Annotated in this window: 123 protein-coding genes and 1 pseudogene (2 of these 124 only partly in view); 41 read left to right on the forward strand and 83 right to left on the reverse strand. The window is 66.4% G+C overall.

The genetic code is table 11. The annotated features are described in order from the left end of the window. The 4 genes in view from EKM57_RS02590 to EKM57_RS02605 are tightly spaced (at most 28 nt apart) and all read right to left on the reverse strand, a layout consistent with a single transcriptional unit that may run on beyond the window. On the reverse strand, positions 1-330 hold the 5' portion of the coding sequence (locus EKM57_RS02590) for a nuclear transport factor 2 family protein (protein WP_129790874.1). It extends 132 nt beyond the left edge of the window; 330 of the gene's 462 nt are visible here — the first part of the coding sequence; the start codon lies at positions 328-330; the stop codon falls past the left edge of the window. A gap of 5 nt (positions 331-335) precedes the next feature. Further along, positions 336-1,931: a carboxyl transferase domain-containing protein gene (locus EKM57_RS02595; protein WP_129790875.1), complete on the reverse strand. Its 1,596-nt coding sequence runs from the start codon at positions 1,929-1,931 to the stop codon at positions 336-338. Next, the gene (locus tag EKM57_RS02600; RefSeq protein WP_129790876.1) at positions 1,928-2,197 is read right to left on the reverse strand and encodes a hypothetical protein; all 270 of its coding nucleotides are present in this window, start codon (positions 2,195-2,197) and stop codon (positions 1,928-1,930) included. The genes EKM57_RS02595 and EKM57_RS02600 overlap by 4 nt, the downstream gene beginning before the upstream one ends. A gap of 28 nt (positions 2,198-2,225) precedes the next feature. After that, complete coding sequence (locus EKM57_RS02605; protein ID WP_129790877.1) at positions 2,226-3,383, reverse strand: isovaleryl-CoA dehydrogenase; 1,158 nt, start codon at positions 3,381-3,383, stop codon at positions 2,226-2,228. Between the two features lie 129 nt (positions 3,384-3,512). On the opposite strand from EKM57_RS02605, the gene EKM57_RS02610 reads away from it, so the two are divergent. Beyond that, on the forward strand, positions 3,513-4,703 hold the full coding sequence (locus EKM57_RS02610; protein ID WP_129790878.1) for an acetyl-CoA C-acyltransferase: 1,191 nt from the start codon (positions 3,513-3,515) through the stop codon (positions 4,701-4,703). Positions 4,704-4,912: 209 nt separating this feature from the next. Then, positions 4,913-5,395, forward strand: a complete 483-nt coding sequence (locus EKM57_RS02615; protein WP_243450852.1) for a glycine zipper 2TM domain-containing protein — start codon at positions 4,913-4,915, stop codon at positions 5,393-5,395. Between the two features lie 64 nt (positions 5,396-5,459). On the opposite strand, the gene otsA is transcribed toward EKM57_RS02615, so the two are convergent. From otsA to EKM57_RS02675, 12 genes are all read right to left on the reverse strand, one after another. Beyond that, positions 5,460-6,881, reverse strand: a complete 1,422-nt coding sequence (gene otsA, locus EKM57_RS02620) for an alpha,alpha-trehalose-phosphate synthase (UDP-forming) (protein WP_129790879.1) — start codon at positions 6,879-6,881, stop codon at positions 5,460-5,462. Beyond that, positions 6,878-8,668, reverse strand: a complete 1,791-nt coding sequence (locus EKM57_RS02625) for a glycoside hydrolase family 15 protein (RefSeq protein ID WP_129790880.1) — start codon at positions 8,666-8,668, stop codon at positions 6,878-6,880. The genes otsA and EKM57_RS02625 overlap by 4 nt, the downstream gene beginning before the upstream one ends. Beyond that, positions 8,665-9,396: a trehalose-phosphatase gene (otsB, locus tag EKM57_RS02630; protein ID WP_129790881.1), complete on the reverse strand. Its 732-nt coding sequence runs from the start codon at positions 9,394-9,396 to the stop codon at positions 8,665-8,667. The genes EKM57_RS02625 and otsB overlap by 4 nt, the downstream gene beginning before the upstream one ends. Positions 9,397-9,481: 85 nt before the next feature. Beyond that, positions 9,482-9,970 (reverse strand): SH3 domain-containing protein, encoded by a 489-nt coding sequence (locus tag EKM57_RS02635; RefSeq protein ID WP_129790882.1) that lies wholly within the window; start codon positions 9,968-9,970, stop codon positions 9,482-9,484. 197 nt (positions 9,971-10,167) lie between these two features. Continuing rightward, entirely contained in the window at positions 10,168-11,574 is a 1,407-nt protein-coding gene (locus EKM57_RS02640) for a nitronate monooxygenase family protein (RefSeq protein WP_129790883.1), read from the reverse strand. A 46-nt stretch (positions 11,575-11,620) separates the two neighbouring features. Further along, positions 11,621-12,775 carry a glycosyltransferase gene (locus EKM57_RS02645; RefSeq protein WP_129790884.1) on the reverse strand — a complete coding sequence of 385 codons (1,155 nt, stop codon included), beginning with the start codon at positions 12,773-12,775 and terminating at the stop codon, positions 11,621-11,623. A 57-nt stretch (positions 12,776-12,832) separates the two neighbouring features. Next, entirely contained in the window at positions 12,833-13,864 is a 1,032-nt protein-coding gene (gene arsB / locus EKM57_RS02650; RefSeq protein ID WP_129790885.1) for an ACR3 family arsenite efflux transporter, read from the reverse strand. 100 nt (positions 13,865-13,964) lie between these two features. Then, positions 13,965-14,480: an arsenate reductase ArsC gene (locus EKM57_RS02655; protein ID WP_129790886.1), complete on the reverse strand. Its 516-nt coding sequence runs from the start codon at positions 14,478-14,480 to the stop codon at positions 13,965-13,967. 22 nt (positions 14,481-14,502) lie between these two features. Further along, positions 14,503-14,979: an ArsI/CadI family heavy metal resistance metalloenzyme gene (locus tag EKM57_RS02660; RefSeq protein WP_129790887.1), complete on the reverse strand. Its 477-nt coding sequence runs from the start codon at positions 14,977-14,979 to the stop codon at positions 14,503-14,505. Then, positions 14,976-15,335, reverse strand: a complete 360-nt coding sequence (locus tag EKM57_RS02665; RefSeq protein WP_129790888.1) for a helix-turn-helix transcriptional regulator — start codon at positions 15,333-15,335, stop codon at positions 14,976-14,978. Before EKM57_RS02665 ends, EKM57_RS02660 begins: the two co-directional genes overlap by 4 nt. 121 nt (positions 15,336-15,456) lie before the next feature. Beyond that, positions 15,457-15,747: a hypothetical protein gene (locus tag EKM57_RS02670; protein ID WP_129790889.1), complete on the reverse strand. Its 291-nt coding sequence runs from the start codon at positions 15,745-15,747 to the stop codon at positions 15,457-15,459. 222 nt (positions 15,748-15,969) lie between these two features. Continuing rightward, the gene (locus tag EKM57_RS02675; protein WP_129790890.1) at positions 15,970-16,827 is read right to left on the reverse strand and encodes an alpha/beta fold hydrolase; all 858 of its coding nucleotides are present in this window, start codon (positions 16,825-16,827) and stop codon (positions 15,970-15,972) included. 36 nt (positions 16,828-16,863) lie between these two features. Here EKM57_RS02675 and EKM57_RS02680 point away from each other — a divergent pair, with 36 nt between their 5' ends. Together EKM57_RS02680 and astD are read left to right on the forward strand one after the other, a co-directional pair. Continuing rightward, positions 16,864-18,291 (forward strand): protein adenylyltransferase SelO family protein, encoded by a 1,428-nt coding sequence (locus tag EKM57_RS02680; protein ID WP_129790891.1) that lies wholly within the window; start codon positions 16,864-16,866, stop codon positions 18,289-18,291. A gap of 69 nt (positions 18,292-18,360) precedes the next feature. Then, complete coding sequence (astD, locus tag EKM57_RS02685; RefSeq protein WP_129790892.1) at positions 18,361-19,797, forward strand: succinylglutamate-semialdehyde dehydrogenase; 1,437 nt, start codon at positions 18,361-18,363, stop codon at positions 19,795-19,797. Positions 19,798-19,914: 117 nt separating this feature from the next. Here astD and EKM57_RS02690 read toward each other — a convergent pair whose 3' ends face one another. Both EKM57_RS02690 and EKM57_RS02695 read right to left on the reverse strand, forming a co-directional pair. Continuing rightward, entirely contained in the window at positions 19,915-21,990 is a 2,076-nt protein-coding gene (locus EKM57_RS02690) for a prolyl oligopeptidase family protein (RefSeq protein ID WP_206185280.1), read from the reverse strand. Positions 21,991-22,211: 221 nt separating this feature from the next. Continuing rightward, the gene (locus EKM57_RS02695) at positions 22,212-23,723 is read right to left on the reverse strand and encodes a replicative DNA helicase (protein WP_129790894.1); all 1,512 of its coding nucleotides are present in this window, start codon (positions 23,721-23,723) and stop codon (positions 22,212-22,214) included. A 156-nt stretch (positions 23,724-23,879) separates the two neighbouring features. Between EKM57_RS02695 and EKM57_RS02700 the strand changes: the two genes are divergently transcribed. Genes EKM57_RS02700 through dcd form a run of 5 tightly spaced genes read left to right on the forward strand, consistent with a single transcriptional unit; the run spans position 23,880 to position 27,980 of the window. Continuing rightward, a complete protein-coding gene (locus EKM57_RS02700; RefSeq protein WP_129790895.1) occupies positions 23,880-24,398 on the forward strand; it encodes a UPF0262 family protein in 519 nt (172 codons plus the stop codon). Continuing rightward, entirely contained in the window at positions 24,395-24,808 is a 414-nt protein-coding gene (locus tag EKM57_RS02705; protein WP_129790896.1) for a hypothetical protein, read from the forward strand. The genes EKM57_RS02700 and EKM57_RS02705 overlap by 4 nt, the downstream gene beginning before the upstream one ends. A gap of 3 nt (positions 24,809-24,811) precedes the next feature. After that, a complete protein-coding gene (locus tag EKM57_RS02710; RefSeq protein ID WP_129790897.1) occupies positions 24,812-25,498 on the forward strand; it encodes an AraC family transcriptional regulator in 687 nt (228 codons plus the stop codon). Positions 25,499-25,537: 39 nt separating this feature from the next. Beyond that, entirely contained in the window at positions 25,538-27,391 is a 1,854-nt protein-coding gene (locus EKM57_RS02715; protein ID WP_129790898.1) for a hypothetical protein, read from the forward strand. 34 nt (positions 27,392-27,425) lie between these two features. Further along, complete coding sequence (dcd, locus tag EKM57_RS02720) at positions 27,426-27,980, forward strand: dCTP deaminase (protein WP_129790899.1); 555 nt, start codon at positions 27,426-27,428, stop codon at positions 27,978-27,980. A 20-nt stretch (positions 27,981-28,000) separates the two neighbouring features. On the opposite strand, the gene EKM57_RS02725 is transcribed toward dcd, so the two are convergent. Beyond that, positions 28,001-29,374, reverse strand: coding sequence for a PLP-dependent aminotransferase family protein (locus EKM57_RS02725; RefSeq protein WP_129790900.1), 1,374 nt, complete (start codon positions 29,372-29,374; stop codon positions 28,001-28,003). A gap of 88 nt (positions 29,375-29,462) precedes the next feature. Between EKM57_RS02725 and EKM57_RS02730 the strand changes: the two genes are divergently transcribed. Continuing rightward, positions 29,463-29,879: a DUF983 domain-containing protein gene (locus EKM57_RS02730; RefSeq protein WP_371414114.1), complete on the forward strand. Its 417-nt coding sequence runs from the start codon at positions 29,463-29,465 to the stop codon at positions 29,877-29,879. 21 nt (positions 29,880-29,900) lie between these two features. Here the strand turns inward: EKM57_RS02730 and EKM57_RS02735 are convergent, their stop codons facing one another. From EKM57_RS02735 to EKM57_RS02750, 4 genes are read right to left on the reverse strand one after another with little or no spacing between them, the layout of a single operon-like run. Further along, positions 29,901-30,476: an NADPH-dependent FMN reductase gene (locus EKM57_RS02735; protein ID WP_129790901.1), complete on the reverse strand. Its 576-nt coding sequence runs from the start codon at positions 30,474-30,476 to the stop codon at positions 29,901-29,903. 17 nt (positions 30,477-30,493) lie between these two features. Continuing rightward, positions 30,494-31,345, reverse strand: a complete 852-nt coding sequence (locus EKM57_RS02740) for a pirin family protein (protein ID WP_129790902.1) — start codon at positions 31,343-31,345, stop codon at positions 30,494-30,496. Beyond that, positions 31,342-33,759 (reverse strand): ribonuclease R family protein, encoded by a 2,418-nt coding sequence (locus EKM57_RS02745; protein WP_129790903.1) that lies wholly within the window; start codon positions 33,757-33,759, stop codon positions 31,342-31,344. The genes EKM57_RS02740 and EKM57_RS02745 overlap by 4 nt, the downstream gene beginning before the upstream one ends. A 6-nt stretch (positions 33,760-33,765) precedes the next feature. Further along, positions 33,766-35,148 carry a M28 family peptidase gene (locus tag EKM57_RS02750; RefSeq protein WP_129790904.1) on the reverse strand — a complete coding sequence of 461 codons (1,383 nt, stop codon included), beginning with the start codon at positions 35,146-35,148 and terminating at the stop codon, positions 33,766-33,768. Positions 35,149-35,348: 200 nt separating this feature from the next. On the opposite strand from EKM57_RS02750, the gene EKM57_RS02755 reads away from it, so the two are divergent. Genes EKM57_RS02755 through EKM57_RS02775 form a run of 5 tightly spaced genes read left to right on the forward strand, consistent with a single transcriptional unit; the run spans position 35,349 to position 40,095 of the window. Further along, positions 35,349-36,473 (forward strand): 8-amino-7-oxononanoate synthase, encoded by a 1,125-nt coding sequence (locus EKM57_RS02755; protein ID WP_129790905.1) that lies wholly within the window; start codon positions 35,349-35,351, stop codon positions 36,471-36,473. Further along, complete coding sequence (gene bioD, locus EKM57_RS02760; protein WP_129790906.1) at positions 36,470-37,081, forward strand: dethiobiotin synthase; 612 nt, start codon at positions 36,470-36,472, stop codon at positions 37,079-37,081. Before EKM57_RS02755 ends, bioD begins: the two co-directional genes overlap by 4 nt. Continuing rightward, on the forward strand, positions 37,078-38,325 hold the full coding sequence (locus EKM57_RS02765) for an adenosylmethionine--8-amino-7-oxononanoate transaminase (protein WP_129790907.1): 1,248 nt from the start codon (positions 37,078-37,080) through the stop codon (positions 38,323-38,325). The genes bioD and EKM57_RS02765 overlap by 4 nt, the downstream gene beginning before the upstream one ends. A 9-nt stretch (positions 38,326-38,334) precedes the next feature. After that, positions 38,335-38,889, forward strand: a complete 555-nt coding sequence (locus EKM57_RS02770; protein ID WP_129790908.1) for a DOMON-like domain-containing protein — start codon at positions 38,335-38,337, stop codon at positions 38,887-38,889. 3 nt (positions 38,890-38,892) lie between these two features. Then, positions 38,893-40,095 carry an exo-beta-N-acetylmuramidase NamZ domain-containing protein gene (locus EKM57_RS02775; protein WP_129790909.1) on the forward strand — a complete coding sequence of 401 codons (1,203 nt, stop codon included), beginning with the start codon at positions 38,893-38,895 and terminating at the stop codon, positions 40,093-40,095. A gap of 32 nt (positions 40,096-40,127) precedes the next feature. Here the strand turns inward: EKM57_RS02775 and EKM57_RS02780 are convergent, their stop codons facing one another. Next, entirely contained in the window at positions 40,128-41,135 is a 1,008-nt protein-coding gene (locus EKM57_RS02780) for a fumarylacetoacetate hydrolase family protein (protein ID WP_129790910.1), read from the reverse strand. Between the two features lie 47 nt (positions 41,136-41,182). Next, positions 41,183-42,100: a LysR family transcriptional regulator gene (locus tag EKM57_RS02785; protein ID WP_129790911.1), complete on the reverse strand. Its 918-nt coding sequence runs from the start codon at positions 42,098-42,100 to the stop codon at positions 41,183-41,185. Between the two features lie 87 nt (positions 42,101-42,187). On the opposite strand from EKM57_RS02785, the gene EKM57_RS02790 reads away from it, so the two are divergent. The 7 genes from EKM57_RS02790 (at position 42,188) to mmsB (ending at position 49,246) form a co-directional block, all read left to right on the forward strand. Beyond that, the gene (locus tag EKM57_RS02790) at positions 42,188-43,684 is read left to right on the forward strand and encodes a CoA-acylating methylmalonate-semialdehyde dehydrogenase (RefSeq protein ID WP_129790912.1); all 1,497 of its coding nucleotides are present in this window, start codon (positions 42,188-42,190) and stop codon (positions 43,682-43,684) included. Positions 43,685-43,696: 12 nt separating this feature from the next. Beyond that, the gene (locus EKM57_RS02795; protein ID WP_129790913.1) at positions 43,697-44,083 is read left to right on the forward strand and encodes a RidA family protein; all 387 of its coding nucleotides are present in this window, start codon (positions 43,697-43,699) and stop codon (positions 44,081-44,083) included. A gap of 79 nt (positions 44,084-44,162) precedes the next feature. Further along, positions 44,163-45,107: a polysaccharide deacetylase family protein gene (locus EKM57_RS02800; RefSeq protein WP_243450854.1), complete on the forward strand. Its 945-nt coding sequence runs from the start codon at positions 44,163-44,165 to the stop codon at positions 45,105-45,107. After that, entirely contained in the window at positions 45,104-46,246 is a 1,143-nt protein-coding gene (locus tag EKM57_RS02805) for an acyl-CoA dehydrogenase family protein (RefSeq protein ID WP_129790914.1), read from the forward strand. The genes EKM57_RS02800 and EKM57_RS02805 overlap by 4 nt, the downstream gene beginning before the upstream one ends. Before the next feature lie 41 nt (positions 46,247-46,287). Further along, entirely contained in the window at positions 46,288-47,337 is a 1,050-nt protein-coding gene (locus EKM57_RS02810; protein WP_129790915.1) for an enoyl-CoA hydratase/isomerase family protein, read from the forward strand. 91 nt (positions 47,338-47,428) lie between these two features. Next, positions 47,429-48,205 carry an enoyl-CoA hydratase gene (locus EKM57_RS02815; RefSeq protein ID WP_129790916.1) on the forward strand — a complete coding sequence of 259 codons (777 nt, stop codon included), beginning with the start codon at positions 47,429-47,431 and terminating at the stop codon, positions 48,203-48,205. A gap of 99 nt (positions 48,206-48,304) precedes the next feature. Continuing rightward, on the forward strand, positions 48,305-49,246 hold the full coding sequence (mmsB, locus tag EKM57_RS02820; protein WP_129790917.1) for a 3-hydroxyisobutyrate dehydrogenase: 942 nt from the start codon (positions 48,305-48,307) through the stop codon (positions 49,244-49,246). A gap of 39 nt (positions 49,247-49,285) precedes the next feature. Here mmsB and EKM57_RS02825 read toward each other — a convergent pair whose 3' ends face one another. Further along, positions 49,286-50,770, reverse strand: a complete 1,485-nt coding sequence (locus EKM57_RS02825; RefSeq protein ID WP_129790918.1) for a glycerol kinase GlpK — start codon at positions 50,768-50,770, stop codon at positions 49,286-49,288. Between the two features lie 103 nt (positions 50,771-50,873). Between EKM57_RS02825 and glpD the strand changes: the two genes are divergently transcribed. Then, the gene (gene glpD, locus EKM57_RS02830; RefSeq protein WP_129790919.1) at positions 50,874-52,313 is read left to right on the forward strand and encodes a glycerol-3-phosphate dehydrogenase; all 1,440 of its coding nucleotides are present in this window, start codon (positions 50,874-50,876) and stop codon (positions 52,311-52,313) included. Between the two features lie 13 nt (positions 52,314-52,326). Here glpD and EKM57_RS21750 read toward each other — a convergent pair whose 3' ends face one another. After that, positions 52,327-52,470 (reverse strand): hypothetical protein, encoded by a 144-nt coding sequence (locus tag EKM57_RS21750; protein ID WP_165357156.1) that lies wholly within the window; start codon positions 52,468-52,470, stop codon positions 52,327-52,329. 67 nt (positions 52,471-52,537) lie between these two features. Between EKM57_RS21750 and EKM57_RS02835 the strand changes: the two genes are divergently transcribed. Both EKM57_RS02835 and EKM57_RS02840 read left to right on the forward strand, forming a co-directional pair. Then, a complete protein-coding gene (locus EKM57_RS02835) occupies positions 52,538-52,960 on the forward strand; it encodes a hypothetical protein (RefSeq protein ID WP_129790920.1) in 423 nt (140 codons plus the stop codon). Then, a complete protein-coding gene (locus EKM57_RS02840) occupies positions 52,957-53,439 on the forward strand; it encodes a hypothetical protein (protein ID WP_129790921.1) in 483 nt (160 codons plus the stop codon). The genes EKM57_RS02835 and EKM57_RS02840 overlap by 4 nt, the downstream gene beginning before the upstream one ends. A gap of 125 nt (positions 53,440-53,564) precedes the next feature. Here the strand turns inward: EKM57_RS02840 and EKM57_RS02845 are convergent, their stop codons facing one another. Next, positions 53,565-54,605, reverse strand: a complete 1,041-nt coding sequence (locus EKM57_RS02845) for an SDR family oxidoreductase (RefSeq protein WP_129790922.1) — start codon at positions 54,603-54,605, stop codon at positions 53,565-53,567. A gap of 197 nt (positions 54,606-54,802) precedes the next feature. Between EKM57_RS02845 and EKM57_RS02850 the strand changes: the two genes are divergently transcribed. Both EKM57_RS02850 and EKM57_RS02855 read left to right on the forward strand, forming a co-directional pair. Next, on the forward strand, positions 54,803-55,258 hold the full coding sequence (locus tag EKM57_RS02850; protein WP_129790923.1) for a PA2169 family four-helix-bundle protein: 456 nt from the start codon (positions 54,803-54,805) through the stop codon (positions 55,256-55,258). A gap of 5 nt (positions 55,259-55,263) precedes the next feature. Then, a complete protein-coding gene (locus tag EKM57_RS02855; RefSeq protein WP_129790924.1) occupies positions 55,264-55,653 on the forward strand; it encodes a hypothetical protein in 390 nt (129 codons plus the stop codon). 16 nt (positions 55,654-55,669) lie between these two features. Here the strand turns inward: EKM57_RS02855 and EKM57_RS02860 are convergent, their stop codons facing one another. Beyond that, entirely contained in the window at positions 55,670-56,995 is a 1,326-nt protein-coding gene (locus EKM57_RS02860; protein ID WP_129790925.1) for an aspartyl protease family protein, read from the reverse strand. Between the two features lie 155 nt (positions 56,996-57,150). Here EKM57_RS02860 and EKM57_RS02865 point away from each other — a divergent pair, with 155 nt between their 5' ends. Further along, the gene (locus tag EKM57_RS02865) at positions 57,151-57,618 is read left to right on the forward strand and encodes a hypothetical protein (RefSeq protein WP_129790926.1); all 468 of its coding nucleotides are present in this window, start codon (positions 57,151-57,153) and stop codon (positions 57,616-57,618) included. A 2-nt stretch (positions 57,619-57,620) separates the two neighbouring features. Beyond that, the gene (locus tag EKM57_RS02870) at positions 57,621-57,860 is read left to right on the forward strand and encodes a helix-turn-helix transcriptional regulator (protein ID WP_129790927.1); all 240 of its coding nucleotides are present in this window, start codon (positions 57,621-57,623) and stop codon (positions 57,858-57,860) included. A 181-nt stretch (positions 57,861-58,041) separates the two neighbouring features. Here the strand turns inward: EKM57_RS02870 and rplQ are convergent, their stop codons facing one another. Further along, positions 58,042-58,464: a 50S ribosomal protein L17 gene (gene rplQ / locus EKM57_RS02875; protein ID WP_129790928.1), complete on the reverse strand. Its 423-nt coding sequence runs from the start codon at positions 58,462-58,464 to the stop codon at positions 58,042-58,044. 454 nt (positions 58,465-58,918) lie between these two features. On the opposite strand from rplQ, the gene EKM57_RS02880 reads away from it, so the two are divergent. Beyond that, entirely contained in the window at positions 58,919-59,662 is a 744-nt protein-coding gene (locus EKM57_RS02880) for a S8/S53 family peptidase (protein ID WP_129790929.1), read from the forward strand. Between the two features lie 193 nt (positions 59,663-59,855). Here EKM57_RS02880 and EKM57_RS02885 read toward each other — a convergent pair whose 3' ends face one another. The 32 genes and pseudogenes from EKM57_RS02885 to rpsL form a co-directional block, all read right to left on the reverse strand. Continuing rightward, complete coding sequence (locus EKM57_RS02885; RefSeq protein ID WP_129790930.1) at positions 59,856-60,917, reverse strand: DNA-directed RNA polymerase subunit alpha; 1,062 nt, start codon at positions 60,915-60,917, stop codon at positions 59,856-59,858. 76 nt (positions 60,918-60,993) lie between these two features. Next, a complete protein-coding gene (gene rpsK / locus EKM57_RS02890) occupies positions 60,994-61,383 on the reverse strand; it encodes a 30S ribosomal protein S11 (protein WP_129790931.1) in 390 nt (129 codons plus the stop codon). An 81-nt stretch (positions 61,384-61,464) separates the two neighbouring features. Next, positions 61,465-61,833, reverse strand: a complete 369-nt coding sequence (gene rpsM, locus EKM57_RS02895) for a 30S ribosomal protein S13 (protein WP_129790932.1) — start codon at positions 61,831-61,833, stop codon at positions 61,465-61,467. Positions 61,834-62,056: 223 nt separating this feature from the next. After that, positions 62,057-63,103 (reverse strand): LacI family DNA-binding transcriptional regulator, encoded by a 1,047-nt coding sequence (locus EKM57_RS02900; protein WP_129790933.1) that lies wholly within the window; start codon positions 63,101-63,103, stop codon positions 62,057-62,059. Between the two features lie 39 nt (positions 63,104-63,142). Beyond that, positions 63,143-64,552 (reverse strand): NADP-specific glutamate dehydrogenase, encoded by a 1,410-nt coding sequence (gene gdhA / locus EKM57_RS02905; RefSeq protein ID WP_129790934.1) that lies wholly within the window; start codon positions 64,550-64,552, stop codon positions 63,143-63,145. Positions 64,553-64,725: 173 nt separating this feature from the next. Continuing rightward, positions 64,726-65,376 carry an adenylate kinase gene (locus EKM57_RS02910; RefSeq protein WP_129790935.1) on the reverse strand — a complete coding sequence of 217 codons (651 nt, stop codon included), beginning with the start codon at positions 65,374-65,376 and terminating at the stop codon, positions 64,726-64,728. A 26-nt stretch (positions 65,377-65,402) separates the two neighbouring features. Next, the gene (secY, locus tag EKM57_RS02915) at positions 65,403-66,773 is read right to left on the reverse strand and encodes a preprotein translocase subunit SecY (RefSeq protein ID WP_129790936.1); all 1,371 of its coding nucleotides are present in this window, start codon (positions 66,771-66,773) and stop codon (positions 65,403-65,405) included. 108 nt (positions 66,774-66,881) lie between these two features. Continuing rightward, on the reverse strand, positions 66,882-67,415 hold the full coding sequence (gene rplO / locus EKM57_RS02920; protein ID WP_129790937.1) for a 50S ribosomal protein L15: 534 nt from the start codon (positions 67,413-67,415) through the stop codon (positions 66,882-66,884). A gap of 121 nt (positions 67,416-67,536) precedes the next feature. Continuing rightward, entirely contained in the window at positions 67,537-67,713 is a 177-nt protein-coding gene (gene rpmD, locus EKM57_RS02925; RefSeq protein WP_129790938.1) for a 50S ribosomal protein L30, read from the reverse strand. Positions 67,714-67,718: 5 nt separating this feature from the next. Further along, positions 67,719-68,465, reverse strand: a complete 747-nt coding sequence (gene rpsE / locus EKM57_RS02930) for a 30S ribosomal protein S5 (protein WP_129790939.1) — start codon at positions 68,463-68,465, stop codon at positions 67,719-67,721. A 3-nt stretch (positions 68,466-68,468) separates the two neighbouring features. Further along, entirely contained in the window at positions 68,469-68,822 is a 354-nt protein-coding gene (gene rplR, locus EKM57_RS02935; RefSeq protein WP_129790940.1) for a 50S ribosomal protein L18, read from the reverse strand. 2 nt (positions 68,823-68,824) lie between these two features. Further along, on the reverse strand, positions 68,825-69,358 hold the full coding sequence (gene rplF / locus EKM57_RS02940; RefSeq protein ID WP_129790941.1) for a 50S ribosomal protein L6: 534 nt from the start codon (positions 69,356-69,358) through the stop codon (positions 68,825-68,827). After that, positions 69,358-69,753, reverse strand: a complete 396-nt coding sequence (gene rpsH / locus EKM57_RS02945; RefSeq protein ID WP_129790942.1) for a 30S ribosomal protein S8 — start codon at positions 69,751-69,753, stop codon at positions 69,358-69,360. Before rpsH ends, rplF begins: the two co-directional genes overlap by 1 nt. Positions 69,754-69,763: 10 nt before the next feature. Then, on the reverse strand, positions 69,764-70,069 hold the full coding sequence (rpsN, locus tag EKM57_RS02950) for a 30S ribosomal protein S14 (protein ID WP_129790943.1): 306 nt from the start codon (positions 70,067-70,069) through the stop codon (positions 69,764-69,766). Positions 70,070-70,108: 39 nt separating this feature from the next. Beyond that, positions 70,109-70,690, reverse strand: coding sequence for a 50S ribosomal protein L5 (gene rplE / locus EKM57_RS02955; RefSeq protein WP_129790944.1), 582 nt, complete (start codon positions 70,688-70,690; stop codon positions 70,109-70,111). Continuing rightward, positions 70,683-71,000 carry a 50S ribosomal protein L24 gene (gene rplX, locus EKM57_RS02960; protein ID WP_129790945.1) on the reverse strand — a complete coding sequence of 106 codons (318 nt, stop codon included), beginning with the start codon at positions 70,998-71,000 and terminating at the stop codon, positions 70,683-70,685. Before rplX ends, rplE begins: the two co-directional genes overlap by 8 nt. After that, positions 71,000-71,368 carry a 50S ribosomal protein L14 gene (gene rplN, locus EKM57_RS02965; protein WP_114954646.1) on the reverse strand — a complete coding sequence of 123 codons (369 nt, stop codon included), beginning with the start codon at positions 71,366-71,368 and terminating at the stop codon, positions 71,000-71,002. Before rplN ends, rplX begins: the two co-directional genes overlap by 1 nt. A gap of 148 nt (positions 71,369-71,516) precedes the next feature. Next, a pseudogene (gene rpsQ, locus EKM57_RS02970) lies at positions 71,517-71,762 on the reverse strand (30S ribosomal protein S17); the annotation flags it as partial. A 4-nt stretch (positions 71,763-71,766) separates the two neighbouring features. Further along, entirely contained in the window at positions 71,767-71,976 is a 210-nt protein-coding gene (gene rpmC / locus EKM57_RS02975) for a 50S ribosomal protein L29 (RefSeq protein WP_129790947.1), read from the reverse strand. A gap of 1 nt (position 71,977) precedes the next feature. Then, positions 71,978-72,409, reverse strand: a complete 432-nt coding sequence (gene rplP / locus EKM57_RS02980) for a 50S ribosomal protein L16 (protein WP_129790948.1) — start codon at positions 72,407-72,409, stop codon at positions 71,978-71,980. Positions 72,410-72,431: 22 nt separating this feature from the next. Further along, a complete protein-coding gene (gene rpsC / locus EKM57_RS02985) occupies positions 72,432-73,127 on the reverse strand; it encodes a 30S ribosomal protein S3 (RefSeq protein WP_129790949.1) in 696 nt (231 codons plus the stop codon). Between the two features lie 3 nt (positions 73,128-73,130). Continuing rightward, entirely contained in the window at positions 73,131-73,508 is a 378-nt protein-coding gene (rplV, locus tag EKM57_RS02990; RefSeq protein ID WP_129790950.1) for a 50S ribosomal protein L22, read from the reverse strand. A gap of 3 nt (positions 73,509-73,511) precedes the next feature. Further along, positions 73,512-73,787 (reverse strand): 30S ribosomal protein S19, encoded by a 276-nt coding sequence (rpsS, locus tag EKM57_RS02995; RefSeq protein WP_129790951.1) that lies wholly within the window; start codon positions 73,785-73,787, stop codon positions 73,512-73,514. A 3-nt stretch (positions 73,788-73,790) separates the two neighbouring features. Beyond that, entirely contained in the window at positions 73,791-74,627 is an 837-nt protein-coding gene (gene rplB, locus EKM57_RS03000; protein WP_129790952.1) for a 50S ribosomal protein L2, read from the reverse strand. A 10-nt stretch (positions 74,628-74,637) separates the two neighbouring features. Beyond that, complete coding sequence (locus EKM57_RS03005) at positions 74,638-74,958, reverse strand: 50S ribosomal protein L23 (RefSeq protein WP_129790953.1); 321 nt, start codon at positions 74,956-74,958, stop codon at positions 74,638-74,640. Further along, a complete protein-coding gene (gene rplD, locus EKM57_RS03010; RefSeq protein WP_129790954.1) occupies positions 74,951-75,580 on the reverse strand; it encodes a 50S ribosomal protein L4 in 630 nt (209 codons plus the stop codon). The genes EKM57_RS03005 and rplD overlap by 8 nt, the downstream gene beginning before the upstream one ends. Before the next feature lie 2 nt (positions 75,581-75,582). Further along, the gene (gene rplC / locus EKM57_RS03015) at positions 75,583-76,437 is read right to left on the reverse strand and encodes a 50S ribosomal protein L3 (RefSeq protein ID WP_129790955.1); all 855 of its coding nucleotides are present in this window, start codon (positions 76,435-76,437) and stop codon (positions 75,583-75,585) included. A 304-nt stretch (positions 76,438-76,741) separates the two neighbouring features. Next, positions 76,742-77,053, reverse strand: a complete 312-nt coding sequence (rpsJ, locus tag EKM57_RS03020; protein ID WP_028969184.1) for a 30S ribosomal protein S10 — start codon at positions 77,051-77,053, stop codon at positions 76,742-76,744. A gap of 137 nt (positions 77,054-77,190) precedes the next feature. Continuing rightward, on the reverse strand, positions 77,191-78,381 hold the full coding sequence (gene tuf, locus EKM57_RS03025; RefSeq protein WP_129790956.1) for an elongation factor Tu: 1,191 nt from the start codon (positions 78,379-78,381) through the stop codon (positions 77,191-77,193). A 46-nt stretch (positions 78,382-78,427) separates the two neighbouring features. Continuing rightward, complete coding sequence (gene fusA, locus EKM57_RS03030; RefSeq protein WP_129790957.1) at positions 78,428-80,503, reverse strand: elongation factor G; 2,076 nt, start codon at positions 80,501-80,503, stop codon at positions 78,428-78,430. Between the two features lie 46 nt (positions 80,504-80,549). Further along, positions 80,550-81,020: a 30S ribosomal protein S7 gene (gene rpsG, locus EKM57_RS03035; protein ID WP_129790958.1), complete on the reverse strand. Its 471-nt coding sequence runs from the start codon at positions 81,018-81,020 to the stop codon at positions 80,550-80,552. Between the two features lie 59 nt (positions 81,021-81,079). Then, positions 81,080-81,451: a 30S ribosomal protein S12 gene (gene rpsL, locus EKM57_RS03040; RefSeq protein WP_129790959.1), complete on the reverse strand. Its 372-nt coding sequence runs from the start codon at positions 81,449-81,451 to the stop codon at positions 81,080-81,082. 469 nt (positions 81,452-81,920) lie between these two features. On the opposite strand from rpsL, the gene EKM57_RS03045 reads away from it, so the two are divergent. Further along, positions 81,921-82,529 (forward strand): porin family protein, encoded by a 609-nt coding sequence (locus EKM57_RS03045; RefSeq protein ID WP_129790960.1) that lies wholly within the window; start codon positions 81,921-81,923, stop codon positions 82,527-82,529. A 92-nt stretch (positions 82,530-82,621) separates the two neighbouring features. Here the strand turns inward: EKM57_RS03045 and EKM57_RS03050 are convergent, their stop codons facing one another. Both EKM57_RS03050 and EKM57_RS03055 read right to left on the reverse strand, forming a co-directional pair. Beyond that, on the reverse strand, positions 82,622-84,322 hold the full coding sequence (locus tag EKM57_RS03050) for a DEAD/DEAH box helicase (RefSeq protein WP_129791060.1): 1,701 nt from the start codon (positions 84,320-84,322) through the stop codon (positions 82,622-82,624). Positions 84,323-84,496: 174 nt separating this feature from the next. Continuing rightward, complete coding sequence (locus tag EKM57_RS03055; protein WP_129790961.1) at positions 84,497-85,228, reverse strand: helix-turn-helix domain-containing protein; 732 nt, start codon at positions 85,226-85,228, stop codon at positions 84,497-84,499. 180 nt (positions 85,229-85,408) lie between these two features. Here EKM57_RS03055 and EKM57_RS03060 point away from each other — a divergent pair, with 180 nt between their 5' ends. Next, positions 85,409-86,593, forward strand: coding sequence for an acyl-CoA dehydrogenase family protein (locus EKM57_RS03060; RefSeq protein ID WP_129790962.1), 1,185 nt, complete (start codon positions 85,409-85,411; stop codon positions 86,591-86,593). 368 nt (positions 86,594-86,961) lie between these two features. Here the strand turns inward: EKM57_RS03060 and EKM57_RS03065 are convergent, their stop codons facing one another. From EKM57_RS03065 to EKM57_RS03080, 4 genes are all read right to left on the reverse strand, one after another. After that, positions 86,962-87,495: a GNAT family N-acetyltransferase gene (locus EKM57_RS03065; protein ID WP_129790963.1), complete on the reverse strand. Its 534-nt coding sequence runs from the start codon at positions 87,493-87,495 to the stop codon at positions 86,962-86,964. Positions 87,496-87,608: 113 nt separating this feature from the next. Next, a complete protein-coding gene (locus EKM57_RS03070) occupies positions 87,609-88,094 on the reverse strand; it encodes a hypothetical protein (RefSeq protein ID WP_129790964.1) in 486 nt (161 codons plus the stop codon). A gap of 88 nt (positions 88,095-88,182) precedes the next feature. Beyond that, entirely contained in the window at positions 88,183-88,815 is a 633-nt protein-coding gene (locus EKM57_RS03075; protein WP_206185269.1) for a retropepsin-like aspartic protease, read from the reverse strand. 55 nt (positions 88,816-88,870) lie between these two features. After that, positions 88,871-89,119, reverse strand: coding sequence for a glutaredoxin domain-containing protein (locus EKM57_RS03080; protein WP_243450855.1), 249 nt, complete (start codon positions 89,117-89,119; stop codon positions 88,871-88,873). Between the two features lie 206 nt (positions 89,120-89,325). Between EKM57_RS03080 and EKM57_RS03085 the strand changes: the two genes are divergently transcribed. Both EKM57_RS03085 and EKM57_RS03090 read left to right on the forward strand, forming a co-directional pair. Next, positions 89,326-90,576 (forward strand): cysteine desulfurase-like protein, encoded by a 1,251-nt coding sequence (locus EKM57_RS03085; protein ID WP_129790966.1) that lies wholly within the window; start codon positions 89,326-89,328, stop codon positions 90,574-90,576. Between the two features lie 33 nt (positions 90,577-90,609). Continuing rightward, a complete protein-coding gene (locus EKM57_RS03090) occupies positions 90,610-91,077 on the forward strand; it encodes a GFA family protein (RefSeq protein WP_129790967.1) in 468 nt (155 codons plus the stop codon). Between the two features lie 23 nt (positions 91,078-91,100). On the opposite strand, the gene EKM57_RS03095 is transcribed toward EKM57_RS03090, so the two are convergent. From EKM57_RS03095 to EKM57_RS03130, 8 genes are all read right to left on the reverse strand, one after another. Beyond that, the gene (locus EKM57_RS03095; RefSeq protein ID WP_129790968.1) at positions 91,101-91,526 is read right to left on the reverse strand and encodes an MAPEG family protein; all 426 of its coding nucleotides are present in this window, start codon (positions 91,524-91,526) and stop codon (positions 91,101-91,103) included. Positions 91,527-91,826: 300 nt separating this feature from the next. After that, positions 91,827-92,228: a cupin domain-containing protein gene (locus EKM57_RS03100; protein WP_129790969.1), complete on the reverse strand. Its 402-nt coding sequence runs from the start codon at positions 92,226-92,228 to the stop codon at positions 91,827-91,829. A gap of 140 nt (positions 92,229-92,368) precedes the next feature. Beyond that, positions 92,369-92,974 carry a DUF4142 domain-containing protein gene (locus tag EKM57_RS03105; protein WP_129790970.1) on the reverse strand — a complete coding sequence of 202 codons (606 nt, stop codon included), beginning with the start codon at positions 92,972-92,974 and terminating at the stop codon, positions 92,369-92,371. A gap of 67 nt (positions 92,975-93,041) precedes the next feature. Further along, positions 93,042-94,448, reverse strand: coding sequence for an Nramp family divalent metal transporter (locus EKM57_RS03110; RefSeq protein WP_129790971.1), 1,407 nt, complete (start codon positions 94,446-94,448; stop codon positions 93,042-93,044). Positions 94,449-94,578: 130 nt separating this feature from the next. Then, entirely contained in the window at positions 94,579-95,880 is a 1,302-nt protein-coding gene (locus EKM57_RS03115) for an amidohydrolase family protein (RefSeq protein ID WP_129790972.1), read from the reverse strand. Positions 95,881-96,055: 175 nt separating this feature from the next. Further along, positions 96,056-97,450 carry a dihydrolipoyl dehydrogenase gene (lpdA, locus tag EKM57_RS03120; RefSeq protein ID WP_129790973.1) on the reverse strand — a complete coding sequence of 465 codons (1,395 nt, stop codon included), beginning with the start codon at positions 97,448-97,450 and terminating at the stop codon, positions 96,056-96,058. A 67-nt stretch (positions 97,451-97,517) separates the two neighbouring features. Beyond that, complete coding sequence (locus tag EKM57_RS03125; protein ID WP_129790974.1) at positions 97,518-97,838, reverse strand: hypothetical protein; 321 nt, start codon at positions 97,836-97,838, stop codon at positions 97,518-97,520. Further along, positions 97,835-99,154 (reverse strand): pyruvate dehydrogenase complex dihydrolipoamide acetyltransferase, encoded by a 1,320-nt coding sequence (locus EKM57_RS03130; RefSeq protein WP_129790975.1) that lies wholly within the window; start codon positions 99,152-99,154, stop codon positions 97,835-97,837. Before EKM57_RS03130 ends, EKM57_RS03125 begins: the two co-directional genes overlap by 4 nt. A gap of 277 nt (positions 99,155-99,431) precedes the next feature. Between EKM57_RS03130 and EKM57_RS03135 the strand changes: the two genes are divergently transcribed. Continuing rightward, positions 99,432-99,887: a universal stress protein gene (locus EKM57_RS03135; protein ID WP_129790976.1), complete on the forward strand. Its 456-nt coding sequence runs from the start codon at positions 99,432-99,434 to the stop codon at positions 99,885-99,887. A 72-nt stretch (positions 99,888-99,959) separates the two neighbouring features. Here the strand turns inward: EKM57_RS03135 and EKM57_RS03140 are convergent, their stop codons facing one another. The 4 genes from EKM57_RS03140 to EKM57_RS03155 all read right to left on the reverse strand — a co-directional run bounded on the left by EKM57_RS03140 (position 99,960) and on the right by EKM57_RS03155 (position 102,465). Beyond that, positions 99,960-100,796 carry an RcnB family protein gene (locus tag EKM57_RS03140; protein WP_129790977.1) on the reverse strand — a complete coding sequence of 279 codons (837 nt, stop codon included), beginning with the start codon at positions 100,794-100,796 and terminating at the stop codon, positions 99,960-99,962. Between the two features lie 80 nt (positions 100,797-100,876). Then, positions 100,877-101,368, reverse strand: a complete 492-nt coding sequence (locus EKM57_RS03145; RefSeq protein WP_129790978.1) for a GAF domain-containing protein — start codon at positions 101,366-101,368, stop codon at positions 100,877-100,879. Positions 101,369-101,411: 43 nt separating this feature from the next. Beyond that, on the reverse strand, positions 101,412-101,816 hold the full coding sequence (arfB, locus tag EKM57_RS03150; protein WP_129790979.1) for an alternative ribosome rescue aminoacyl-tRNA hydrolase ArfB: 405 nt from the start codon (positions 101,814-101,816) through the stop codon (positions 101,412-101,414). Further along, on the reverse strand, positions 101,803-102,465 hold the full coding sequence (locus tag EKM57_RS03155) for an RluA family pseudouridine synthase (RefSeq protein WP_129790980.1): 663 nt from the start codon (positions 102,463-102,465) through the stop codon (positions 101,803-101,805). Before EKM57_RS03155 ends, arfB begins: the two co-directional genes overlap by 14 nt. Positions 102,466-102,653: 188 nt before the next feature. On the opposite strand from EKM57_RS03155, the gene ctrA reads away from it, so the two are divergent. The 6 genes from ctrA to EKM57_RS03185 all read left to right on the forward strand — a co-directional run bounded on the left by ctrA (position 102,654) and on the right by EKM57_RS03185 (position 107,870). Beyond that, a complete protein-coding gene (gene ctrA, locus EKM57_RS03160; RefSeq protein ID WP_129790981.1) occupies positions 102,654-103,355 on the forward strand; it encodes a response regulator transcription factor CtrA in 702 nt (233 codons plus the stop codon). A 140-nt stretch (positions 103,356-103,495) separates the two neighbouring features. After that, positions 103,496-104,941, forward strand: a complete 1,446-nt coding sequence (locus tag EKM57_RS03165; RefSeq protein WP_129790982.1) for a circularly permuted type 2 ATP-grasp protein — start codon at positions 103,496-103,498, stop codon at positions 104,939-104,941. Further along, a complete protein-coding gene (locus EKM57_RS03170) occupies positions 104,941-105,876 on the forward strand; it encodes an alpha-E domain-containing protein (RefSeq protein ID WP_129790983.1) in 936 nt (311 codons plus the stop codon). The genes EKM57_RS03165 and EKM57_RS03170 overlap by 1 nt, the downstream gene beginning before the upstream one ends. A 13-nt stretch (positions 105,877-105,889) precedes the next feature. Beyond that, a complete protein-coding gene (locus EKM57_RS03175; RefSeq protein WP_129790984.1) occupies positions 105,890-106,726 on the forward strand; it encodes a transglutaminase family protein in 837 nt (278 codons plus the stop codon). A 29-nt stretch (positions 106,727-106,755) separates the two neighbouring features. Further along, a complete protein-coding gene (locus tag EKM57_RS03180; protein ID WP_129790985.1) occupies positions 106,756-107,505 on the forward strand; it encodes a peptidase in 750 nt (249 codons plus the stop codon). A gap of 8 nt (positions 107,506-107,513) precedes the next feature. Next, positions 107,514-107,870, forward strand: coding sequence for an MmcQ/YjbR family DNA-binding protein (locus EKM57_RS03185; RefSeq protein ID WP_129790986.1), 357 nt, complete (start codon positions 107,514-107,516; stop codon positions 107,868-107,870). 7 nt (positions 107,871-107,877) lie between these two features. Here EKM57_RS03185 and EKM57_RS03190 read toward each other — a convergent pair whose 3' ends face one another. The 3 genes from EKM57_RS03190 to EKM57_RS03200 all read right to left on the reverse strand — a co-directional run. Continuing rightward, entirely contained in the window at positions 107,878-108,087 is a 210-nt protein-coding gene (locus EKM57_RS03190; RefSeq protein ID WP_129790987.1) for a hypothetical protein, read from the reverse strand. A gap of 45 nt (positions 108,088-108,132) precedes the next feature. Then, entirely contained in the window at positions 108,133-108,891 is a 759-nt protein-coding gene (locus EKM57_RS03195; RefSeq protein ID WP_129790988.1) for an arginyltransferase, read from the reverse strand. A 157-nt stretch (positions 108,892-109,048) separates the two neighbouring features. Then, positions 109,049-109,538, reverse strand: the 3' end of a protein-coding gene (locus tag EKM57_RS03200; protein WP_129790989.1) for a threonine ammonia-lyase. 749 nt of this gene lie beyond the right edge of the window; the window shows 490 of its 1,239 coding nt (coding positions 750-1,239); its start codon lies off the right edge, out of view; it ends in the stop codon at positions 109,049-109,051.

The following is a 109,538-nucleotide window of genomic DNA, read 5'->3' on the forward strand; positions in this document are numbered from 1 at the left end:
TTCCGCCCAGACCGCCGCCAGGCTGCCCCGGATCCGGACCTCCGGATCGAACATCCGTTCCTCGAGCCGCCGGTCCGCGCTCATGATGCGCTTCGTCCACTCCTCCCACGAACCGGTGCGGACGACGACCTGGCCGTCGCGGACGACGTGACTGGTGATCCGTCCTTCCGGAAGGAGGATCGATTGGATCGCCGCCTGGTCGCGACCCGCCAGCGCGTCGAAGAGTTGCTGTACGGTGGCGAGCACTTCTTCGCGTTCATCCGCCTCGGCAGCTCGGGCCGGCGAGGCCAGAGCAAGGCAGATCAGGGCTAACGGACCGAATAACCTCATCTTCGTCACATCCGAAACAGCCCGAACTGCGCCCGATCCGCGATCGGCGCGTTGAGGGTCGTCGCGAAGGCGAGACCGAGCACGTCCCTCGTCTGAACCGGATCGATGATGCCATCGTCCCACAGCCGCGCCGTGGCGTGATAGGGGTTGCCCTCGTCCTCGTAGCGCTGGCGGATCGGCGCCTTGAACGCCTCCGCGTCCTCGGGCATCCAGTTGTCGGCGTCCTTGTGGACCGTGGCCAGAACCGACGCCGCCTGCTCGCCCCCCATCACGCTGATTCGACTGTTGGGCCAGGTGAACAGGAAGCGCGGGGAAAAGGCTCGGCCGCACATGCCGTAATTGCCGGCGCCGAAGCTGCCGCCGATCAGGACGGTGATCTTGGGCACCTGCGCGGTGGCGACGGCGGTTACCAGTTTGGCGCCGTCCTTCGCGATTCCGCCGGCCTCATATTTGCCGCCGACCATGAAGCCGGAGATATTCTGCAGGAACAGCAGGGGCGTACGGCGCTGGCAGGCGAGCTCGATGAAATGAGCGCCTTTCAGTGCGCTTTCCGAAAAGAGGATTCCATTGTTGGCCAGGATGGCGACGGGAATCCCCCAGATGCGGGCGAAGCCGCACACCAGGGTGCTGCCGTAGAGATGCTTGAATTCGTGGAACTCGGAACCGTCGACGATACGGCCGATCACCTCGCGCACTTCATAGGGCGTGCGAACATCGTCCGGTATGATCCCGTAAAGCTCGGCCGGGTCGAGCTTCGGCTCGACCGGCTCCGCCAGGTCGAGGTCGACGCTCTTCACCCGGTTGAGCCGTGCGACAATGTCCCGAACGATGGCCAGCGCATGATCGTCATTCTCGGCGACGTGATCGACCACGCCCGAACGCCGGCCATGCACTTCGGCGCCGCCCAGGTCCTCGGCCGAGATCACCTCGCCGGTCGCCGCCTTCACCAGCGGCGGGCCGCCGAGGAAGATGGTGCCCTGGTTGCGGACGATCACCGTCTCGTCCGACATCGCCGGAACATAGGCGCCACCGGCGGTGCAGCTTCCCATCACGCAGGCGATCTGGGCGATGCCGAGGCTGCTCATCTGCGCCTGGTTGTAGAAGATGCGGCCGAAATGCTCCCGGTCCGGGAAGACCTCCGCCTGGTGCGGCAGGTTGGCGCCGCCGGAGTCGACCAGATAGACGCACGGCAGCCGGTTCTGCAGCGCGATCTCCTGCGCGCGCAGATGCTTCTTCACCGTCATCGGGAAATAGGCGCCACCCTTCACGGTGGGGTCGTTCGCGATCACCATCGTCTCGAGCCCCGACACCCGGCCGATGCCCGCGATCATCCCCGCGCCGGGGGCCTCATCCTTGTACATGCCGCCGGCGGCGAGCTGCCCGATCTCGAGGAAAGGCGAGCCCGGATCGAGTAGCCGGTGGACGCGCTCGCGCGGCAGCAGCTTGCCGCGCGCGACATGCCGCTCGCGATGCTTTTCGGGTCCGCCGAGCGCGGCGAGCGCAACCTTCTCGCGCAGCGCTTGCGCCAGTGATCGATTATGGCCGGCGTAGCGGCGGTAAAGGTCGGAGCCCTCGTCCACGCTGCTCGTAAGGACGCTCATGCCTGCGGCGCCTCCGGATGCAGCGGCTGCTTGCGCACCAGATAGCGGTAGATGCCGATCACGTTGATGGCCAGCAGCACGACATTCTGGGTCGTCAGCCCGCCGGTGTCATCGATCGTTCCGAACCAGATCCACGCCACGTTCATCGTGCAGAACAGCACGAAGCCCCAGCCGGTGACCTTGCGGTTGACGTCCGACGCGATCATCAGCGCGGCGACGATGCCGCTGATGGTCGCATACCATTCCAGGATCTCGGCGAACGTCATGAGCGGCTCCCCTGCACCTGTGCGGGGCTCACGCGCCCGCCCCGATCAACTCGCGGCCGATCAGCATCCTGCGTATCTCGTTGGTGCCGGCACCGATGTCGAGCAGCTTGGCGTCGCGCATGTAACGCTCGACCGGCCAATCCTTGGTGTAGCCCGCGCCGCCCAGCGCCTGGACCGCCTCGTTCGCGACGCGGACCGCATTCTCGGACGCATAGAGGATCGCGCCGGCAGCGTCGAAGCGCGTGGTCTGTCCGGCATCGCAGGCCCTGGCGACCTGATAGACATAGGCGCGTGCCGAATTGAGCGCGACATACATGTCGGCCACCTTGGCCTGCATCAGCTGGAAGCTGCCGATCGGTTGGCCGAACTGCTTGCGCTCGCGCACGTAGGGGAGAACAGTGTCGAGGCAGGCCTGCATGATTCCGAGCTGGATTCCGGCGAGCACGGTACGCTCATAGTCCAGTCCGGACATCAGGACTCCGACGCCGCCATTTTCCGGGCCCATGACATTCTCGTCGGGAACCTCGCAGTCCTGGAAGACGAGCTCTCCGGTCGGGCTGCCGCGCATACCGACCTTGTCGATCTTCTGACCGATGGAGAAGCCCGGCATGTCCTTCTCGATGAGGAAGGTGGTGATGCCGCGCGAGCCTTCGCCGGTCTTCGCATAAACGACGAGGGTGTCCGCATAAGCCGCGTTGGTGATCCAGAATTTCGTCCCGTTGAGGACGTAGCCGCCCTGAACCTTCTCGGCCTTCAGCTTCATCCCGACCACGTCTGACCCGGCGCCCGACTCCGACATGGCGAGGGCGCCGACATGCTCGCCCGAAATGAGTTTCGGAAGATAGTTTCGCTTCTGCGCCTCATTGCCCCAGCGGCGGATCTGGTTGACGCAAAGGTTCGAATGGGCGCCGTAGGACAGGCCGATCGACGCGGAGGCCCGAGCCACCTCTTCCTGGGCTATGACATGTTCGAGATAGCCGAGGCCGAGGCCGCCATATTCCTCCTCCACGGTGATTCCATGCAGGCCCAGCTCACCCATTTGCGGCCACAGCTCGCGCGGGAACCAGTCCTTCTCATCTATTTCGGCGGCGAGCGGCGCGATCTTGTCCGCGGCGAAACGCCGGGTGGTGTCGCGGATCGCTTCCGCCATCTCCCCCAGCGCGAAATCGAGCCCCAATTCGGCCATGCATCCACTCCTGTCGCAGGCGCCGTAGCAGAGCGCCGTGGATTTGAACAAGGCGGGCGCCGGACCTATGTGCAGTGCACAATATCAGCGCCCCTCGCTATCGAGGATGGTCCAGCAAGGAGCTTCCGCATGTCCGCAGCCGACCCGATCGTCATCCTATCTTATGCGCGCACGCCGATGGGCAGCTTCCAGGGCTGCCTTTCAGGCGCCAGTGCAACGCAACTGGGCTCGACCGCGGTGGCCGCTGCCGTGGAACGGGCCGGGATTTCTCCCGATTCGGTCGAAAAGATCTTCATGGGATGCGTGCTTCCCGCCGGCCTCGGCCAGGCGCCGGCGCGCCAGGCCGCGCTCGGTGCCGGCCTGCCCCGCTCGGTCGAGGCGACGACGGTGAACAAGGTATGCGGATCTGCCATGCAGGCCGCCATCTTCGCCCACGACATGCTCGCGGCAAACTCGGCGGACATGATCGTGGCCGGTGGCATGGAGTCGATGTCGAACGCGCCTTATCTGATGAAGAAGCACCGCTCCGGCGCCCGCATCGGCCACGACACGGTCTACGACCACATGATGCTCGACGGATTGGAGGACGCCTATGATTCTGGGCGTGCGATGGGAACGTTCGCCGAGGATACGGCGCGCGAATACCAGTTCACCCGTGAGGCGCAGGACGACTATGCGATCGAATCGCTACGCCGCGCCAATGAAGCGATCCGAAGCGGTGCCTTCGAGCGCGAGATAGCGCCCGTGACCGTCACCAGCCGCAAAGGCGAGGAGAAAATTGCGGTCGACGAGCAGCCCGGCAAGGCCAATCCGGAGAAGATCCCGAACCTGAAACCCGCTTTCGCCAAGGACGGAACGATCACCGCTGCCAATGCCAGCTCGATCAGCGACGGCGCCGCCGCCTTGGTGCTCACGCGGATGAGCGTCGCCGAGAAGCTTGGGATTAAGCCGGTGGCACGCATTCTCAGCCACGCCGCGCATGCGCACGAGCCGGCAAAGTTCACCACCGCGCCGATCGGCGCTATGCGCAAGGCGCTGGACAAGGCCGGCTGGACGACCGGCGAGGTCGACCTGTACGAAGTCAACGAGGCATTCGCCTGCGTGGCGATGATCGCGATGCGCGATCTGGGCATTCCGCACGACGTCATCAACGTTCATGGCGGCGCCACCGCGCTGGGCCATCCGATCGGCGCCAGCGGCGCGCGGATCATGGCGACTTTGCTGTCGGCGCTGGAAGGCCGAGGCGGTCGGCGCGGCCTCGCGTCTTTGTGCATCGGCGGCGGCGAAGCGACCGCCGTGGCTCTGGAGCTGATCGACTAGGAAGCCGGATCGGGAGGCCTGCGCCGGAAGCGCGAACCTCCGGGGCGGTCCACCTCGGGGACACGGATCGTCAGCAGCGGTTCAGCTTGGCTGAAGGAGAAACGGCCGTCGCCCCGCCAGGGGCAAAAGGGATGGTTGCGGCACGAGGAAGAGCTGTTTCGAGACGAAGCGACCGCCGCAACGGTCCGGATCTGCATGGGGAATGATCAATGAAGACGCGCCTGTTCGTGATGGCTCTCGCCACCGCCTCCATCCTTGCCACGCCTGCCTTCGGCCAGAGCCGGGCCGAGGAGGATCGCTGGCGGGCGGCCCAGCAGCGGTTCGACCAGGAGCGCGCGATCTACGACCGCGAGCGGGAGCGCTACGAGGAGGCCGTCCGGCGCGACGAAAGCTATCGCGCCTCCTACAACGACTATGATTATGATGCCGCTCGCGATTATCGCGAGGATCCCCGCTACCAGGAGCGGCCGATGGGCGCGGAGGATCATGTCTATCGCGGCTCGGACGGGCGCTATTATTGCCGGCGCAGCGACGGAACGACGGGACTGGTCGTCGGCGCCGGCGCCGGCGCTTTGCTGGGCCGCGCCATCGACGGCGGCCGGAGTCGGGCCACCGGCACGATCTTCGGCGGCGTTCTCGGCGCACTGCTCGGCCGGACGGTGGAGCAGAATGCGGACGTGCGCTGTCGCTAGGCAGGGCCCGTTTCAGCGGCTGCTCAGGTAAGCGAACGGGATCCAATCCGGTTCGCGACCTGCTTCATTCCTGGAGTTCGACCGGTTTCTCGGTCTCGCTCTGCCCTTCGCCGACGCTCTGGAGGGCGTCGACGAAGGCCTTGCGCCACCAGACGACGTCCTCGCCTTCGATGCTGTCCATCATCGCCCGCCAGCGCCGGATCCGCTCCACCTTGGGCATGTCGAGCGCCTTGGCGATGGCGTCGCTGATCTCATCCTTGCTGTAGGGATTGACCAGCAGGGCCTCCTTGAGCTGCAGAGCCGCGCCGGCGAAACGGGAAAGGATCAGCACGCCCGGATTTTCCGGATCCTGTGCGGCGACATATTCCTTGGCGACGAGATTCATGCCGTCGCGCAGCGGGGTCACCAGGGCGATCTCCGCGGCGCGGTAGAAGCCGGCCAGCTCCTCGCGCGGATAGCCCTGGTTGACGTAGCGTATCGGCACCCAGTCGATCTCCGCGAATTCGCCGTTGATGCGGCCGGACAGCTCGTCGAGCTGCTCGCGAATATGCTCGTAGGTATGGACCTCACCGCGCGACGGCGGAGCGATCTGGAGGAAGGACACCCTGCCGCGGCAATCGTCATGCTCCTCGAGGAAGCGGCGATAGCCGAGGAAGCGCTCGGCGAGGCCCTTGGAATAATCGAGCCGGTCGACGCCGATGATGACATGCTTGTCCTCGACGCTGCGCCGAAGCCGCTCATTGGCCATCCTGGCGGTATCGGACGCGACCGCCCCGCTAAATTCGGCGGCGTCGATTCCGATCGGAAAGGCGGCCGCCTTCACCCGGCGGTTGCCGACGCAGATCGTTCCGTCGGCCTCCACCGTGCCGCCCATTTCGCGCTCGATATAATGGTGAAAGGAATCGAGCCATTCCTCCGTCTGGAAGCCGATCAGGTCGTAAGCCAGCATCGAGCGCACCAGCCTCTGGTGGAAGGGCAGCGACACGAGCAGACGCTGCGGCGGCCAGGGAATGTGAAGGAAGAAGCCGATCCGGTTCTTCAGCCGCCGCTCCCTCAACTGCATGCCGAGCGGGATCAGGTGATAGTCATGCACCCAGACGAGATCGTCAGGCTCGATCAGAGGCGCGACCGTCTCAGCAAAGCGTTCGTTTACCCGCTCGTAGCCGCTGCCGAAGCTGCGGTCATACTCGGCCAGGTCGATCCGGTAGTGGAAGAGGGGCCACAAGGTGCGGTTCGCGTAGCCGTTATAATATTCGTCGACGTCCTGCTCCTCCAGGTCGATCGTCGCCGTGGTGACCCCCTCGTGGCGCTGCAGGTCGATATGGCCGGTAAATTCGTCCGTCTTGTTGCCGGACCAACCGAACCAGAGGCCGCGATATTCCCTCAGCGCCGCCGCCAGCGCGACCGACAATCCGCCCTGGGCGCCGCCGGCGCTGCGGGCCTTCGGGGCCGATACGCGATTGGAGATGACGATCAGGCGGCTCATCGGACGGAGCTCCAAGGTTGGGAAAGTAGGCCGGCGCAGTTGATCAATCCGACCAGCGAATAAGTTTGCGGATAGTTTCCCCACAGCTCGCCAGTCTGGAAATCGGTATCCTCCGACAGCAGGCCGGCCGGCGTGAGCCTTTCGAGGGTTTCCATGAACAGCGCTCTGGCCTCCTCGTGCCGCCCAACCAGGTGAAGCGCCTCGATGAACCAGAAGGTGCAGAAGTTGAAGGCGGTTTCGGGGAGCCCGAAATCGTCCTCGCTGGCGTAGCGGAGCATGTGCTGACCGCGGCGAAGCCCCTTCTCGACCGCATTGAACGTGTTGACGAACCGGCTGTCCCCAGCGTCCAGGAAGCGCATGTCGAGCAGCTGGAGAAGGCTCGCATCGAGCTCCGTGCCGCCGAAGGTGGCGGCGAACCTCTTCTCGTCCTTGAGCCAGGCCTTCCCCTCGATCGCCTTGCGGATCTTCATGGCGCGCTGGCGCCAGAGCTTTGCCCGCTCGTTCAGCTGAAGCTCTCCGGCGATATTGGCCAACCGGTCGCACGCCGCCCAGCTCATCACCGAGCTGTAGGTGTGCACGCCGGTGCGCGTGCGGAACTCCCACAAACCGGCGTCCGGCTGGTCGTGTGTCGTCCAGGCGAGTTCGCCGACCTTCTCGAGCGAGACGAAATCTTCCTCGGTCGCCCTGCGCAGCAGGCGCTCGTCGAAGAAAGCCTGGGTGTTCGACAAGATGATCTGCCCGTAGGCGTCGTGCTGCACCTGCGTGAAGGCGGCGTTGCCGACCCGCACCGGCCCCATGCCGCGATAGCCGGCCAGCGAATCGGCGACGCCTTCCTCGAGCTTCGGCTCGCCGGACACGGCATAAAGCGGCTGGATATGGCCACCCTTGGACTGGTCGACGATGTTCCTGAGATAGCTCAGATAGTTTTCAAGAACGTCCAGTGCGCCCAGCCGGTTCAGCGCCTGGACCGTATAGTAAGCGTCGCGAATCCAGCAGTAGCGATAGTCCCAGTTTCGACCGCTGTGCGCGGCTTCGGGGATCGAGGTCGTAAGTGCCGCAACGATCGCACCCGTCTCGTCATGCTGGCACAGTTTTAGCGTGATCGCGGCTCGGATCACGTTCCGCTGCCATTCGAGCGGGATCGCGAGGCCGCGCACCCATTCGCGCCAATGATCGGCAGTCTGGTGCAGCATCGACGCCAGCGACATGGTGACATCGCCCACGAACGGTTCGTCGGGACCCAGGAAGAAATGCAGCGACTTCTCGATCCGGAAGCTGCGGCCTTCGAGCAGGTGGATCACCGGCGCGTCGGTGGTCAGGCGCAGCGGCTGAGGCCTCAGCAGATAGCGTATGTGGTTGGTGCCGCTGGTCCGTTCGGCGTCCTTCTCGCCCCAGTTGACGCAAGGGTTGAGGCCGATCCGGATTCGTGCCGCGCCGACGATCGGGCGAACGATGCGAATGAACGCGACGGGCCGATACATACGCCCGGAGCGCTCGAACCGGGGGCAGAAATCGAAGACCTCGACCACCGCGCCGTCGGCATCGGTCAGGCGGGTGATCAGGATCGGCGTGTTCTTGATGTATCGCTGCTCGGCCGAGACCTGATTCTCGATCGAGATCCGCCACTCGCCGCGCGGCAGCGGCGCTTCTCCCTTGGGCTCGAGCAAGGCGCAGAACAACGGGTCGCCGTCGACGCGCGGCTGGCACCCCCAGACGAAACCGGCGCGGTCGTCGATGAGGGCGCTTACCTGGCAATTGCCGATCGGCCAGAGATTGAGGCTGCTCACGCCAGCGCGCTCAGCCAGGCCGCGACCGCTGCGACCGATTCGAGGCCGTAGGTCGCCGCGGTTTCGCGCGGCCGCCCGACCAGCACGCCGGCCCCGCCGAGATCGGCGGCCGCGTCGAAGCCATGCTCGTCGGTCAGATCATCGCCCACGAATACAGGACGCGCGTCGATGAATTCCGGTTCCGTCATGAATGCGCGCAAGGCATCTCCCTTTGTAGCGCCGACCGGCCGCAGCTCGACCACCATGTTACCGCGCTGGACCGACCAGCCACGCTCTTCGGCCAAAGCCGCCATGAACGAATCCACCGCCTCGGCCTCAGCCGGCGCGCGCCGAAAGTGGAGCGCGATCCCCGCCGGCTTCTCCTCGACAAGGAGGCCCGGCCGGTCGCTGGCGAAGCGCCGAACGCGCTCGTGCACATCTTCCAGCCCGACCGGAACGCTGAGCGGCAGGCCCGTCCCATCCGGCAGCTGAAGTTCGAGACCGTGCGAGCCGGAGAAGGCAATGCCAGACAGGGGTAAATGACGCTCGAGGTCCGCGATCGAGCGTCCGCTGATGATCGCGAGCCGGCCGCCGAGCCTCCTTCGCAAGCGACGGAGCAGGGCTTCGAGCTCGGGCGCGACCCGAATCGAATCGGGCGTTTCGGCGAGCTCGACCAGGGTGCCGTCAAAATCGAGGAACAAGGCCGCGCCGTCGAGCAGGTCGGGCGGCGGGGGCGGAAGGAGATGCATGCGCCCCCGTGGCAAGGCGCGGCGCGAATCTCAAGCAGGCTCGGCGCGAAGTGCGGGCGCGGCGATCGTCAGCGCGCGCATATCCTCATCCCACCGTCTCGTCGGGGCGCACGCCCCAGATATGTCCGACGCGGATGAAGCCGCCGCGGCGGCCGACGACGAAGCGGCACCAGCCGGACGCACAGTTGGAAATCCGGCCTACGACGCCGGGCTCGACGCGGAACTGCACCGGCGACGCCTCGTCCGGCTCCTCGTGCAGGGGCCGCGCGGCATCGCCGCGGACGATCGCGGTCCGCGTGTCGCTCAGCAGGTTCACCAGCATCCAGCCGGTCGTCCCGTCCGGATCGCGGATCTTGCGCCAGCTCTGATAGACTTCGATCACTTCGATCGGCAGATCGGGCCGGACGTAGAGCCAGGTCGCCGGATAGTTGCGGCCGGGGCCTGTCCGCATCATCGCGCGGCTCGCCGAGATCGACGCCCAATAGGGCGTCTCGCGCGGCGGCTGCGCCTGCGCCACGCTCAGCGAAAGCAATACCGCCATCGCGGCCAGTGCTGCGCAGACGCGTCTCGTCATGAGCTCCCCTTCCTCGTCATTCCCGCCAAGCGCGAGTCCCGTTCGTTCACGTCGTCGCCGGCAAGAGCTGGTTCCCCGCGAGCGCCGGCATGACGTAGGCAGCCATCGGGAACCAGCACGCCAACCCAGCTTAGAGGGCGACGGTCCGCGCCTCAACCGACAGCAAGGCGGATTTCCGCATACGCCCTCCCGCTTGGTCAGTAGCCCGTCTGAATCCGTTCCATGAGCTGCTTCACCGTCGGCACGAATCCGTTCGAATAGAAGGGGTCGTTCTTGAATCGAAAGGCCGAGTGGCCGGCGAACATGAGGTTCTGGTCGACCGGGCCGCCATGGGCGATGTCCTGCAGCGTCTTCTGGATGCAGAAGCTGCGCGGATCGGCGAGCCGGCCCGTCGTGTTCTTCTCATTGTCGGCCCAGGACGAGAAGGCGCATTGGGAAAGGCAGCCCATGCAGTCGGCCTGGTCCTTTCGGATGTGATGCTTCTCCTCCGGCGTGGTGAAGACCAGGGTTTCGTCGGGAGTCTTCAATGCCTCGGTGAAGCCTTGCGCATACCATTCGCGGGCATGGAGCAGGTCGCCCTTGGTGACCCAATAATTCTTCTTGGTGCCGATGCCGACGTCGAGCTGGAACCGGTGATCGCCGAGCGGCTCCTTCGTGAAGGCGATCTGGCGCAGCGAGCGCGCCTCGAGCGCGCGCAGGAACGGATTGCGCACCGCGGACGAGTAGAAGCCGGTCGGCGAGAAGCGATGAAGGAGGATGTCGCCCTCCTCGAGCGTCATCAGCCGCTGCTTCCACTCCTCGGGAATCGGGCTTTCCTGCGTAAGCAAGGGACGGGTGCCGAACTGGAAGGCGATCTGCCCCAGCTCCGGATTATCGATCCAATGTTCCCATTCCTTCAGGTTCCAGACGCCGCCCGCCATGACGATCGGGACATGATCCGGGATTCCGCCTTCGCGCATGGTTTCGCGCAGCGCCTTGACGCGTGGATAGGGATCCTCCGGCTTCAGCGGATCCTCCGCATTGCTGAGGCCGTTATGGCCGCCGGCGAGCCAGGGATCCTCGTAGACCACTGCCGCCAGCCATTCGGCCGCCTTGTGATAGGCGCGCTTCCACAGCGCGCGGAAGGCGCGGGCGGAGCTGATGATCGGCAGATAGCTGACCCCGTAGGAGGCCGCGATTTCCGAAAGCTTGTAGGGCATCCCCGCGCCGCAGGTGACGCCGGCGACCAGGCCCCGGGTCCGCTCGAGCACGCCGTGCAGCACGCGCTGCGCGCCGCCCATCTCCCACAGGACGTTGATGTTGATCGCGCCGCGGCCGCTGGCGACCTCATAGGCGCGCTGGACCTGCTGGACCGCGCCGTCGATCGCATATTGGACCAGCTCCTCGTGCCGCTCGCGGCGCGTGAGGGCATGGTAGACCTGGGGGACGATCTTTCCGTCCGGATCGTAGCTGTCGGCGTTGACCGCGGAGACCGTCCCGATGCCACCGGCCGCGGCCCAGGCGCCGGAGCTCATGTGATTGGTCGCCGAAACGCCCTTGCCGCCTTCGATGAGCGGGAGCACTTCGCGGCCCGCATAGAGGATCGGGCTTATTCCCTTGAACAATCGTGCCTCCCAAAAAATGACGCCGCCTATAAGCGGATTGCGCCCTTCACGCAAAAGTTCCCGGAGACTTGGTAAACGCTTCTGGGCGGCCGATGGCTTCGCCGTAAAGCCCCGCATAAGCGGTAATCATCCCATGCTCGTCAAACTCGGCGGCGGCGCGGGACCGATTGGCGGCACCGACCGCCCGGCGCAGCTTCGGCTGATCGGCGAGGCTGTCGAGCGCGGCGGTGAAGGCCGCCTCGTCCAGGGGGTCGACGATCAGCGGCCGGTTGTCCTGCGAAACCATCTCCGGGATGTCACCGACGGCGGTCGCGACCGCCGGCAAGCCGGCCGCCATCGCCTCGACCAGGGAAATAGGAAATTGTTCGCTGTCGGACGACAAGGCGAAGATGTCGAAATGACCGATCCAGCGGACGGGATCGGCGAGGAAGCCGGGCATCAGCAGCCGCGAGGCGATGCCCGCCACGCGCGCCTCGGCGGCAATCCGCTCGCTCTCGGGCCCCTCGCCGACGATGACGAGCCGCGCCTGCTTGTTCGCCATGGCCGCGAAGGCGCGTACCAGCCGCGGCAGGTTCTTGACCTGGCGCAGGCCGGCGACGGTGCCGACCACGACTTCTCCGCTCCGGCGCTCGAAGCCGGGGATGGTCTCCGGTTCGGGAGGAGCGGTGAAGCGGCCGACCGATACGCCGTTGCCTATCCGCACCACGCGGGCCGGCGTCTGGCCCCAGGCCCGAAGCGCGATCCGTTCGAGCCGCCGGGACGGAACGACCAGGCGAAAGGCGCCGGGCAAGCCGGCGCGGCGATACAGATTGCGGCGCGACTTCAGGACCTGCGCTTCGTCCTCGTTGAAGCCGTCCTCATGGTGGATCAGGGGCGCACCACCGAACAGGCGGTTCGCCATCACCGCGTCGAAAGCGCCCCAATTATAGGTCAGCACGAGGTCGAAGTGGCGCAGATAGCGCGACAGCCGCCACAGCCGGACGGGATCGGGATTCCCGGTCAGGGGCGGAGCGTCGGCGGGAAAGTCGACTTTGATTCGGCGGTCGATCGCTGCGCGCGCCTCCAGCCGCGCGGGCATGGCGCTGACGACGACATGCTCCGCTTTGTCGCCGAACGCGTTCATCAAGCGCACGGCGCGCGCCTCCTTGCCGCCCAGGGAGAAGGTCGAGTGGCAGTGGAGGATGCGGACCGGCGGCGCCATGCGGCTTTATGGCGCGATCCTGCGAATGTTGGAACCGTCGCAGGGGCGGCGACGGGATCAGGCGGCAGCTCCGCGTTCGTACCAGCCGCGGGACCGTTTCACGATCCACACGACGGAGAGCATCACGGGCACCTCGACCAGCACGCCCACCACCGTCGCCAGCGCTGCGCCCGAGTTGATTCCGAAGATCGAGATGGCCGCGGCGACGGCGAGCTCGAAGAAGTTTGACGCGCCGATCAGGGCCGCCGGCGCCGCGACGCACCAGGCCACGCCGAAGGTACGGCTGAGCCAATAAGCGAGCGCCGAGTTGAAATAGACCTGTATCAGGATCGGAACCGCGAGCAGCAGGATGACCAGAGGCTGTCCCAGGATCTGCTCGCCCTGGAAGCCGAACAGCAGGACCAAGGTCGTCAGCAGAGCGACGAGCGACACCGGCCCCAGGCGCTTCAGCAACGCGTCAAGCGCCGGCTTTCCTCCGCCCGAGAGAACCGAGCGGCGGATCAGCTGCGCGATGATCACGGGGATGAGGATGTAGAGCATGACGGACAAGAGCAAGGTGTCCCACGGGACGGTGATCGCCGCCACGCCCAGGAGCAGGCCGACAATGGGGGCAAAGGCGAAGACCATGATGACGTCGTTCAGCGCCACCTGGCTGAGCGTGTAGTTCGGCTCGCCGTCACAAAGGTTCGACCAGACGAATACCATCGCGGTGCAGGGCGCCGCGGCGAGCAGGATGAGGCCGGCAATGTAGGACGGAATCTCGCCCGCCGGCAGCCAGGGGGCGAACAGCCAGCCGACGAACAGGGTCGCCAGCGCCGCCATCGAGAAGGGCTTGACGGCCCAGTTGATGAACAAGGTGACTCCGACGCCCTTCCAATGCTGCCGCACCGATCCGAGCGCGCCGAAATCTATCTTGAGCAGCATCGGGATGATCATCAGCCAGACCAGCACCGCCACCGGCAGGTTGACCCGGGCAATCTCCGCCGCTGCGATAAGTCCGAACAATGCAGGAAAGAGGTGCCCGAGGCCGATTCCGGCAAGGATGCACAAGGCTACCCAGACCGAGAGATAGCGTTCGAAGAGGGTCATGCCCGGCCGGGCAGATGCCGTCCCGGATGCTGCGGTTGCCACGCGTGATATGCCTTCTTACTGCTTGTTCAATGATAGATTCGGCGCGGTCCAGGGCGCTTCATTCCGCGAGTGCCGTGCTCCCGTCGCCTTCGCGCCCGATCGCCTGGAGCCGGCTGCTCAGTGCGATCCGGTCGATCCCCTCGATCGGCAGGGCCAGGAAGAGCGAGATCCGATTGGAGAGATAGTTGAGCGCGCGCGCAAAGGCCTCGCTCTGGCCCGACCCCTCGACCCGGGCCGGGTCCTCGATGCCCCAATGGGCGGTCGTCGGATGGCCCGGCCAAATCGGGCACGTCTCGCCGGCGGCGTCGTCGCAGACCGTGAAGATGAAATCGAGCTCGGGAGCGTCCGGCCGGGCAAACTCGTCCCAGCTCTTCGAGCGGAGCCCGTCGGTCGGGAAGTCGAGGGAGGAGAGCAATGAGAGCGCCTGCGGGTGCACCTCGCCGCGGGGGAAGCTGCCCGCCGAGAAGGCGCGGAACCGGCCCTCGCCCATCCGCTCGAGCAACGCCTCGGCCAGGATGGAGCGGGCGGAATTGCCCGTGCAGAGGAAGAGCACGTTGTGAACGCGCTTGGTCATGGCTCTTTTTCCCCGTCGCCCGTCAATGCGATGCCGAGCCGCAGCAGGCCGGATCGCTCGCTGCTGGCGCGGAAGTTGCGGGATCGGTCCGATCCACCGAAAGGGCTCCGAGGCCGGGGCTGTCGCCATAGACCGTCGCTTCGCCATGGGTGAGGAAGGTCTCCCACACCACGCCCTGCGGATCGGCTATCCAGCTCTTCTCGGATTTTGCGTAGCAGCAGGTGGTCGCGCCTTCCTCGAGCACCGGCCGATCGGCCGTTTCAAGCCGCCGATAGACTTCCGCCAGCTCGCCTTGGTCCTCGACCTGGATTCCGAGATGCTGAATGCCGGTGGAATCATGATTTCCGGCGGAGATGGCGAAGTTCACCCTCGGATCGTCGAGCATCCACTTGGCATAATCGGGCTTGCGGACGGTGGGCTCGGCCGCGAACAGCGTCGAATAAAAATGGATCGACCGGTCGAGATCGCCGACCGCGAGGTGAACGTGCAAACGCTTCATGCTCTCTTCCTTTCTTCGGGCGTCCTTTCGTCGGGCGCTTCTGCGGCGCAGGCTGCCGGAGGGGCGCAACCGGCCTCTCCGCAGCAATTCTCCATGAGGTATCCGACCAGCGCGTTCATCGCTTCGTAGTCGGCGGTGTAGATGAGCGACCTTCCCTGCCGGCGCTGCAGGACGAGGCCCGAGTGGGTCAGATGGGCAAGGTGAAAGGACAAAGAGGAGTTGGGAATGCCAAGCGCCTCGGCGACCGCTCCGGCCGGCATTCCGGTCTCACCGGCCTGCACCAGCATCCGAAACGAGGCCAGCCTGTGCTCTTGCGCAAGAGCGCTCAGCGCCTTCACCGCCGTCTCGCTTTCCACCGGTCACCCCTCCGTTTCGCTAAGATTTCGAGATTTCTCGAAATATCGAAACTACAACGGTTGTCAACGACGATTCCGGAAAAGTCGAATTTACCGGAGGCCCGCACGGGACCAAGGGGAGTTACAGCGGTCGACGACGTTCCGGATCGTCGTAGGACGGCTTGGCTGGGGGCCGGTAATCGATGCTCCACTCCGAAATCACCACAAACCAAGCAAAAGCCATCAAGCCCCACGAGAGGACATAGCCAGCGATCACCAGAGCGAAGCGGGCAGGCGCCTCCGCTGCAACCACATGCCCGAAGCGGCGCAGAGTCACCTCGCCGTCGAGAAGGCCCAATCCGAAAAAGATCAGCCCGACCGTACCCAAAAGGGTCAGGGTCAACAGCTTCAGCGGTCTGTCTTTCAGCCTCAACGTTCGCTCCGCAGGCTCGACGTGCCCGAACGACCGAGGCAGCGTCTATTCTGCGCGCGAGCGCCGGTTGCGACCGCCAGACGCAGGGGGGAACGTATAGCCACACCCAATTAACAGAATATTCCGGTAAAGCCGGACTCAGGGACGCGGACCGTGACCCATGGGATGGCGTGGGCCCCGGCACTTGCGCCTATCATGCCGTCGGCTCGGTCCGGACGCGGCCTAGCCGACTCTCGCCAGCAGCTTGTCGATCGCTTCGGCCGCTTCGGGTTCCTCGAGCGTCGGGGCATGGCCGATGCGCGGCACCGTGACCGTTTCCATCTTCGGATGCTCGGCTTTCATCTGCTCGGCCGTCTCCAGGCTGAGCAGATCGGACAGCTCACCGCGCACGAGCAAGGTCGGGGTGTCGGCCAGGCTCCGGAAGGCCGGCCACAGATCGACTCCGGCTTCGCCGCCAGGCAGCTTGAAGGGCTCGGCCAGCCGCATGTCGTAATCGAGCACGATCCGCCCGCCCGGCGAGAGCTTGCACAAACGCTTGGCGAAGGTCAGCCATTGGTCGAGGTCCCAGTCGGGATAGCGGTCCCGCTGCGCCTCGGCGAGCGCGCGGGCGGCGTGGAGCCAGGTCGGCCAGTTCTGCGCCCTTCCGACATAGGAGCGGATATTCTCGATACCCCGCGGCTCCAGGACAGGGCCGATATCGTTGATCAGGGCGGCGGCGATCCGGCGGCTGTCGCTCATCGCCAGCAACATGGTCATCAGGCCGCCCAGCGAGGTTCCGAACAGGACGAACCGCGTCAGCGCCAGCTCGCGGACCAGAGCCTCCAGATCCTGAAGATAGGTCAGGGGCACATAAGTCATCGGGTCCTTGGCATAGGCGCTCTCGCCCCGGCCCCGCAGCTCGACGCAGATCAGCCGCCAATCCCCGGCGAGCCGCCCGGCAACTCCTTCGAAGTCGCGCGCGTTACGTGTCAGACCAGGAATGCAGACGATCGGGGGACGGCTCGTATCGCCGGCATATTCGCGATAGTGGAGCCGCAGCCCGTCGTTCGACCACCAATAGCCATCGGACCAGTCCGCCATGCCTTACCCCACGCTTCGCCCCTCCCCTATCGTCTGATGGCGACGCTTCCGCAACCCGCGCCCTACCGCCCGGAGCGCGCGATCCTGTCGCTGGGCGAAGCCTTCTACGATGCGGTAGCGCCGGCCGATTTCCCGCAGACGATCCTGAGGTTCCGCAACGAGCGCTGGGCGCCGGCAGTCGGGCTGGAGGGGCTGAACGACGAAGAGTGGATCGCCCATTTCGGCCGATTTCGGCCACTTCCCGACAATCTGCCCGAGCCGCTGGCGCTCCGCTATCATGGCCATCAGTTCCGCGTGTACAATCCGGACATCGGCGACGGCCGGGGCTTCCTGTTTGCGCAGCTTCGCGACGGCGCCGGCCGATTGCTCGACCTCGGCACCAAGGGATCGGGCCAGACCCCCTATAGCCGCTTCGGCGACGGGCGGCTGACCCTCAAGGGAGGCGTGCGCGAGGTGCTGGCCACCGAGATGCTGGAGGCGCTCGGGGCGGAAACGTCCAAGACCTTTTCGCTGATCGAGACGGGCGAAGCGCTGGAGCGCAGCGACGAGCCCTCCCCCACCCGTTCCGCGGTCCTGGTCCGGCTGAGCCACGGTCACATCCGGATCGGGACCTTCCAGCGGCTCGCTTTCTTCAAGCAGACCGAGGAGATGGCGAAGCTCGTCGGATATTGCCTGCATCATTATTACGGCGAGACCAACCCGTCCGCCGATGCGGACGCGGCGGTTCGGCTCCTCGACCGCGTGGCGGACGCCGCATCGCGGCTGGCCGCTTCCTACGTCGCTGCCGGCTTCGTCCACGGCGTGCTCAACAGCGACAACATCGCCCTCACGGCCGAAAGCTTCGATTATGGTCCCTGGCGCTGGACCCCCTTCTGGGACGGACATTTCACCGCCGCTTATTTCGACCATGCCGGGCTCTATTCGTTCGGGCGCCAGCCCGAGGCGATTCACTGGGACCTGCTGCAGCTCGCTCTGTCGCTGCGCCAGATCGTCGATGCCGACGCGCTGACGCCGGCGCTCGAGACCTTTCCTGACCGGTTCCAGAAGGCGCTGCGCGACGCCATCTTCGGCCGGCTGGCCATAGTTCCGCGGGAGATGGAGGCCGACATGAGCCTGATCGGCGCACTGGAGACGGCACTGGCAAAGCGAACCGTCCCCATCGACCGCTTCTTCTTCGATTGGCGTGGCGGAAGCCTTCGCGGCAAGACGCCGGCCGCGGCGGATTATGAGGGCGAGCCCTTCGCCGAATTCCGCCGGCTGGTCGGCGAGCGCGCGCCGGCCGCCGGCGCGCTCGACCATCCCTACTGGTCCGACGACGCTCCCTGCTCGATGCATATCGAGGAGGTCGAAGGGATCTGGTCGCAGATCGACGAGGCCGACGACTGGTCGGCGCTGGAGGCCAAGATCCAGGCCGTCCGGCGCATGGGCGAGGCGATGCGTTCCAGTCCCGACGAGGCACAATGAGCGCCCGCTGCGGCATCGCCGCGGCCGCTAGGCGCTTGAAAAATCTTCCGGCCCCGCCATGAGGGGACGATGGCTGAATCCCTGACCTCGCACGAGCCCGCCACCGGCGAACTGTTGTGGACCGGTGCGGCGGGAGACCCGGACGCCGAGGTCATGGCCGCAAGGGCCGCCTGGGCGGGCTGGGCGGCGCGCCCGTTCACGGTGCGCGTGGAAACCTTGCGCCGCTTCGCGAACCTTGCCCGCGCCCAGCTCGAGCCGTTCGCCGACCTGATCGCACGCGAGACCGGCAAGCCCTTGTGGGAAGCGCGCACCGAGGTCGAGGCCGTGATCAACAAGGTCGACATCTCGGTCTCGGCATATGCCGAGCGAACGGCGCAGCGGCGGCTCGAAGGCGCCCTGGGCACGCGCGTGGCGGTGCGCCACAAGCCCCACGGCGTCCTGGCGGTGCTCGGTCCCTACAATTTCCCCGCCCATCTGCCCAACGGGCACATCGTTCCGGCGCTGATCGCCGGCAATGCGGTGGTGTTCAAGCCGAGCGAGAAGACGCCGGCCGTCGGCGAGTTTCTCGTCCGGCTCTATCATGAAGCGGGCGTTCCCGAGGGCGTGGTGCGCTGCGTCCAGGGCGGCGTGGAGACGGGAAAGGCGCTGGCCGCCCATCCCGGCCTGGACGGACTGTTGTTCACCGGCTCGGCCCGCGCCGGCCTGGCCCTGCACCGCCAGTTCGCCGAAACGCCGCACAAGATCCTGGCATTGGAGATGGGAGGCAACAATCCGCTCGTCGTGTGGGACGCGAAGGATCTTCACGCCGCGGCGGCAATGGCCGTCCAGTCCGCCTATCTCAGTGCCGGCCAGCGCTGCACCGCCGCGCGCCGGCTGATCGTCCGCGACGGGGCCCATCAGGAGCTGATCGAGACGATCACTCGGCTCGTCGACCGGCTGATCGTCGGCCACCCGCACGCCAACCCTGCGCCGTTCATGGGTCCCGTGATCGACAATATGGCGGCCGACCAGCTCCAGGAGGCCTTTCTCGAGCTGATGGGCCGGGGCGGCCGCGCCATCCGCCGGCTCGATCGAAAGACCGACGAGCGCCCCTTCCTGACGCCGTCGCTGATCGACGTCACCGAGGTTGAGCGGCGGCCGGACGTGGAGATGTTCGGGCCGGTCCTCCAGATCGTCCGCGTCGCCGATTTCGACGGCGCGATCGCCGAGGCGAACGCCACGCGCTACGGCCTATCCGCTTCCCTGATCGGCGGCGCGCCGGAACTTTACGACCGGTTCTGGGCCGGCGTCCGTGCCGGGGTGATCAACTGGAACAGCCCGACCAATGGCGCACCTTCAAAGGCGCCGTTCGGCGGCATCGGCCTGTCCGGCAACCACCGGCCGAGCGCATATTATGCGGCCGACTATTGTGCCTATCCCGTGACCAGCTCGGAAGCCGACTCGGCCCGCGCGACGATCGGCGTAGGGCTTGCCGATCCGACCGCGCCGGCAAATATCGAAGGCTAGGCGCCGCCCGGCCTTCGCGGGCGTACGTAGGCGGACGGAAGGCTTCCTTGCACAGAAGGAAGCCCCACCACTCCCGGCGGCGACCCTTCCCCTGCGTGGCACAGCGGCGACAGGATCTCAGTCCGCTAGGCGCTTGCTCGCGTAGATGAATTCCAGGGCCAGGCGCCGTGCCGTCTCACGCAGGTTCGCGGCGGCGGAATGTCCGCCGTCGATATTCTCGTAATAGAGATAAGGCTGGCCGAGCTCGGCGAGGCGCGCGGCGGCCTTTCGGCCGTGGCCGGGATGGACCCGATCGTCCTTGGTCGAGGTGAGGATGAAGGGCCTCGGATAATCTTGCCCGGCGACCAGCCGCTGATAGGGTGAATAGCCTTCTATCCACGCCTTCTGCTCGGGTATCGAAGGATCGCCATATTCGCCGATCCACGAGGCGCCGGCGCCCATGAGCGGGTACCGGATCATGTCGAACAGGGGCACCTGGATGATTGCGGCGTTGAACAGGTCCGGCCGCTGCGTGATGGCGGTTCCGACAAGCAGGCCGCCCTGGCTGCCGCCAACGACGCCGAGTCGGCGCGGGCTGGTGACGCCCCGCCGGACCAGATCCTCGGCCACGGCGATGAAGTCGTCCCAGGTCCGCTGCTTGTTCCGGCGCTGAGCCGCCTGGTGCCAGTCCGGGCCGAACTCGCCGCCGCCGCGCAGATTGGCGACGACATAGGCGTTCCCCTGTTCGAGCCAGAGCCGCCCCGTGGTCGCCATATAGCTGGGCACCATCGGCACCTGGAATCCGCCATAGCCGTTGAGCAGGGTCGGCGTCGAACCGTCCAGCTTCATGTCGTGCGGCCGGATCAGGAAATAGGGGATGCGGGTACCATCGCGAGAGGCCGCCTCGTGCTGCTCGACGACATGGCCCGAGGCATCGAATCGCGGCGGCGTCGTCTTGATCGTCTCCACTGCGCCGGTCGCGCCGTCATAGTGCCAGAGCGTCGACGGTGTCAGATAATCCGTGACGGTGAACATCGCCTCGACGCTCTCGTCGGAGGCGGCCGCGATGCCGATGCTGGCATTCTGCGGCAGAGCGAGAGGGCGGCTGCGCCAGGCGCCGTCTTCATAGTTCATGGCCATGGCGCGACCACGGACATTGTCGAGTACGGCGATCAGGAGCTGATCGCGGGTTGTCGCGAAATCGCCCAGCGTCTGGCGCGGGCCAGGCGCCCAGACGAGCCCCGGCCGGGCGCCGTTGGGGTCGCTCTTCCATTCCTCCAGGTCATAGGAGATCAGCGAATCGGTGGCGAAAGCGAGGCCGGGAGCGGCTTCCCAGGCCTCCTGCAGCGCGACGATGACACGTCCGTCGACCAGGCCGGCCAGCGACGATTTCCTCGGCAGGTTCAGGCGGACCGGGCCGTCCTCCCGAAGGATCGTATATTCCCGGTCGAAGAAGTCGAGGCCGCGAGAGGCGCCCACGGCATGGACCATCCCCGCCGCGTCGCGCAGCACGAAAGGGGTGACCGACACGTCCTCGCGCGTGCCACGGAAGATTTCCTCTGCCTCGTCGAGCGGCTGGCCCCGACGCAGCCGCTTGACGACGAACGGATAGCCAGAGGCCGTCATCGTCCCGGGGCCCCATTCGCGCGCCACGAGGATCGTGTCCTCGTCGAGCCAGGCGAAACTCTGCTTGCCGTCGGGCAGGCTGAACCCGTCCTCGACGGAACGTCCTTCGATCAAGTCGAACTCGCGCACCACCGAGGCGTCGCGCCCGCCGTCCGACAGGACGACGAGGCAACGCCGCTCCTCCGGCGGCAGACAGGACAGGCCGCGATAGACCCAGTTGGCGCTTTCGGCGCGGGCGAGCGCGTCCACGTCGAGCACCGTTTCCCAGGCGGGAGAGTCGGTCCGATAGCTTTCAAGTGTTGTTCGGCGAACGATGCCGCGGACATGGGTCTCGTCCTGCCAGAAGTTGTAGAGTCCGCTCGGCCGCATCGACACCAGGGGAATACGATCGCTCGCCTGGAGGATCTCGAGTGCCTGGTCGTGGAAAGTCCGGTAGCGCGGGTCGGCCTGCAGCTCGCCGAGTGTCCGCTCATTCTCGGCACGCGCCCAGGCGAGCGCGCGCTCACCTTCAATCTCCTCGAGCCAGACATGGGGATCGTCCGCGGGGGCGGCCCCGCTGGAAGATTGCGCCGCACCGATCGAGGCCATGCCTGTCAACGCCAAGACTCCTGCCAATAGCTTGAAGCGAAATGCCATTACTGCCCCTCCCGCCACGGCAGAGGTAAGGCGGCAATACGCGAGAGACAATGGCCGGGGATTTGCCGCCGCCCAAGGCGAGAACCGATGGAGAGCTAGCGGTCGGATCGAGGGCGCTGCCCTCACCCGAGAGTCACATGGATCCTTCCGGCAGGGATTGCCGGGGAAAGGCCCTAACCTCTCGCCTCCGGCAGATAGTCGGCGTCGATATGGTCGGAGAAGCGGGTGATCTTGGCGTCGAACTTCATCTTCACCTTGCCGGTGGCGCCATGGCGCTGCTTGGCGATGATCAGCTCGGACAGCTGATAGACCCGCTCCATGTCCCGCTGCCACTGCTCGTAGCTTTCGAAGATCTTGGCGTCGTCGCCTTCGACGGGCCGCTTGGGCTCGCGCGAGGCGACATAATATTCCTCGCGGTAGACGAACAGGACGATGTCGGCGTCCTGTTCGATAGACCCGGATTCGCGAAGATCGGAGAGCTGGGGCCGCTTGTCCTCGCGCTGCTCGACGGCGCGGCTGAGCTGGGACAAAGCCAGCACCGGAACGCCGAGCTCCTTGGCGAGCGTCTTGAGGCCGCGCGAGATCTCCGAGATCTCCTGAACGCGATTTTCGTTGGAGTTACGGCCCGTCCCCTGGAGGAGCTGGAGATAGTCGACGACGACGAGGCCTATCCCCTTCTGGCGCTTCAGCCGTCGTGCCCGGGTGCGCAACGCGGCGATGGTGAGGCCCGGCGTATCATCGATATAGAGCGGCAGCGATTCGAGATCGGCAGCGGCGCGAGCAAGATTCCGGAAATCCAGCTGGCTGATCTTGCCCATGCGCAGATTTTCCGAGCTGATCCCGGACTGCTCCGCGAGAATACGGGTGGCAAGCTGGTCGGCCGACATTTCGAGGCTGAAGAAGGCGACGGCGGCTCCGGCCGATTTCTCCGGCGCGATCCCGTCCTCGATATCGCGCACGTAGCGCTGCGCCGCGTTGAAGGCGAAGTTGGTGGCGAGCGCCGTCTTGCCCATGCCCGGACGGCCGGCAAGAATGATGAGGTCGCTATGGTGCAGGCCGCCGGTCTTGGCGTTCACCGTGTCGAGACCGGTGGTGACGCCGGAGAGGCCGCCGCCGGTATTCAGGGCCTTCTCGGCCATCTGGACGGCGAGGCGCGTCGCCTGGGCGAAGCTCTTCACGCCGCCTTCGCCGCCACCCTCCTCGGCCACGCGGTAAAGCGCCGCCTCGGCCTCTTCGATCTGCCCCTTGGGCTCGACCTCCTCGCTTGTATCGAGCGCCCGCTCCACCATCTCGCGGCCGACGCCGACCAGGGCGCGAAGCAAGGCCAGGTCGTAGATCTGATCCGCGAAGTCGCGCGCGCCGATGATCGCGGCGCCGCTTCCGGTGAGCTGCGCGAGGTAGGACGGGCCGCCGAGCTCCTTCATCTCCTCGTCGGCCTCGAACAAGGGCCGGAGCGTCACCGGGCTCGCGATCATGTTGCGGTCGAGCAGCCTGAGGATCTGTTCGTAGATGCGACCGTGCAGCGGCTCGTGGAAGTGATCGGGCCTGAGCTTGAGCTGGACGTCCTCGGCCAGTCGATTGTCGATCATCAGCGCGCCGAGCAAGGCGGCTTCCGCCTCGACGTTGTGAGGAAGCGACTGACCCGTGGGGGTGGGAGGCTCGACGAGGGAAAGCGGTTGTACCATTTCCCTACTCTACGCCTGCCGGACTCATTCCGGTAGGGCTCGGCCCGAATGAATCGTGGGCCGATCATGGTATAAGCTGTGGATGCTTCGGCCGAGCGGCGAGCGCGGAAACTGCAAGCGTGACAAGGCGATGCCCCACCCGCTAACAGGCGAGCAATGGAACGGCAGCGCATCATCGACATCGAACTCGACGAACGCTCCATCCTCCGCAGGAACGAGGATATCGAGCAGGAGCGCCGCGTCGCCGTGTTCGACCTGCTCGAGAAGAATTGTTTCGACGCGAACGGGCATGAGGGACCGTTCCGGGTGAAGCTGCGGGTCGAGGACAATCGGCTTGCGATCGACATCAAGGACGAGTCCGGCGAAAAGCTCGACACGGTGCGAATGGCGCTCGGCCGCTTCCGCCGGCCGATCCGCGAATATTTCGCGATCTGCGAAAGCTATTTCAAAGCGGTCCGGTCCGAGCATCCGCGCGGCATCGAGGCGCTCGATATGGCACGGCGCGGGCTCCACAACGATGCGGCCGAGCTGCTCAAGGACTGCCTGAAGGAACGGATCGAGATGGATTTCGACACGGCACGGCGCCTGTTCACCCTGATCTGCGTCCTCCACATCAAGCAGTCGACGACGGCCGTCGACTCGCCGACGCCCGCCACGGCGCCGAGGGCCCGATGAACCGCAATCGCTGGCTGCTGCTGCTCGCGCCGGTGCTGGCGGCCTGCGAGACGACACGCACCGTTCCGCACGACCCGGTCGAGATGGTCGATTATGCGGCGATCGGCGAAGCCCCGTTCTGGATGGTGGCGATCGGTGACGACGCGATCGTGCTGACGCTCGGGCAGGATCCGCAGGCCGGATCGGCCGATTTGCTGACGCACCATTTTCCCCGCACCCTTCCCCGCACCGTCGACGGCGTTCGCCGCTGGGAGTCGGGCGAAGGCACGCAAGTCATTAGCGTCGAAGCGCGCCCCGGCCTTTGCGAGGGCTCGGGTGGCCGGCGCTACGAGGATCGGGTGACGGTCCGGTTGAGCGGACGCGAACTCGTCGGTTGCGGCGGCCGCCTGGTCGCGGACGAGCGCGAATAGGCCATGTCCAGTCCGGCTCCGGTGCAACGCCTGCCCGCTTCGGTCCGGTTGCCGTGGCACGGTCATGAGGAGGGCTATGCCGCTATCGTCCTCGAGGGCTGCTATCTGGAGGCGGGGGACGGCGGACGCGCGCGGGCCGAGCCGGGGCGGGTGCTGGTCCATTCTCCCTTTTCCGGCCATGCCGACTGGGTCGGGCCGAGCGGCGCGGCGATCGTCAACGTCCCGCTTCGCCCCGAGGCCGCCCTCATCTGTCGGAGCGGCACGACAGACGACCCGGAGGCTCTGGCGAAATCCCTGCGGGAGGCGCCGAATTCCGCCGCAACGATCCTCGCGGAAGCGGTCCGGCCCCAGCCTGCGGTCGAGTACGACCTGCCCGATCGCCTTGCCATGGCCATCCAGGGCGACGAGCGCCTGTCGCTCGCCGAGTGGGCGTCCGAGCACCGCGTGTCGATGCGAACGCTGAGCCGGAGTTTCCGATCCTGCTTCGGGCTGTCGCCCGCCCATTACCGCTGGCGCGCACGCACGCTGGCGGCGTGGCGGTCGGTGATGCTGGAGACCCAGCCGCTGGCCTCGGTCGCAGCGGCCTTCGGCTTTTCCGACCAGGCCCATATGAGCCGGTCGATCCGCGCGCTGACGGGCCGACCGCCCGGCGTGTGGCGCCGAAGCCATTCGCAGCCACTGTCCGATTAGTTCAAGACGCGCCGTGCCCGGTCCGGCTAGCCGGCAGGCATGAAACCGAGATTTCTACACGCGCTCCTGATCCTCTTCTCGGCTGCTACGGCCGCGCCGCTGCGCGCGCAGCCGGCGCCCGTCGAGCAGGCCGCCGCCGCTTACGGGGTCCTGGACGTGAACCGGGCCGAAGCGCTCTATCGGGAGGCGGTGGCGAGCGCGGCGACACCCCCGCGGGAACGGGGCATTGCCCGGCGTGAGCTTGCCCGCATTGCCTGGCTCGTAGACGGCGATGCCGGCCGCGCGCTCGATCTCCTCGGCACCAGTACCCCGCAGGATCCCGATCCGTGCCCTGCTGCCTATCTCTATGCGCGTATCCTCAATGACGACCAGGCGGCCCGGCCTGCGCCGTCCTGGATGGATACGCTCGAGGCGCGGTGCCTCGCGATCGAGCCGGGCGTCGCGACGGAGCGCGTGAAGTCGCTGGTCCGCGCTGCGATGGCCCTGCCGGCGACGGAGCGGAGGGAGGCGGTCGCGCAAGCTGCAACCGCGTGGAACACCTTGCCGGCGGACGTTCAATCCGGCCCGGAGGGCTCCAGGCTGCTGCTGAGCCTCGGCCTCGTGTCGCGCGATCCCGACCGCGCCCTCCAAGGGTGGCGGCAGTATCTCGGCCTGGCGGGCGAGCAGAGCCTCCCCCAGGCGCTACGCAGCGGCGAGGCGGACGGCGGCCGAATTTTCCGACAGGGACTGGCTCAAGATGCCTCGACGGATGCGAAGCTGGAGCTCGCCTTCCTGCTGATGCGCGCCGGCTTCGAAGACGATCTTCGCCAGCTCGTCGCCGACCATCACCTGGACCGTCCGGCCGACGATCCGCGCCGGCGCACGATCCGGGCCTATCTGACCCTCGTCGCCGCGCTCGCAGCCGAGATCTCGGCGCACGACCGACGCTTCGCGCGACAGGGCGCGGCCGACGAAGAGGGATATGAGACTCGCCTGCAGGACCTGCTGCGCCAATCGGTCGCGGCAGTCGGCGAGCGTACCGACGATCTTTGGCCGCAGCTGCGTACGCACTTCAACCTGCATGGAGCGCTGGGCAAATCCAACGGAGTCTCCAGCCTGCACCTCGGCCATGCCGTCGTCGACAAGCGGATGCCGATCGAGCAGGGGACGCGGCGAGGCTCGATCCGCTTCATCGCCATCGACAACATGATCCACAACGGCTTCTCTTCTTGGCTTGCCGACGGGGCCTCCGGTGCCGGCGGCTGGGCGGTGGACGGTACGACCATCGTGCAAGTGCGCCCCCGCTATCTCGTCTCCGTCGAAACTGCACTCGGCCTGGCGCGCGACGGGGAGGCGCGAGACCGCTTCGTGCGCGAGATGGAGATCAAGCGCCTGGGCGACCGCGCGATCGCTCAGGCCAACCCGATCAGCTTCCTTCCGGGCGTGCGCGACCGGCTGCGCCTCGAAGGCATCGACGAAATCGCCGCACGGATAGGCTCCACCGTCGGTGATGGCCCCGGCTTCGCGCCGGCCTTTCGGCGGGCCTATAGCGAAGCGGTCTTCGGCAGCTCCATTCTCGCGCATGAGGGGCGCCATGCCCTCGATCAACTCCAGTTCACCGGCGAGAACGCGCTCTCCAATGAGGAGCTGGAATATCGCGCCAAGCTTTCCGAGATTGCCTATGCCGCCAGCCCCACGCTGGCGCTGTCCAGCATCTATTCGCCTTTGTTCGGGGGATCGAGCGGCCATGGCATCGCCAATCGCCGCCTCGCCGGGGAGTTGGCGGCCTGGATCGAGGCGCATGCGCAGGCGGTGGAGGGCCATGATCCCCGCCTGTCGCCGCTCGAGCAGCTCGACCGCCTGAGCAACGATCAGCTTCGCGCCATCGTTCGGTCGCTCGATCCCGCCGCTTGACACCCCCCGCGCCGCCCGCCCATCCAGTGCAGCCATGAGCATCATGGCCGACCGCTGGATTCGCGAACGCGCGACGCAGGACGCGATGATCGAACCTTTCGTCGAGGCGCAGCGACGAGAGGGCTGCATCAGCTACGGCCTTTCCTCCTATGGGTATGATGCGCGCGTCGCCGACGAGTTCAAGATCTTCACCAATGTCGACAATGCGCTCGTCGACCCGAAGGATTTCGCCCACAATAGCTTCGTCGACCGCAAGACCGACATCTGCATCATCCCGCCCAACAGCTTCGCACTGGCGCGGACGGTGGAATATTTCCGGGTGCCCCGCGACGTGCTCGTCATCTGCCTCGGCAAGTCGACCTATGCGCGATGCGGGATCATCGTGAACGTGACACCATTGGAGCCCGGCTGGGAAGGCCATGTCACGCTCGAATTCTCGAACACGACGCCGTTGCCAGCCAAGGTCTATGCCAATGAAGGCGCCTGCCAGTTCCTGTTCCTGAAGGGGAACGAGCCGTGCGAGGTGACCTATGCCGACCGGGCCGGCAAATATATGGGGCAGAGAGGCGTCACGCTGCCGAAGCTGTGACGGGGATTCGGGCGCCGGTCTCAGACGAGAGGCGGACGAATGGCGACATCCCTGCCGATGAGCGCCCGCAGCCGCTCGAGCTCGCGTTTCACCCGCTGCCTTGACGCGGATCCTCCGAGCGAGACGCGCAAGGCCTGAAGCCGCATGTCCGATGCGACGGCGAAGGCGGAGCTCGCCACAACCGGCAATCCCGTCGCCACGGCCTCGGCCGCGATCCGATCGGCGGCGGCGCCGGGATCGAGCCTGAGCCACAAATGGTAGCCGTCCGGATGCCATCGCGCCACGGAGGGTCCGAATATGGCCGTGGCAGCGGCCATCCGCACCCGCGCCTCGGCGCGCACCCCGGCCAGGAGGCGCTGGAAGGTGCCGTCGTCCAGCCAGCGCGCAACGAGCGCGGCGTTGACGGGCGGCGCCATGCCCGCGGTCTCGTGGGCCGCCGCCGCCAGCGCGAGCGCGTCGCGCACCGTGGGCGCACGGACGAAGCCGACCCGAAGTGATGGCGAAAGCAGCTTGGAGGTCGTGGCGATGTGCCACGTCCTTTCCGGCGCGATGGAGGCCACGGGCGCGATCGGATGCTCCGGCAACCGGCCGTAGGCGTCGTCCTCGATGACGGCAAAGCCAAAACGTCGGGCGAGGGTCGCGATCTCCCGGCGGCGCGGAAGCGGAAGGGTTGCCGTGGTCGGATTGTCGTTCGTCGGAACGATGTAGAGCGCGGCCAGCGCCGATTGCGCGGCGGCGCGCTCCAGCGCGTCAGGCCGTATTCCGTCCTCGTCAATCGGGAGATGTACCAGCTTCACCCCGGCCCGGCGCGCGGCGGCGAGGAACCCCGGATAGGTGAAGCCTCCAACCGCCACCCTCTCGCCGTGGCTCGCGACGAGTGGAACGAGGGCATGGAGCGCATGCTGGCTGCCCGCGGTCACGATGCATTGGTCTGGAGACGTTTCGGGGATGAGGCCGGACAGGAAAGCCGCCGCAGCCGCGCGCTGCGACTCGGTGCCGCCGACCGGCTGATAATGGAGCGGCGCCGCGCGTTCCTGCATCAGCATCGCGACCCCCTCGCAAAGGCGGCGACGGAACAGGCCGTCGTCCGGTTCGGGAGGCATGTTCATGCCGCTCGACACTTCCTCGCCGGGATCGTCGGAACGGCTGACCGCGCGCTCCCGGACAAAGGTGCCGCGGCGCCCTTCGCTGACCGTAAGTCCGGCCGCAGCCGCTTCGGCGTAAGCGCGCGTCACCGTGGTGAGATCGATTCCCAGCCGTCTTGCAAGCTCGCGCTGCGGCGGGAGCCTGTCGCCAGGCAGCACTCGTCCCTCGTCGATGTCACGGGCCAGGACTTCGGCGATGGCGCGATAGATCGGGGCTTTCGTCGCAGGCAGATCGGGAAGCCAGCCCATGTCGGCTCCTTGAAACAAGCAGGCATTTCAGCTATATGTCTTGCATACATATTGATCTTTGTATGGATCGTCAAATCATCTTCGGGAGATATCTGTGCAGGAGCGTGACGACCTTCGCTTCGTGGATTCCGCCGGCCGTCGGTGGGAGAAGATCGACCCGCTCAAGACCGGGCCGCTCGGACGGTGCCCGCGCTGCGGCCGCGGCCACATGTTCGCCGGCTTCCTGAAGCTCGAGCGCGAATGCGAGGTTTGCGGTCTCGATTTCTCTTATGCCGATCCGGCGGACGGGCCCGCCTTCTTCGTCCAGATGTTCGCCTGCGTTCCGGCGGTGATCTTCACCTTGATGCTGGAGATACTGGCGAGCCCGCCGGTCTGGGTGCATTTCGTCACCAGCCTACCGCTGCTGCTTTTGACGACCGTGCTGCCGCTTCGGCCGCTCAAGGGCTGGCTCGTGGCGAGCCAGTTCTTCTTCAAGGCGCAGGAGGGCCGGCTCGTCCGGGAGTAGGACGCGCGACCCGCCGCAATTTCAGGCCAGCGCGTCGGAACCTCTCAGGATCTTTTCCACCCAGTCGGCATAGGCCGTCATGAAGCCGGCCAGGAAATTGCGAGTCGAATCGTTCTTCAGCCGGCCCGCCTCGTCGAACAGGTCGCCGGCATGGGCCACATAGGCTTCGGGCTGCTGCATCATCGGAATGTCGAGGAAGACGCATGACTGGCGCAGATGATGGTTGGCGCCGAACGCGCCGAGCCTGCCGGGCGTGACACTCACCACCGCTCCCGGCTTCTTCTGCCAGGCGGCCTTGCCATAGGGACGCGAGGCGACGTCGATCGCATTCTTCAGCACACCGGGCACCGAACGGTTATATTCCGGAGTCACGAACAGGACTGCGTCCGCGCGGCGGACGCGCTCGCGGAAAGCCGCCCATTCCGGCGGAAGCGATTCCTCCAGATCCTGATTGTAGTGCGGCAGGCCGCCAATCTCGACCAGCTCGAGCGCCAGCACCTCTGGTGCGAGTTCGGCCAGAGCGTGCGCGGTCTTTCGGCTGAATGATTCTCGCCTCAGGCTTCCGACGATGACGGCGATGTCGCGTGGCTTTGTCATGTCGCTCCCCTTCCTGCCTACAAGGTCCCGAGGCGGCCCTGCTGATAATCCTCGATCGCACGGACGATTTCGTCTCGACTGTTCATGACGAACGGGCCGTGGGCGACGATCGGCTCGCGATGGGGCGTGCCGTGGCCGAACAGGATCGTCGCGTCGGCGGTGGCGGCGAGGCGGACCCCCTCCCCCTCGCCAAGCTCCGCGAGATGGTGCGCGGGCACAAGCGAGCCGCCGACCTGCACCGCCCCTGCGACGACGTAGAGGAAGACCACTTTGCCGGGGGGCGCCGGAAGCTCGACCTCGGCGCCCGGCCGAAGCGACACGGTCATCAGGGCGATGTCGGTGAGCGGCCTGACCGGACCGCTGCGACCACCAAATTCTCCCGAGACGAGATGCACCGTCGCGCCTTCTCCGCCTCCCGGAATGGCGGGAATGTCCCGGGCCTCGAGGCCCGCATAAGCGGGATCGGTCATTTTCAACCGCGCGGGAAGGTTCACCCAGAGCTGGAGGATCTCGAGCCGGCCGCCTTGCTCCATGAAGCTCCGCGGCGACAGCTCGGCGTGGATGAGTCCGCGGCCGGCCGTCATCCACTGGACTCCGCCCGCGTGAATCACGCTCTCATGGCCACCGCTATCGCGGTGGGCGAGCTCCCCGGCGAGGATGAAGGTGACGGTCTCGAAGCCCCGGTGCGGATGCGGACCGAAGGGAAGTCCCCCATTGCCGGGCGGATAAACTTGCGGCCCGTGATGATTGAGGAACAGGAAGGGATCCAGATGGTCGAGCCCGGGTCCCGGCACCGGCCGGCGCGTGATCAGGTCCCCTATGTCGTCGCGCTGCGCGGGGTGCAGGCGTAGGACGCGGCGCCCGGTCACCGGCGACGTCCCTGATGGCGGATATTGGACGGACGGCCGCGGCGCCCTGGCGGATGTTTTCCCGGCCGCGGCGCCTGCCCCTCCCGCCGCGCGCGCGGACCACGGCCTGGCCCAGCGGTCGAATCGGGAAGCTCGAAGCGCAGGCCGCCGCTGACCGGATCGGCTTCGGCGAGCCGCAACGTCAGGCGCTGGCCGGGCGCGAAGGCGGTACCGCTCTCATCGCCGACGAGGGTCTGGCTCGCTTCGTCATAGCGGAAATATTCGGCGCCGATCGTCGAGACCGGGACCAGGCCGTCACCGCCGAGCGCTTCGACCGTCGCGAAGAAGCCGAACGGCTGGACCCCGGTGATCCGGCACGGGACGAGCTCTCCGACATGGTCTGCAAGATAAGCGGCCACATAGCGGTCCATCGTATCCCGCTCGGCCATCATCGCGCGGCGTTCGTGATTGGAGATGAGCTCGCCGACCACGTCCATCGCGGCGGCGTCATTCTCCGAAAGGCCGGTCTCTCCGACATCGGGCTCTAGGCGGTAGGCCCGGACCAGCGAGCGATGCACGAGCAGGTCGGCATATCGGCGGATCGGGGAAGTGAAATGGGCGTAGGAGCCGAGCGCCAAGCCGAAATGGCCGTGATTCTCCGGCCCGTAATAGGCCTGCGTTTGCGTACGCAGGATCTGCTCCATGATCTGGGGGCGGAAGTCGGCGTCGCCGATCCGGTCGATGATCCTGTTGAAGGTCGATGGACGGACGACCTGCCCGAGCGCGAACTCGACTTCGAACGTCTTCAGATAATCCTTGAGCGCGACCAGCTTTTCCCGTCCCGGCGGCTCGTGGACCCGGTACATGACCGGGCTCTTCTTCGCCTCCAGCGCCTTCGCCGCAGCCACGTTGGCGGCGATCATATAATCCTCGATGAGCTTATGGGCGTCGAGCCGCTCGCGCGGCGCCACCGAGGTGATCCGCCCGGTCTCGTCGAGAATCACCCGTCGCTCGGGCAGGTCCAGTTCCAGCGGACCGCGCTTCGCCCGCGCCGCATATAAAGCGCGCCAGCAGGCCCAGAGCGGCTTCAACGTCGAGTCGACCAGCTCCGGCGCCACCGGCGGCGCAGTCTGGTTCATGTCGGCCTCTGAGAAGGAACAGGGGCTGGAGGCAAGTTCGATCGGCTCTTCCTCCTCCCAATCCCCTTCGTCGGAGAGCGGCGGCAGACGCCCCTCGACCGCGTCGATCGCCGCCTGCGCATCCTCATAGGCGATGTTGGCGGCGATTCGGACGCGGGCGCGCGAGAAGCGCCAGCTCTTGAGCTGGCCGTCCTTCGCCACCTGCAGGTGGCAGACCAGGGCGGCACGGTCCTCGCCTTCCTTCAGCGAGCAGATGTCGGCGGAGAGCGTCTCGGGCAGCATCGGCACCACCCGGTCGGGGAAATAGACGCTGTTGCCGCGCTTGCGAGCCTCCTTGTCCAGGGCCGAGCCGGGGCGGACGTAGAAGGAGACGTCGGCTATCGCGACAATCGCTTTCCATCCGCCCGGATTGGCCGGATCGTCGTCCGGGGCCGCCCATACCGCGTCGTCATGGTCGCGCGCATCGGCGGGATCGATCGCGACGATGGGGATTGCGGTGAGGTCTTCGCGAGGGTCGGCAGCTGATCGTCCGCGGGCATCGGCAGCCGACCCTCCGAGCGGAAGCCCGGCCATCCGTTCCGCTTCCTCGACGATCCCTTCGGGGAATTCGTGGGGGATGCCATATTTGTGAATGGCGATCAGGCTGAAGCTTCGCGGCGCGAAAGGATCGCCCAGGCGTGTGTCGACTCGGGCGGAAAGGCTTGGCGGGCGGCCGACCTTTTCCGCCAGGACGAGATCGCCGCGCTGGGCGTCGCCGAGATGGGAAATAGGAAGCTCCCGCCTTTCCTTCTTCTCGACCGGGCGCAGCCAATGGTTGGTGCCTTCCTGATGAACGACGCCGAGCACGAGTTCGCTGCCCTTGAGCAACTTCTTCATCGGATGGGCGATCCACCCCTTCGGGTCCTCCTCCGTACGCGACAGGATGCGGTCGCCGATGCCGAGCGCCGGTCCCCGGCCCTTCCTTTCCATGACCCTCAGCCGAGGCGGCGGGCCTTCGGCCTCCCACCGCTCCGGCACCGCCCAGGCGCGGCCGGATTCGTCGACATCCACCACGCGAAGCACGGTGACCTTGGGAATACCGCCCATCCGGTGAAAGGCGCGTCCGGGGGCGGAGTCGATCAGCCCCTCGTCGGCCATGTCCCTGAGCAAGGCCTTCAGCGCGATCTTTTCCTGCGCCTTGAGCCCGAAGGCGCGCGCGATCTCGCGCTTGCCGGCAGGCTCGTCCGACGTCTGAATGAAGTCCAGTATCTGCTCGCGGCTCGGAAGCCCGCCGCTCCTGGCTGGTCGCTTGGCCATCCGCTCCTACTGCTGGGCCGGGGGTGTGTAAGGCCGGAACGCACCACCCGGCACGGCGGATGCAACGGGGCTTTCATAGCCGTCCGCGGAAACCGAAGAGACTCCGAACACCCAATCGTCGACGCGGATTCCGCGCAGGACGTGAGACGTCTGGCTACCGGGGACGCGCACGCTCTCATGCCAGTTCGCCGCGTCGGTGCGCCGCCAGCGGACGATATAGGCCGCCGCATTCGGCACCGCCTCCCATGCGAGGGTCGTGTCGGGAGAGACCGCCCCCTCTACCGTTGGGACGGGCGGCATCGGCGCACGTGCCAGAGCCGCGAGCGCGGCGACGTTCAGCGCCGTCACCCGCCGCAGATAGGGGAAGTCCATCTTGTCGATCGTGTCGCCATATTCGACGCCGCCTTCGGTGCGCAGATCCTGGTGCTGCCAATTGTAGTTCTCGACCGCCACCGACAGGCGCACCGCCGGGAAGCCGGCGTTGAGGAATTCGCTATGGTCGCCGCCCCGGCCGAACCGATCGTTGCGCCAGATCTGGCGCACATCGAGGCCGAGGCTGAGGTCGCCCGCAAGCCGATCGAGGAAGCGAGACAGGTTGCGCGACGGCGAATCGTTCTCACCGCCCTGGCCGCGCACCAGAGGCCGGAGCGCGTCGCCGCCCTGCCAGCGCAGCCCTTCCGAGAAGACGCGGACATGGCCGGCATCGCAGGTGCCGTCCGAACCGCAGCTGTTGCCGATGATGTCGTTGTTGAGATTGGCTACGACCTGCCAGCCCTGAGCGCGGGCATGGTCGGCCAATATCCGGGCGCCGACGAGACCCTGCTCCTCTCCCGACAGGGCAGCATAGACGATCGTCGCCGGGAAACGGTGTTTCGAAAGCACGCGCGCCGCCTCGATCACCGCGGCGGTGCCGGAGCCGTCGTCATTGGCGCCCGGAGCCTCCGCCGTGGCGTTCATCACGTCCGTCACGCGGCTGTCGATATGACCGGTGATGATGACCACCCGGCCCGGCTCTCTCGTGCCGCGCTGGATAGCGACGACATTCTCCACCAGGGTCGGCTCGGGGATGCGCTGGCCGGTCACCGTATCGCCGGTCCGGATCACTTCGAGGCAATCGCCGCATTCCCGCGAAAAGCGGCCGAACTCGGCTTCGGTCCAGGCAAGCGCCGCGCCAATCCCCCGTTCCGGATCGTTCCGCGAAGAGAGGGTATGGCGGGTGCCGAAGCTCACCAGCCCCTCGACCATCGTCCGGAGCGACTCCTCGGAGACGTCGTCGGCCAGGGCGCGCAGGCTTGGCGCGGGCGCGGCTTGCGGCGCCTGCGGCCGCTGGGCGCTAACGGCGGGAATGAGGAGGCCGACGGCGGCGACGGCGATCAGCACGTTCTTCATGCCCCTTCCCTGCCCCCGAGCACGCCGTCCGCGCAAGCCGCTTGACCGTAATCCTGCGTTACACGCCGGTTTCCGAAGCCGATTTCATCCTGTGCGATCCGGTGACCCTCGAAATTACCCATCCGACCACTCGCGGCCGCCTGCGGCGCGGTTAATTTCCCCGTCGTGCTTCGGCGCGAAGAACGCTACGGCCGGCGGCCATGAGCCTGCTCGACGTGCATCGCCTCCACCTCGAGGATCTGTTTCGCCGCGACCGCAAGCGCCGCCTGGTCCCGCGCACGGGCCGGGATTTCTCCTCCAACGACTATCTCGCGCTCGCTGCCGCGCCCGAGCTGCGGGACGCAGTCATCCGGGCGCTGGAACGCGGAGTGCCGATCGGCTCGGGCGGGTCACGGCTGCTGCGCGGCAACCATGAAGAGCATGAGGCGCTCGAGCAGGAGGCAGCGGCCTTCTTCGGCAGTGCAAGCGCCTTGTTCTTCTCGAGCGGCTATGCCGCCAACGCGACCCTGCTCTCCACCCTTCCGCAGCGGGGCGACCTGATCGTCCACGATGCGCTGATCCACGCCAGCAGCCATGAGGGCCTTCGGCTCGGTCGTGCCGAGAGTGCCGCCGCTTTGCACAACGACGTTGCCGATTTCGAGGCGCAGATCGTCCGCTGGCGCAAGCAAGGCGGAATGGGCCGCGCCTGGATCGCGGTCGAGAGCCTGTACAGCATGGACGGCGATCGCGCGCCGCTGGACGACCTGGCGGCGCTGGCGGATCGGCACGAGGCGATGCTCGTCATCGACGAGGCGCACGCGACCGGCCTGTTCGGCCCGGACGGGCGTGGCCTCGCCGCCCGTCTCGAGGGCCGGGAGAATGTCGTCACGGTGCGCACCTGCGGCAAGGCGATGGGCTGCGAAGGCGCGCTCGTCTGCGGCGATGCGATGATGCGCGACTTCCTCGTCAATCGCGGCCGCGGCTTCATCTTCTCCACGGCTCCGTCGCCGGCCATAGCCGCCGCCGTGCGCGCGGCGATGCGGATCATCCGCGACGAGCCGGAGCGCCGATCGCGGCTGCACCGGCTGATGGCTCTCGCCCAGGCGCGGCTGGCCCCGCTCGGAGCGACCGCGACCGGGTCCCAGATCCTCCCCGTCATCCTCGGCGCGGATGCCCGGACGATGCGCGCCGCCGCCAGGCTCCAGGCGGACGGATATGACGTGCGCGGCATCCGTCCGCCCACGGTTCCTGATGGAAGTGCGAGGCTGCGCATCTCGATCACGCTCAACGTCGACGAACAGGCGGTGGAAGCGCTGGCCGACGCCCTTGGCGAGGCGCTGCGGTGAGGGTGGTCGTCGCCGGCACCGACACCGATGTCGGCAAGACCATCTTCTCGGCTGCCCTGGCCGGGGCGATGGGCGCAGCTTATTGGAAGCCGATCCAGGCCGGCCTGGAGGAAGGCAGCGACAGCGAGACCGTCGCGGCGCTGGCGCCCAAGGCGACGATCCTGCCCGAAGCCTATCGGCTGACCACGCCCTGCTCGCCGCATCGCGCCGCGGAGATAGACGGCGTCGAGATCCAGACCGACGAGCTGGTGCCGCCGCCGGCCGATCCCCTCGTCATCGAAGGGGCGGGCGGCGTGCTGGTGCCGGTGACCCGCCGGCTCGGCTTCGCGGACCTGTTTGCCCGCTGGCAGCTGCCGGTGATCCTCGTCGCGCGGACCAGCCTCGGCACGATCAATCATTCGCTGCTTTCGCTCGAAGCGCTGCGGTCGCGCTCCGTCCAAGTGCTCGGCATCGCCTTCTGCGGGGAGCCGCAGGAGGATAGCGAGGCGACGATCTGCGCGATCGCCAGGGTAAAGCGCCTCGGCCGCCTGCCGACGCTCGCGCAGCTCGGACCGGAAAGCCTGGCCCGGGCCTTCGCCGAGAATTTCCGGCTGGAGGACCTGCGTTGAGCTCACCGATCTGGCACCCCTTCACCCAGCATGGGTTGAACGAGCCGATCCCCCTGGTCGACCGAGCCGAGGGCGCAGCGCTCTACACCGCCGACGGAAGGCGTATCATCGATGCCATCTCCTCCTGGTGGGTGACGACCCACGGCCACGGCCATCCGCGCATCATGGCGGCGATCGCCGAGCAGGCGCACAAGCTGGACCAGATCATCTTCGCCGGCTGGACGCACCAGCCGGCGGAGGACCTCGCTCGGGCTCTGATCGACCTGACGCCGGAGGCGCTCACCCACGTCTTCTTCTCCGACAGCGGCTCCACCAGCGTCGAGGTGGCGCTTAAAATGGCGCTCGGCTTCTGGCGCAATCGCGACGAGCCGCGGCACCGGATCGTCGTCATGGAAGGAAGCTACCATGGTGACACGATCGGCGGCATGTCTGTCGGTGCCCGAGGCGCGTTCAACCGCGCTTACGCACCTCTGCTGTTCGACGTCGACTGCCTCCCCTTCCCGGACTCGGGCAGCGAGCAGCTTTGTCTCGATGCGTTCGAAGTTCTTTGCCGGGCGCCGGAACGTCCGGCCGCGCTGATCCTGGAGCCCCTCGTGCTCGGCGCCGGCGGCATGCGCATGTACGCGCCATGGGTGCTCACCGAACTGCGCGCGCTGTGCGAGCGCCACGGCGTGCTGCTCATCGCCGATGAGGTGATGACGGGCTGGGGCCGCACGGGCACCCTCTTCGCCTGCGAGCAAGCGGGGATCGTGCCCGATATCCTCTGTCTCTCCAAGGGGCTGACCGGCGGGTCCTTGCCGCTCGCCGTCACCCTGGCCCGCGCGCCGATCTTCGAGGCGCATCTTTCCGACGATCGCTCGAAGCTATTCTTCCACAGCTCCAGTTATACCGCCAATCCGATCGCCTGCGCCGCTGCCAATGCCAATCTGGCGGTCTGGCGCGAAGAGCCGGTGATGGAACGGATCGAAGGGCTCGTCCGGAAGCAGGCCGAACGCCTGGCCGCCCTCTCCGGAATAGTGAATGCGCGCCAGGCGGGCACGATCACCGCTTTCGAGCTGGAGCGCAGCGGGTCTGACTATCTGTCGACGCTCGGCCCGCGGCTCCTCGCTTTCTTCCGCGAGCGCGACATCCTTCTTCGCCCGCTCGGCAACACCGTCTACGTCATGCCGCCTTATTGCATCGAGGATCGCGACCTCGACCGGGTCTATGGAGCGATCGCGGATGCGATTGTCGAGATTGGATGAGGTAATTCGATGCTGCTCGCGAACCTCATCCCACATCCCGACGGCTCGGGCGATGCCGTGACCGCGATCCGGGTCGAGCTGTTGCGGCCTGCGCCCGGCAGGCTCGATCTGCGCTTCATCGCGACCGGCGCCATCGAGCGCGTCGCGCTGCCGCCGGAGGTCTCCCCGTCCGAACGGATCGATGGCCTGTGGCAGCATAGCTGCTTCGAAGCGTTTCTCTGCGGGGCTCCTGGAGGGCCCTATTACGAGTTCAACTTCGCGCCCTCGACACATTGGGCCGCCTATCGATTCGACGGCTACCGAAGCGGAATGGCCGCGCCCGAAGGTTGCGCGGCGCCCGTGATTCGGACCCGATCCAGCGGGAGCTCGTTCGAACTCGCCGCCGCCTTGTCACTCGTGGGATTGCCGGACCTGCCGGCGGACGCCTCATGGCATCTTGGTCTTTCCGCGGTGATCGAGGAAAGGGACGGTCGCCGCGCCTGGTGGGCGCTCGCCCACCCGCGGGGTGCGCCCGACTTCCACCATGAGGATTGCTTTGCGCTTCAACTCGCTCCAGTCGCCTAACGCATGAAATTCGGCATCGATCGACTGCTCGCCGAGCCCGACCTGCGCGCGCCGCTGCGTGACCGGCGGGTGGCGCTGCTCGCCCATCCCGCCTCGGTCACCGAGGACCTGACCCATTCGCTCGACGCGCTTGCGGCGTGCGGCGACATCAAGCTTAGTGCCGCCTTCGGCCCGCAGCACGGCCTGCGCGGCGACAAGCAGGACAATATGGTCGAATCGCCGGACTTTACCGATCCGGCGCTCGGAATTCCGGTGTTCAGCCTCTACGGCGAGGTCCGCCGCCCGACGGGCCAGTCGATGGGCACGTTCGACGTGCTGCTCGTCGACCTGCAGGATCTCGGCTGCCGCATCTACACTTTCGTCACGACCCTGCTCTACGTGCTCGAAGCGGCGGCGGAGCATGGCAAGTCGGTATGGGTGCTCGACCGCCCCAATCCCGCCGGCCGTCCCGTCGAGGGCCTGACCCTCAGGCCCGGCTGGGAGAGCTTCGTCGGGGCCGGGCCTATGCCGATGCGCCACGGCATGACCTTGGGCGAAATGGGCCGCTGGTTCATCGACACGATGGGCCTCGACGTCGACTATCGGGTCATCGAGATGGAAGGCTGGCACCCAGAAGGGGCGCCGGGCTTCGGCTGGCCTCTCGGCGAGCGGGCGTGGGTCAATCCCAGCCCAAATGCCGCCAATCTGTGGATGGCGCGGGCCTATGCCGGCACGGTCATGCTGGAAGGTACGACCCTGTCGGAAGGACGCGGCACGACCCGCCCTCTCGAACTGTTCGGCGCGCCGGATCTGGACGCACGACGGATCGTCGCCGAGATGCGCAGGCTGGCGCCGCAATGGCTGGAGGGCTGCCGACTGCGCGAGTGCTGGTTCGAGCCGACCTTTCACAAGCATGTCGGCAAGTTGTGCAGCGGGGTGCAGATCCATACCGAGGATCCGTCCTACGACCATGGCACCTTCCGGCCCTGGCGGCTTCAGGCGCTCGCCTTCAAGGCCATTCGGCGGCTCTATCCCGGCTACGAGATCTGGCGGGACTTCCCTTACGAATATGAGCTCGACAAGCTGGCGATCGACGTCATCAACGGCTCTCCCCTGCTGAGGGAATGGGTGGACGACCCGGCAGCCGAGCCGGCGCATCTGGAGGCGCTCACGCGGCCCGACGAGGAAGCTTGGGCCGAGACGAGGCAGCCCTACCTGCTGTATTGAGCCTTCGGCGGAGCCCGAGCCGGCCCGATCGTTCAGGCCGCCACCACTTCCTGCTCGATCACGCCGAAGATGGGATGACCGTTGGCGTCGTCCATCCAGATCCGAACGGTGTCCCCGACCTTGAGGAAAGGCGTCGCCGGCTTGCCGTCGAGGATCGTCTCGACCGTCCGCACCTCGGCAAGGCAGGAATAGCCGCGACCCCCGCGGTCGACCGGTTTGCCGGGGCCGCCATCCGAATCCCGGTTGGAGACCGTGCCCGACCCGATGATCGAGCCGGCGCCGACGTTGCGGGTCTTCGCCAGGTGCGCGATCAACGTGCCGAAGTCGAAGGTCATGTCCTCGCCGGCGTCGGCGCGGCCGAACGGACCGCCGTTGAGGTCGACCTTGAGGATTCCCCTGAGCTTGCCGTCCTGCCACGAATCACCGAGCGCGTCGGGCGTAACGAGCACCGGCGACAGGGCCGAGGCGGGCTTGGACTGGAGGAAGCCAAAGCCCTTGGCGAGCTCGCCTGGAATGAGGTTGCGCAGGCTGACGTCATTGACCAGGCCGACCAGCCGGACCTGCTCGAGGGCCGCCTCCCGCGACGCGCCACGCGGCACGTCGCCGGTGACGACGACGATCTCGGCCTCGAGGTCGCAGCCCCAGGACTCGTCCGCGAGCGGGATCGGATCGCGCGGGCCGAGCATCTCGTCCGACCCGCCCTGATACATGAGCGGATCGGTCCAGAAGCTCTCGGGCATTTCGGCGCCGCGCGCCTGCCGCACCAGTGCCACATGGTTCACATAAGCCGAGCCGTCCGCCCACTGATAGGCGCGCGGCAACGGCGCATCGGCCTCGCGCTCGTGGAAGCGGTCCTTCGGGATGGCGTCATGGGCGAGGTCCTGAGCGAGCAGCCGCAGCCGCGGCTCAGCCTCGTCCCACGCGTCGAGCGCCGCTTGCAGGGTGGGCGCGATGTGCGCGGCATCGGCGCACCAGGCGAGATCGTCGCTGACGACAACGAGGCGGCCGTCCCGGCCGCGCTTCAGGGATGCGAGCTTCATGCCTCCGGCAACTGGCACCTGGCGCGCGGCTTGGCTAGGGGCCAAACTCAATCGGGACGTGGACCCTCGCTTTCTCTCACCTCCAGGCCCAACAGCCGCTCGCGATGGCGTCCAACCGTGGAAATCAGCCAGTCGACGAAGGCTTCGATCCGTGCGAGCCGGCGATTCTCCTCGTGAGTCACCAGCCAGAAGCTTCGCTCGATCCGGACCCGGGGCACGATCCGAACCAGCTCGGGATCGGCATCGCCCATGAAGCAGGGAAGGATGGCGACGCCCGCCCCGGCGGCCGTCGCGCGATATTGCGCGTTGATGCTCGAGCTTCGAATCCTCAGCTCCAGCTCGGGTGCGATCTCGTTGAGGTAACGAAGCTCGGGTGCGTAGATGAAATGCGGGATGTATCCGATGAGAGGATGCGTTCGCAACGATGCGACATCGTCGATCGCAGCGTCCTGGCGAGCGAGATAAGCGCGCGAAGCGTAGAGCCCCAGCGCATAGTCTGACAGCTTTTGACTGACCAACGGGCCCTTTCGCGGCCTGGCAAGCAGGATGGCGACGTCGGTTTCTCTTCGCGATGGGCTGAGAAAGCCGCTGCTGGCGACGAGATCGACCTGGGCGCCGGGGTGGCGTTCGACGAACGAGCGGAGGTGATGCGCGACGAACCAGGTACCGAACCCTTCCGATACGCTGACGCGGATGAGCCCGGAGACCCGGTCCCCCGCCGGCGCCGCCTGGATCCGGGCGGCCGAATGGTCCATTTCTTCGACGACGAGGAGCAGCCGCTCGCCGGCTTCCGTCAGGGCCTGGCCCTCTCTGGTCTGCTCGAACAGAGTCTGCTGAAGTGCGTTCTCCAGCCGCCTGATGCGGCGGCCGACCGTCGTCGAATCGACTCCGAGACGCGCGGCGGCACGGGAGAGCTGTCCAAGCTGGGCCACGGCGAGAAAGAAACGGAGATCGTCCCAGTCCATGCCTGCAGATATGCAGGTCTCGGCTGCATATCCACCTCTTGTCTGCAGCGTTGAAAAGGCCAAGGTGCAGGACGAAGGAGAGACCAGGTGCGGAACATCGATCATTTCATCGCAGGCGCGGCCTTCGCTTCCGGCGAGCGGCACGGCGAGGTCTTCGATCCCAACAATGGCGGCGTGCAGGCCAAGGTGCGGCTGGGAAGCGCGGCCGAGCTCGAGCGCGCCGTCGTCGCGGCGAACGAAGCCTGGCCGGCCTGGGCGGCGACCAATCCGCAACGTCGGGCGCGCGTGATGTTCAAATATAAGGAGCTGGTCGAGCGGAACATGGAGGAGCTGGCGCTCCTCCTGTCCTCCGAGCACGGCAAGGTCGTCGCCGACGCGCGAGGCGACGTCCAGCGCGGCCTCGAGGTGATCGAGTTCGCCTGCGGAATCCCGCACGCGCTCAAGGGCGAATATACGCAAGGCGCCGGCCCAGGGATCGACGTTTACTCGATGCGCCAGCCGCTGGGCATCGTCGCTGGAATCACCCCGTTCAATTTCCCGGCCATGATCCCGATGTGGATGTTCGGCGTCGCGATCGCCTGCGGCAACGCCTTCATCCTGAAGCCCAGCGAGCGCGACCCTTCGGTGCCGGTGCGCCTGGCCGAACTGATGAAGGAAGCGGGGCTGCCCGACGGGATCCTCCAGGTCGTGCATGGCGACAAGGAGATGGTCGACGCGATCCTCGACCATGACGAGATCAGGGCGGTGAGCTTCGTCGGATCGTCCGACATCGCCCATTATATCTACAGCCGCGGCACCGCGAACGGAAAGCGCGTGCAGGCGTTCGGCGGCGCCAAGAATCACGGCATCGTCATGCCCGATGCGGACCTGGACCAGGTGGTGAACGATCTGGCTGGCGCGGCCTTCGGGTCGGCGGGCGAGCGCTGCATGGCGCTCCCCGTCGTTGTCCCCGTGGGCAACAAGACTGCCAACGAGCTGCGCGAGGCGCTCGTCCCGGCAATCCGGAAATTGCGGGTCGGAGTCTCGACCGACGCCGAGGCGCATTACGGACCCGTCGTCAACGCTGCGCACAAGCAGCGCATCGAGGATTACATCCAGATGTGCGCCGACGAAGGCGGCGAGCTGGTGATCGACGGCCGCGGCTTCTCGCTCCAGGGTCATGAGGAGGGCTTTTTCATCGGCCCCACCTTCTTCGATCATGTGAAGCCGACCTTCCGATCCTACCAGGAGGAGATTTTCGGCCCGGTGCTGCAAATGGTGCGCGCCGACACGTTCGAGGAGGCGCTCCGGCTCCCGAGCGAGCACCAGTACGGCAACGGCGTCGCCATCTTCACCCGCAACGGCCATGCCGCGCGCGAGTTCGCCCACCGCGTCAATGTCGGCATGGTCGGGATCAACGTGCCGATCCCGGTGCCGGTCGCCTATCACACGTTCGGCGGCTGGAAGCGCTCCGGCTTCGGCGACATCAACCAGCACGGACCGGAAGGCGTCCGCTTCTGGACCAAGGTGAAGACGATCACTCAACGCTGGCCGGACGGGAGCGTGACAGGAGAGAATGCCTTCGTGATCCCGACGATGGGCTGACGGACATCCCCGATGGAGCTCATCCCGCATAATCCCGGCGAAGGCATCTATCCGGCGACTCCGGACTATGTGCACGCCATGGAAGTCCGGGGCGCATCTCGGCTGCTCTTCGTCAGCGGCACGATGGGCCTGGACCCGGCCGGAACGGCTGGAGCAACCCTGGAGAAGCAGCTCGACCTCGTCTGGAGCAATATCCGAACAATCCTTGCGTCGGCCGACATGACGACGGACAATATCGTGCGCCTGACCAGCTATTTGCGCGACGTCGCCTATGCGGAAGCGAATTCGGAAGCGCGATGCAAAGCGCTCGGCGACCGGCGAATTCCGACGACGGCCATCGTCGTACAGACGCTCGAGGCGGACTGGCTGGTCGAAATAGAGGTTGTCGCCGCCGCATGAGGGACGGAGCGAATATGCGCAAGCGAGGCGATGCGGTCACGATGACGAATGCGGACCAGCTCGACGCCAGGAGGCCATGATGATCCGCAACCGGATGGCGATCTTCCTGGTGGCGCTCCTCGCTCTCGCCACGCCCTCGGTGGCGCAGAAGCGTATCGCCCTCACCTTCGACGACGTCCCGCGCCATCCAGGTGCCTTCTTCACACCGGACGAGCGGACGGCGGAATTGATCGCCGCATTGGACCGCGCCGGGGTCGAACAGGCCGCCTTCTTCGTCACGACGGGGAATCTGGATGAGCCGTTCGGCGCGGGCGGCGAGGAGCGGATTGCTGCTTATGTGGCGGCGGGTCACGTCATCGCCAACCATTCCCAACGCCATCTCTGGCTGCATCGGACTCCGGCCGAGGATTACGTCGCCGATCTGGACCGGGCTTCCGCCTGGCTGTCGGGACGTCCCGGCTACCGCCCCTGGTTCCGATTTCCCTATCTGGACGAGGGCCGCGAGGACGTCGTCCGGCGCGATGCACTGCGGGCGGCGCTACGCGGGCGCGGCCTTTCCAACGGCTACGTCACCGTGGACACTTATGATTGGTTCATCGAAAATTTGGTCAACGAGTCGACGGCGGCGGGGCGGACCGTCGACCGCGACGGCCTGCGCGACCTCTATGTCGAGAGCGTGGTCGGTGCGGCCAATTTCGCCGAGGCGATGGCGGTGGAGACGCTTGGCCGGTCGCCGGCCCATGTGATCCTGCTCCACGAAACCGACATCGCCGCGCTCTTCATCGACGACGCGGTGACCGCGCTGCGCGCCGACGGCTGGGAGATCGTCACCGCCGACGAGGCATTCAGCGATCCGATCGCTTCGATCGAACCCGACACCACCTTCCTGGGCGCCGGCCGGATTGCGGCCATCGCCCATGCACGCGGCACGCCGGCAGCGAGGCTGGTGTCGCCCTGGACCGAGGAGGCGGTGCTGACCCGCCTGTTCGCCGAAAGAGTCCTCCATCAAACGGTAGCCCCATGAGCCAGTTCGACCTCAATGACGAGCAGCGCCAGATCCAGGAAATGGCGCGCCAGTTCACCGCCGACGCCATCACACCGCATGCGGCCGAGTGGGACGACAAGCACATCTTCCCGCGCGACACGATCCGCCAGGCGGCCGAGCTCGGTTTCGGATCCATATATGTTTCGGAAGAGAGCGGCGGCATCGGCCTGGGCAGGCTCGAAGCGGCGCTGATCATGGAAGCAATGGCCTATGGCTGCCCTTCCACCTCGGCATTCATTTCGATCCACAACATGGCGAGCTGGATGATCGACCGGTTTGGGTCTGCCGCCGTGAAAGCGAAATATCTGCCGTCGATGGTGACGATGGAGCGGATCGGCTCCTATTGCCTGACCGAGCCGGGGTCCGGATCCGACGCCGCGGCGCTGAAGACGCGGGCGGTGAAGGACGGCGATTCCTACGTCGTCAGCGGCTCGAAGGCCTTCATTTCGGGCGGCGGCGAGAACGAGATCTACGTCACCATGGTACGCACCGGCCAGGAAGGTCCCAAGGGCATCTCCTGCCTGGTGATCGAGAAGGACATGGAGGGCGTCAGCTTCGGCGCGCAGGAGAAGAAACTCGGCTGGCATTCGCAGCCGACGGCGCAGGTGAACTTCGACGAGGTCCGGGTCCCGGCCGAGAATCTGGTCGGGGCAGAGGGCGAGGGCTTCCGCATCGCGATGATGGGTCTGGACGGGGGACGGCTCAACATCGGCGCCTGCTCGTTGGGCGGCGCCCAGCGCTGTCTGGACGAGGCGGTCAGCTATACCAAGGAGCGCAAGCAGTTCGGACAGGCGATCGCCGACTTCCAGAACACCCAGTTCACCTTGGCCGATATGGAGACCGAGCTCCAGGCGGCGCGCACCTTGCTCTATGCCGCCGCCGTCAAGGTCACGGAAAACGCCCCCGACAAGACGACGTTCGCGGCGATGGCCAAGAGGCTCGCGACCGATACCGGATCGTCGGTCGTGGACCGGGCGCTCCAGCTCCACGGCGGCTACGGCTATCTGCAGGACTATCCGATCGAGCGCTTCTGGCGTGACCTTCGCGTCCATTCGATCCTGGAGGGAACCAACCAGGTGATGCGCATGATCATCGGCCGGGAGCTGGCGCGACAGTGATCCTTCGTGACCAATCTCACCACGGGCTCTAGACCTGACAGATGACCACCGACGTTCTCACCTTCACCGAAGGCGCAATCGGCCGCATCCGCCTGAACCGGCCCAAGGCCATTCATGCGCTGACCACCGAGATGTGCAGCACGATGATCGCGGCGCTTCTCGAATGGCGGGAGGATCCCGAGATCGCCTGCGTCACGATCGACCATGCCGAGGGACGCGGCTTCTGCGCCGGCGGCGACGTGGTGATGCTGCGTGACAGCGGATCCGGCGACGGCAAGGCGGCGCGAGCATTCTTCCATGAGGAGTATCGGCTCAACCATCTGCTCTTTACCTACGGCAAGCCCACCATCGCCTTCATGGACGGAATCACCATGGGCGGCGGCGTCGGAATCTCCCAGCCCTGCCGCTACCGCGTGGCCACCCAGAATACACGCTTCGCGATGCCGGAGACCGCGATCGGGCTATTTCCGGACGTGGGCGGCGGCTGGTATCTCTCACGCCTGCCGGGAAGCACCGGCCAGTTCCTGGCCCTGACCGGCGCCCGCCTCGACGGCGCCGAGTGCCTGAACCTGGGCCTCGCCACCCACTATTTGCCCGCCGAGGCGCTGGACCCGGTCAAGGCCGGTATCGCCGCCCACCCTGGGGATGCCGGCGCGGTATTGGCGGCCGCCACGGTCGGGCCGCCGGAGGCGAGAATCGCCGGCAACCGCGAGGAGATCGATCGCCTGTTCGCCGCCGCCAGCCTGGAAGCTTTACTCGATGCGCTAAGGGCCGACGGATCGGAATGGGCCGCCAAGGAGCTGGCGACACTCGAGACCAAGAGCCCGCAGGCATGCAAGGTGTCGCTGAGGTTGCTGGCCGAGGGCGCCGAAATGCCGAGCTTCGCCGACGAGATGCGCCAGGAATATGCGATAGCCTCTCGCGTCGTGGGCCGCCACGACTTCCAAGAGGGCGTGCGTGCCGTGCTGGTCGACAAGGACAATGCACCGAGGTGGAACCCGCCGGCCCCGGAAGGCGTCACCGACGCCATGCTGGACGAGATCTTCGCCCAGTTGCCCGAGGGAGAGGAATGGACGCCGCTCACCACCTGACCATCACCCCAGCGAAAGCTGGGTCCATACGGCGTGAGGCGGCGATTCGGCTTGGATGGCAGCTTCCGCTGGCATGAGGGAAGAGAGAGATATGTCGACGTACGAGAACATATTGGTCGAGCAGCGCGGCGCGGTGACCCTGATCACGCTGAATCGTCCCAAGGCGCTGAACGCGCTCAACAGCTCGGTCCTGGGCGAGCTGATCCGCGCGTTCGCGGACTTCGACGCCGACGAAAGCCAGCGTTGTGCCGTCCTCACCGGCAGTGAAAAGGCGTTCGCCGCGGGCGCCGACATCAAGGAGATGGCGGATCGGGGCTTTGCCTCCATGTATGCGAGCAACTTCTTCGCCGGTTGGGAGCAGGTGACGGCGACGAGAAAGCCCTGGATCGCCGCTGTTTCGGGCTATGCGCTCGGCGGCGGTTGCGAGGTCGCGATGATGGCCGATTTCATCATCGCCGCCGAGACGGCGAAGTTCGGCCAACCCGAGATCAGGCTCGGCGTGACGCCCGGCATGGGCGGCTCGCAACGCCTCACCCGCGCGATCGGCAAGGCCAAGGCGATGGAGATGTGCCTCACCGGCCGGATGATGGACGCGGCCGAGGCGGAGCGCGCCGGATTGGTGGCGAAGGTCGTGGCTGGGGACAAGCTGGTCGAGGAAGCGCTCAAGACGGCGGAGACGATCGCGGGGATGGCACCGCTTGCCGCCATCGCCACCAAGGAAATGGTCAATGCCGCCTTCGAGACGAACCTGGCGCAGGGCATCCTGTTCGAACGACGGCTCTTCCACGGCCTGTTCGGCACGGCCGACCAGAAGGAAGGCATGGCCGCCTTTGTCGACAAGCGAGAGCCGCAGTGGAAGGCTGAATGATCTCTATCGCCACTCCGGCGGGGGCCCGCATTCAAATGCCGGCGGCGATGCGGAAACTGCATGGACCCCAGGCTTGGCTGGGGTGAGGAAAGGGCTGAGATGGCACGTGTAGCATTTATCGGGCTGGGCAACATGGGCGGCGGGATGGCCGCCAACCTCGCCAAGGCGGGCCATGACGTCCGCGCCTTCGACCTGTCCACCGAGGCGCTCGATCGGGCGAAGGCGAAGGGCTGCCTGGTCGTCGGGTCCGCGGAAGAGGCGGTAGAGGCGGTCGAAGCGGTGATCACCATGCTTCCGGCCGGCCGCCACGTCCGCGAGGTCTACGATCGGGCGGTGATCGGCAAGGCTCCGGCGAGCGCGACCCTGATCGACTGCTCGACGATCGACGTCACGACGGCGCGCGAGGAGATCGAGAAAGCGAGAGCGGCCGGATACCGAATGGTCGACGCGCCGGTCTCCGGCGGCATCGCCGCCGCGGATGCAGGGACCCTTACCTTCATGGTGGGTGGGACCGAGGAAGCGTTCAAGCGGGCCGAGCCTTTCCTCGACATCATGGGCAGGGCGGTGATCCATGCCGGCGGACCCGGCGCCGGCCAGGCCGCGAAGATCTGCAACAACATGCTGCTTGGCGCCTCGATGGTCGCGACCTGCGAAACGTTCGTGCTGGCGCAGAAGCTCGGGCTCGACCTGCAGACCTTCTTCGATATTTCGTCCAAGGCTTCGGGCCAATGCTGGTCGATGACCAGCTATTGCCCGGTCCCCGGCGTCGGCCCGGAGACACCGGCCGATCGCGACTATGAAGGCGGCTTCGCCGCTGCCTTGATGCTCAAGGACCTAAGGCTCGCCATGGAGGCGGCGCAGGATGTCGACGCCTATACGCCGATGGGGGCGCATGCCGAGGAACTCTATGCACGGTTCGCCGAAGCGCTCGGTGGCGCGGGCAAGGATTTCTCGGCGATCATCAAGATGATCGACGACAGTTGGCGCGCGCCGGCCGGATCCGAAGCGCCGGCGCCGCCGGTGACGAACTCGAAGGGATAGATTCGCGTTCCGGCTCGACCCGATCGGCCAGGAAAGGAGTCACCCTCGCCTTTCGGCTTCGAGGACCGCCTGGACGGCGATCTTCCAGCCGCCGAGGCGTCGATCCCTTGCCTCGGCGTCGATCGCCGGTTCGAACGGTTCGACGGGGCCCCGCATCGCCGACGCTTCGGTCAGGCCGGTATGGAGGCCGCTGCCCACGGCCGCGAGCATCGCGGCGCCCAAGGCTGTGGTCTCGACGAAGGCGGGGCGCTCGACCCTGAGGTCGAGCATGTCGGCAAGGTCCTGGGCCAGCCAGTCATTGGTCGCCATGCCGCCGTCGATCTTGAGCCGCTCCCAGCCTGCGCCGTCGCTTTCGAAAGCGGCCATCAGGTCGTGAGTCTGGTGGGCCATCGCCTCCAATGCGGCGCGGACGACATGGTCGCGCCCCGTGGAGAAGGTCAGCCCCGACACGGACCCGCGCGCTTCCGGCCGCCAGTGGGGCGCCCCCAGGCCGCAATGGGCCGGGACCACGAAGACGCCGCCGCTATCCCCCACGCCGGCGGCGATCGCTGCCGTTTCGGCCGAGCTGGAGATCAAACCGAGCTCGTCCCGCAGCCATTTGATCAGGCTTCCGGCGACGAACACCGACCCTTCGATTGCGTAGGTTCGCTGGCCTTCGAGCTGCCAGGCGATGGTGCCGAGCAGGCGGTGGCGCGAGAGGGGAAGATCCTTTCCGACGTGGGTGAGGACGAAAGCGCCGGTGCCGTAGGTCGCCTTGGTGTCTCCCGGATTCAGGCAGGCCTGGCCGATCGAGGCGGCCTGCTGGTCCCCGGCCATTCCGCAGATGGGGATGGAGCTACCGAAAAGATCGGCGACGCTGTGGCCATATTCACCGGCGCAGTCGACGATCTCGGGCAGGGCGGCCATTGGAACGCCGAAAAGGTCGCACAGGCCGGAATCCCATGCGCCCGACCCAATGTCCATCAAGGCGGTGCGCGAGGCGTTGGTCGCGTCGGAGACGTGCAAGCCCCCGGTCAGGCGATAGACCAGCCAGCTTTCGACCGTGCCGATGACGAGATCGTCCCCCGCGTCCCGCAGTTGCGGCATATGCTCCATCGCCCAGGCGATCTTGCTGGCGCTGAAATAGGGATCGAGCAGAAGCCCGGTTCGCGCCTGGAGCTCCGGCTCGTGCCCTTCGGCCGCCAATCGGGCGCATAGTTCGGCGGTGCGCCGGTCCTGCCAGACGATGGCGGGCGCGAGCGCTCGGCCGGTGCTGCGGCTCCAGAAGAGGATCGTCTCGCGCTGATTGGTCAGGCCTATGGCGGCGATCCGTTCGGCTCCGCCTGCCTGGGTGACGACGGTCCGGGCGCAGGCGAGGCTCTTGCTCCAGATCTCCTCCGCATCATGCTCGACCCAGCCTGGGCGCGGATAATGCTGATCGAGGTCGCGTTGCTCCCAGCCCAGGCAGGCGCCATCCGGCGCGAACAGCATGGCGCGCGTGCTGGTCGTCCCTTCGTCGATGACGAGGAGCAGGTCTCCGGGCATATCCCCATCCGTCACCCCAGCGGAGGCTGGGGTCCAAGCCGCCTTGGTGACACGAAGGCATCATGGATTCCAGCTTTGGCTGGAATGACGATAGAGAGGGACGATGGAGCGTTTCGACCTGCTCGTCGTCGGGGGCGGAATCAACGGTGCGGCGATCGCGCGGGACGCCGCCGGACGCGGCCTTTCGGTGCTGCTGGCCGAACGTGACGATCTGGCCGCCCACACCAGCTCGGCCTCTTCCAAGCTGATCCACGGCGGACTTCGCTATCTCGAGCAATATGAGTTCGCCCTGGTCCGCGAGTCGCTGCACGAGCGCGAGGTGCTGCTCCGCACCGCACCGCACATCGTCCGGCCGCTGAGGTTCGTGCTGCCGGACCCGCCTGGCGGACGGCCCTGGTGGATGATCCGACTCGGCCTGTGGGGCTACGATCTGCTCGCCGGTCGCGGCAGCCTGCCGCGCTCGAGCGGAGTCGCTAAAGGCGATTCGGTCGTGCGCGACCCGCTCAAGCGCGGCTTCCGGCTCGCCTCCTATTGGGACGCCTGGGTCGACGATGCCCGTCTGGTCGTGCTCAACGCGGTCGATGCGGCGGAGCGTGGCGCCGAGATCGCGACGCGGACGGCCCTGATCTCTGCACGTCGGGCCGATGGGGCATGGATCGCCGAGTTGTCCGGCGGCCGCCGGATCGAAGCGGGCATGATCGTCAACGCAGCCGGTCCGTGGGTCGCTGACGTGCTGAACGGGCAGCTTGCCGGGCGCAGCCGGAGCAGCGTGCGGCTGGTCAAGGGGAGCCATATACTCGTGCCGCGGCTGTGGGACGGCGAGCATTCCTATATCCTGCAGCAGGAGCGCGACGGGCGGGTCGTCTTTGCTTTGCCTTATGGATCCTGCAGCCTGATCGGCACGACCGACGTGCCGGTGGCGCGGCCGGATGATGCGGCGATCACGCCCGACGAGATCGACTATCTGTGCGCCGCGGCCAATGCCTATTTCCTCCGCCCGACGAGGCCGTCCGACCTCGTCTGGGCCTATTCGGGCGTCCGGGCGCTCTATGACGACGGATCGACCGAAGCCAAGGATGTGACCCGCGACTATCGACTCGAACTGGATCCGGAGCCCGGGGCGAAGCTCCTTTCGGTGTTCGGGGGCAAGATCACCACCGCCCGCGCGCTCGCGCTCGAGGCGCTCGACCGCCTCGAGGTCGGCGGATTCAAGTTCACGGCGACCACGCCGCTTCCGGGCGGCGACCTCACGCCGGAGTTCATCGCATGGCTCGAGGCGATCGGCCGCTGGATGCCGCCGGCGCTGCTGAAGCGGCTGTCGCGCGGCTACGGGACGCGGCTGGACCGGGTACTCAACGGAGCGGGGTCCCTCGACCGCCTGGGACGCCATTTCGGAGCGGGCCTATACGAAGCCGAGGTGCGTTATCTGGTCGAGACCGAGTTCGCGCAGTCGGCGGACGACATATTGTGGCGCCGGACCAAGCTCGGGCTGGAATTGAAGGCGGACGGGAAGCGGCAGCTGGAGCGCTACCTCGGGCGATGAGCCTGCGCCTGATCTAAGGCCCATCGTGCAGCGGATCGGTCCCGGGCGGCGCGATGTCGTCCAGCGCCTCGCGGTTCTTTTCCGCCTCTCGGTCTATTTCTTCCACCTCTTTGCGCTCACGGCGAGGCAAATCGTGCGGCTCTGGCTTGCGGTCCATGGCGATCTCCCGCCTCGATCAACGCCTTTCACGCGGAACGGGTCCCGGACGGGACGGTTGTTACGGCATGGCAGTTTCGGCACGGGAAGCGGCCGCGCAGGCGGGGCGCGGCGGAACAGTGATCGGATGGAAGCTGGATCGGGATCAGCGCACCGAACTGCTCCAGCAATTCCCGCCCAGGTTCAAGAAGGTGGTCGCCGACCATGTCACGCTCCAGAGCAAAGCATCTGACGATGCGCCGCTGCCCGGAGAAACCGAGGGTGTGATCGTCGGGCGGGCCGACGATGGGAAGGGCGTCGAGGCTCTAGTCGTCTCGATCGGCGGCACCACCGCACGTCCGGACGGCAGCACCTATCATATAACCTGGTCGCTGGAGGACGGTCGCAAGGCCAAGGAGAGCAACGAACTCCTGGCCGAACGGCCATGGGAGCGCTTCGACCTGCCCATGCCGGTTCGGCTCCACCCGGCGAGATTTCCCTCGGGCCGATGAGGCGACAGCTTTATCTCGACTGCGACGGCGTGCTCGCCGACTTCGACAAGGGTGCGACCGCGGTGCTCGGCCTTGACCCTCGCGCCTATGAGAAAAGGCACGGACTTGGGCGCTTCTGGCAGAAACTTGCCTCCGCCCCCGATTTCTATTTCGGCCTGCCGCTGATGCCCGACGCGATGGAGCTGTTCGATGCGGTGAAGCACCTTCGTCCGGTCATTCTCACCGGCCTGCCGCGCGGCAACTGGGCGGCGGACCAGAAGGTCAGATGGGCTGCGAAATATTTTCCCGGCACGAGGATCATCACGACACTGGCGCGCGACAAGCGCGACCACGCCGAAGAGGGCGATGTGCTGGTCGACGATCAGGTTCGGCACCGCCATCTCTGGGAGGAAGTGGGCGGTGTGTTCATCCATCACAGGAATGCGAGGGACACGGTCGTGGAGCTCGGAAAGTACCTGCCGGTCAAGTTGCCGGCTTGATCTTCCTCCGAAGCTGTCAGGACTCGCCCTGCATTCCGACGTCGGCGCAGGATCCGCGAACATTAGCTGATCCGTGGCAGCTGTCGATCCTGTCTTTCCGCAGATGACGAACCTTGTCGGGACGTCTACTCTATCGGACCGGGACGGCGCAGCGGAGCTTCCTCGTCCTCCCGCCCCCGGCCACGGGTGAGGAGAAGGGCGCCGAGGCCGACCGCGGCGGCGGCGATCGCCATGGTGGTTCCGCGATTGCGCGCCGCCGCCGAATAGAGGCTTGGCCGGATCGTGGCGCCTTGGTGATCGCCGCGGACCTGCGCCTCGGATCGGCCCTGGTGGAGATTGTCGGTCGGAGTTGCCGCCCGGTCGCCGACTTCCATCGGCAGCAGGAACTTCTCCGCGATCCAGTCGGTGACGCGGGGCGCACGCTGTCCAAGGCTGCTGAACAAGCGCGCGCTGCTGCCGACAAAGGCGTCTCGCACCGGCCGTTCGCAGGCCCGAAGGATCGTGGCCGCCACTTCTTCGGGGGCGTAGACCGGCGGCGGAAAGCGCGGTTCGAACCCGGTATAATCGCGAGCGTGCTGAGGCATAGGCGTGCCGATCGAGCCAGGCTTGACCAGGGTCACGGAGACCGGGGCCCCGTCCGCCTCAAGCTCCATGCGCAATCCGTCGGTGAAGCCCTTCACCGCATGCTTGCTCGCCGAGTAGATGGCCTGGAGCGGGAAGGCGCGGTCCGACTCGACCGATCCGATATTGACCAGCGCCCCACCCTTTTCCCGCAGATGGGCGACGGCGATCTCGGATCCGTGGACCGTGCCCCAGAAGTTCGTCTCGAAAAGACGGCGCATGTCGGCTTCGCTCACGTCGCCGACCTTTCCCCAAACCATGACACCGGCATCGTTGATCCAACTGTCAAAGCCGCCAAAGCGCGAAATCGCCTTGGCCGCGATGTTCTCGACGTCTGTTCGGCTGCCGACATCGGCCTCGACGAAGGCGGCCTCGCCGCCGGACTGGTGAATCTGATCGACCGATGCGGCCAGCGCCTCGCGACTGCGCGCGGCGATGACCACGCGCGCACCCTTGCGCGCCGCCAGCTTGGCGGTCGACAGGCCGATCCCGGACGAGCCGCCGGTGATGACGATCACTTGCTCGGACAGCGGCTTCAGCTTCATGGCGCGCACCTCCTGGACACGTTGCGGCGCTTCTGGTCGCAGAACCGGTTTTCCGCTTCGGCGACAAAGCGCTCGGTGCCGCCTCAACACCTGCTCGTGCGAAGCCGTTCCGCCGGTGCGACGAACCGGGCGCGCTGCGGTGAACGGAAGCCGCCGCAAATCGTTACCCCATCTCAACCCCTCAAGGAGCTACCGGTATGAACGATCACGACATCCAGGTCCTCAACAGCCTCATCACCACGACGATCGACAGCGCCAACGGCTTCGAGCGTTCGGCGGAGGATGCCGATGCGCGCCAGTTCGTGGACATGTTTCGCGAATTCGCCCAGGAACGCCGCCAGGTGGTTGGCAGGCTTCAGGAGCGCGTGCGCACGCTCGGCGGCACGCCCAATGATGATGGCTCCCTCAAGGCCGACCTCCATCGCCGATGGGTGGACCTGCGCGACGCGATCAGCCGCGGCGGCGACAAGGAGGTCATCAGCGAGGTCGAGCGCGGCGAGGACTATCTGAAGGAAAAATATGATACCGCGCTTGCCGATTCGGAGCTTTCGCCCGAGACGCTCGCAGTGATCCGCGAAGCCTATCAATCGGTGCGGGCCGGCCATGATCGTGCCAGCGCGCTGAAGCACAGCCTTCAGGGCGCGGGCGCCTGACAGCCTTGGCAAGAAGAAACGGGAGCGAGCGCACGCGCGGAGGTCACACGTCCGCTCGCCTGCTCGCCTCCGCGCTTGCCGGCACCTTGCTCCTGGCCGGCTGCGCGACCTTCCGCGGCGCCGGCCAGGGGCAGGACCTGGCCGGTCGCACGCTCCGAATGGAGACTGTGCGTGGCCAAGTCACGACCCTGCGCTTCGGCGGCGACGGGCGGGTGCGGGCCGATTTCGGCCAGCGATCGCTCGACGGTCGCTGGAGGGTCGAACAGCGCCAACTATGCTTCTATTGGCCGCGAGCGCCCCGCGAATGCTGGCCCTATGGCCAGCCTTTCCAGCGCGGACGGACGCAGTCCATCACCAGCGACCGCGGCAATGTCGTGCGAGTGACGATGCTGTAGGTCCGTCTCCCGATCATCAAGGCGCGGCCGCCGCGACAGTCGCGGGTGCACCAAGGTCGAGGCGCATGGCCTCGAAATCGATGGTGTAGCTCTCAAAGGCCCGCAGGACGTTGGAACCCAGGGTGCCGAAGTTGGACGGCTGCGTCGCTCCTTCCGGAAGCGTCACGGTCACTTCGGGCAGTCGCAGGCTCTGCCCGGCGAGCGCGAGCGGAACTTGACGCCAGGTCGCAGCCTGTGCGTGCCGCGTCCCCCCGGCACTGGCCGTACGCAGCTCTTGCGTCTCGAGGCGCGCGACGACATCAGGGTTGGCGGCCGCAAATCGGGCGCTTAGGCTGGTCAAGTTGGCCCCCGTATCCAGGTGCAGCGGAACCGGTCGACCATCGACCGCGGCCTCGACGAACAGATCGTTGCCGCTGGCGCGCAGGTTGGGCGCAGCCGTGGCTTCGGTCCCGCTCCGCGGCGGCAGAACCATGAACCGGCCGCCATTCTCGATCCTGATCCTGCCGAGCGCCCGCAGCACCGGAAAGCCGATAATGGCTCTGATGTCGTAACCGCCGGGAATCGGAAAGGTCAGCTGCTCGTCGTCGATGACGAGGACGGCCACGTTGCGCATCACCGTCCCGGCAATGTCCATTTTGTCCACGATCCCGATCCGCACCGGTACACTACCCTCTACTCCATTGCCGACGCGGGCTACGGAATCGATGACCTCCACCCCGAGCCGCTGCGCCGTCTCCCGTGAGAGAACCGTAAGATTGGCGCCGGTGTCGAATACCGCTTCCTGGGACTGGCCGTTGACCTTCACCTCCAAGCGGGGGAGACCGACACGATCGTAATGAACTGGAACCGTGCCGGGCTTGACGGCACCCTCGACGACTTGCGCCGGCCGGCCGGCAAGCAGTCGAGCCAGGGAATGGGTCCGGTTCGCCTCCTCGGCGCGCCTGTTCAGGCCTGCGTCGGCGAGCGCCTGCTCGAGCTGCGCGCCGGCAATCGCCGCTTCGGCATAATCACCGCTCGCGAAGGCGGCCGAGGTCAGGATCGCCAAGGCCGCACGCCGTTGGGCCGGATCCGCCGCCGCATCCGCGGCGATTCGGCGCACGATCGGATCCTCCGCCGCTCCTGGATCGAGCCGGGCTGCTGCGAGGCGCGCGCGGATCAGGGCGCGCACCTCCGGCGGCTGCTCCCCCGCCAACGCCGCCTGCGCCGGTGCGAGGTTTCCCCGGTCGGCATCTTCGAACAAGCGGTCCAGCGGCGTCGGCGCGGCGACGCCGCTTCGGGCATGGCCCGCCGCAGCAAGCGCCACGGCACAGGCGAGCGGAAGAAAGATGGATCGGATTTTCATGATCGTTCTCACATTGGATGGGGCTTGCCCGCTCGGGCCGAAATGCCTACCATCGTAACTTGAAGATTTATTTTCGTAGGACGATGATTTTTGGTTGTCAACCGATGATTAGATTCCCGGAATCCACACGCCCCACGGCTCGCCGCCTTCGTCGAATGACGCTCGCAGCGGTTGGGCTCCTTGTCGTCGGGACGGCTGCGGCCGCCTGGATCCTGATCACTGGGCGAGCGCCGTCGGGTACGGTGAGGATCGTCGTCGACTCGGGCGGACTTGCGGGAAGTCCGGCTGCCGTGGTGCTGGTCGCAACGGCGCTCCTGCTCGCGGTGGCTTTGTGCCACCTCGCCGGAATGCTTCGCAAGGTGGAGAACGGCCGCCCGTTCGAGACGGCCGCAGGCCTGCGCGGTTTCGCCTTCTACCTTTTCCTCGCAGTGCTTGCCTCGATCCTGCTTCCGCCGGTCATCCAGCTCGGGCTTGCGGCCGGCGGCGCCGGACCCCGCTCGGCGGCCCTGTCTATCGGCGGCGGCGAGCTGCTGATGATGCTGGTGACGGGGCTGCTCTTCCTCGTCGCGCGGCTGCTCGACGAGGCTCAGCGTGTCGACGAAGATGCCAGGCAGATCGTCTGATCATGGCAATCATCGTGCGGCTCGACGTCATGCTGGCTCTCAGGAAGGCGAAATCCAAGGATCTGGCCGCGTTCGTCGGTATCACCGAGACCAACCTGTCGCTGCTGAAGTCGGGACGCGTGAAGGGAATCCGCTTCGAGACGCTCGAACGAATCTGCCAGTTTCTCGACTGCCAGCCCGGAGATCTCCTCTCCTACGACCCCGATCCACCAGGACCGCAGCGGCCCGGTGGGGACCGGTAAAAGAATGGGCGGCGCTCGATGAGCGCCGCCCAGTCAGGGAGGATCGTCCCAGACTATCCCGGATGTATGATCATTGGATGACGACCTGGTGCCGCGTTGTCCGCAACGGCCATGATCTCGCAATAAAAAGGGGGCCGCCTTGCGGCAGCCCCCGGGATGCGGGCTTTGAAACAGCTCCAGCTCAGGCGGCGGCTTCCTCGAGCTCCTCGCCCATCACGGGGCCGCTGTCCTGGCCCTTTGCGTCCGGATCGCGGTCGACCAGCTCGATCACGGCCATCGGCGCGGCATCGCTGGCGCGAATGCCCGCCTTGATCACGCGCGTATAGCCGCCATTGCGCTCGGCGTAGCGCGGCGCAAGGACGTCGAACAGCTTGATGAGTTGCGTGTCGTCGAGCAGGCGCGAATGAGCAAGGCGGCGGTTCGAGAGGCCGCCCTTCTTGGCGAGCGTGATCAGCTTCTCGACGTAGGGCCGGAGCTCTTTCGCCTTGGGAAGCGTCGTCGTGATCTGCTCGTGCTTGATCAACGCCGCGGCCATGTTGCGGAACATGGCCATACGGTGGCTTGAGGTGCGGCCGAGTTTGCGGCCGCCGACGCGATGGCGCATGGTCTTATCCTTCGTTCGTCCCGGAGCCGTCCAAGGTACTCCGGGCCAGGCAGTCGCGATGGGGGACCGCCCAAACCCCAATACAAAGTGCGGAGCCGCAGCCCCGCCTCGTGCGTGCGCCAAAGCGGAATAGCCCACGCCTGTCAAGTTTCTTCAGTTACGTTACCCGTGGCAGAGCATGTCCCGCGTACTTGCCCTTCGCCGGTAATCGAGCCCGCGGCGACGCGCCGGCCCGCTGTCGAATGTGGCGCAGGGGCATCCCGCCGGTTGCGGCGGACAAAAACAATGTGTTAGCCATCATGCCGATAACGAGATTCGTCCGGGGGGGCGGCTCTCCAGAGGGCAGAGGAATTTACCTCGATCCAGTCGGTCGAGGGTCGGCGATGCGTGGCGCCGTCCCCGACCGGCCAGGGCTGGTGCGCATACCCCCGAGCTTTGGCGCTTGGAGTGCGGGATGGGGATTCGTCTGCTGGTTTCATTCTTTTCGCTGCTGCTGGCCGCCGTTCCCGCGGCAGCGGCCCCGGACGTGCCGCTGGTTGCCGTAATCGACAGCGGCATCGGACGTACGAACGAGCTCCAGTCCCTGCTCGTGGCCGAATATGACATGGCCTCGCCGCGAGCCAGGCGGGCTTTCCAGCCGCGCTACGACCATGGCACCATGGTGGCGACTATCCTGGCCCGCGCCCTGGACCGTCAGGTCGGGATCATATCGCTGAGGATCGACGATCCCGCCGGTTGCCCGGCGCATGTCAATCCGCCCTGCCAGCCGGACCCGGTACGCGTAGCGCGGGCGATCCGCCGGGCCGCAAGCCTGCGGGTGGACGCGATCAATATCTCGCTCACCCTCTCGGACGACCCCCGAATAGTCGACGCGATCAAGGACGCCGCGCAGGATGGGATCACGGTGGTGCTCGCTGCAGGAAATGACGGCCTTGATCACCCGAGCAATCTCGGCCTCGCCAGGGCCGCCTATCCCTGGGCTGTGCTGGTCGGCGCGCTCGATGCCTCCGGAACGCCTTGGGAAGGCACCAATCGCCCGGAGGAAGACCGGGCAGGATATCATTACGCCTGGCAGCTCGGCGTCAACGTACCGACCACCATGGCGGACGGCGCCGCGGCGGTCGCGACCGGCACTTCCTTCGCGACGCCGATCGAGACGGCCCGCCTGCTCAAGCTGCGGCAGAATCTCGGATCATAAGGGGGGACGGACCGGCACCCCGAGCGGCCGGTCACGACCATTCTCACGCCCATCGCGAATTCCGCTTCCCCCTAGCTGCCTTCCGCCTCGGGTGGGGCAGCCTCGCGCCCCAAGGGCGGATCCGTCGCCTGCACATAAGAAAAAGGGCCGCCCGGAGGCGGCCCTTGCAATAAGTCGAACCGTCGAGCCGGACCTAGCCGAGCAATTCCTGCTCGAGCTTCTTGGCCATCTCCTCGATGTTCTCCGGCGGCCAGCCGGGAATATCCATGCCGAGCCGGAGACCCATCGAGGCGAGCACTTCCTTGATCTCGTTCAAGGATTTGCGGCCGAAATTCGGGGTGCGAAGCATCTCCGCCTCGGTCTTCTGCACGAGATCGCCAATATAGATGATATTGTCGTTCTTCAGGCAATTGGCGCTGCGAACCGACAGTTCCAGCTCGTCCACCTTCTTCAGCAGGTAGCGGTTGAGCTGGTTGGCGTCGGCTTCGGTCTCGACCGCGGCGACCGCGACGCCGGTCGGCATGCTGGTCATCGCGCCCAAGCCCTCGTCGAAATGGACGAAGAGCTGGAGCTGATCCTGAAGGATGCGCGCCGCGTAAGCGAGGGCGTCGTCCGGCGTCACCGTCCCGTCCGTCTCGACGGTCAGCGTCAGCTTGTCATAATCCAACTCCTGGCCGACGCGGGTATTCTCGACCTTGTAGCTGACCTGGCGGACCGGCGAGTAGAGCGCGTCCACCGGGATGAGGCCGATCGGCGCGTCGGCCGGCCGGTTGGCGGCAGCGGCCACATAGCCCTTCCCGGTCTCTGCAGTGAGCTCCATGTTGAGCGTCGCGCCCTCGTCGAGATGGCAGATGACGAGGTCGGGGTTCATCACCTCGATGTCGCCGGCCGTCGCGATCTGGCCGGCGGTGATCTCGCCGGGTCCTGTGGCGGAGAGCGTCAGGCGCTTCGGCCCCTCGCCTTCCATCCGAAGCGCGATCTGCTTCACGTTGAGGACGATGTCGGTCACGTCCTCGCGCACCCCGGCGAGGCTCGAAAATTCGTGCAGCACGCCCTCGATGCGGATCGAGGTGACGGCCGCGCCTTGCAGCGAGGAGAGGAGGACGCGACGCAGCGAGTTGCCGAGCGTGAGGCCGAAGCCACGCTCCAGCGGCTCGGCGACGAAGGTCGCCTTGCGGCGGCTGTCGCCGGTAGCCTTCTTCTCGAGCGCGTTGGGCTTCTTCATTTCCTGCCAGTTCTTTGCGTTGACGGCCATGGTCTTCCCTTGGACTTGGGCGGGAAACCCGCCTTTGGAATTTCGTCGAATGGGCCGCCGGCGACCCGTTCGAAAATCAGACGCGGCGGCGCTTGGACGGGCGGACGCCGTTATGCGGGATCGGAGTCACGTCCCGGATCGAGGTGATGGTGAAGCCGACGGCCTGCAAGGCGCGCAGCGCGCTCTCGCGGCCGGAACCGGGGCCCTTCACCTCGACCTCGAGGGTGCGGACGCCATGCTCGGCCGCCTTGCGCCCGGCATCCTCCGCCGCGACCTGCGCCGCATAAGGGGTCGACTTGCGCGATCCCTTGAAGCCCATCATGCCTGCGCTCGACCAAGCGATCGCATTGCCCTGGGCATCGGTGATGGTGATCATGGTGTTATTGAAGCTGGCGTTCACATGGGCGACGCCGGCCGTGATGTTCTTGCGCTCGCGCCGCCTGATGCGCTGAGGTTCGCGTGCCATAATCTACATTCCTACCTAATCTCTATGTGGCGCCGGCGCAGCCCCAAAGCGCCTCCGGCGGAGCAACCCGTCCGTGACGACTTACTTCTTCTTACCGGCGATCGGCTTGGCCTTGCCCTTGCGGGTGCGCGCATTGGTGTGCGTGCGCTGGCCGCGGACCGGAAGGCCCTTGCGGTGACGAAGGCCGCGATAGCAGGCCAGATCCATCAGCCGCTTGATGTTCATCGCCGTCTCGCGACGCAGATCGCCTTCGACGCGATGGTCGGAGTCGATCGTCTCGCGCAGATGCAGCACCTCCTGGTCGGTAAGGTCCTGGACGCGGCGCTCGGGCGGAATTCCGAGCTTGGCGGTGATCTGCTTCGCCTTGGTACGGCCGATGCCGTGGATGTAGGTAAGCGCGATTTCGACGCGCTTGTTGGTCGGGATGTTGACGCCCGCGATACGTGCCATAGGGTTTTTTTCTCCTGCTCCACAGAGCGGCTGGCAACCGCCCTATCTCAGCGCTTTCGAATATCCGTCAAACAAGCATAGCCGACGCGCGCACGAAGGCGCCGCCGGACGACCGGTTGGCGGGATAGGGCGCAGATAGGATCTCGAGGCCGCAGAGTCAACGCCCCGCTGCCCGGAAATCGAACGCGCTCGACCGGCGCCGCGTCGCGCCCCCACCCGACGACTATCGGCGGCGCGGGGGCGCATCGGACTGCCTCCGGATCAAGTCGAAATCAAGCATCCGGTGCGGAACGGCGTCTTGCTCGTTGCCGGGAGCCCTGATCATCTCTGCCAGCATCGTTACCGCCTCGTCCGACATTGCGGCAACCGGCTGGCGAATGGTGGTGAGCTCGGGCCAGATCGTCGTGGCAAGGGGCGTATCGTCAAAGCCGCAGACCGACAGGTCGGCGGGCACGTCGAGGCTGCAGCGGTGGGCGGCAGCGATCGTCGCGGCGGCCATGTCGTCATTGCTCGCGAAGATGGCAGTCGGCACCTCGTCGAGCGAGAGGAGGTGCTCGGCCGCCTCCAGCCCTGAGCGGTAGGTGAAATTGCCGGTCGCGATCATCCGCTCGTCCAGAGCAATCCCGGCCTCCTCGAGCGCGGCGCAATAGCCCTGCTGGCGCAAGCCGCTCGAAGCATGGTTGGGGCGCCCGGTGATGAGCCCGATCCGACGATGGCCGAGCCGGACGAGATGCCGGGTCATCTCCCGCGCGGCGCCGAAATCGTCGATTCCGATCGTTGCCAGCGACGGCGCAGGTCGAGTCGATCCGGTGGCGACCACCTTGACACCGGCGCCGCGCAGGCAGCCGACCAATAGATGGGCGTCGCCCAGCGGCGGCGGCAGGATGACGCCGTCGAGGCGCGCCCCGATCAGCGCCTCCGCTGCGGCCGTTTCCCCGGTGCTCAGCGAATGGCGCTGGACGATGAGTTGGGCGTTGATCCGACTGCAGCCTTCCAGGGCACCGAGCAGAAATTCCGTCAGATAGGCCGGATTGGGAATCCGATAGAGCAGGCCGATCCGGAGCGTGGCCGCCCCGGCAAGGGAGCGGGCGGCGAGGTTGGGCGCATAATCCAATTCACGGATCGCCGCCTCGACGCGTCGCTGGGTGGTGGGGCGCACGCCCTTCTCGCCGTTGATCACTCGCGACACGGTCATGCGCGAAACGCCCGCGCGGCGTGCCACATCGTGGATGGTCGGCGCCCTTTTCGGACCGCGGGGCTCGGCCGTCATCGCCGGTCCCCCGCGATCACCCTTCCCGGAGCAACGGGTTCACACGACCCCGAAAGCGAGCATCGCATCGGCGACCTTCTTGAAGCCGGCGATATTGGCGCCCTTCACATAGTCGACATAGCCGCCGCCGCGGTCGCCATATTCGAGACAGCTTTGGTGAATGCCGTCCATGATGTCGCGCAAGAGCTGCTGGAGTTGGTCTTCCTTCCAGCTGATCCGGGCGGAGTTCTGGCTCATCTCGAGACCGGAGACGGCGACACCGCCCGCGTTGGACGCCTTGCCGGGAGCATAGAGGGTCTTCGCTTCCTTGAAGACATGCACGCCTTCGAGGTCGGTCGGCATGTTCGCCCCCTCCGAAACGCCGATGCAGCCGTTGCTGACCAGAGTGCGGGCGTCTTCGCCGAGCAGTTCGTTCTGGGTAGCGCAGGGCAGCGCGACGTCGCACGGCACACCCCATGGCCGCTTGCCCGGATGGAAGGTCGCGCTCTTGAAAGCGTCGGCATATTCGCTGATCCGGCCGCGGCGCCTGGTCTTGTGGGTCTTGACCCATTCGACCTTTTCCTGGGTGATCCCGTCGGGATCGTGGACGAAGCCCTCGCTGTCGGACAAGGTTAGCACCTTTCCGCCAAGCTGATTGATCTTCTCGGCGGCATGAGTCGCGACATTGCCCGAGCCCGAGATGACGGCAGTCTTGCCGGTCAGGTCCTGCCCCTTGGTCTTCAGCATGTTCTCGAGGAAATAGACGGCGCCATAGCCGGTCGCCTCGGTGCGGATCAGCGACCCGCCATACTCCATTCCCTTGCCGGTCAGCACGCCCTCGAAGCTGTTGGTGATGCGCTTGTACTGGCCGAACATGTAGCCGATCTCGCGGCTACCGACGCCGATATCGCCCGCCGGCACGTCGATGTCGGCACCGATGTGGCGGTAGAGCTCGGTCATGAAGCTCTGGCAGAAGCGCATGATCTCGCCGTCGCTCTTGCCCTTCGGATTGAAGTTGGCGCCGCCCTTGCCGCCGCCCATGGGCAGGCCGGTGAGCGCATTCTTGAAGGTCTGCTCGAAGGCGAGGAACTTCAGGATCGATTCGTTGACCGACGGGTGGAAGCGAATGCCCCCCTTATAGGGGCCGATGGCATTGTTGTTCTGGACCCGATAGCCACGCTGGACCCGGATATTGTGATTGTCGTCTTCCCAGCAGACTCGAAAGGAGACGACGCGGTCGGGCTCGGCGATCCTGCGCAATATCTGCCAGCGGTGATATTCTTCCTTGCCGTCGATGAACTCGAAAATATCCTCGGCGACTTCCTGGACCGCCTGGATGAATTCGGTCTGACCCGGGTTGCGGCGCTTCACGCCTTCCATGAAGCCTTGAAGATCCACATGCTCGGAATTGCGCGCTTTCGCGACGAGAATCGGCTCGATCGTCAGACCGCCGCCATCACCCCTGTTCATTCATCGCCTCCCACTGATGGCCCCGATCGATCGCGACCGGAGTCGCCGGGCGCGACCATATCATCTTTTGCGGGAATGCCATCGCGACTTGCGAGGCCTGAACGTCCAGCGGGAAGATGCCGGAACGCGGCGATCTCCCACGGTCGGAGCGCGCAATTCGGACCCGAAAGGCCTCAGCGCCCGTCGAGAATGGCGTCGACGGCGGCGCCCACCTCGTCGATCGGCGCCATTCCGTCGACCCGGCGCACGAGTCCCTTGGCCTCGTAGAAGGGAAGGATCGGCGCGGTCTTGGCGCGATATTCCGACATCCGCGTCCGAACCGCTTCCTCATTGTCGTCGGCGCGGCGCTTGAACTCCTCGCTGCCGCAGACGTCGCACAGACCGGGCAGCTTCGGCAGCTTGTAGCGGTCGTGATAGCCTTGGCCGCACTTCGCGCAGGTGAAGCGGCCGGTGATGCGGTCGACCAGCGCCTCCTCGTCCACGTCCAGCTCGACGACGAAATCCAGGTGCCGGCCGCGCTCGGCGAGAAGGCGGTCGAGTGCCTCGGCCTGGGCGTGCGTCCGCGGATAGCCGTCGAAGATGACGCCGCGCCCGGTATCGGGCTGGTCCAGGCGCGCACCGAGGATCTGCGACATGAGGTCGTCGGGGAACAGCTTGCCGGCCTTCATGATCTCGTCGGCCATCCGGCCGATCTCGGTGCCGGCGCGAACCGCTTCCCGGAGCATATCCCCGGTCGAAATCTGGACCATGCCGCGATCGTGCACCAGGCGGGCCGCCTGCGTGCCCTTCCCCGCGCCCGGCGGCCCCAGCAGGATGATATTCATCGGCAATTCCCCGATTGGGCCGGCTGTCAGCCGCGCCTCAGTCCACCCTTCAGCTTCGCCTTCTTGATCAGGTCGCCATATTGATGGGCGATCAGGTGGCTCTGTATCTGGCTGACGGTATCCATCGTCACGTTGACGACGATGATCAGGCTGGTGCCGCCGAGATAGAAGGGAATACCGGCGCGAGCGATCAGCCATTCGGGAATGAGGCAAGTCAGCGTCAGATAGGCGGCGCCGACGACGGTGACCCGCGTCAGCACGTAATCGAGATATTCCTCGGTGCGCTTGCCGGGCCGAATGCCGGGAATGAAGCCCCCATATTTCTTCAGATTCTCGGCTGTCTCCTCCGGGTTGAACACGACGGCGGTGTAGAAGAAGCAGAAGAAGACGATCCCGGCGCCGTAGAGGAACATGTAGAGCGGCGCCCCGTGCTGGAGCGCGGTCGTGATGGTGATGACGAACTCGCTCCACCAGGTATCGCCGGTCTGATCCTGTCCGGCAAACTGGGCGATGGTGAGCGGCATCAGCAGCAGGGACGAGGCGAAGATCGGCGGAATGACGTTGGCGGTGTTCACCTTCAGCGGCAGGTGCGAGCGCTCCTGCTGGATCTGGCCGCGGGCGGTCTGGCGCTTGGGATACTGGATCAGGACGCGCCGCTGCGCCCTCTCCATGAAGCAGATGAACAGGATCAGGCCGAGCGCGAGCGCGACGATTACCATGATCAGGAACGGATCGAGGCTGCCGGTTCGCCCGCCTTCGAACATCTGCGCCAACGCGGTCGGAAGCTGGGCCACGATGCCAGCCATGATGATCAGCGAGATGCCGTTGCCGACGCCGCGGCTGGTGATCTGCTCGCCAAGCCACATCAGGAACATCGTGCCGCCGACCAGGCTGATAACCGTGGTGATGCGGAACATCATGCCGGGGTCGACCACCGCGGAACCGCCCGCGGAGGCGCCCCAGCCCTCCAGTGCGACCGCCATGAAATAGCCCTGGATGGCGCACAGCAGGACGGTGCCGTACCGCGTATATTGGTTGATCTTCTTTCGGCCGCTCTCACCCTCCTTCTTGAGGGCGGCGAGCGTCGGCGACATGCTCGAGGCAAGCTGCATCACGATCGACGCGGTGATGTAGGGCATCACGCCCAGCGCGATCAGGCTCATGCGCTCCAGGCTGCCGCCCGAGAACATGTTGAAGAAGTCGAGGACGCCGCCGCGGGTGGTCTCGAACAGCGTGCTGAGCGCGCGCGGGTCGATGCCCGGCAACGGCACGAAGGACAGCATGCGGAAGACGATCAGCGCACCGAGGGTGAACCAGAGCCGCTTCTTGAGGTCGGTCGCCTTGGCGAAGTTCGCAAGGCTGAGGCTGGCTGCCATCTGGTCGGCTGCGGTTGCCATAGAGCTGTGGTCCTAGAAATGATGCGGCGGCGGACGACCCGGAAAGGCCCCCCGCCGCCTCATATAGTCACCGGTTCCGGCTTGTCAGCCTTTCCGCGGGGAAAGTGGTCAGGCCTCGGCGCCGGCGCGGCTCTTGCTCTTGCCCTTGCCCTTCTTGGCAGCGGCCTTCTCGGCGGCCGGAACGACCTCGATCAGTTCGACCGATCCGCCGGCACCCTCGATCGCCTGGCGCGCCCCGGCGGAAATGCCGGCAACCTTCACCGAAACCTTCGTCTTGAGCTCGCCCTTGCCGAGGAGACGGACGCCGTCCTTGCCGCCGCGGGCCAGCCCGGCCGCCTTGAGCGCGCCATGGTCCAGCACGGCGCCGGCTTCGATCTTGCCGGCGTCGATCGCCTTCTGGATCGCGCCGACATTCACCTCGGCATAGTCCTTGGCAAAGATATTGTTGAAGCCGCGCTTCGGCAGCCGCATGTGGAGCGGCATCTGGCCGCCTTCGAAGCCCCAGACCGAGACGCCGGAGCGGCTCTTCTGGCCCTTCTGGCCGCGGCCGCCGGTCTTGCCCACACCGGAGCCGATGCCGCGGCCGACGCGCACCCGCGCCTTGCGGGCGCCCTTGTTGTCGCGGAGATCGTTCAGTTTCATTTCGTGCACTCGCTGTAATTTACCCCGGCGAAAGCCGGGGCCCAGATTCGCTCTAGCCCGAACGTGCCGCGCGCGGAGGCACGCCGGATCCCGACTCGCGCCGGGACGACGGCGTTGGGCTTCAGCCCTCGACCGTCACCATATGCTGCACCTTGCGGATCATGCCGCGCACCTCGGGGGTGTCGTCGAGCTCGACCGTCTTGTGCATCTTGTTGAGGCCCAACCCGATCAGCGTCTTGCGCTGGTCGGGCGTACGGCGGATCGGCGACCCGACCTGCGTGATCTTCACCTTCGCCACGTCGCTTACTCCGTCACCGCTTCAGCCTGCGCCTCGGCCTCGGCGGCGCTCAGGCCCTCGCGCCGAGCCATCAGGTCGGCGATCTTGCGGCCGCGCCGCTGCGCCACCGACTTGGGACTGGTCTGCTCGCCGAGCGCCTCGAAAGTCGCCCGGATCATGTTGTAGGGGTTGGAGGTGCCGACCGACTTGGTCACGACGTCGGCCACACCCAGGCTCTCGAACACGGCGCGCATCGGACCGCCGGCGATGATGCCGGTGCCCTGCGGGGCAGAGCGGACATAGACGCGCCCGGCGCCGAAATGGCCCATCCCGTCATGGTGCAGCGTGCGGCCTTCGCGAAGAGGCACTCGGACCATCGCCTTCTTGGCGGCGGCGGTCGCCTTGGAGATTGCCTCGGGCACCTCGCGCGCCTTGCCGTGGCCGAAGCCGGCCCGGCCCTTGCCGTCGCCGACCACCACCAGAGCGGCGAAGCCGAAGCGCTTGCCGCCCTTCACGGTCTTCGACACGCGGTTGATGTGAACGAGCTTCTCGATCAGCTCCTCGCCGCCATCATCGTCACGACCGGGACCGCCACGGCGATCGTCGCGCCGGCCGCCACCGCGGCCACGTCCGCCGTCGCGTCCGCCCCTGCCGCCACGCCCGCCACGCTCGCGGCGCGGTTCCTGGGCCGGAGCGGCCTCGGCCGCCGGGGCTTCCGTCGGCGCGTTCGACTGCTCGGCAGCCGCCGGGGTCTGGTTGTTCTCGTCAGCCATCACTTAAAACTCCAATCCGCCCTCGCGCGCGGCGTCGGCGAGAGCCTTCACGCGCCCGTGGAACAGGAAACCGCCGCGATCGAAGACGACCCGGGTCACGCCGGCCGCCTTGGCGCGCTCGGCGATCCGCTTGCCGACTTCCTGGGCCGAGGCGATGGTCGCGCCGGTCTTCGTCCGGGCTTCCTTTTCGAGGGTCGAGGCCGCGGCGACGGTGCGGCCCGCCGCATCGTCGATGACCTGGACATAGATATGCCGGCCGGAACGGTGAACCGACAGGCGCGGACGATCGCCGGCACGGCGGCGCAGCGACGTGCGGACGCGCTGGCGCCGCGTGTCGAAGGTGTTGAATCTCGCCATGGCTATTTCTTCTTGCCTTCTTTGCGGAAGATATACTCGCCGCGATACTTGATGCCCTTGCCCTTGTAGGGCTCCGGCTTGCGCCAGCGCCGGATCTCGGCCGCGAGCTGCCCGACCTTCTGACGGTCGCTGCCCGAAATCTCGACCGTGGTCTGGTCCGGCGTCTTCACCTCGAGCCCTTCCGGCACCGCGATGTTGACGTCGTGGCTGTAGCCGAGCTGCAGGCGCAGATTGCGGCCCTGAGCGGCGGCGCGATAGCCGACACCGGTGATCTCGAGAACCTTGGTGAAGCCTTCGGTGACGCCCGTCACCAGGTTCTGCACCAGCGTACGGTGCATGCCCCAGAAGGAGCGGGCCCGCTTGGTCTCGTTGGCCGGCTTCACGACGATGCGGCCATCTTCGATGCCGTAGCTGATATCATCGAGCATCGGCATGGCCAGGGTCCCCTTGGGGCCCTTGACCGACAGCGTCGACCCTTCGATCGTCGCGGTGACGTTGTCCGGCAGCGTGACCGGCACTTTTCCGATACGGCTCATCAGAACACCTCCGCCAGCACTTCGCCGCCGACATTCTGGGTGCGCGCTTCGGCATCGGACAGGACGCCCTTCGGCGTCGAGACGATGGTGATGCCCAGGCCGTTGCGGACCCGCGGCAGCTCCTGGGCGCCCGAATAGACGCGCCGGCCGGGCTTCGAGATGCGCGACAGATGCTGGATCGCCGGCTGGCCTTCGAAATATTTCAGTTCGATACGCAGGCCGCGATGCTGGCCCAACGCCTCTTCGCGATAGCCACGAATGTAGCCTTCACGCTGGAGAACGTCGAGCACGCGGGCGCGCAGCTTGGACGCGGGGCTGACCACGCTGTCCTTGCGCGCCTGCTGGCCGTTGCGGATGCGGGTGAGCATGTCACCCAAAGGATCGGTCATCGGCATGATCTAACCTTTACCAGCTCGACTTGGTGAGGCCCGGAATCAGGCCCTTGTTGCCCAGTTCGCGCAGCATGATGCGCGACAGCCGGAACTTGCGATAGAAGCCGCGCGAACGGCCGGTCAGCTCGCAACGATTGCGGACCCGGGTGGGATTCGCATTGCGCGGCAGCTCGGCCATCTTGAGACGCGCGATCAGGCGCTCGGTGTCGTCCTTCGACTCGTCGTTCGCGATCGCCTTGAGCTTCGCATATTGGCCGGCATACTTCTTGACCAGCTTCCTGCGACGCTCGTTCTTGTTGATGGAACTCAGTTTCGCCATGACTTAAGTTCTCTTCCTTCTCTCATGAGCAAAGGGCCCTCAGGCCGCCTGCTTCTGATCCTGCTCGACCGGGAACGGGAAGTTGAAGAGGCGCAGCAGCTCGCGCGCTTCCTCATCCGTGTTCGCGGTAGTGGTGACGATGATGTCCATCCCCCGCACCTTCTCGATGCGGTCATAGTTGATCTCGGGGAAGACGATCTGCTCTCTCAAGCCCATCGCATAATTGCCGCGGCCGTCGAACGAGCGCGGGTTGAGGCCGCGAAAATCGCGAACACGCGGCAGCGCGATGGTGACGAGGCGGTCGAGGAACTCGTACATCCGCTCACGGCGCAAGGTGACCTTGACGCCGATCGGCATGCCTTCGCGCAGCTTGAACTGGGCGATCGACTTCTTCGCCTTGGTGATGACCGGCTTCTGGCCCGCGATCATCTCCATCTCGGCCGCGGCCGTCTCGACCTTCTTCTTGTCCTGGGTCGCCTCGCCAACGCCCATGTTGAGGACGATCTTGTCGAGACGCGGCACTTCGAGGCGGTTCTTGTAGCCGAACCGTTCGATCATCGCCGGGACGATACGCTCGTCATAGTCGCGCTTCAGGCGCGGCGTGTATTTGGCTTCAGCCATTGATCAGCTCCCCGGACCGCGCCGCGACGCGGACCTTCTTTCCATCGCGCTCCTCGAAGCGCACGCGAGTCGGCTTGCCCGTCTTGGGGTCCTCGATCGCCACCTTGGAGACGTGCAGCGGCGCCTCGCGCCGCTCGATGCCGCCCTGCGGATTGGTCTGGGTCGGCTTGCGGTGACGCGCCGCGACATTGACGCCGGACACGACTACCTTGCCCGCTTTGGGCATCGACCGCAGCACCTCACCGTGCTTGCCCTTGTCCTTGCCGGACAGGACGACGACCTTGTCGCCCTTCTTGATCTTGACGGCCATTACAGCACCTCCGGCGCGAGGCTGATGATCTTCATATGCTTCTTCGCGCGCAGCTCGCGGACGACCGGCCCGAAGATGCGGGTTCCGATCGGCTCCTGGTTGTTGTTGACCAGCACGGCGGCGTTCGAGTCGAACCGGATCGTCGATCCGTCCGGCCGGTGGATGTCCTTCGCGGTCCGGACGATCACCGCCTTGTGCACGTCGCCCTTCTTGACGCGCCCGCGCGGCGCGGCCTCCTTGACCGAGACGACGATAATATCGCCCACGCCGGCGAAGCGGCGCTTGGAGCCGCCCAGCACCTTGATGCACTGGACGCGCTTCGCGCCGCTATTGTCGGCGACGTCGAGATTGGACTGCATCTGGATCATCGATCCATTTCCTTCTTCACTTCAACCGGAACGGGTCCGGCGATCAGCTAAATCCTCAGGCTTCCGCCGGCTCGTTCGCGGCCTCGGCTTCCGCCTTGGCCTTGCGTCCCTTCGCCTTGGCTTCTGCCTTCTCCTCCGCCTTCGCATCGGCGGCCGCAACGTCGGCCCGGCTGAGGACCCGCCAGGTCTTCAGCTTCGAGATCGGCGCGCATTCCTCGATGCGGACGAGCTGGCCTTCCTTGAACTCGTTGGCCTGGTCGTGGGCGTGATACTTCTTCGACCGCTTGATGATCTTGCCGTAGAGCGGGTGCTTCACCCGCCGCTCGACACGCACCACGACGGTCTTGTCGGTCTTGTCGGACACCACGGTGCCGGTCAGGACGCGCTTGGGCATTTCTCTACTCCTTCGCCGCGGCGGCGCGGGCGCGCTCATTCTGAAGCGTGCGAATGCGGGCGATGGTGCGGCGCACCTCGCGCACCCGCGACGGCTTCTCGATCTGGTTGGTCGCGGCCTGGAAGCGCAGGTTGAACTGCTCGCGCTTCAGCTCCGCGAGCTGCTCGACCAACTGGTCGTCGGTCTGGGTCCTGAGTTCGTCAGTCTGGGCCATGTCAGGCATCCTCAAGCAGCGACTCGCCAAGGCGCGCGATCACCTTGGTCTTGATCGGAAGTTTCTCGGCCGCCCGCTCGAAGGCGGTTTTGGCGAGCGGGCCGGGAATGCCGTCCAGCTCGAACAGGATGCGGCCCGGCTTCACGCGGCAGACCCAATATTCGGGACTGCCCTTGCCCGATCCCATGCGGACCTCGGCCGGCTTCGAGGAGACCGGGACGTCCGGGAAGATCCGGATCCACAAGCGCCCCTGGCGCTTGATGTGGCGCGTGATCGCGCGGCGGGCCGCCTCGATCTGGCGCGCGGTGATCCGCTCCGGCTCCATCGCCTTGAGGCCATAAGCGCCGAAGTTCAGCGCAGTGCCGCCCTTGGCGTCGCCATGGATGCGGCCCTTGTGGGCCTTGCGGAACTTGGTGCGTTTGGGTTGAAGCATTGTTCTTTATCCCGAAAAAGGCTCAGCGGGCCGGACGGACGCCGGAGGTTTGAGCCTCCATCATCAGCCGGTCCTGGGCGAGCGGATCGTGGCCGAGGATCTCGCCCTTGAAGATCCACACCTTGACGCCGCACACGCCATAGGCGGTCTTGGCGGTCGCTTCGGCGTAATCGACGTTGCCGCGAAGGGTGTGCAACGGCACGCGGCCCTCGCGATACCATTCCGTCCGCGCAATCTCGGCGCCGCCGAGACGGCCCGAGCAGGTAATGCGGATGCCCTCGGCGCCGAGGCGCAGCGCCGATTGGACGGCGCGCTTCATCGCGCGGCGGAACGCGACACGGCGCTCGAGCTGGTCGGCGACGCCTTGGGCGACGAGCCGCGAGTCGATCTCCGGCTTGCGGATCTCGACGATGTTGAGGCTCACGTCCGACGAAGTCATCGCGCCGAGCTGCTTGCGCAGCTTCTCGATATCGGCACCCTTCTTGCCGATGATCACGCCGGGACGCGCGGCATAGATGGACACGCGGCACAGCTTGGCCGGCCGCTCGATCACCACCTTGGAGATGGCAGCCTGCGGCAGCGCATCCATGATGAAGCGGCGGATCCTCAGATCCTCGAGCAGCAGCCGCCCATAATCGTCGCCTTCGGCGAACCAGCGGCTGTCCCAGGTCCGGTTGATCTGCAGCCTGAGGCCGATCGGAGAGGATTTCTGACCCATGCTTTACGCTTCCTGCTGCTCGCGGACGACGATGCGCACGCGGCTGAACGGTTTGACGATGCGGCTGGCACGGCCGCGTGCACGCGGGTTCCAGCGCTTCATCGACAGGCTCTTGCCGACGCTGGCCTCCGCGACGACGAGGCTGTCGACGTCGAGATTGTGATTGTTCTCGGCATTGGCGACCGCCGAGGCGAGCACCTTCTTCACGTCACGCGCCATCGCCTTGGGCGAGAAAGCAAGGATGCTGATCGCTTCCTCGACCTTCTTGCCCCGGATCAGGCCGGCGACGAGATTGAGCTTCTGCGCCGATCCGCGGATCTGCGTGCCGACCGCGAGCGCCTCGTTCTCGGCGACCCGGCGGGGAGCCTTCTGCTTGCCCATGGCTTACCTCTTGCCCTTGCGGTCGGCGGCATGGCCCGGAAAGAAGCGGGTCGGCGCGAACTCGCCGAGCTTCATTCCGACCATGTCCTCGTTCACCGACACGGGAACGAACTTGCGGCCGTTATAGACGTTGAACGTCAGCCCGACGAACTGCGGCAGGATGGTGGAGCGGCGCGACCAGGTCTTGATCGGGGCGCGGCCACCGGCCTCCTGCGCCGCCTCTGCCTTCTTCAGCAGCGACAGCTCGACGAACGGACCTTTCCAGACGGAGCGGGCCATGTCCTACCTCTTCTTCTTCGCGTGACGCGAACGGATGATCATCTTGTCCGTCGCCTTGTTCTTGCGGGTGCGGGCACCCTTGGTCGGCTTGCCCCAGGGGGTGACCGGGTGACGGCCGCCCGAGGTGCGGCCTTCGCCGCCGCCGTGCGGGTGGTCCACCGGGTTCTTGGCGACGCCGCGGGTCAGCGGGCGCCGGCCCATCCAGCGGCTCCGGCCGGCCTTGGCGAAATTCTGGTTCTGGTTGTCCGGGTTCGAAACCGCTCCAACCGTCCCCATGCAGTCCGCCCGGATGTACCGTTGCTCGCCCGAGTTCAGGCGGACGATCACCATGCCGCGGTCCCGGCCAACGACCTGGACGTAAGTCCCGGCCGAGCGGGCGATCTGGCCGCCCTTGCCCGGCTTCATCTCGACATTGTGAACGATGGTGCCGACCGGCATCTGGCCCAGCTCCATCGCATTGCCCGGCTTCACGTCGACCTTGCGGCCGGCGATCACGGTATCGCCAGCGGCAAGCCGCTGCGGCGCGAGAATGTAGGCGAGCTCGCCGTCCTGATACTTCACCAGCGCAATGAAGGCGGTGCGGTTCGGGTCGTATTCGAGCCGCTCCACCGTTGCGGGCACGTCCCACTTGCGACGCCTGAAGTCGACATAGCGGTACTTCTGCTTGTGGCCGCCGGCGATGCCGCGCGACGTCACATGGCCCTTGTTGTTGCGGCCGCCCGTCTTGCGCTTGCCTTCGGTCAGCGCCTTGACCGGCTTCCCCTTCCAGAGCGCCGATTTGTCGACCAGGATCAGGCCGCGCTGCGACGGTGTGGTCGGATTATATTGCTTGAGTGCCATCGCTCTCGCCTCAGATACCGGTGGTGATGTCGATCGACTGGCCCTCGGCCAGCGTCACGACCGCCTTCTTGACGTCCGAGCGCACATAGGGTCGACCGCGCCAGCGCTTGGTCTTGCCTTTGGCCGTGATCGTGTTGACGCCGGTGACGTCCACTCCGAACAGAGCCTCGACCGCCGCCTTGATCTGCGGCTTGGTCGCCTTGGGCGCGACCTTGAACACGACCGCATTATGCTCGGACAGCAGAGTCGACTTCTCGGTGATGTGCGGGCTCAGGATGACATCGTAATGGCTGATGTCGACCGCGCCTTCAGGCTTCTTCGCCTTAGCCATTGAACCGGGCCTCCAGCTTCTCGACCGCGGCGCGGGTCAGCACCAAAGTCTCGTGATTGAGGATGTCGTAGACGTTTGCGCCGATCGCCGGCAGCAGGTTGACCTCGCGAAGGTTGGCCGAAGCGTGGGCGAAGCCGACGTTGATCGCGTCACCGTCGATCACCAGGGCGGTCTTGCCGAGGCCGAGCTTGCCGAGCTGCGCCTTCAGCGCCGCCGTTTTGGCTTCGTCCAGGTCCAGGCTGTCGAGGACGACGAGATTGCCGTCCTTCGCCTTGGCCGACAGCGCCATCCTGAGGCCGAGCGCGCGAACCTTCTTGTTCAGCGAAGGATTGAAGTCGCGGACGCGCGGGCCGTGCGCCTTGCCGCCGCCGATGAAGATCGGTGCGCGGCGATCGCCGTGACGGGCGGTGCCGCCGCCCTTCTGCCGGCCGAACTTCTTGCCCGTGCGTGCGACATCGCTGCGCTCGCGAGCGGCGCGGGCCGTGCCGCGGCGCTTCTCGAGCTGCCAGGTGACCACGCGGTGCAGGATGTCGGCGCGGGGCTCGACACCGAACACCGCGTCGTCGAGCTCGATGTCGCCGCCCTTGGCCTTGGCGTCGAGGCTCTGGACCTTGACCTTCATGATTAGCCTTCCTTGCTCTCGTCGGCGGCCGGGGCTTCACCGCCCTCGACGCCCTGGTCAGCCTGCGCGTCGGACTCGGCCACGCCGGCGGCCACCTCCTCGGCACCCGGCAGCGCCGGAATCTCGTGCACCGCGGCTTCCTCGACCATGCCGGCCGGAACATCCTCGGCGGGCGCCGACTTGGCGGACTTCAGGCCGGCGGGAAAGGGAACGCCTTCCGGAGCGGCGATCTTCACCGCATCCTTGACCAGCAGCCAGCTTCCCTTGTGGCCCGGCACCGAGCCGCGCACGAAAATGAGGCCGCGCTCCACGTCGGTCCGGACGATCTCGAGGTTCTGCTGCGTGCGATTGCGCGCGCCCATATGGCCGGCCATCTTCTTGTTCTTGAAGACGCGGCCGGGATCCTGACGCTGACCGGTCGACCCGTGCGAACGGTGCGAGACGGAAACACCGTGCGTGGCGCGAAGCCCCTTGAAGCCCCACCGCTTCATCGCTCCGGCAAAGCCCTTGCCCTGGGTGACGCCTTGAACGTCCACCATCTGGCCGGCGACGAAATGGTCGGCGGACAGCTCGGCTCCGATGTCGAGCAAAGCATCCTCGTCGACGCGGAACTCGACGACCTTCGCCTTCGGCTCGACCTCGGCCTTGCCGAAATGGCCGCGCTCCGGCTTCGAAAGATTCTTCGCCTTGGCCGAGCCGGCGCCCAGCTGGACGGCGACATAGCCGTCACGCTCGGTCTCGCGCCGGCCGACGACCTGGACATTGTCGAGCTCCAGCACGGTGACCGGCACGTGGCGGCCATCGTCCTGGAACAAGCGGGTCATCCCGACCTTCTTAGCGATCACGCCAGTGCGCATGATCAAAACTCCTGTGACAGAGGCCCCGCGGGACCATCCCGGGGGGCGTGTTCGAGCCCGAAAAAACGATGCGTGCCCCGCCTGGGCTCATGCTCCGCCCGAAAGGCGGAACGGCGGGGACGCAGACCAGGAGAAGAGTCTCCTGCGGTATCCTCCGTATCCCGTCATGCCGGTTCGGCCCGGCATCCCGACGGCCTCGGAGGCCGCAGGGACCCCAGCCTTCGCCGGGGTGACGAAGAGGAGGACGGCCGGAGCCTGCCTCCTCGAGATCCCGGCCTTCGCCGGGACTAAAGGCAAACCGGCCTCAGGCCAGTTTGATCTCCACGTCGACGCCCGCGGCGAGGTCGAGCTTCATCAGCGCGTCGACCGTCTGCGGCGTCGGCTGCACGATGTCGAGCAGCCTCTTGTAGGTGCGTACCTCGAACTGCTCGCGCGACTTCTTGTCGACGTGCGGCGAGCGGTTCACGGTGAACTTCTCGATACGCGTCGGCAGCGGAATGGGACCGCGAATGAGCGCGCCCGTCCGACGGGCGGTGTCGGCGATGTCGCCGGTCGCCTGGTCGAGCACCCGATGATCGAACGCCTTCAGGCGAATGCGGATATTCTGCGTTTCCATTCCAACTACCGATGCGAAAGAGCCGGCCCAAAAATGGGCAACCGGGCCTCTCCGGGACCTGAGACCCCGGATTGGCCATTAATCAACCAAAAGGCTAGCCGCCCGAATCTCTCGACCCGGGCGGCTGACGTCCTATATTACTTCGTGATCTCGGCGACAACCCCTGCGCCAACAGTCCGGCCGCCTTCGCGGATCGCGAAGCGCAGACCCTGGTCCATGGCGATCGGGGCAATCAGCTTGACACCCAGATTCACGTTGTCGCCGGGCATGACCATCTCAGTGCCTTCCGGCAGCTCCACTTCGCCCGTCACGTCGGTCGTGCGGAAGTAGAACTGCGGCCGGTAGTTGGCGAAGAACGGCGTGTGACGGCCGCCTTCGTCCTTCGAGAGGACATAGACCTCGGCCTTGAAGTCGGTGTGCGGCGTGATCGAGCCCGGCTTCGCCAGGACCTGACCGCGCTCGACCTCTTCACGGCCGACGCCGCGCAGCAGCGCACCGATATTGTCGCCCGCCTGGCCCTGATCCAGGAGCTTGCGGAACATTTCGACGCCGGTGACGACCGTCTTCTGGGTGTCGCGGATGCCGACGATCTCGACTTCCTCGCCAACCTTGACGATGCCGGTCTCGACACGGCCGGTGACGACGGTGCCGCGGCCGGAGATCGAGAAGACGTCTTCGATCGGCATCAGGAACGGCCGGTCGAGCGGACGCTCCGGCTGCGGAATGTAATCGTCGACGGCCTTCATGAGCTCGAGGATGGCGTCATGGCCGATCTTCGCGTCGCTGTCCTCGAGCGCGGCGAGCGCCGAACCCTTGACGATCGGGATGTCGTCGCCCGGGAAGTCGTAGGACGAGAGCAGCTCGCGGATCTCCAGCTCGACGAGCTCGAGCAGCTCCTCGTCGTCGACCTGGTCGACCTTGTTCATGAACACCACCAGCGCCGGAACGCCGACCTGGCGGGCGAGGAGGATATGCTCGCGGGTCTGCGGCATCGGGCCATCGGCGGCCGACACGACCAGGATCGCACCGTCCATCTGGGCGGCGCCGGTGATCATGTTCTTCACATAGTCGGCGTGGCCCGGACAATCGACGTGCGCATAGTGGCGCTGCTCGGTCTCATACTCGACGTGAGCGGTCGAGATGGTGATGCCGCGCTCGCGCTCCTCGGGAGCCTTGTCGATATTGGCATAGCTCGTGTAGGTCGCGCCGCCGGTCTCGGCGAGGACCTTGGTAATCGCCGCGGTCAGCGACGTCTTGCCGTGGTCGACGTGACCGATGGTGCCGATGTTGCAGTGCGGCTTCGTCCGCTCAAACTTAGCTTTCGCCATTTCCCTAACCCTCGTCTTTAAAGTTCACTCTCGTTCAGGCAGCCGCTCAGGCGAGCTTCGCCTTGACTTCTTCCGCGACGTTCGCCGGCACCTCGTCATAGTGCGAGAACTGCATCGTGTACTGAGCGCGGCCCTGAGAGAAGGACCGGAGCTCATTAACGTAGCCGAACATATTGGCAAGCGGGACCATCGCCTCGACCACCTGGGCGTTGCCACGGCTGTCGGTGCCCTGGATCTGCCCGCGGCGGCTGTTCAGGTCGCCGATGACATCGCCCAGATAGTCTTCCGGCGTCACCACCTCAACCTTCATGATCGGCTCGAGCAGCTTGATGCCGGCCTTCTGGGCGGCTTCGCGCATCGCGCCGCGGCCGGTGATCTCGAAAGCGAGAGCCGAGGAGTCGACGTCGTGATACTTGCCGTCGAGCAGGCGGATCTCAAAATCGATGATCGGGAAGCCGATCAGTGACCCGGTCTCGGCGGTCTCGCGCATGCCCTTCTCGACGGAAGGGATATACTCACGCGGAATGTTGCCGCCCTTGACCTCGTCGATGAAGGTGATTCCGGACCCGCGCTCGCCCGGCTTCAGCGCCACCTTCACCTCACCGAACTGGCCGGAACCGCCCGACTGCTTCTTGTGGGTGTAGACGACCTCGACCGGACGGGCGAGCGACTCGCGATAGGCAACCTGCGGCGCGCCGACATTGGCATCGACCTTGAACTCGCGCTTCATGCGGTCGACGAGAATTTCGAGGTGGAGCTCGCCCATTCCCTTGATGATGGTCTGGCCGCTTTCCGCGTCGGAGGCGACGCGGAAGCTCGGATCCTCGGCGGCCAGGCGCGACAAGGCAATGCCCATCTTCTCCTGGTCGGCCTTCGTCTTGGGCTCTACGGCGACCTCGATGACCGGATCCGGGAACTCCATGCGCTCCAGGATGATCGGCGCGTTCGGCGCGCAGAGCGTGTCGCCGGTCGTCGTGTCCTTCAGCCCGACCAGAGCGACGATGTCGCCCGCATAGGCCTCCTTGATGTCCTCGCGGTCGTTCGCATGCATCAACAGCATGCGGCCGACCTTTTCCTTCTTGTCCTTGACGGAGTTCATCACCGTCGAGGCGCTCTCGAGCTTGCCCGAATAGATGCGGGCGAAAGTCAGGGTGCCAACGAACGGGTCGGTCATGATCTTGAAGGCCAGCGCCGCGAAGGGCGCATTGTCGTCTGCCGGGCGCGTGTCCTCGGTCTCGCCGTCCATCTTGATGCCCTTGATGGCGGGGACGTCGAGCGGGCTCGGCAGATAATCGATGACCGCGTCCAGCATCGGCTGCACGCCCTTGTTCTTGAAGGCCGAGCCGGTCAGCACCGGCACGAACGAGAAGTTCAGCGTGCCCTTCCGGATCAGCTTCTTCAGAGTCGCGACGTCGGGCTCGTTGCCCTCGAGATAGGACTCCATGACGGCCTCGTCCTGCTCGACGGCCATCTCGATCAGCTCCATGCGGGCCGCCTCGGCGGCGTCCTTCATGTCGTCGGGAATGTCGCGAATTTCGAACTTGGCGCCGAGGCTCTCCTCGAGCCAGACGATGGCGTTGTTATTGACCAGGTCGACGACGCCGACGAAATCGGATTCGAGACCGATCGGCAGCTGCATCACCATCGGCCGGGCACCGAGGCGATCCTTGATCATGGTAACGCAGCGGTCGAAATTGGCGCCCATGCGGTCGAGCTTGTTGACGAAGCACATCCGCGGGACCTTGTACTTGTCGGCCTGGCGCCAGACGGTCTCCGACTGGGGCTCCACGCCGGCAACGCCGTCGAACACGGCGACGGCGCCGTCGAGCACGCGCAAGGAGCGCTCGACCTCGATGGTGAAGTCGACGTGGCCCGGCGTGTCGATGATGTTGACGCGGTGGTCGTTCCAGAAGCAGGTCGTCGCGGCCGACGTGATCGTGATGCCGCGCTCCTGCTCCTGCTCCATCCAGTCCATCGTGGCGGTGCCCTCATGGACTTCGCCGATCTTGTAGGACTTGCCGGTATAATAAAGGATACGCTCGGTCGTCGTCGTCTTGCCCGCATCGATGTGGGCCATGATGCCGATATTGCGGTAGCGTTCGAGCGGATGGCTGCGGGCCATGACTATTTCCTATTTTAACCCCGGACGTCGCCGGAGCGATTCGTGATTACCAGCGGTAGTGCGAGAAGGCGCGGTTGGCCTCGGCCATGCGGTGCGTGTCCTCGCGCTTCTTGACCGCGTTGCCGCGATTGCTCGAGGCATCCAGCAGCTCGCCGGACAGGCGCGCGGCCATCGTCTTCTCCGAGCGCGCGCGGGCGGCCGAGATCAGCCAGCGGATGGCGAGCGCCTGGGCGCGCTCCGGACGAACCTCCACCGGGACCTGGTAGGTCGCGCCGCCGACTCGGCGAGAGCGGACCTCGATGCCCGGCTTCACATTGTTGAGCGCGTCATGGAACACGCCGAGCGGATCCTTCTTGGCACGGTTCTCGACGGTGTCGAGTGCGCCGTAGACAATTCCCTCCGCGACGGACTTCTTGCCATCGAGCATGACGCTGTTCATGAACTTGGACAGCACGACGTCCCCGAACTTCGGATCGGGCAGGATCTCGCGCTTCTCTGGGCGGCGGCGACGGGACATTCTTCGATTCCTTTCTCTTCAGCCTGATCCGGAACCGGTCCGGGGCTTACTCGCGCGGGTTACTTGGGACGCTTGGCGCCATATTTGGAGCGGCTCTGCCGACGGTCCTTGACGCCCTGGGTGTCGAGCACGCCGCGAAGGACGTGGTAGCGAACGCCGGGCAGGTCGCGAACGCGCCCGCCACGGATCAGGACGACGCTATGCTCCTGTAGATTGTGGCCTTCGCCGGGGATGTAGCTGATCACCTCGCGCTGGTTGGTGAGACGCACCTTGGCGACCTTGCGAAGCGCCGAATTCGGCTTCTTCGGGGTGGTGGTGTACACGCGCGTGCAGACGCCCCGCTTCTGGGGATTCTGCTCCATCGCGGGAACCTTGGATTTCGCCTTCTGGGGCGCCCGACCCTTGCGGATCAGCTGGTTGATCGTCGGCATGAAGCCCTTCACTTCCTTCAAGTTACTCTACTGCGACGCCAGAATGCGCAAAGGACCCGGCGGCCTTATCGGCCCCCCAGGCCTTTGCATACGCGCAGCAGTGTTCAGCTCATTTGCGCCCGTCACGGGACAGCGTCTGGCTTGCGAGCCACCACCAGCCCCGGGCGCCGCGGCCTATAACCGCCGAGCCTATGTGGGTCAACGGGGGAAAGTTGCAAGGGGGCGGGCGAGGCGAATTGGGAGCCACCCAACAGGGCTCACGAATTTTGCCGAGAGCGGCGCCGGCAGGTCATGCAGTATCCCTCCCCGACCCTCTGGCTATGGCTTCCCCGGACCCTCGAAACAAGTCTTCCTACCGTTTCGGTTTCGACAACACCGCGTTGACCATCGAGCGCCTCCCACACCGGATCAACGACCCCAGATCGATCCCGTCGACCCCAGTTTCGGGGCATGAACGGAGATTGAAAGAATGAAGAAGATCGTGATTTCGGCCTTGCTCGCCGCCACCGCGATGGTGCCCGCCGCCGCTTCGGCGGAGCCGTTCAACGGTCCCTATGTCGGCGCCCAGGCAGGGTGGGTGCAAAACGACGTGGAAGACGTTATTGGCGGCCCCGCCGGCGCATCGATCGACGACCGCCGGGACGCTTATACCGGCGGCGTCTTTGCGGGATATGACTATCGCGCCAACGACCGGGTCGTGATCGGCGCCGAAGCCGGCTTCAACCTGTCCGGTGACGACGAGCTGAGATCGTCCACGGCCAATGGCTTCGTCGAGGTCGATCCGCGCCATTCGTTCGACCTGACCGCGCGCGCCGGTTATCTCGTAACCCCCCGCACCCTGGTCTATGCGCGAGGCGGGTATGAGAATGTCCGCGCCCGCCTGCGGGTCGAGGATGGCGCCCAGCCAGCCCTACGCGACAGCGACAATCTGGACGGGTGGCTGGCCGGCGGCGGCGTCGAGCATGCGCTTGCCGAAAATGTCTCGGCCCGGCTGGAATATCGCTATAGCGACCTCGGCTCCAGCGGCGCCGACTTCAGCCGGCACCAGGTGCTCGCAGGCGTCGCCTACCGCTTCTGAGCATGGGCGGTGGGGAGAGGCCAAAGCCTCTCCCCACCGTTTCTTTCGACCCACTCCCCTTCCATTCCCATCACGTATGAGCGCGCCGCCGATTATCGCGGCCGAGCGGGCCTCGCCCGGTAAGGCTTCGCCTTGTGCCGTGCGGGCGGCGGACCCGCGCGCCGGGCCTGCCTGGCCGCCTCGCGCGGCGTGCCCTGCACGGCTTCGATGGCGATCGCGCCCTCCCCTTCGCGGTCGGTCTGTGCCGTGCGCTTCACGGCAGTCGCGAAGCGCCCGGCGGCGGCGCGCGGAACCTCGAACAGGGTTTCGTTCGCGGCGATCCGGATCGCCCCGATCTCGCTGCGCGTGATGTGGCCCCGCCGGCAGAGCAGCGGAAGTAGCCAGCGCGGGTCGGCATTGTGGCGGCGGCCGACATCCATGCGAAACCACACGGTGTCCTCGAAGCCGGGGCGCGGACCGTCCTGCCGGGGCGAAGACCCTGCACCCTGGTCGAGCAACTCCTCGGGCGCCGGCATGCGCGCGCGATGGGCCCGCACGAGCGCGGCGGCAATATCCTCGGCGCTCCGCTCGGCAAGAAGCCGCGCCGCGAGCGTGCGGTCCTCATCGTCGACCTCGACCGGCTCCAGCAAGGTGGCGAGCAGGCGTTCGCGATCGCCGCGGCGAATGTCCTCCGGGGTCGGCGCCTTGATCCATTCCGCCGCGATACGGGCGCCGCGTAGCATCGACTCGACCCGCTTGCGCCGCGGATAAGGCACGATCAGGATGGCCGTACCCTTCCTTCCGGCGCGGCCGGTCCGGCCGGAGCGATGCTGAAGCGTCTCGGCGTCGCGCGGCAACTCCACATGGACCACCAGCGACAGGTTCGGCAGATCGAGCCCGCGCGCCGCCACATCGGTGGCGACGCAGACCCTGGCCCGGCGGTCGCGAAGCGCCTGCATCGCCTGATTCCGCTCGGCCTGGCTATGCTCGCCGGACAAGGCGACGGCCTGGAAACCGCGCTCGATCAGGCTTGCATGAAGGTAGCGGACATTGTCCCGGGTCGCGCAGAACAGCATCGCCGTCTCCGCTTCATGGAGGCGAAGCAGGTTCACCACGGCATGCTCTACATCGGCCGGAGCGACGGCCAGGGCCTGATAGCTGATGTCGCCATGGCCGCGATCCTCGCCGGCCGTCGAAACGCGCAAGGCGTCGCGCTGATACCGCTTGGCGAGCGCGACGATAGGTTTCGGCACCGTCGCCGAGAACATTAGCGTGCGGCGCGTGTCGGGTGTGGCGTCGAGTATTTCCTCAAGGTCTTCGCGAAAGCCCATGTCGAGCATCTCGTCGGCCTCATCGAGGACGGCGACTCGCAGTTGGCCGAGGTCGAGCGCCCCCCGCTCCAGATGGTCGCGGAGCCGCCCCGGCGTCCCGACGACGATGTGGGCGCCGGAAGCGAGGTTGCGCCTTTCCTTGGACGCATCCATCCCGCCGACGCAGGTGGCGACCCGCGCGCCCGCCTTGGCGTAGAGCCACATCAGCTCGCGGCTGACCTGGAGCGCGAGCTCGCGCGTCGGCGCGATCACCAGTGCCGCCGGCGTTCGCGGCGGCGGCAGCCCTCCCTCGGCGCCGGTAAGCTGCGGCGCCATGGCGAGTCCGAAGGCAACGGTCTTTCCCGAGCCGGTCTGCGCGGAAACGAGGAGGTCCCGCCCCTCTGCCTCCGGCTCGAGCACCGCGGCCTGAACGGGAGTCGGCTCGGAATAGCCGCGCTCGGCAAGCGCTTCGGCAAGAAATGGCGGGAGGCGTTCGAAGGTCATGGTCATGCGCCCGCAGAGCCGCCCGAGCGGCGGCAGTCAATCCATTGAAGACGGCAATCCGCTCCTTTGTTCCCAAATCTCCTGTTTGGCGGTCCGGGAACGCCCGGGGGTCTTCCGATCCGGGCCAGCGCACGAGGGATCGATCGGCGCAGCCGCGGTGAGCTGCGCTACAGCCTACGGCTCTTGCCGGACCGGCTCGCCCGCGACGGCCCTTGTCGCAGCATGGCTTCTGGCAAAGGGACTGAGGCCGAGCCACTCCTGCATGGAGGCGGCGAGCGCTGGATCGCCGGTCAGCAGCAGCCGGCGGTCGGCCAGGGCCTGGCGGACCGTGTCGGCGCCCATCCAGATCGCCGTCATCGTCCTCAGGTCCGTGGCGACATAGAGATCGACGTCGAACCCCGGATCCACCAGGCACAGGTCGGCGGCGCCGTCGGCGTCGATCAGCAGCCACCAGCAGCGCTCCCCCGGCGCCTGCTCGGCATAGCGGAACTGGATCACGCCACGCTCCCGCCCCATTGCCTCGACCCGCAGATTTCGGCGCATGTCCCACATAAGCAGCGAGGCATCGAGCCGCTCGAGCGACAGCTCGGATCGGACCCAGCGCTGACCCCAATGGCCGAAGCCCTCGACGAGCGGGCCGAGATCGAGCCCCGCTTCGGTCAGTCCATATTCGATGAGGCCTGGATCGGTGCGCGACGGCCTCCGGCGAACGATCCCGGCCGCCTCCAGCGCCTTGAGCCGTTGCGAGAGCAGGGCCGGGGACATTCGCGGCACGCCGCGGCGCAGCTCGTTGAAGCGGGCTGAACCGGCGAGCAGTTCGCGCAGGATCAGTATCGTCCAGCGCGTGCAGAGTATCTCGGCCGCCATCGCGACGGGACAGAACTGGCTGTAGCTGCGCTCGACCATGGCCGTCCTCCGCCTGCCCGATTCTACTCCTCGACTCGGCGGCAAGCCAGTTCAGTTTCCGTACCAGCGCGATTCAGTTGCTGAACTAGCCGTGCGGCCGAGGCGACCGCATGATGGCCAAGGCGGGGCGATCGAGTCGGCGGCGCCTTTGCGTGACCGCCGCAACAGAGGATCGAACAAATGGCAACAAGCAGCAGTCCGGCGATGGCGAGGCCGGAGGAAAGCCGGAGCAATGGCGCACCCCAAGCGGGCGACTGGCTCGATCGGGCGGGCCGGGTGGCCGCGGCGGCCACCGCCGAAGCGGAGGCGCATGACGAGGAGGACAGATTCGTCGCCGAGAATTACCGCCGGCTGAAGACCGAAGGCCTGTTCAAGGCTCTGGTGCCGGCCGAGCTCGGCGGCGGCGGCGCAGGATATGCCGAGGTTGCGCGGTGCATCCGGCGGATCGGCGCAGGCTGCGGATCGACCGCTTTGGCCTTCGCCATGCACAGTCACCTCGTTGCGGTGGCGGCTTGGCGGTGGCGGCACCAGAACGCGCCCACCGAGGGATTGCTGAAGCGGGTCGCCGTCGAGGATCTGGTGCTGGTCTCCAGCGGCGGATCGGATTGGCTACCGAGCGGCGGCACCGCGATGAAGTCGGACGGGGGCTTCAGGGTCACGGCGCGCAAGCCCTTCTCGAGCGGCTGCCCGGCCGGCGACCTGCTCGTCACCAGCGCCGTCCACGACGATCCCGAGGCCGGCGCGACCGTACTCCACTTCGCGGTGCCGCTGAACGCGCCGGGCGTGCGGATCGTCGAAACCTGGCGGGCGATGGGCATGCGCGGCACCGGATCGCACGACATAGTGCTCGAGGACGTTTTCGTGCCCGATGCCGCCATCTCCGGGAGGCGGCCCCAGGGCCGGTGGCATCCCTTGTTCCACGCGATCAGCATGATCGCTTTTCCCCTGATCTACGCAGCCTATGTCGGCGTTGCGGAAGGTGCGCGGGCGCGTGCGATCGCGATGGCGCGCGGCCGCCTTGGCGACCCCCATTTGCCCTATCTTGTCGGCGAGATGGAGAATGCGTTCGCGCTCGCCGAAATGGCGCTGGAGCGGATGACGGCGCAGGCCGAGAGCGCCACCCCCGGCCCCGAGGCGACCGGAATCGCCATGACCTGCCGGGCGCTTACCGAAAGAGGCGCCATCGGAGCGGTGGAGAAGGCGATGGAGGTGGCGGGCGGCGCGGGCTTCTACCGCGCGCTGGGGATCGAGCGCGCGTATCGCGACGTGCAAGGCGCGCGTTATCATCCGCTCCAGGCGAAGCCGCAGTTTCTCTATAATGGGCGGCTGGCCCTGGGATGGGATATTGACGGCCCAGCGGCTTGAATGCGGGCCGCTGCAAGGGGAACACGCAGATGCCCTCCAAATTCAAAGCCCGCCCCGTGGCATGGAGCGTGACGGTTGCCTTCATGGCAATGATTGGCGGCAGCGGGCCTCTGCTCTTCGCCACCGAAGCAAGGACATCAGGACGCAATGTCGCCTCGCCCGGGACGTTTCCCCACGTCATTCTCGCGTCCGCTCGAAGCGGAGCGAGATTCCGTGAAGGCCCGCGGGCGAATCCCGTCGAGCCGGGAAGTTCGCGAGCCGGCGAATTATCGTCAACGCCATCGAGCTCCTAGGCGAGGGTTAGGCGAGCCCCTCGCATCGCCTCGTTGCACGCCGAGCAGAATATCCTGGCACGGGATCGCCCCGCATCAGCAGCGGCTGCGCCATTGCTCGCGTGTCTGGGCCCATATGTCCACCGGATCGGATTCGAACGGTGGCGGCAACGCCCCGGGACCGCGATTGGTGGAGCCCAGGCGGCGGGCGACCGCTATCGATCCGGCGTTTGCGGGATCGATGCTGTGGATCACCTCGTCCCAGCCGAGCACGTCGAATGCCCAGTCGATGGTTCGGGCGGCACCTTCAGTCGCATAGCCCTTGCCCCAGGCCGAGCGGACGAGGCCCCAGCCGACCTCGGTGCCGGGCCAGCCCTCCGGTTGCCAGGGCCCGAGCCTTCCGACCCACTGGCCGGTGGACTTCTCGACGACCGAGAACATGCCGAATCCTTTCAATGCCCAGGATCCAGCCACCGCCGCCAGTCCGCGCCAGGCGGTCGAACGGGGAACCGCGCCGCCGATGAAACGCGCGCACTCCTCGTCCGCCATCAGCTCGGCCCAACCGTCGAGATCGGCTTCCAGTGGCGGACGAAGCAACAGGCGTTCGGTTTCGATTGTCGGTCCGAGCATGAATTCCTCCGCACGAATCTGCCGTTGCGCGCATGGCTATTCGATCCGGCCCCACGCAGCCAGCCGCCGGCGTCAACATATGGACGACGTCGAAGGAGAGAAGGGGCGCGGCTTCAGATTCCCGGCCTGCAGGATCTTCCCTCATATTCATGCCGGTCGAGCGCATATTCGCTTCCGTTCCAGCGCAGGACGGGAAAGCAGAACCCCGGACCGCCAACCTCGATGTCCGGCCAGTTGTCGGAGCCACGCGTCTCCAGGAACCGAGGAATTCCCTGGCCGCCGGCGACCCGCTTCCACCGACCGTCGGCCTGCTGGCTTACCAGTGTGTAGCCGAGACCCGTCATGCCATAGCAAAAGGTACTCCCTTCGGTGACGACGGCCTCCGCCCGCCCATCGCCGTTGAGGTCGCGGATCGTTTCGATGGATCCGGGCGCATAGCTCGGCGTGCCGGGATCGCCGCAGGCACTCCACTGTCCTGCCTGGCGCGCAAATCCTGCTGCTTCGAAGATTGCGGCGGCTTCGACACTTCCCGGATCGGGCTCGGCCGCCAGAGGAGCGGCGATCAGGAGAGTGAGGAGAAACGGGCGCGACGAATGCATGGGCACCTCCCCGCTGGTGCATCCCGCATTTGTACCGCAGCCGGGAAGCGATGGAAAGCTTGCCGAGCCCGGCCGCACCGGACGGGGGCTACTTCGGTTCGGAGCCGTTTGCCGAGTCCGTCATATTGCCGGCGTCGACCGCTTCCTCGCCCCTGCAGCGCTGGGGCGGAACCGGCGCAGGATCCTCGTCCGCTTCGATGAGGTAGAGGATCGAGCGGGGAACGTCGATGACGGCACGATGCTCGCTCAGCACGTCCTGGCCGATGATTCCGGAGATCTGCCCGCCCGACATCGGCCCGAGAACGCTGACGATGTGCGACAGGTCGGCAAGGACGATCCGGCTTTGTCGGATCGGGACCCCGGCGATGGCCATCGATTCTATCCGCACCTGGCGGGCCTCGCCACCGCCGCCGATCCCGATCGCTCCGCCCGGCGTGGCAAGGTCGGTCGAGATGTCGAACTCGCGAGCGAAGGGCGCATGCAGCACCGAGACGTTGGCGCCCGTATCCACGACGAAAGTGGCGTTGCGCCCGTTCAAGGCGAGGTCGACGAGCTGGTGACCGGTCGTCACCTCGCTGAGCTCTACTCCGGTGAAGCCGAGCAGGCACAAGGCATGGTCGACCGTCCCCGCTTCCTCCGGCCGATATTCGATCGCCGGCGCGCTGGGCACGCGGTCGCAGCCGGCGGCGAGCAAGGCGAGGGCGGCGAGGCGGAGACGCATCAAGACCGAATGTCGCGCAACGCGGGTGGTTCCGCAACCGTCCGGAGCATTTGCTTCAGCGGTCGGCGAGATAACGCTCCAATTCCTCGCACCCTCCGACACACGAGCCATCGATGAAGACGATCGGCGTCGTCTCGACCTGCTGCTCGGCCTTGAACGCGTCGACTTCCTCCCGCGACCTGAGTATCCGGTCGTCGACCTCGAAGCCATTTTCCTCGAGCAGCTGACGGGCACGGACTCCGAAGGGACAAATGTGGTCGGGCAGGACCATGCGATAGAGCGTCGCGCTTGCGTTTGCGGCCATGATATTCCTCCTTGCATCGTCACGATGCGAGCGACGGGTGGCCATAAGCGCAGGACGCGCCGGGACGTTCCATCCGTTCGTTCGGCCATGGCGCGGGCACGGTGATGCAAGTCACCGGGAACAGTGTCAGGCCGCGGCCGTCCGAGCGCTTGTCCCCGCTCAACGCGGCGGGCAGAACGGGCGACCACGCAAAAGCCGGAGGCCCCATGAATTTTCCAATCGATCAGGTACGCGAGGAATTCCCGGCGCTCGCGGTGCGAGATGGAAACGAACCCCGGATCTATTTCGATGCTCCGGGCGGCACCCAGGCGTGCCGGCGGGCCATCATGGGAATGGCCGGGCATCTCGAGCGCGGCACGGCCAATGCGGGCGGCGCCTTCACCACCTCCACCGAGACGGACGCGATGAGCTCCGCGGCGCACGCGGCAGCCGCCGATCTGCTCGGCGGCGATCCGGGGGAAATTGCATTCGGACCGAACATGACTTCGCTGACGCTCGCCGTCTCCCGCTCGCTGGCGCGGGACTGGCAGGCGGGCGACGAGATCGTCCTGTCCCGGCTGGACCACGACGCCAACGTATGGCCGTGGGCGATGGCCGCCGCGGATCGCGGCGTCGCGGTGCGCTGGCTGGACTTCGATCCGGAGACGGTAAGGCTCGATCTCGATGCCCTTCCCGGGCTGATCGGGCGGCGGACCCGCCTGGTGGCCGTCGGCGGCGCGAGCAACGCGCTCGGCACGCTCAACGACGTGGCCGAGATCGCTCGTATCGTGCGCGCGGGGTCGGACGCTCTTCTGTTCGTCGATGCGGTTCAATCGGTGCCGCATGTTGCGACCGATGTTCGCGCGCTCGGCTGCGACCTGCTCGTCTGCTCACCGTACAAATCTTTCGGGCCCCATCTGGGTGTGCTGTGGGGCCGGGCGGAGCTGATGGCGGGTCTCACCGCTTACAAGGTGCGGCCGGCTTCGACTGAGCCGCCGGCCGTGCGATTCGAGACCGGGACACCGAGCTTCGAGGCACAAGCGGGTCTCATCGGGACGATCGACTATCTGGAATGGCTCGGGCGTACGCTGTCGGACAAGCCGCCGCTGGGGCGGCGCGCGGCGCTGATCGCTGCCATGGACGCCTGCGTCGCTTACGAGTGGGGGCTTGGCGAGCGGCTGCTGGAAGGCCTGAGCGAGGTCGGCGCGAAGCTCTACGGGCCGGGCGGAATGGACGGCCGGGTGCCGACCTTTGGCTTCACCATGGAAGGGCATCGGCCCGACGCGGTGGCCGAGACGCTGGCGCGCCACCGGATCAACGCTTGGTCCGGACACTTCTATGCCGTCGAGCCAGTGAAACGGCTAAGGCTGTGGGATAGTGGCGGCCTCGTTCGGGTCGGCCTGTGTCACTACTCGACGATGGCCGAGGTGGAACGGTTGATCGAGGTGTTGGGAGACATTGCGGAGCGGCGGAACTGACGATCGCGAATGTGGAAAGGATCAGGAGGCCATATGAGGAGCGGACGATCGGGCGAGGGAGGCTGCCGTTGCGGCCTGGTGCGGATCCGCGTCACCGCGCCGCCTTTGCTCACCATGGCATGCCACTGCACCGGGTGCCAGCGAATGAGCGCGAGCGCCTTTTCGCTCAGCGCGGCTATCCCGAGCGAGGGCTTCTCGGTGACGCAAGGAGAACCGGTGATCGGCGGCCTGCGCGGCCCGACCCGGCACTACTTTTGCCCCTCCTGCATGAGTTGGATGTTCACCCGGCCGGAGGGTCTCGACATGTTCGTCAACCTGCGCCCCACGATGCTCGACGCTGCCGGCTGGTTCAGCCCGTTCATTGAAACGTTCACGAGCGAGAAACTCCCCTGGGCGACCACTCCGGCCGTCCACAGCTACGACACCTTCCCCCCGTTCGAGGCCTATGAGGCGCTCGTGGAGGAGTATCGGGCCGGATCCGGCGCGCTTGCGTTCGAATGATCGGGCGCGCGCTCGCGTGGAGGTCAGCCGCTCAGGATGTTGACGGCGAAGCCGATCCACATTGCCGCAAGAACCACGCATGAGGCGAAAAAAACGAAGAAGCGGGGCTGCACCTGCTTCGGAACGATATGGATCCAGCTGTGGGCCGCGCGCAGGACGACGTAGATCCAGGCGAGCACGACCTGCACCGGACCGGCTTGCGCTGTGACCAGCAGCAGCGGCACCAGTGCGAAGTAGAGGACCGGCATCTCGAACAGGTTGCGCAGATTGTTCGCCGGCATCTCGACCGGCTCGAAATAGCGCATCGCCGCCGCGCCTGTGGCGAAATCCTCCGGCCGGGGCGGGTTGCGGCGGATATGGCCGATCCGCTGGACGTAGAGGACGGTCCAGACGGCGAAGATCAAGATGACCAGCGCGAAAGTCGGCCAGAGAATGGCTGTAGCGACCATCTATATCCCCTCCCTGCCGGAATCGCGGCGCTGTTATTGCGTGAGCGGAAACGGAGGGCAAGGCGGGTCGCGGTTATCGCGCGCGCGCCTTTCCGGCCGCCTGGCGGGTGGCGTTCCCCCCGCCGCCCACCCACGCGGAGGCGCAGGGATCACAAGCTTCGAAGCCGTCTTGGCAGGCCTCTCCCCAAAAGCCGCCGCAGAGCCAGCGGTCCACTTTCCGGCCCTGCGCTTCTTGCGCGAAAATGGGCCGGCAGGCGAAGCAGGGCCGGGCTGCTCCGCCGCCTCTCCCGATGAACGACCTTATTCCGTCGTTTCGCCGTCCCAATGGTCGTTGTCGTGGTCGCGCTCCGCCTGTTCCTTGGTCGTGTGAACGACGCCGTCGCGATGCTCCGGCGGAGCATAGAGCGTGTAGAGCCTGAGCGGCGCGTCGCCTGTATTGACGACGTTGTGGCGGGCGCCCGCCGGCACGATCACGGCGAAGTCGTCCTCGACCTTGTTGGCGACCCCGTCGATTCGGATTTCACCCTCGCCTTCCTCGATCCGGAAGAACTGGTCGCGGTCCTCGTGAACCTCCTCCCCGATGTCGCAGCCCGGCGGCAAGGTCATCAGCACCAGCTGGAGGTTCTTCCCCGTGTAGAGCACACGCCTGAAATCCTCGTTCTGGACGGTCGCCCGCTCGATATTGTCGCAATATCCCTTCATCGATCTTCCTCCTTCACGCCCGCTGAACGAGCCGGTTTCGGGTGCGTTCCGATCTCATACCGGTGCCCCCGGCAAACGGCCAGGACGCGGACCGGTCGGGATCGGTCCACGCCCTGAGCGGCAGCCGTAGTCGACCCGTGTCAGGAAACTGTGACGACGAGCTCCCGCGCCCGGTTCAAGTGCTGACGGATCGGGTCCGCGACCGTCGACGCGTGGCCGCGAAGAGGCTCGACGTCACCGTTCACCGAATAATCGGTGACCAGTCCCAGCGCCTGCTCGTGCGCCCTGATCTGCTGCTGCAGATATTCGCGGTCGAACGTTTCCGCCGACGCGGAGCGTAGCGCCTGAAGATTCGCCTGCTGCTCGGCCGTCATCGTGGGCGATGCGGCGATCGGCGGCTGGGCACGGCCGGCGGCCGCCGTCAGCTCCTGAGTCGACCGTTCATGATCGGTGATGATCATCTGCGCCAGCGAGCGTATGTCGGCATTCTGCGTCTTCTCCAGCGCCAGTCGCGCCGATTCGATCTCGTAGAGATCGCTGCCGCCGGCCAGTTCCACATATTGCTGGCCGCTGCTCGCGGTGAGCGCAGGGGCGGCTTGGTTGGCCATGGCGTTCGCTCCCGGCGCCACCTCGTTGCCCATAGCGTTGCTCGTATCCACGGCTTGACCCATATTGTCGTTGCCGCCCGCTTCGCCGCAGGCTGCCAAAGCGAAGCTCGCCGCTGCCGTCATCAATAGTCGCTTCATCGTTCGTCTCCCAAGACGTCGCGCATCAGCGAAAGACAACAAAGGAGCATGGCCGTCGTTCCAGCGGCTAACCTCCGAGCAGGCGCCGGGCCTGGTCGATCACGGTGATCGCGGAGAGTATGCCGAACAGGGCTGTCGCCCACCACAGGGCCGCGACCCGGTAAGCCGCCGGGCGGATCTCAGGCGCCAGAAGGCGCCGGTTGAGCACGATCAGAAGCGCCGAATAGAAGACCATCATGAAGGCGGCGACGCACCCGGCAATGACGAGCAGCACCAGCGGCTGGGTGAGACCGCTGGCGATCACGGCAATCCCCACCAGCACGATCGCCCAGACCAGCCAGGCATAGATCACGCTCTCGTTTCGGCTCGGAAAATAGGAAGTTCGGAGCACGTCGGCGGCCAGGCGGCTCGTATAGTCGACGATGCCGAGCGAAGCGGCGAACAGGGAGAAGGCGCCGACGGCCCAGAACAGGCGACCGAACCATGCGCCCACCGACTCGGACAGGGCTTCGCCTTCGACGGCGAGGAAGGAAATGTCGCGCGGCAGATCGGGTCGGCCGGACAGGGTCGCATAAGCGAGCAGCGAAGTGAACAATATGGTGACGAAGCTGATCGCCACGAAGGTCAGCAGCTGCTCGAGATTGGCGAAGCGCCACCAGCGCCGCCACCGCTCGAGCGCCTCCGCGTCGGGCTCGAATCGCCAGCCGGTGCCGGGCGCCGCCACCGGTTCACCAGTGATCGGGCTGACGATGCGCGGCGCGTGCGCGCCCATGCCGAAGCCCTTGTCCCGGATCCAGTTGGACTGGCACAGATTCTGGCCGCCGCCGGCGCCGGCATAAGCGAGTGCGCCGAGCAGCAGCGCCCAGCCGAGCTCTCCCGCGGGAATATCCGGCTGGGCGATCAGCGCCGGAGCCTGGACCCACAGATCCGTCGGAACGGCAACGACGGCGGCGACGATCACCAGCAGCCCGACGGCGAAGACCTTGAGGAACTGGGCGCGCTCCAGCGATCGGTAGACGACCGGCGAGAAGGTGAGGATGAAACCGATCACCAGCAGCATTCCGACGGCGATCCAGCGAGCGCTGCCGCCGACCAGATAGTTGACCAGGGTCGCCGCGCTGGTCGCCCAGCCCGGCCATAGGTTGGCGGCGAAGGCGAGCAGGACGAACACCAGGCCCCAATGACGCCCAAGCCGGCTGAAGCCGGTGAGCACGGTTTCGCCGGTCGCGAGCGTGTATCGCTCGATCTCCATGTTGATGAAGAATTGGGTGGCGAGCCCGACGGCCGCGGCCCAGATGAAGGCCAGGCCGACCTGGCTGGCGATATAGGGGTAGAGGATGAACTCGCCCGAGGCGAGGCCGACCCCGGCGGCAACGACTCCGGGACCGATGATCGGCCAGACCGATCGCGGCGGGGGCGGCAGCTCAGCCGTGCCGAGTTCAGGCAATCGCTCGCCTGCTACCCTGCCGGACATTCACGCCTCCCCTTGCGGCCGCTTCACCACGGCTCCGTCCGGCAGTGATGCTGGGCCAAAGCCGGATGGGCAAGGCTTTTTGTTAGCGCTCCCATAACAATGACCGACTCGCATTCCAGCCGCACCCAGGTCAGCGCGGACGCCGGTCGGCGACTATTTCTCCACCCTTGATCACGACGTCGACCCGCTCCAGCTCGCTGATGTCCGACAGCGGATCACCGTCCACGACGACGATGTCGCCATAGCGGCCCGGGGCTATCGCGCCGACATCGGCCTCGCGACCGAGCGCCTGCGCGGCATTGCGGGTGGCGGTCTGGATCGCCTCCATCGGCGTCATCCCATATTCGACCATGAAGCGGAACTGGCCGGCGGCAGTGCCGTGCGGCATGACTCCGGCGTCCGATCCGAACGCCATCCGCACGCCGGCGCGGTGGGCCGCGCGGAAATTGTCGCGCTGAATCTGGGCGATCTCGCGATCCTTCCGGAGATTGTCCTCCAATATGCCGTTTTCCCGCCCGTGCGCCTGTGTATATTCCGTATTGAAGATATCCATCACCAGCCAGCTACCATGCTCGCGGGCGAGACGGATTCCTTCGGCATCGATCAGACTGGCATGCTCGATCGTGTCGATTCCGGCCCGAATCGCAGCCCGAATGCCGGCGGCGCCGTGGGCATGGGCGGCGACCTTGAGCCCCCATTGGTGCGCCTCCTCCGCAATGGCCCCCAACTCCTCCTCGGAAAGCTGCTGCTGGCCGGGCTCGGTATTGCGAGAGAAGACGCCTCCCGTGGCGCAGACCTTGATTACCTGAGCGCCGTTGCGGCGCAGCGCGCGCAGCCGACTGCGGAGCGCCTGCGGGCCGTCGGCCACGCCTCCGGCCGGCCGGTGGAGTTCGGGCGGGAGGTAGGTTTCGTCGCAATGGCCGCCGGTCGCGCCAAGCGCATATGTGCCGGGGACGATGCGCGGTCCCCTCAAGCGGCCTTCGTCGATCGCCTGCATGAGAGCGACGTCGACATAGCGGTCCGATCCCAGGTTGCGAACGGTGGTGAAACCGGCGTCGAGCAACTCGCGCGCGTGCCCCGGGGCCTGAACGGCGTGAAACAGGTCGGTGAACTGGAGCGAGTCATAAGGCCCGTAATGAGGGCTCGAATCGAGATGCACATGCATGTCGATCAGGCCGGGCAGAATGGTGCTGCCGGGCAGGTCGATCCGTCTCGCGCCCTCCGGGATGAGCGGCCTCGCGGCGCCGGCCCCGACGACAGAAGCGATGCGGCCATCGGTGATCACGACCACCGGCTGCTCGACGACGCGACCTTCGAGGACGTCCACCATCCGGTCGGCTGTGACGACGACGGTCTCCGCGCCGGCCGCGGCCGCGGCGGTCAGTCCCAAAGCGACGGCGAAACCGGACAACAGGCGATTGAGCAAGCGCATGCCTTTCCCCCCGTGGCTGCTGACGACCAGCCTAGTCGTTCGCCATGCGCGAAGTCGAGGGGCGCGGGCACGGACGTGTCAAATGCGCCCTTCGACCGGGTTCATCCCGAGTTGATGCCGCAGGCAGCCACCGAGGGTCCAAGGGACGCACGAAAGTCGGCGACTCTCGCTTGCCTCAGTAGTGCAGCGCCCGTCCATATGCGTCGAGGACGCTCTCGTGCATCATCTCGGACAAGGTCGGGTGCGGGAAGATGGTGTGCATCAGCTCCGCCTCGGTCGTCTCGAGCTGGCGGGCGACGGCATAGCCCTGGATCAGCTCGGTCACCTCGGCGCCGACCATATGGGCGCCGAGCAGTTCCCCCGTCTTCGCGTCGAACACAGTCTTCACGAAGCCTTCCGCCTCGCCGAGTGCGATGGCCTTTCCGTTGCCGATGAAGGGGAATTTGCCGACTTTGACCTCGTGCCCGGCTTCCTTGGCTTTCGCCTCGGTAAGGCCGACCGAGGCGACTTGCGGGCGCGAATAGGTGCAGCCGGGAATGTTCCAGGTCTCGAACGGGTGCGGATTCTTGCCCGCAATCGCTTCGACGCAAACGACACCTTCATGGCTCGCCTTGTGGGCCAGCCAGGGCGGACCGGTGACATCGCCGATCGCGTATATCCCCTCGACGTTCGTGCGGCCGTAGCCGTCGGTCGCGATATGCCCGCGCTCGGTCTTCACGCCGAGCGCCTCAAGGCCGATATCCTCGCTGTTTGGGACTATGCCGATCGCGACGATGGCGTGGCTGAATTCCTGAGTCTCCGACTTTCCGTCCTTGCCCTTGATTGCCGCCTTGACCCCGGATTTGCCGGCTTCCAGGCTCTCGACGCCCGACGAGACGTGGATCTTCATTCCCTGCTTGGTGAACTGCTTGTGAACGAAGGCGGAGACTTCCTCGTCCTCCACCGGCAGGATCCGGTCGAGCATTTCGACGATCGTCACGTCGCAGCCCATGTCCGAATAGAAGCTGGCGAACTCGACGCCGATCGCGCCCGAGCCGATGACGAGAAGCTTCGTCGGCATCTCCTTCGGCACCATGGCGTGGCGATAGGTCCAGATCCGCTCCCCGTCCGCCTTGGCGAAGGGCAGGTCCCGAGCGCGGGCGCCGGTCGCGACGATGATGTGCTTGGCGGCAAGCTCGGTGTCCTGACCCTCCTTGGTGACCTTGAGCCGGCCCTTCCCGGCGAGCGTCCCCTCGCCTTCCACCACAACGATCTTGTTCTTCTTCATCAGCCCCTTGACCCCGGCATTGAGCTGACCCGCGACCTTGCGGCTGCGGTCGACGATCTTGGCAAGGTCGAAGCCGACCATCTCGGCGGTGAGGCCGTAGTCCGAGGCGTGGGTGAGATAATGGTTGATCTCGGAGGTGCGCAGCAGCGCCTTGGTCGGGATGCAGCCCCAGTTGAGGCAGATGCCGCCCAGCTTCTCGCGCTCGACGATCGCCGTCTTGAGCCCGAGCTGGGCCGCACGGATGGCCGCGACATAGCCGCCGGGCCCGGAGCCTAGAACGATGAGATCGTAGGTGTCAGCCATGTTAGCTCCAGCTGTTTATCGAATGCCGCCGCTGGCACGGCGGTCGGACACGGTGGAATGATCGCCGTCAGCCACCGTAAAGTCCGATCGCCGAAATAACCCGCGACAGGACGAACAAGCCGACGAAGCCGATCAGGATGACCACCGCCCCGGTTCTGGCGGCGGAGCGCAGCCCCGGCACGGGCAGCGATACGAGGCCCAGCACCGTCAGACCCAATCCGACGGCGATGATTCCCAGCGGCACCAGTCCCGCCCATTGGGACGGCGCGGTGGCCATGCCCTGCGCCGTGGCGGCAAGAAAGCCGATACCGGCGGCGAGGAGCCCGGCCGCGACCGCCCCGATAGAAGCGCCGATCGCCGGCGCCGCCGGGCGGGCCGTGTCGATCATGCCAGCATCCCGATCGGGCTCTCGACCAGCTGCTTGAACACCTTCATCAGCCGTGCGCCGTCTGCGCCGTCGATGGCGCGATGGTCGAAGCTGCCCGTGGCGCTCATCACCGTCGCGATCTGAAGCGAATCGTCGATGACGTAGGGGCGCTTCTCGCCGGCGCCGATGGCCATGATCATGCCCTGGGGCGGATTGATGACCGCGTCGAACTGCTTGATCCCGTACATCCCCATGTTCGAAATGCTCGCGGTGCCCCCCTGATATTCGTGCGGTTGCAGTTTGCCCTCCTTGGCCCGGCCGGCGAGCTCGCTCATCTCCTTGGAGATCAGCGAGAGCGGTTTGGTGTCGGCACCGACGATGATCGGCGTGATCAGGCCGTTCGGGATCGACACCGCGACCGACACGTCGGCACGGCTATATTTGAATAGCTGGTCGCCGGAGATGGAGACGTTGCACTCAGGCACTTCCATCAAGGCCGCGGCGAGCGCCTTGATGAGCATGTCGTTGACGCTCAGCTTGACGCCGCGGCTTTCCAGGCCCTTGTTCAGCTCGGCCCGCAGCGAGAGCAGGGCGTCGAGCCGCACGTCGACGGTGAGGTAGATGTGGGGGATCGTCTGCTTCGCCTCCGTCAGCCGGCGGGCGATCGTCTTGCGCATGTTCGACAGCTTGACCGCTTCGTGCGGGATCTCCGTCTCGAAAGTGGCCGGAGCCACGGACGCCGGCCGCTCGGCGACCGGCGCCGCGGCAGGGGCCGGAGCGGCCCTGGCCGGCGCCTTGCCCGCGGCCGCCTCGATATCAGCCTTGACGATCCGGCCGCCCGGGCCTGAACCGGTGAGACCGGCAAGATCGATACCCTGAGCCTCGGCCAGGCGGCGCGCCAGCGGACTCGCCTTCACCCGCCCGCCGTCCTGGGCCTGCGGTGCGGCCGGCGCGGGCGCGGCCTTGGCCTCGGTCTGCGGCGGCGACGGCTCGGCCGCAGGCTTGGCCTCCTCGGCCGGCTGACCCGCTCCGGTCTCGCCGCCATCCTGGGCCACGGCCTTGCCGGCGGGGGCCTCCACGCTGGAGGCGTCCTCGCCCTCTTCCGCGATGAGCGCGATGACGGTGCCGACCTTCACTTCGTCAGTGCCTTCGGGAACGAGAATCTTCGCGATCGTGCCTTCGTCGATCGCTTCGAACTCCATGGTTGCCTTGTCGGTCTCGATCTCGGCCAGGATATCGCCGGAGGAGACGGTGTCCCCCTCCTTCACCAGCCATTTGGCGAGAGTCCCCTCCTCCATCGTCGGCGACAGAGCGGGCATCTTCAGTTCGATCGGCATGAAGGCGCATCCTCTAGAGCGCTATCCGGTCGGGCGGAATCCTCCGACGACTCGGATATCGCGACAAGACAAGTCATTCTGGAGCGGATCGCCACGCGAAGCGATCGCGATCCGCTCCAAAGAACCGCCAGCGTCCAAACAGCATCAGCCCCTTCATGGTCAAGACTTGCTTGGGCGATTGTTCTGTCGCACCGTCGTCGGGCGCCGGCACCTGCCCGGCGCGATGGGGAGGCACGAATGCGCGATCGCATCCGGATTGCCGCCCGCGGGAGGCCCAATGCGATCATATTTGGTGGTCATGGACGAGACCGAGGAGGCCCAGGCGGCGCTACGGTTCGCGGCCCGTCGAGCGGCGCGGATCGGCGCGGGCGTGGAAATCCTCGCTTTGATTCCGAAGCAGGAGTTCGTCCAATGGAGCGGCGTCCAGGCCGCGATGGAGGAGGAAGCCCGACTGCGCGCCGAGGCGATGCTCGTCCAGGCCTCGGGGGCCATCATCGAGGAAGCGGGAATCAAGCCGTCGATCACCGTGAAGCAGGGCGAGCCGATCAAGGCCGTCACCGCACTGCTCAAGGAACGGGACGATCTGCTGGCGCTGGTGCTCGCCGCGGCGAAGGAAGGCGGACCGGGGCCGCTGATCAGCCATTTCGCGGGATCGGTCGCCGGGAGCCTGCCCTGCCCGTTGATCATCGTCCCCGCCGGTCTGGACGACGAGGCGCTGAGCAAGCTCACCTGAACCCGGCGCCGGCGCCGGCGCCGCCCAAGACAATGTCCGCGCCGCCCGCGCGCAACGATCAGTTCCGGGCGGTCAGCCCCGCTCTCCCGCCGGCGGACGCGGAGGCGCCTGGGGACGTGGCCGCGGCTGGGGACGCGGCCGCGGCCGGACGTGGCGGCGCGCGCGCTGCCGTACCTCGACCACTTCCTCCGTCACTTCCTCGACATAGGTGGTTCCGCCCGACCAGACGGTCGTTTCGATGATGATCGGATAGGCGGCGCCGTAACCATAATAGCCATAGCCCTGGCCAGAATAGCCGTAGCCTGGACCGTAAACTGGCCCCGCGCAGGGCTGGGGCGGCGCGGGATGGCAGGCCGGAGGGGGATAGCCGGGCCCGGCCCCATAGGCATAGCCGCCCTCTTCGTGGCCGCCATAGGCGCCGTAATCCCATCCTTCTTCAGGCCCCGGCTGGGAACGCTCGACCCAGGCATAGTCCCGTTCATCGGGCCGCCATTCGCCGCGCCCGTAATAAGAGGGGATGCCGTCGTCCATCTCCCAGCGCTCGCCATATTCGTCCCAGTCGAGCCCGTAGCGTGTGTCTCGGACTCGCCCCTCCGGGTCGATCAGGTAGGCATCGTCATAATAACGCACCCAGCGCTGGTCGCGCGGGGGCGCTGGAAGATGGTAGAGCTGCCAGTTCTGGACGTGGAATTGCGGGCCGAACCAGAAGGGATGGACGAAGAAGCCCCTCTGCAGGCGGCGATGTTGAAAATTCCGACCGGGGTGGTGGAAGCGGCGTCCTTCGTGACCCACGGCGACATTGCCGGCATGCCGGACGCTGACGCCTGGACCCTGGCCCGGTTGAGCAGATGCGGCGGCCGGAACGGTGGCGATGCCGGCTACGAATGCGGTGAGGACGAGCCTGTTCATGCCGTTTCCCCTGAGCGATTTCGGCTCCCGGCACGGAGGCCCGGAGCCCTTGAAGGATCACTCTAGCGCCGGCGTGTAGGTCAGGCCACGCCGGCAAAGCGTTCAGAAAGCCGCTGTACCAATTCGACACAGCCGGCAACGTCCGCGTCGTCGAAGCGGGCGGGGCTGGGGCTGTCGAGATCGAGGACGCCGAGCAGCACGCCTTCGTGCAGGACGGGCACGACCAGCTCCGAGCGCGAGGCAGCGTCGCAGGCGATGTGGCCGGGGAAAGCGAGGACGTCCGCGACACATTGCGGCTCGAGGCTTGCAGCCGCGACCCCGCACACGCCCTTGCCGAACGGGATTCGGATGCACGCTGGCCGGCCCTGGAACGGGCCGAGCACCAGCTCGCCGCCGACATTGCGGTAAAAGCCCGCCCAGTTGAGGTCGGGCAGTGCCTCCCACAACAAGGCGGCGACATTGGCCATGTTGGCGATGGCGTCGGGCTCTCCTGCCGTGAGGGCTTCGGCGGCTTGGGTCAGCTGTCGGTAGAGCTCGGCCTTGTCGTCGGCGGCAATCCTGAAGTCGTACATCGTGGCTCCTTCGCGCTCCCCCTTGTGACGTCAAGGAACGCGTTCAATCCGGCCTTACCCTGCCGCGGCCCTGCTTCACGTTCGATCGCTGCTTCTTGGCGTCGACGCGTCTCGCTTTGGCAGCACGGCTCGGCTTGGTCTTGATTCTCTTCGCTTCCCGTACATGGGCGCGCGCAATCAGGTTCGCCAGCCTTGCGCGCGCTTCCTCGCGATTGGCTTCCTGGCTCCGGTGGGTTCGGGCGGTGATGACGATCTCGCCCGCGGCGGTCATCCGGCTTCCGGCCAGCGCTCTGAGCCGGGCATAGACCTCAGGCGAAAGGCCGAGCCTGAAAACGTCGCAGCGCAGTTGACAGGCGGTTGCCACCTTGTTGACGTTCTGGCCGCCAGGGCCGGAGGCCGCCAGAAAGCGTTCTTGCAGCGCATCCTCGGGTATCTCAAAGTCCGGCATCGTCGAATCCGGCTTCCGCGAAGGGGCGCGGCAGTGGCGCCCGCGCTTCGATTGCCGGCTTGGACTCGCGCGGCACGCGCAGTTCCAGCGCGTGGAGGAGCGTCGGCCCGACGCCGTCTCCATATACCGGGTCGCCCGCGACCGGACAGCCGAGGCCTGCGGCGGCATGGACGCGGATCTGATGGGTACGCCCGGTGCGCGGTCGGAATCGGACCAGCGCACGTTCCCCGATGCGGCCGATCACCGCATATTCCGTTTGTGCCGGCCGGCCACTCGGATCGGGCACCATCCGCCAGCCGCTTTCGGGACTGGAGATCTTGGTCAGGGCAAGTCCCACCACCCCATCCTCGGCGGCGGGAATCCCTTCCAGCACGGCGATATAGACCTTCTCGGCGCGGCCCTCCTCGAACGTGCGGGCGAAGCGCTTGTGGGCTTTCGGGTTGCGGGAGAGGAGCAGGCAGCCGGACGTGTCGCGGTCGAGCCGGTGGACCGGGGCGGGCGTCCGCAGGAAGCCGAGCCGAAGCTCGCCCAGCGCGTCCTCCAGGCTCTCGCGCGTCGCCGGCCCGGGATGGACGGAGAGGCCCGCCGGCTTGTCGATCACGATCGCCTCGGCGTCGACGAAGAGGATGCGATCGCGAATGTCATGCATGGATGGCCCGTGCCACGGCTGCGGCGCGCAGGCAAACGGGCGAGATCGGACGCCGCTTTTCGTTCATCAATTAATTCATGGAATTAAGACAGAATTAACCTTTTGCGTTCACATCTGTAAACGTTAATACGCCTCGAGGGGGCGCCCCCGATCGGCGGGCGAGCTTTCGCGACAGGAGGGCAGATTAGATGCGCGTGCTGCTGATCGAAGACGAGCCGACCACGGCCAAGGCCATTGAATTGATGCTCAGCACCGAGGGCTTCAACGTCTATACGACGGACCTCGGCGAGGAGGGCTTGGACCTCGGCAAGCTGTACGACTACGACATCATCTGCCTCGACCTGAACCTTCCCGACATGCATGGCTACGACGTGCTGAAGAAGCTTCGCACGGCCAAGGTCGGAACGCCCGTGCTGATCCTTTCCGGCGTCAGCGAGATGGATTCCAAGGTTCGCGCGTTGGGCTTCGGTGCCGACGACTATGTCACCAAGCCGTTCCACCGCGACGAGCTCATCGCCCGCATCCATGCCATCGTCCGCCGCTCCAAAGGGCATTCGCAGTCGGTGATCAAGACCGGCAAGCTCGCGGTCAATCTCGACGCCAAGACGGTCGAGGTCGATGGCGCCCGCGTGCACCTGACCGGCAAGGAATATGCGATGCTGGAGCTGCTCAGCCTGCGCAAGGGCACCACCCTCACCAAGGAGATGTTCCTCAATCATCTCTATGGCGGCATGGACGAGCCGGAGCTCAAGATCATCGACGTGTTCATCTGCAAGCTCCGCAAGAAATTGAGCCTGGCCTGCGGCGGCGAAAATTATATCGAGACGGTCTGGGGCCGCGGCTACGTGCTGCGCGAGCCCGACGAGGCCGAGGCCGCCCAGGTCGCCTGAATTCCACTCGAGGAAGCGCATGGAACCGGCGCCCGCGACCAGCGGGGGCCGGTTTCTTTTTCACCTGTCACCGCGGCCCCGGGATGTGCATGATGGCCCTGGCGGAATGCCGCCGGACGGATTGAGCATCAAGGGGGCCGATGGCCGCGCCGACCGCGTTCGATGAATTGTGGGGGACGAGCCGGGGTCGCAAGGCCAGGCCGGGCCTGGAGTCGCTCGCCGCCTGGCTCGCCGACCTACCGCCGGCCGAGCTCGACCGGCGCCAGCAGGCCGCGGAGGCGGCTTTTCGCAGCCTGGGCGTGACCTTCGCCGTCTATGGCGAGGAAGAATCGGCCGAGCGGATTATCCCGTTCGACATCATCCCGCGCGTCTTCACCGCGCGCGAATGGTCCGCTCTGGCGGAAGGCCTGGAGCAGCGGGTCAGGGCGATCAACGCCTTCCTCGGCGACATTTACGGGCCCCGCCGCATCCTCGCCGACGGCGCGATCCCGCCCGACATCGTGCTCGCCAACAGCCAGTTTTGTATTCCCTGCGCCGGTGCGCGCGCGCCGCACGGCGTCTTCGCCCACATCTGCGGCATCGATCTGGTGCGTACCGGCGCGGACGAATTCTGGGTGCTCGAGGACAATGCCCGCACCCCGTCGGGCGTCTCCTACATGCTGGAGAATCGAGAGGCGATGCTGCGCCTGTGTCCGGAGCTGTTCGAGATCTTGGACGTCGCGCCGGTCGATTCCTATCCCGAGATGTTGCGCGAAACGCTCCTGTCGGTGGCGCCCGACAAGGCCAAGGATCCGGTGGGCGTGCTGCTCACTCCGGGTCACCATAATTCGGCCTATTACGAGCACAGCTTCCTCGCCGACAATATGGGCATCGAGCTGGTCGAGGGGCGCGACCTGGTGGTGGACGATGGCGTCGTCTTCATGCGCACGATCGACGGGCCGGTCCGGGTCGACGTCATCTACCGGCGCATCGACGATGCCTTCCTGGACCCGCTCGTCTTCCGGCCGGATTCTCTGCTTGGGGTTCCGGGCCTGATGGCGGCCTATCTCGCGGGAAACGTCAGCCTGGTGAATGCGCCGGGCAGCGGCATCGCCGACGACAAGGCGATCTACAGCTACATGCCGGAGATCGTCCGTTACTATACCGGCGAGGAGCCCAAGCTGCACAATGTCGAGACGTGGCGGTGCCGAGAGCCGCAGGCGCTCAAATATACGCTCGACAATCTGGAGCAGCTGGTGGTCAAGCCGGTCGACGGCTCGGGCGGCTACGGCGTGATGGTCGGGCCGGCGGCGACCCGCGCGGAAATGGAGACGTTCCGTGCGGCGCTCAAGGCCGAGCCGCATCACTATATCGCGCAGCCGACCCTGGCGCTGTCGACCGTGCCGACCTTCACCGAACGCGGCATCGCCCCGCGCCACGTCGATTTCCGCCCATTCGTGCTGACCGGCGCCAACGGCGTTCGCACGGTGCCGGGCGGCCTCACCAGGGTGGCACTGCGCGAGGGATCGCTGGTCGTGAACTCGAGCCAGGGCGGTGGCACCAAGGACAGCTTCATCCTCGAGGGCGGCGCGGGGGGCGACGGGTGATGCTGTCGCGCACCGCCGCGCACCTCTACTGGATCGGACGCTTCATGGAGCGGGCGGAATTCGCCTGCCGTCTGGTCGAGGCGACGATTCGCCTCAGCGCTCTCGGCCACGATCCTCAGGGCGGACAGGCCTGGCGCAGCGCACTCAGCGTGGTCGGGGCCGAAGGCGCGTTCGGCGAGGAAAGCGAGCCGCTGACCCCGTTCAGCGCCCGGCGCTTTCTGACGCTCGACGACGAGAATCCCAGCTCGATCCGCTCCTGTCTCGCGGGCGCGCGCGACAATGCCCGGGCGGCGCGTACCGCCATCACCGTCGAGGTATGGCAGGCGATCAACCGGGCATGGCTCATCATCCGCGACCGCGCCAGCCCGGGCGGGGCGCAGGCAACGCTCAATCTCGTCGAGGAGCTCAAGGCCGAGATACGCGGCTTCGAAGGTGCGCTCGGCAGAATGCTGCGCACCGAAGGCAATTGGTTCATGCACCTTGGCTCGAGCATCGAGCGCGGCGACAACACGGCACGGCTCCTCGACGTCAAATATTATCTGCTGCTCCCGCCGGGCGAGGCGGTGGGCGGCACGCTAGACCGCGACCAGTGGACGACCATCCTGCAGATTGTCTCGGCCCGCACCGCTTATCGCCACCTCTATCAGGGGCCGCTCCAGCCCTGGCTGGTCGGCGATCTGCTGATCCTGCGGGGGGAAATGCCGCGATCGCTGACCGCCTCGGCCGAGGAGACGGTGACCCATCTCGGCGCCTTCGCCGCCCGGTCCGGGCGCCAGGGCGCGGCCGACCGGCGCGCGCGGCAGCGGCTGTCGCGGATGCAGGATCTTAACATCGAAACGATCATCCAGAACGGCCTGCACGAATGGCTGCAGGCCTACATCGCCGAGAATGCGGCGATCGACCGGGCCATCGCCGAACAGTTCCGGTTCGGGTAGGAACCAACCCGCCATGCGCCTGTCGGTCCACTACACCACCGCTTACCACTACAGCGAGCCGCCTCGGCGGATCATCCAGCTGCTTCGGATGGTGCCGGCGACTTTCGCCGGCCAGACCGTGCTCGACTGGCGCGTCAACGTCGATTGCGACGCGCGCCTGCGCAAGGCGCGGGACGGCTATGGCAACGCCACCCACATGCTCTATGTCGACCGGCCGGTGGAAAGCCTCGCCATCTCCGTCGAGGGATCGGTGCTCACCGACGACAAGGCCGGGCTCGTGCAGGGGCTGCCGCACGATCTGCCCCCGCCGGTCTTCCTGCGATCCACGCCGCTCACCAAGGCCGGCCCGGCGGTCGAACGGATTGCCGAAGCAACGGTGCAGAGCGCCGCCGGCACGCTGGACCGCCTTCATGCGCTCGCCGCCAACCTCCACCGAGACATTCGCTTCGATACGGAGGTGACAAGTATCGACACGAGCGCCGAGCAGGCCTGCGCCGCCGGCCATGGTGTCTGTCAGGATTTCGCGCACATCTTCATCGCCGTCGCGCGCCGATTGGGAATTCCGTCCCGCTACGTCTCGGGTCATTTGTTCCGACGCGACGGCCGGCACGTCCAGGAAGCCGGCCATGCCTGGGGCGAGGCTTGGGTCGACGATCTCGGCTGGACGGCCTTCGACCCGCTCAACGGCATCTGCACCGACGATGCCTATGTCCGCGTCGCCTGCGGTCTCGATTATCGCGACGCCGCGCCGGTGGCGGGCGCACGTTCGGGTGGCGGGGACGAGGAACTGAGGGTAGAGGTTCGTGTCAGCGAGGCCGCGCGCCAGGCCCAGGCGCAGTCGCAGAGCTGAGCCGTCACCGGGGGGAGCCGAGAGGAAGCATGACCTATTGCCTGGGAATGCTGCTCGATGCGGGGCTGATCATGATCGCCGACACCCGCACTAATGCCGGGGTCGACGACATTTCGACCTACCGCAAGCTCCACGTCCTGGCCGACGGGCCGGACCGTCGCATCTTCGCCGCCTCTGCCGGAAATCTCTCCACCACGCAGACGATCATCAGCCTGCTGCGCGAAGGAATCCCGAGCAACGAAGAGGGGACGCTTGCCCGGACGATCGCCGAGCCCAACTCGATGTTCCGCGCGGCACAGCTGGTCGGCGAAGCCGTGCAGCTCGCCAACGAGACGGTCGGCAGGGCGCTGCGGTCGATCAACATCAGCGCCGGCGCCTCGCTGCTGCTCGGTGGGCGGATCGGCAATGGACCGCCCGCGCTCTTCCTGATCTATTCGGCCGGCAACTTCATCGAATGCCGGCCCGACGTTCCCTTCTTCCAGATCGGGGAGCATAAATATGGGAGGCCGATCCTCGATCGGACGATCAGGTTGTCGACGCCATTGTCGGAAGCGATGAAGATCGGCTTCCTCTCGTTCGACGCTTCGATCCGGTCGAACCTGGCCATCGGCCTGCCGCTCGACCTGATGGTCATGCCTTCCGACGGACGGCCCCCGCTGACTCGCAGGATCGAGGCGGACGACCCCTATTTCGACGACCTGTCGGTACGCTGGGGAGACCTGCTCAGCCACGCCACCTCCGCCATTCCCGATCCCCCGTTCATGACAGAGCTGGACTGATCGGCGCGATGCGCGTCGACTCCGATTTCGAGGCGCTGCGGGCCTTCGGCCTCGGCTTTCCCGAGGCAAGCGAGGATTTTCCCTGGGGCCACACCGCCCTGAAGGTGCGCGGCAAGACCTTTGCCTGGCTGACCAAGGATGAAGGGAAGCTGGGACTGACCGTGAAGCTGCCGGTCAGCCGCGATTTCGCCTTGGTGTTCGATTTCGCCGAACCGGCCGGCTACGGCCTCGCCCGCTCCGGCTGGATCAGCTGCCGCCTCCCGTCGGGGGAGTCGGCGGACATCGACCTGCTCAAGCGGTGGATCGCCGAAAGCTATCGCGCTGTGGCGCCGAAGAAGCTGGCGACGCAGGTGGAAGACAGCTGAGCCGGCCTCAGATCACGACGAAGTCAGTGGCCGCCAAGGTCGGCGGATGGTTGTCCAGCATTGCGAACTGGATCGCAGCGCCGCCGCCTTCGCCGTCGGCGTCGTAGAGCAGGGCGCCGGTGACGGGGTTGTAGACGATCCGGTGGGCGGCCGTGCTCGCCGCGCTGCCGATCGCGCTCTTCACCCGATCCGCCCTTTCGCCTGCCAGCTCGATCACCTGGTCGCCGGCCTCGTCGACGACATAGGTATCGTTGCCGGTCCTCTACGCCAACGGCAGTTCCCGCTGCTCCGGATCGAACCGGCGCCACCCGCCCGGTCCCAGCTTCTCTAGGGGGCGGAAGCGCGACTTGTAGGCCATCCGCTTCGACTCCTCGACCCAATAGCCGAGATAGACATAAGGAAGGCCTGATCGTCCGGCCCGAACGATGTGGTCGAGGATGATGAAGGTGCCGAGGCCGTCTCGGCGATCGTCGTCGGGCTCGAAGAAGCTGTAGATCATCGACAGGCCGTCGGCCTGCTGGTCGGTCAGGCAGGCGCCGACCAGTCGGCCGGGCAGGCCGTCGGTCGAAGGCTCGCGATATTCGACGATATAGGTCTTCACCGGACTCTGCTCGACCATGTCCGAGAAGTCATGCTCGTCCATCTCGACCATGCCGCCGTCGGGATGGCGGGCGCGGAGGTAGCGCCGCAGCAGCTGGTACTGCTCCTCGGTGGCCCATGCCTTGCAGGCGGTCACCTCCAGGTCGGCATTGCGGCGAAGTACCTTGCGCTGGGTCGCGCTCGGCTGGAATTCCGAAGCGATCACCCGGACCGAGACGCAGGCCGTGCAATCGAAGCAGCTCGGGCGATAGGCGACGTTCTGGCTGCGGCGGAAGCCGATCCGCCCGAGCGCATCGTTGAGCTCGCCGGCATGAGGTCCGTTCAGCTCGGTGAACACCTTCCGCTCGGTCTTGCCGGCCAGATAGGGGCAAGGCGACGGAGTCGTCACGAAGAAACGGGGAAATCGAAACGGTGCGCTCAAGTCGACTCCAGCCGAAACAACATGGTTGCACGAATCTTTATGAGCCGTCCATGCAACGTTGGAAAGGCCGGTTTGTGCCCGGGCTCGGCTATGCGACGAGCCGTTCCGGGCTGGGACGAAGCGATGCCTCGTCCCTAATCTCGCCTCGCCTCCCCGGTCAGTCGACCGGGACGGGATGGACGTCGAACCCTTCGGCCCGAAGCGATCCGATCAGCCGCACGATCTGCTCCGCGTCGCGCGCCTCGCATTCGACGTCGATCGCCGCATCCTTGGCCGGAAGGGTCGTGAAGATGCGCTGGTGCGAAACCTCGACGATGTTGACCTGGTGTTCGCTGAACAGCTTGATGACCGCGTGCAGGGCGCCCGGCCGGTCCTGAAGCTGGATCCTGAGCCGCGTCATCCGCCCGGAACGGGCGAGGTCGCGAAGCAGCACGTTGGCGAGCAGGTGCGGATCGATATTGCCGCCGGTGAGGACGAGACCGATCGTGCGCCCGGCGAACCTTTCGGGACGGGAGAGCAGGGCCGCCAGCCCGGCCGCGCCGGCGCCTTCGACGACGGTCTTCTCCGCCTGCACCAAAAGGCTGATCGCGCTCTCGATGTCACGCTCCGGCATCAGCAAAATGTCGTCGACGATGTGATTGATGATG

The organism is Sphingosinicella sp. CPCC 101087 (assembly GCF_004151485.1).
In the GTDB taxonomy this organism is placed as follows: Bacteria; Pseudomonadota; Alphaproteobacteria; order Sphingomonadales; family Sphingomonadaceae; genus Allosphingosinicella.

Bases quoted from the DNA above. Each gene is read 5' to 3' on its own strand.
- EKM57_RS02595 (WP_129790875.1), bottom strand. From the start codon at position 1,931: ATGAGCGTCCTTACGAGCAGCGTGGACGAGGGCTCCGACCTTTACCGC.
- EKM57_RS02600 (WP_129790876.1), bottom strand. From the start codon at position 2,197: ATGACGTTCGCCGAGATCCTGGAATGGTATGCGACCATCAGCGGCATC.
- EKM57_RS02605 (WP_129790877.1), bottom strand. From the start codon at position 3,383: ATGGCCGAATTGGGGCTCGATTTCGCGCTGGGGGAGATGGCGGAAGCG.
- EKM57_RS02610 (WP_129790878.1), top strand. From the start codon at position 3,513: ATGTCCGCAGCCGACCCGATCGTCATCCTATCTTATGCGCGCACGCCG.
- EKM57_RS02615 (WP_243450852.1), top strand. From the start codon at position 4,913: ATGAAGACGCGCCTGTTCGTGATGGCTCTCGCCACCGCCTCCATCCTT.
- otsA (WP_129790879.1), bottom strand. From the start codon at position 6,881: ATGAGCCGCCTGATCGTCATCTCCAATCGCGTATCGGCCCCGAAGGCC.
- otsB (WP_129790881.1), bottom strand. From the start codon at position 9,396: ATGCATCTCCTTCCGCCCCCGCCGCCCGACCTGCTCGACGGCGCGGCC.
- EKM57_RS02635 (WP_129790882.1), bottom strand. From the start codon at position 9,970: ATGACGAGACGCGTCTGCGCAGCACTGGCCGCGATGGCGGTATTGCTT.
- EKM57_RS02645 (WP_129790884.1), bottom strand. From the start codon at position 12,775: ATGGCGCCGCCGGTCCGCATCCTCCACTGCCACTCGACCTTCTCCCTG.
- arsB (WP_129790885.1), bottom strand. From the start codon at position 13,864: ATGACCCTCTTCGAACGCTATCTCTCGGTCTGGGTAGCCTTGTGCATC.
- EKM57_RS02655 (WP_129790886.1), bottom strand. From the start codon at position 14,480: ATGACCAAGCGCGTTCACAACGTGCTCTTCCTCTGCACGGGCAATTCC.
- EKM57_RS02660 (WP_129790887.1), bottom strand. From the start codon at position 14,979: ATGAAGCGTTTGCACGTTCACCTCGCGGTCGGCGATCTCGACCGGTCG.
- EKM57_RS02675 (WP_129790890.1), bottom strand. From the start codon at position 16,827: ATGGCGGACTGGTCCGATGGCTATTGGTGGTCGAACGACGGGCTGCGG.
- EKM57_RS02680 (WP_129790891.1), top strand. From the start codon at position 16,864: ATGGCGACGCTTCCGCAACCCGCGCCCTACCGCCCGGAGCGCGCGATC.
- astD (WP_129790892.1), top strand. From the start codon at position 18,361: ATGGCTGAATCCCTGACCTCGCACGAGCCCGCCACCGGCGAACTGTTG.
- EKM57_RS02690 (WP_206185280.1), bottom strand. From the start codon at position 21,990: ATGGCCTCGATCGGTGCGGCGCAATCTTCCAGCGGGGCCGCCCCCGCG.
- EKM57_RS02695 (WP_129790894.1), bottom strand. From the start codon at position 23,723: ATGGTACAACCGCTTTCCCTCGTCGAGCCTCCCACCCCCACGGGTCAG.
- EKM57_RS02700 (WP_129790895.1), top strand. From the start codon at position 23,880: ATGGAACGGCAGCGCATCATCGACATCGAACTCGACGAACGCTCCATC.
- EKM57_RS02705 (WP_129790896.1), top strand. From the start codon at position 24,395: ATGAACCGCAATCGCTGGCTGCTGCTGCTCGCGCCGGTGCTGGCGGCC.
- EKM57_RS02710 (WP_129790897.1), top strand. From the start codon at position 24,812: ATGTCCAGTCCGGCTCCGGTGCAACGCCTGCCCGCTTCGGTCCGGTTG.
- EKM57_RS02715 (WP_129790898.1), top strand. From the start codon at position 25,538: ATGAAACCGAGATTTCTACACGCGCTCCTGATCCTCTTCTCGGCTGCT.
- dcd (WP_129790899.1), top strand. From the start codon at position 27,426: ATGAGCATCATGGCCGACCGCTGGATTCGCGAACGCGCGACGCAGGAC.
- EKM57_RS02725 (WP_129790900.1), bottom strand. From the start codon at position 29,374: ATGGGCTGGCTTCCCGATCTGCCTGCGACGAAAGCCCCGATCTATCGC.
- EKM57_RS02735 (WP_129790901.1), bottom strand. From the start codon at position 30,476: ATGACAAAGCCACGCGACATCGCCGTCATCGTCGGAAGCCTGAGGCGA.
- EKM57_RS02745 (WP_129790903.1), bottom strand. From the start codon at position 33,759: ATGGCCAAGCGACCAGCCAGGAGCGGCGGGCTTCCGAGCCGCGAGCAG.
- EKM57_RS02750 (WP_129790904.1), bottom strand. From the start codon at position 35,148: ATGAAGAACGTGCTGATCGCCGTCGCCGCCGTCGGCCTCCTCATTCCC.
- EKM57_RS02755 (WP_129790905.1), top strand. From the start codon at position 35,349: ATGAGCCTGCTCGACGTGCATCGCCTCCACCTCGAGGATCTGTTTCGC.
- EKM57_RS02770 (WP_129790908.1), top strand. From the start codon at position 38,335: ATGCTGCTCGCGAACCTCATCCCACATCCCGACGGCTCGGGCGATGCC.
- EKM57_RS02775 (WP_129790909.1), top strand. From the start codon at position 38,893: ATGAAATTCGGCATCGATCGACTGCTCGCCGAGCCCGACCTGCGCGCG.
- EKM57_RS02780 (WP_129790910.1), bottom strand. From the start codon at position 41,135: ATGAAGCTCGCATCCCTGAAGCGCGGCCGGGACGGCCGCCTCGTTGTC.
- EKM57_RS02785 (WP_129790911.1), bottom strand. From the start codon at position 42,100: ATGGACTGGGACGATCTCCGTTTCTTTCTCGCCGTGGCCCAGCTTGGA.
- EKM57_RS02795 (WP_129790913.1), top strand. From the start codon at position 43,697: ATGGAGCTCATCCCGCATAATCCCGGCGAAGGCATCTATCCGGCGACT.
- EKM57_RS02800 (WP_243450854.1), top strand. From the start codon at position 44,163: ATGATCCGCAACCGGATGGCGATCTTCCTGGTGGCGCTCCTCGCTCTC.
- EKM57_RS02805 (WP_129790914.1), top strand. From the start codon at position 45,104: ATGAGCCAGTTCGACCTCAATGACGAGCAGCGCCAGATCCAGGAAATG.
- EKM57_RS02810 (WP_129790915.1), top strand. From the start codon at position 46,288: ATGACCACCGACGTTCTCACCTTCACCGAAGGCGCAATCGGCCGCATC.
- EKM57_RS02815 (WP_129790916.1), top strand. From the start codon at position 47,429: ATGTCGACGTACGAGAACATATTGGTCGAGCAGCGCGGCGCGGTGACC.
- mmsB (WP_129790917.1), top strand. From the start codon at position 48,305: ATGGCACGTGTAGCATTTATCGGGCTGGGCAACATGGGCGGCGGGATG.
- EKM57_RS02825 (WP_129790918.1), bottom strand. From the start codon at position 50,770: ATGCCCGGAGACCTGCTCCTCGTCATCGACGAAGGGACGACCAGCACG.
- glpD (WP_129790919.1), top strand. From the start codon at position 50,874: ATGGAGCGTTTCGACCTGCTCGTCGTCGGGGGCGGAATCAACGGTGCG.
- EKM57_RS21750 (WP_165357156.1), bottom strand. From the start codon at position 52,470: ATGGACCGCAAGCCAGAGCCGCACGATTTGCCTCGCCGTGAGCGCAAA.
- EKM57_RS02835 (WP_129790920.1), top strand. From the start codon at position 52,538: ATGGCAGTTTCGGCACGGGAAGCGGCCGCGCAGGCGGGGCGCGGCGGA.
- EKM57_RS02840 (WP_129790921.1), top strand. From the start codon at position 52,957: ATGAGGCGACAGCTTTATCTCGACTGCGACGGCGTGCTCGCCGACTTC.
- EKM57_RS02845 (WP_129790922.1), bottom strand. From the start codon at position 54,605: ATGAAGCTGAAGCCGCTGTCCGAGCAAGTGATCGTCATCACCGGCGGC.
- EKM57_RS02850 (WP_129790923.1), top strand. From the start codon at position 54,803: ATGAACGATCACGACATCCAGGTCCTCAACAGCCTCATCACCACGACG.
- EKM57_RS02860 (WP_129790925.1), bottom strand. From the start codon at position 56,995: ATGAAAATCCGATCCATCTTTCTTCCGCTCGCCTGTGCCGTGGCGCTT.
- EKM57_RS02865 (WP_129790926.1), top strand. From the start codon at position 57,151: ATGACGCTCGCAGCGGTTGGGCTCCTTGTCGTCGGGACGGCTGCGGCC.
- EKM57_RS02870 (WP_129790927.1), top strand. From the start codon at position 57,621: ATGGCAATCATCGTGCGGCTCGACGTCATGCTGGCTCTCAGGAAGGCG.
- rplQ (WP_129790928.1), bottom strand. From the start codon at position 58,464: ATGCGCCATCGCGTCGGCGGCCGCAAACTCGGCCGCACCTCAAGCCAC.
- EKM57_RS02880 (WP_129790929.1), top strand. From the start codon at position 58,919: ATGGGGATTCGTCTGCTGGTTTCATTCTTTTCGCTGCTGCTGGCCGCC.
- EKM57_RS02885 (WP_129790930.1), bottom strand. From the start codon at position 60,917: ATGGCCGTCAACGCAAAGAACTGGCAGGAAATGAAGAAGCCCAACGCG.
- rpsK (WP_129790931.1), bottom strand. From the start codon at position 61,383: ATGGCACGCGAACCTCAGCGCATCAGGCGGCGCGAGCGCAAGAACATC.
- rpsM (WP_129790932.1), bottom strand. From the start codon at position 61,833: ATGGCACGTATCGCGGGCGTCAACATCCCGACCAACAAGCGCGTCGAA.
- EKM57_RS02900 (WP_129790933.1), bottom strand. From the start codon at position 63,103: ATGACGGCCGAGCCCCGCGGTCCGAAAAGGGCGCCGACCATCCACGAT.
- gdhA (WP_129790934.1), bottom strand. From the start codon at position 64,552: ATGAACAGGGGTGATGGCGGCGGTCTGACGATCGAGCCGATTCTCGTC.
- EKM57_RS02910 (WP_129790935.1), bottom strand. From the start codon at position 65,376: ATGAATATCATCCTGCTGGGGCCGCCGGGCGCGGGGAAGGGCACGCAG.
- secY (WP_129790936.1), bottom strand. From the start codon at position 66,773: ATGGCAACCGCAGCCGACCAGATGGCAGCCAGCCTCAGCCTTGCGAAC.
- rplO (WP_129790937.1), bottom strand. From the start codon at position 67,415: ATGAAACTGAACGATCTCCGCGACAACAAGGGCGCCCGCAAGGCGCGG.
- rpsE (WP_129790939.1), bottom strand. From the start codon at position 68,465: ATGGCTGACGAGAACAACCAGACCCCGGCGGCTGCCGAGCAGTCGAAC.
- rplR (WP_129790940.1), bottom strand. From the start codon at position 68,822: ATGGCGAGATTCAACACCTTCGACACGCGGCGCCAGCGCGTCCGCACG.
- rplF (WP_129790941.1), bottom strand. From the start codon at position 69,358: ATGAGCCGTATCGGAAAAGTGCCGGTCACGCTGCCGGACAACGTCACC.
- rpsH (WP_129790942.1), bottom strand. From the start codon at position 69,753: ATGCCGATGACCGATCCTTTGGGTGACATGCTCACCCGCATCCGCAAC.
- rpsN (WP_129790943.1), bottom strand. From the start codon at position 70,069: ATGGCGAAACTGAGTTCCATCAACAAGAACGAGCGTCGCAGGAAGCTG.
- rplE (WP_129790944.1), bottom strand. From the start codon at position 70,690: ATGGCTGAAGCCAAATACACGCCGCGCCTGAAGCGCGACTATGACGAG.
- rplX (WP_129790945.1), bottom strand. From the start codon at position 71,000: ATGGCCGTCAAGATCAAGAAGGGCGACAAGGTCGTCGTCCTGTCCGGC.
- rplN (WP_114954646.1), bottom strand. From the start codon at position 71,368: ATGATCCAGATGCAGTCCAATCTCGACGTCGCCGACAATAGCGGCGCG.
- rpmC (WP_129790947.1), bottom strand. From the start codon at position 71,976: ATGGCCCAGACTGACGAACTCAGGACCCAGACCGACGACCAGTTGGTC.
- rplP (WP_129790948.1), bottom strand. From the start codon at position 72,409: ATGCTTCAACCCAAACGCACCAAGTTCCGCAAGGCCCACAAGGGCCGC.
- rpsC (WP_129790949.1), bottom strand. From the start codon at position 73,127: ATGGGTCAGAAATCCTCTCCGATCGGCCTCAGGCTGCAGATCAACCGG.
- rplV (WP_129790950.1), bottom strand. From the start codon at position 73,508: ATGGGCAAGCAGAAGGCTCCCCGCCGGGTCGCCGAGAACGAGGCGCTC.
- rpsS (WP_129790951.1), bottom strand. From the start codon at position 73,787: ATGGCCCGCTCCGTCTGGAAAGGTCCGTTCGTCGAGCTGTCGCTGCTG.
- rplB (WP_129790952.1), bottom strand. From the start codon at position 74,627: ATGGCACTCAAGCAATATAATCCGACCACACCGTCGCAGCGCGGCCTG.
- EKM57_RS03005 (WP_129790953.1), bottom strand. From the start codon at position 74,958: ATGGCTAAGGCGAAGAAGCCTGAAGGCGCGGTCGACATCAGCCATTAC.
- rplD (WP_129790954.1), bottom strand. From the start codon at position 75,580: ATGAAGGTCAAGGTCCAGAGCCTCGACGCCAAGGCCAAGGGCGGCGAC.
- rplC (WP_129790955.1), bottom strand. From the start codon at position 76,437: ATGCGCACTGGCGTGATCGCTAAGAAGGTCGGGATGACCCGCTTGTTC.
- rpsJ (WP_028969184.1), bottom strand. From the start codon at position 77,053: ATGGAAACGCAGAATATCCGCATTCGCCTGAAGGCGTTCGATCATCGG.
- tuf (WP_129790956.1), bottom strand. From the start codon at position 78,381: ATGGCGAAAGCTAAGTTTGAGCGGACGAAGCCGCACTGCAACATCGGC.
- fusA (WP_129790957.1), bottom strand. From the start codon at position 80,503: ATGGCCCGCAGCCATCCGCTCGAACGCTACCGCAATATCGGCATCATG.
- rpsG (WP_129790958.1), bottom strand. From the start codon at position 81,020: ATGTCCCGTCGCCGCCGCCCAGAGAAGCGCGAGATCCTGCCCGATCCG.
- rpsL (WP_129790959.1), bottom strand. From the start codon at position 81,451: ATGCCGACGATCAACCAGCTGATCCGCAAGGGTCGGGCGCCCCAGAAG.
- EKM57_RS03045 (WP_129790960.1), top strand. From the start codon at position 81,921: ATGAAGAAGATCGTGATTTCGGCCTTGCTCGCCGCCACCGCGATGGTG.
- EKM57_RS03050 (WP_129791060.1), bottom strand. From the start codon at position 84,322: ATGACCTTCGAACGCCTCCCGCCATTTCTTGCCGAAGCGCTTGCCGAG.
- EKM57_RS03055 (WP_129790961.1), bottom strand. From the start codon at position 85,228: ATGGTCGAGCGCAGCTACAGCCAGTTCTGTCCCGTCGCGATGGCGGCC.
- EKM57_RS03060 (WP_129790962.1), top strand. From the start codon at position 85,409: ATGGCAACAAGCAGCAGTCCGGCGATGGCGAGGCCGGAGGAAAGCCGG.
- EKM57_RS03065 (WP_129790963.1), bottom strand. From the start codon at position 87,495: ATGCTCGGACCGACAATCGAAACCGAACGCCTGTTGCTTCGTCCGCCA.
- EKM57_RS03070 (WP_129790964.1), bottom strand. From the start codon at position 88,094: ATGCATTCGTCGCGCCCGTTTCTCCTCACTCTCCTGATCGCCGCTCCT.
- EKM57_RS03075 (WP_206185269.1), bottom strand. From the start codon at position 88,815: ATGCGTCTCCGCCTCGCCGCCCTCGCCTTGCTCGCCGCCGGCTGCGAC.
- EKM57_RS03080 (WP_243450855.1), bottom strand. From the start codon at position 89,119: ATGGCCGCAAACGCAAGCGCGACGCTCTATCGCATGGTCCTGCCCGAC.
- EKM57_RS03085 (WP_129790966.1), top strand. From the start codon at position 89,326: ATGAATTTTCCAATCGATCAGGTACGCGAGGAATTCCCGGCGCTCGCG.
- EKM57_RS03090 (WP_129790967.1), top strand. From the start codon at position 90,610: ATGAGGAGCGGACGATCGGGCGAGGGAGGCTGCCGTTGCGGCCTGGTG.
- EKM57_RS03095 (WP_129790968.1), bottom strand. From the start codon at position 91,526: ATGGTCGCTACAGCCATTCTCTGGCCGACTTTCGCGCTGGTCATCTTG.
- EKM57_RS03100 (WP_129790969.1), bottom strand. From the start codon at position 92,228: ATGAAGGGATATTGCGACAATATCGAGCGGGCGACCGTCCAGAACGAG.
- EKM57_RS03105 (WP_129790970.1), bottom strand. From the start codon at position 92,974: ATGAAGCGACTATTGATGACGGCAGCGGCGAGCTTCGCTTTGGCAGCC.
- EKM57_RS03110 (WP_129790971.1), bottom strand. From the start codon at position 94,448: ATGTCCGGCAGGGTAGCAGGCGAGCGATTGCCTGAACTCGGCACGGCT.
- EKM57_RS03115 (WP_129790972.1), bottom strand. From the start codon at position 95,880: ATGCGCTTGCTCAATCGCCTGTTGTCCGGTTTCGCCGTCGCTTTGGGA.
- lpdA (WP_129790973.1), bottom strand. From the start codon at position 97,450: ATGGCTGACACCTACGATCTCATCGTTCTAGGCTCCGGGCCCGGCGGC.
- EKM57_RS03125 (WP_129790974.1), bottom strand. From the start codon at position 97,838: ATGATCGACACGGCCCGCCCGGCGGCGCCGGCGATCGGCGCTTCTATC.
- EKM57_RS03130 (WP_129790975.1), bottom strand. From the start codon at position 99,154: ATGCCGATCGAACTGAAGATGCCCGCTCTGTCGCCGACGATGGAGGAG.
- EKM57_RS03135 (WP_129790976.1), top strand. From the start codon at position 99,432: ATGCGATCATATTTGGTGGTCATGGACGAGACCGAGGAGGCCCAGGCG.
- EKM57_RS03140 (WP_129790977.1), bottom strand. From the start codon at position 100,796: ATGAACAGGCTCGTCCTCACCGCATTCGTAGCCGGCATCGCCACCGTT.
- EKM57_RS03145 (WP_129790978.1), bottom strand. From the start codon at position 101,368: ATGTACGACTTCAGGATTGCCGCCGACGACAAGGCCGAGCTCTACCGA.
- arfB (WP_129790979.1), bottom strand. From the start codon at position 101,816: ATGCCGGACTTTGAGATACCCGAGGATGCGCTGCAAGAACGCTTTCTG.
- EKM57_RS03155 (WP_129790980.1), bottom strand. From the start codon at position 102,465: ATGCATGACATTCGCGATCGCATCCTCTTCGTCGACGCCGAGGCGATC.
- ctrA (WP_129790981.1), top strand. From the start codon at position 102,654: ATGCGCGTGCTGCTGATCGAAGACGAGCCGACCACGGCCAAGGCCATT.
- EKM57_RS03165 (WP_129790982.1), top strand. From the start codon at position 103,496: ATGGCCGCGCCGACCGCGTTCGATGAATTGTGGGGGACGAGCCGGGGT.
- EKM57_RS03170 (WP_129790983.1), top strand. From the start codon at position 104,941: ATGCTGTCGCGCACCGCCGCGCACCTCTACTGGATCGGACGCTTCATG.
- EKM57_RS03175 (WP_129790984.1), top strand. From the start codon at position 105,890: ATGCGCCTGTCGGTCCACTACACCACCGCTTACCACTACAGCGAGCCG.
- EKM57_RS03180 (WP_129790985.1), top strand. From the start codon at position 106,756: ATGACCTATTGCCTGGGAATGCTGCTCGATGCGGGGCTGATCATGATC.
- EKM57_RS03185 (WP_129790986.1), top strand. From the start codon at position 107,514: ATGCGCGTCGACTCCGATTTCGAGGCGCTGCGGGCCTTCGGCCTCGGC.